Origin of the sequence: Achromobacter sp. ACM05 (assembly GCF_019218915.1) — a bacterium.
GTDB classification, from domain to species: Bacteria; Pseudomonadota; Gammaproteobacteria; order Burkholderiales; family Burkholderiaceae_B; genus Achromobacter; species Achromobacter animicus.
The window spans coordinates 1,827,144-1,942,486 of record NZ_JAHUWQ010000001.1 but is presented as its reverse complement, the minus strand read 5'-3'; the positions used below and the strand labels follow the sequence as shown (position 1 = coordinate 1,942,486).

Sequence of the window (115,343 nt, the reverse complement as noted above, 5' to 3'; positions counted from 1 at the left end):
CTCAGCCTGCCGAGCCATGACGCGGCCCAACGCAATGCGTTCGTTGCCGCCCTGGTCCACGAGCTGGTCCGGCGGGCGGCGCAGAACGGCGGCGCGGCCGCCGATGCCCATGCAGAAGCGGTACGCACCGTGGCGGACGGCGCGCAACCGACGCAGACGGGCACGCAGGCGGGCCGCGCGATCGCGGACACGTTTCATCTGAAGCATTGAGCAGAGCCATGAGAACGTCCTTGTTCGCGCCGCGGCCGGACACCGCAACGCCGCGCTCGCGCCTGGTGATGCGGCGATGCGCCTGCGGTTGCGGCGGCAAGTCGACGTGCGCCGCCTCGTCGACTTCGGGTCGTGCAAAATCAGCGGTGCCCGAGCAGGTCGAGGACGTGCTGCGCAGCGCGGGTCAGCCCCTGGCCTCCGCCGACCGGATGGAATTCGAGCGGCGCTACGGCCACGATTTCGGGCGCGTGCGCATCCACGCGGATGCGCGGGCCGCGGAATCGGCGCGCGCGCTGGATGCGCAGGCCTGGACCGTCGGCGCGCATGTCGCCTTTGGCGCGGGCCGCTACGCGCCGGGCACACGCCAGGGCCGCGACCTGCTGGCGCACGAGCTGGCGCACGTCGTGCAGCAGCATGGGCGCTACCGTCCCGGGCTGCCGCTGGAACTTGGCCCGTCGCACTCGCCGCAGGAAGCGGAAGCCGACCGCGCCGCGCACAGCCTGTCACGGCCCGCTGCGGCGCCGGGCCTGGCGCAGACCGTGCAGCGCGCCGGCATGGGCGATCTGCGCGTGGCCGAAGCCGAGGCGCGCAAGTGCCCCACCACGCACACCATGCCGGACGACGTGTATGACGCGGTCAACGAAGCCTGGTCCAAGTCCGGCCACGGCGGCGACACCGTGCAGGAACATGGCGGGCGCATCGTGTCCGACAAGGACGGCAAGCGGGTGATCCGCACCGGATCGGGCGGCGGCGGCAGCATCAGCCTGCCCGCCGAGAAAAAGGGCGACTACACGCTCGGCACCTATCACACGCATCCGTACAGCAGCTCGGAAGGATCCAAGCTGGGCGTCGCGTTCTCCGGCGCCGACGTGGCCAACTTCATGGCGGGCAGCCAGGGCTGGGTGAAGTACATCGGCGCCGGCAGCTGCAACTACGCGCTGAACATGCAGGACTACGAGGCCGTGTACGACTGCCGAAAGCGCGGCGTCGATTTCAAGACACGCTGGAACGACGCGTTTGCCGCCGCCACCGGCACGTTCCAGGCCAAGGTCGAGACCGCCGTGCGGGCCTCGGTCGACGGCTGCGGCATCTGCTTTTATCGCGCCTGCCGGCCGGACGACGCGAGCGCCGTGCCCAAGAACATGAACCTGATCTAGGAGCCGCCATGGAAGACTGGATTGGCAAGACCGTGGGCGAGGTGCTGGAACTGTGCCAGACGCGCTACGCCGACGTCACGATGGTCGACGAGCCGCCGGGCAAGTTGCGCGCCGTCGAACTGGACTGCGTGGCGCGGGTGCCGGTGTCGCGCTTCGTGCTGGAGTTCGACTACCGCCCCGACCTATTCAGCGCGGCGCGCCACTGGCCGGAAGCGCTGGTGGGCGCGCAGCGCATCACCGCCGTACGCAACGCTGCGGAACCGCAGGCCTATCCATGAGCGGACCGCTTTCGCCCCGCCTGCTGCGCGGCGGCATCATCCTGATCGATCCGGCCAGCGGGGCGGTGCAGCGCGTGATATCGCTGCAATACAACCCCGAGACCCTGACGCGCTCGCTGCAGCCGCAGAGCGTGGACGACGGCGGCGCGGCAGGCGAACCGCTGCGCCTGAAAGGTCCGCCGTCCGAGACGATCCGGCTGGACGCCGAGCTGGACGCCACCGATCAGCTCGAATTTCCCGACGATCATCCGCAGGCGCGCGACACGGGCATCCATGCGCAGCTGGCCGCGCTGGAGACCATCGTCTACCCGGACAGCGCCGCGCTCATCCGCAACAACCGGATCGCCAACCTGGGCACGCTGGAAATCGCGCCCACAGTCGCGCCGCTAAGCCTGTTCGTGTGGAGCCGCGAGCGCGTGGTGCCGATGCGCGTGACGGATTTTTCGATTACCGAAGAGGCCTTCGACGCGCGCCTCAATCCCATCCGCGCAAAGGTGTCGCTGGGCCTGCGCGTGCTGCACGTGGGCGATCTGGGCTTTGGCGACAAGGGCGGCCATCTGTACCTGGTGTATCAGCAGCGCAAGGAACGGCTGGCCGCGCTGGCCGGTCTGGGCGACCTGGGTTCCGTCGGATTGGAGTCCCTGCCATGAGCGTGCAGCGCTTCCCAGCCAACAGCCGGTACCACGACGTGCCAACGGCGGAAATGCCTGGGCCGGACGGCCGGCCGCTCGTGTACCTGCGACGGCGCATTCTGCCGGACCCGGCGGCGCTGACCGCGGTGGGCGAGGTCGCGGTCGCCCCAGGCGACCGGCTGGACCGGATTGCCGCTGCGGCGCTGGGCGATCCGCTGCAGTTCTGGCGCCTGGCGGACGGCAACGACGCGCCGCGTCCGGCCGCGCTGGAAGTGCCCGGGCGCAGCCTGCGCGTGACGCTGCCCGCCGCGTTGGGTTCTCCCTTCGGTGGTGCGCCCTTCGGAGGCAGCGATGCTTAGCGGCGTGCACCTGACGCTGCTGGTCGGCCCTGGCCTGCCGGTGCCTGCGCCCCGCCCCATCATGGACGGCCTGGAGCGCGTCGAGGTGTCGTCGTCCGCGGACGGGCCGGGCGGATTCCAGCTCACGTTCTCCGTCAGCAACCGCTCGCCGCTGCATACGCTGCTGGTGATCGCTGGCGGCCAGGTGCCGTGGCTGCGCGTCATCCTGGTCGCCACGCTGAACGGGCTGCCCACCGTGCTGATGGACGGGCTGGTGACGCGCCAGGAGATCACGGACGGCAGCGCGCCCGGCCAGTCGCGGCTGACCGTTACCGGCGAAGACCTGACGGTGGCGATGGACAAGCAGGACATGAGCGGCCTGCCCTACCCGGCCATGCCGCCGCCCGCCCGCGTCGCCGCCATCATTGGCCGCTACGCGCTGTACGGGATGCTGCCGCTGGTCGTGCCGTCGCCCTTCACCGACGTGCCGATTCCGGTGGAACGCATTCCGCTGCACGAAGGCACGGACCTCGCCTATGTACGCCAGTTGGCGCGGGAAGTGGGCCACGTGTTCTACATCGAGCCCGGCCCGCTGCCCGGCGCCAACGTGGCGTACTGGGGACCGGAGATCCGGCTGGGACCAGTGCAGCCCGCGCTCAACCTGGGCATGGACGTGCACAGCAACGTCGAATCGCTGTCGTTCGCGGTGAACCAGTCGGACGCCGCGCTGCCGGTCATCTTCATCCAGAATCCGCTGACCAAGTTTCCGATTCCGCTTCCCGTTCCCGACGTCAGCCTGACCAGCCCGCCGCTGGGCCTGCTGCCGCCGCTGGCCAAGGGGCTGACGCTGCTGAAAGACACCGCCAAGCTGTCGCCGGCCGCCGCGCTGGGCAAAGGTCTGGCCATGGCCGCCGGCACCACTGCCGACGCCGTGACCGCCGATGGATCGCTCAACGTGCTGCGCTACGGCCATGTGCTCAAGTCGCGCCAACTGGTCGGCGTGCGCGGCGCGGGGCTGGCGTTCGATGGCCTGTACTACGTCAAGCGCGTCGACAGCTCGCTCAAGGCGGGCGAATTCCGGCAGCAATTCTCGCTGGCCCGCAACGGTCTGATCTCCACCCTGCCCCTGGTGCCGCCATGACAGAACCCCAACGCCACTACGGCAAATTCCGCGGCGTGGTGATCAACAACGTCGATCCCATGCAGATGGGCCGCATCCAGGTGCAGGTGCCCGACGTGCTGGGCCTGGGCGTCTCAAGCTGGGCGATGCCGTGCGTGCCGTTCGCCGGCCAGCAGAGCGGCGTGTTCGTCGTGCCGCAGGTCAGTGCGGGCGTATGGGTGGAGTTTGAACAGGGCAAGCCCGACTACCCGATCTGGGTCGGCGGATTCTGGGGATCGGCCGCCGAAGTCCCAGCGCTGGCGCTGGCCGGGCTGCCCGTGTCGCCCAGCATCGTGCTGCAGACCGGCGGGCAGAACACCTTGATGATTTCCGATCTGCCGGGCCCCACCGGCGGCATCCTGCTCAAGACCAAAACGGGCGCGATGATCTCGATCAGCGATGTGGGCATCACGCTGTCCAACGGCCAGGGCGCGACGGTGATGCTTGCCGGTCCGGCCGTCAACATCAACCAGGGCGCCCTGACGGTGACCTGAGGAGGCCAAGAGCATGCCCGGACCCCTGCTGCATTTCGGCGCCACCGTGCAGTGTTCGCACGGCGGCCAGGCCATTCCGACGGCGCCCAATCCGCGCGTGCTGCTGTCGGGCCAGCCGGCCGTGACCATCCTGTCGACGTATTCCATCGCGGGCTGCGCGTTTCCGCCGCCGCCGTCAGGCAACGGCCCGTGTGTCACCGGCATGTGGCTCGCCGGCGCGACGCGCGTGCTGATCGGCGGGATGCCGGCCGCGCTGCAGGCGGGCTCGTCGATCTGCATGCCCACCGGCACGCCGATGCTGGCCCTGCAGGCGCAGGCCCGCGTCGTGGGCATGTAAGGACGCATCGCCATGGCCCTCCTGCGCTTTCCGTTCGAACCCGACGCGCGCGGCCGCAGCCGTAATGCCGACGACGCCACGCACGTGCGCGACATGATCGAGCAGGTGCTGTTCACCGTGCCGGGCGAGCGCGTGAACCGGCCGGACTTCGGCTGCGGGCTGCTGCAACTGGTGTTTGCGCCCAACAGCGACACGCTGGCCGCCGCCGTGCAGATGAGCGTGCAAGGCGCGTTGCAGCAATGGCTGGGCGAGCGCATCGCGGTGGAATCCGTCAACGTCGCGCACCGCGATGCAACATTGCAGGTCGACGTGCAGTACGTGCTGCGCCAAGGCCAGCAACGGCGTCTGGCGCGCTTTACGCGCGACGTGCCATGAACCGCCAGTTCCGCAGCGCCAACCCGCGCCGGCTGCAACTGCTGCGCGCCCAGCAGCCGCCCGGCGACAACGGCATCGCCTTCGTGGAAATTGACGCGGCCGACCAGCGCACGGTGCGCGTGGTCTGCGCGCATCCGGTGTCCGGCATCGGCCGCGCCCACGTGCGCATCGAAGGCGGCGCGCGCATTCGCGGCATCGCGCTGGCCGCGGACCCGGTGCTGTCCGGCAACGAGATCCGGCTGACCGTGGACAAGGCAGGCGACTTCTCGTGGTACACGCTCGCGCTCGTCAACCCGGCCGACCCCGACGCGCCCGCGCCGGGCTTTGACCTGTGCCTGTCCACCATCGAGATCAACTTCAAGGCGGGCTGCCCGTCGGAGTTCGACTGCGCCGACACGCACGCGTGCGATGCGCCGGCGCCGCCCGAGCCGCTGCTGGACTACCTGGCCAAGGATTACGAGAGCTTCCGGCGTTTGATGCTGGACCGCCTGTCGCAGAGCATGCCCGACTTCACCGAGCGCAATCCCGCCGATTTCACCGTGGCGCTCGTGGAAACGCTGGCCTACGTGGCCGACCATCTTTCCTACGCGCAGGACGCCGCCGCCACCGAGGCCTATCTGGACACCGCGCGCCGCCGGACCTCGCTGCGGCGCCACGCGCGTCTGCTGGACTACCCCCTGCATGACGGCTGCAACGCGCGCGTGTTTGTCGCGATCGAAGCGAACGCGCAGGGTGACGGCAAGGTCATCCCGGCGGGCACGCCGCTATTGACCAGCACGCCCGAAGCCGCGCTTGCCGAGCCCGTGCGCCGCCGTGACGTGCTAGACGGGCTGCCCGCGGCCGGCATTGAAGTGTTCGAGACGCTGCACGACCTGACGCTGCACGCCGCGCACAGCCGCATCCTGCTGCATGACTTCGCCGATCCCGCCTACTGCCTGCCGCGCGGCCAGACGCAGGCGGCGCTGGTGAACGATCCCCCGCTGACGCTTGGCGCGGGCGACGTGCTGGTGTTTGAGGAAACCATCGACCCGTTGACGGGCCGCAGGGCCGACGCCGACCGCACGCATCGCGTGGCCGTACGCCTGACTGAAACGCGCGCCGGCCGCGACGACCTGACCGGCACCGACCTGCTGCTGATCGCCTGGCATCCGGACGACGCGCTGCCATTTCCGCTGTGCGTCAGCCGCGAGTTCGACGACGGCGGTGCGCTGGTCAAGCGGGCCGTTTCCGTGGCGCGCGGCAACGTCGTCCTGGCCGACCACGGCATGCAGCGCGACTGGACGCCGCTACTGCCGGACACGGCCAACGCGCGCGACGCGCCCGCGTCGCGGCCCTACCGCCCCCGCCTGCCGGACGCGGGCCTGGCCTGCGCCGAATCCTACCGGCATGACCTCGCCGTGGCCGCCCTGCTGCCCGCCGGTGCGGCGCTGGCGCAGGACCCGCGCCGCGCCCTGCCCAGCGGCATGTCGCTGCAGGCGGACGACGCCGATCAGCCCGGCGACGTGCCCGCCCCCGCCAGCCCGGCGTGGTCGCCCCAGCGCAGCCTGCTGGCCAGCGCCCGTGACGCGCGCGAGTTCGTGGTCGAAACGGAAACCGATGGTGCGGCCTGGCTGCGCTTTGGCGACAACCGCTACGGCGCCGCTCCCGTGGCCGGCGAACGCCTGCTGGCGCGCTACCGGCTGGGCGGCGGAGCGGAGGGCAACGTGGGCGCCGAGGCCATCGGCGCGCTTGTCACCGACGATGCGGACCTGATGGTGGGCGTGGCGCGCGTGCGCAATCCGCTGCCCGCGCAGGGCGGCGCGGCGCCGGAACCGGCCGACGCCATCAAGCTGAACGCGCCCGAGGCCTTTCGGGTGCAAGAGCGCGCGGTCACGGCCGACGACTACGCGCGCCTCGCCGAACGCCATCCGCAGGTGCAGCGCGCGGCCGCCCGGCTGCGCTGGACGGGCAGTTGGCACACGGTCTTTCTGACTGTCGACCGGCGCGGCGGGCGGGAGGTGGACGCGCCCTTTCGCGCCACGCTGCGCGCCTTCATGGAGCGCTTCCGGCTGGCCGGACAGGACCTGGAATTCTCCGATCCCGTACACGTGCCGCTCGACATCCTGGTGCGCGTCTGCGCCGCGCCGGGCCACTTTGCCGCGGACGTCAAAGCGGCGCTGCGCGATGCCTTCACCGCGGGCCTGGACCGCGCAGGCCGGCCGGGCTTCTTTCATCCCGACCGCTACACCTTCGGCACGCCGCTGGCGCTGTCGGCACTGATGCGCGCCGTCATGGCGGTGCCGGGCGTCGCGTCGGCGCGGGCCGAACGCTTCCAGCGCTGGGGCCGCGACCCCGCGGGCGAACTGGACACCGGCCGCCTGCTGATTGCGCCGCTGGAAGTGCTACGCGCCGACGGCGACCCCAACTTTCCCGAGAACGGCCGCATCGACTTCATCGTGGAGGGCGGATCATGACAACCCCCGCCGATTGCGGCTGCTGCGCCGGCCAGCCTGCGCTCACACCGTCCGACCTGGACAACCCGCCGGGCCAGCCCGCCTTGCGCTTGCGCATCGGCACGCATGGCCGGTTTCTGGCCAGCCTGACAGCCGACCTGGCGCGGTCGCCGGCGCTGGCCGCGCTGACCACACGCGACCGTGACGACCCGGTCATCGCCCTGTTCGACGCGTGGGCTGCGGTGCTGGACGTGCTGGCGTTCTATCAGGAGCGCATCGGCAACGAGGGCTATCTGCGGACGGCGACCGAGCGTCGTTCAGTGCAGTCACTGGCGCGGGCCATCGGCTACGAACTGCGGCCCGGTGTGGCGGCAACGACGTGGCTGGCGTTCACGATGGAAACCGCGCCCGGCGCGCCACTGCGCGCGCGCATCGAGCCGTGGACGCGCGCGCAAAGCGTGCCCGCGCAGGATGAACGCGCCCAGACATTCGAGACCCTGCAGGCGGTCGAGGCGCGCGCCGCCTGGAACGCGCTGGAACTGGCGTGGCTGGAACCGGCGCCGCCGCGCTTTGGCGCGCGCACGCTGTGCCTGGCCGGGGCGGCCACGCGCCTCAAAGCCGGCGACGCCGTGCTGATCGTCGGCGACGAACGCGTACGCGACCCGGGCAACGAAAACTGGGACTTCCGCCGCCTGACGCAGGTTCGCGAGTATGTGCCGGGCCCCGGCGAAGACGGCGCGCCCGCCTACACGCTGATCTCGCTGGAACGCGGCCTGGGCAGCGCGGCCCCGCACGTGCAGCCTGCGCGCCGCAATCCGCGCTGCTACGCGCTGCGCGCGCAGGCGCGGCTGTTCGGCTACAACGCGCCCGACTGGCGCGCCATGCCCGCCACACTGCGCGCGGCCTATCTGGGCATGGCCGACGACGCCAAGCCGTCCTTCAGCCAGTTCCCGCAATGGCCGGGCTACACGCTGGCCGACATCTCCGATCCGCCGGGCGCCAGCGGCGCGGGGTCCGGCCTTTACGGCGAGTATTACCGCGGCCGCAGCTTCAGCGAACAGGTAATGACGCGCACCGATCCGCAACTGGATTTCCGGTGGGCGGCGGGCGGCCCCGGCGACGGCATGCCCGCGGACAACTTCTGCGTGCGCTGGACCGGCTGGGTGCGCGCGCCGGGCAGCGGCAGCTACACCTTCCACGTCACGGCCGACGACGGCGTGCGGCTGTGGGTGGACGGCAACCTGCTCATCGACCAGTGGCGCGAGCAATCGCCTACCGAGTACAGCGCCAGCGCCCGGCTCACGGCAGGCCGCAAGCACGACATCCGCATCGACTACTACGAGGCCAGCGGCGACGCCACCCTTACGCTCGCGTGGTCCGGACCGGGCCTGGCGCGCCAGACGATACCCGCCGCCAGCCTGTTCCCCGCCGACGTGCACGGCGTGCATCTGGATGCCGTCTATCCGAAATGGGTGGCCGGCGGCTGGGCCGTGCTGTCCATGCCAGGGTATGAAGAGCTCTACCGCATTGCCGAGGCCGGCCCCGACGCGCGGACCGGCTTTGCGCTGGCCGGGCCGACCACCCGGCTGACCTTGCGGGGCGAACGCCTGCGCGAACAGTTCAACGACGCCGTGCGCGAGACCACCGCGTATGGCGAATCCGATGCGCTGGACTGGGGCGTGCGCCCCGCGTCCGGCCTCACGCAGGGCCACGCGCTGGTGCTGGCGTCGTACGAACCCGACCTGCCCCAAGACCGCGTGCTGGCGGTGTCGGGGCTGATCCTGGACGAGGCCGACGCCGCGAACATCGCGCCACGCGACCGGCTGTTGCGCGGCGACGCGCTGGCCAACGTGCGCGTGGCGCGCGACCGCGCCAGCGCGGATCTGGAATTCGAGGACGGCGCGCGCGCCACGGTCACGCTGGCTGAAGCCAGCGACATCGTCCGCATCCAGCGCAACGACAGCGCTGGCGGCCGCACGTCGCTGCACTTGGACGCCGATCTGGCGCACGCCTATCTGCCCGCCACGGTGCGCATCAACGCCAACGTCGCGCCGGCCAGCCACGGCGACAGCCGGCAGATGCGCATCCAGCCCGAGGTGCTCGGCAGCGGCGCCGGCAACCGGGCGTTCCAGCGTTTCACGCTGCAGCAAAAGCCGCTGACCTTCGTGCCCGCGCCCACGGCGAGCGGCGCAGCGAGCAGCTTGGAAGTTCGCGTGGATGGCCTGCTGTGGACCGAAGCGCCACGCATCACGGAGCTGGCGCCGGACGATCGCGCCTATCTGCTGCGGCTGGACGACAGCGGCGGCGCCACGGTGCAGTTCGGCGACGGCCTGCACGGCGCGCGGCTGCCGTCGGGGTCGGGCAATGTAGAGGCGCGCTATCGCGTCGGCCTGGGCCGCGAAGGCAACGTCGCGCGCGGTCAACTGAACGTGCTGCTCACGCGCGCGCCGGGCGTCAAGGCGGTCGTCAATCCGGCAGCCGCCACCGGCGGGGTGGATCCCGAAGCCGGCGACGCCGCCCGCCGCAATGCGCCGCTGCGCGTGCGCACGCTGGACCGCATCGTCTCGCTGCGCGACTTCGAGGATTTTTCCGCCGCGTTCACCGGCATCGGCAAGTCGCAGGCGGTGTGGCTGTGGGACGGGGAACAACGGCTCGTGCATCTGACCGTCGCCGGCGAGGACGGCGCCGCGCTGGATCCTGCCGGCGCGCTGTATCGCAATCTGCTCGCGGCCATCGATGGAGCGCGGCCGCCCTACCAGCCGCTGCGCGTGGCGCCGTGCCGCTATCTGGGTTTCGGCCTGCGGGCCGGTCTGGGCATTGATCCCCGCTACGAGACGCCCAAGGTATTGCAGGCGGCCCGCGCCCGCGTGCTGGAGGCCTTTGGCTTTGCCGCGCGCGCATTCGGCCAGCCGGTGCACGGCGCGGAAGTCTTGACCGTGCTGCAAGGCGTGCCGGGCGTGCAGTGGGTGGATCTGGATTCGCTGGTGCTGGATGGGGGGCTGAATACTGGACTGAACCCGGGGCTGGGCACTGGACTGAGCGCGGTGTTGTCCAGCGTCACCGCGCGGCGCAGCAACGGGCCCGGCGCCACGCTGCCGGCGCGCACCGCGCGGTGGCAGCAAGGCAGCCTGCAACCGGCCGAACTGCTGCGCCCTGACCCGGCAAACATCTTGCTCACGGAGCGCACATGAACACCCGCCTGGATGCCGATGCGCTGATGGCCCTGCTGCCGGCCTTCTACCGTGAACGCGACGCCGCGGCCGGCGGCCCGCTGCGCGCGCTGCTGGACGTGCTGGCGCGCCAGGGCGCGCTGGTGGACGCCGACGTGGACCGGCTCTACGACAACTGGTTCATCGAGACCTGCGACGACTGGGTGGTGCCGTACCTGGGCGATCTGCTGGGCGTGCGCGCGCTATACCCCGTCGGCGCCGCGTTCTCACCCCGCGCGCTGGTCGCCAACACGCTGCGGCTGCGCCGGCGCAAGGGCACCGCACTGGTGCTGGAAGAACTGGCCGCCGACGCCACGGGCTGGCGCAGCCGCGTGTCCGAGTGCTTTGAACGCGTCGCCACCACCCAGCACGTCAACCATCCGCGCCCGCACGCGCTGCGCACACCGGATCTGCGCGATTCCCGCGCAATGGAACGCGTTGACGGCCCTTTTGGCGCCGAGCTGCACACGGCCGATGTGCGCGCGCTGCCAGCCGGGCGCTACAACCTGCCCAACGTCGCGCTGTTCCTGTGGCGGCTGCAGTCTTACACCGTCCAGCGCGGCGTCGCTGCCCCCGCCACGACGCGCGATGGCTTCTACACCATCGATCCGCTGGGCCGCGACCAGCCGCTGTTCAACCGGCCCCGCACGGAGACCGACATCGACCACCTGGCCGAGCCGGTCAACGTGCCCGAACCGCTGTCCTGGCGCGATCTGCACGCCGAACTGGAAGCGCGCCGCCAGGCGCTGACCGATGGCGACGCGCCGCCGCAAGGGGGGTTTGCCGAGAGCGGCGGCGGGCCGGTCGTGCAGGTGTGGCTGGACGGACAGGCCGTGCCGCCCGAGCATCTGGTCATCTGCAACCTGGCGCCCATCCCCGGCGTTTCCCCCGAGGACTGGCGCCGGCCCGACGCGTCGCTGCTGGTCAAGGCGCGCAAGCCCGGGCGGCCGGACCGCAGCTTCCCTGTTGCGGGCGGCGTGCTGGTGGGCCTGGACCCGCACCGCGGACGCCTTGCGCTGCCGCCCGGCGTCACCGCGCAATCGGTGCAGGTGCGATATGCGTATGGCTTTCCCGGCGAAATTGGCGCGGGTCCGTACGACCGCAGCGCCCCGGTTGGCGATGACGCGGACGCGGCGTCCGGAGACACCTTCGACATCGAACTGCGCGTTCCCTCGGCGGCAACGCCCACGCTGGCGGCCGCACTGACCGCGGTGCAGGCGGGCCAGCGAGTGCGCATCGTTCTGGACCACGACGGCACCGAAGCCATCGCCCCCGATCTGGTGCTGCCCGACACGCATCTGTTGATCGAGGCGGCCCCGCTGCGCCGGCCCGTGCTGCGGGGCGACTGGCGGCTGCGCGGCAACGCCAGCACGCGCGTGCGGCTCGACGGGCTGCTGGTGGATGGCCGCCTGCGGCTGGAAGGCACGTTGCGTGCCGTGGCGCTGCGCCACTGCACGCTGGCGCCCGCGCGCGGCGGCGTGCGCCACAGCGGCGCAGCGCCGGAACTTGAATTGAGCCTTACGCGCTGCATCAGCGGGCCGGTGCGCTGCGCGACACCGCTTGCCGCCGTCGAGATCGACGCGTGCCTGATCGATGCGCAAGGCAGCGCGGCTGCCGCGGTCGACGTGGACGACAGCGCCCTGCGCGTGCTGGCGAGCACGCTGTTCGGGCGCGTGGCGGCCGGGCGGCTCGACGCGTCCAACACGCTGTTCGGCGGCCCGCTCGCCATCAACCGCCGCCAGGAAGGCTGCGTGCGCTATTGCCACGTGCCCATGCCGTCGGTCACGCCCCGGCGCTACCGCTGCCAGCCGGACCTGGCCATGCAGGACCTGGGCGCCGCAGCCGCCAAGCGCGCAGCGGCGCGCGTGGCCCCCTCGTTTACCTCCACGCAGTTCGGATCGCCGTCCTACGGCCAACTGGCGCGCGGCTGCGCGCTCGAGATCCGCGAAGGCGCGGACAACGGCGCCGAAATGGGCGCCTGGAATTTCCTGCTGCAAGCCCAGCGCGAAGCCAACCTGCGGCAGGCGCTGGACGAGTATCTGCGCTTCGGACTCGAAGCGGGATTGATCCCCGTGAACTGAGCCCCCTGTCTTCGGGAACAACACCATGAAAGCCGATCTCAGCCGCCTCACATTCGACCCCGCCCGGCGCTACCGGGCCGTCCGCATGCAACAGGGCCGCGTGCAGATGGACTCGGACTGGAACGAGCAGCAGGACATCCTGAACCGCCGCATCGAAACCGAGACGGCGGACACGGTCGGCCGGGTGGGCGTGCCGCTGGCCGCGCCGGGCTTTGCGTTGGCGCCTGCCGGTAAAGACCTGTCGCTGTCGACCGGTCGCCTTTATCTGGACGGCCTGTTGTGCGAAAACCCGCAGCCCGCCACCGTGGCCAAGCAGCCCGACATGCCGCCGACGGCATCGCCCGTGCTGCCGGCTGGCGCGTCCGTCCTGCCGCTGCCGCCGCCCGCCCTCACGCCGGCCGACATCGACGGTGTCGTCGTCTTCGGATCGAACGGGCAAACCGCGCCGCCGCCCGAGGGCATGTACCTGGCCTATCTGGAAGCCTGGCAGCGCCACCTGTGCACGCTCGACCTGCCTGCCGGCGACACCAGCATGCGCGAGGTCGCGCTGGGCGGCCCCGACACCGCCACCCGCGAAAAGACGGTGTGGCAGGTCAAGCTGATGCAGGTCGGCGCGCCCGACGCCGCCCTCACCTGCCTGTCGGCGCTGCCGGCGTGGGATGCGCTGATCGCCCCGCCCGATGCGCGCATGGCCGCGCGCGCCGAAGCCAGCGTGCCGCCCAAGACGCCGTGCCAGTTGCCGCCCGACGCCGGCTACCGTCTGCTGGAAAACCATCTCTACCGCATCGAGATCCATCAGGACGGCGCGGGCGCGGGCAAGGCGCGCTACAAGTGGTCGCGCGAAAACGGCAGCATCCTGTCGCGTGTGGTGCGCTGGCTGGACGACCCCGTGGCCAACGAATTTGAAGTTGCCAGCATCGGCCGCGACGACGTGCTGGCCATCACCGCGGGCTGCTGGGTCGAATTTCTGGATGACACGCACGAACTGCTGGGACAGCCGGGCCCGCTGGCGCAGGTGGTGCGCACCGACGGCAACACGGTCACCATCGATCCGGCCAGCCTGATCGGCCACGCGCTGGATGCGGCGCGCTTTCCGTCCAATCCGCGCGTGCGCCGTTGGGACGGCGTCGCGGAAATCACGCCCGCGCCCATCAACAGCGCCAACGCCGGCTGGGTGGAGCTGGAGCAGGACGGCGTCGAAATCAAGTTTTCCCCAGGCCGCCTGCGCGTGGGCGACTATTGGCTGATTCCCGCGCGCACCGCCACCGCCTCCATCGAATGGCCGCAGATGCCCGACGGCAAGCCCGCCTTCAACGCGCCCGCCGGGATCCTGCGGGCGTTTGCGCGGCTGGCCTTGCTGCGCTGGCAGGGCGGCGCGTGGACCGCCATCAGCGACTGCCGCCCGCTCTTTCCCGCGTTGACGGAACTGACTCAGCTTTACTACGCGGGCGGCGACGGGCAGAGCGTCAAGCCCAATCCCGCCATGACGCCGGATGTCGTGCCGCTGCCTTCCGAGTTGCGCGCGGGTGTGGCCAACGGCAGCCTGCCGGTGGCGGGCGCCGTCGTGCGCTTTACGGTGGACGCCGGCCGCCTGCCCAATGGCACGGCCACGCAGGACGTGGCGACCGGCGCCGACGGCGTGGCGTCCATCGCCTGGTCCCTTGCCTGCGATGCCGCCCGCCCCGTGCAACGCGCCACGGCGCAACTGCTGCGCGCGGGCCAGCCCGCGCCTGATCGCTACCTGCCGCTGCGCTACACGGCAACCCTGGCGCTGGCGTCCGAGGTGGCCTACGACCCGCGCAACTGCGCGGACCTGCTCGCGGAACAAGCCTATTCGGTGCAAGAAGCCCTGGATGCGCTGTGCCGGCGCACGCACGGCGGCGGCTGCTGCCTTACCGTCGGCCCGGCGGGCGATTTCCCGACGCTGGACAACGCGCTGCGCACGCTCATCGGACAGGACCGCATGGACATCTCCCTGTGCCTGACGCCCGGCGAACACAAGCTGGACGATGACCTCATCATCAAGGGGCCGCGCGTGCGCCTGATGCTCCATGGGTGCGGCCCGGCCAGCCGGCTGATGCTGGATGAACGCATGTTCAGCCTGGACGGCTTTGCCAGCGTGTCCATCGCCGACCTGGTGATCACGCGGCGCGGCCAACCGGCGGCGATCGCTTTCAACCAATGCGCCGACCTGCGGCTGTCGCGCGTCGATTGCGCAGGACCGGCCGGGCCCGGCAACAGCCTGGTGCGGGTCGACGGCAGCCGGCGCGTGCACATCGAGACCTGCCGTCTTTATGCCGCCGGCCGCGGCAACGCCGAACGCCTCGACCAGCTCTTCACCCGCGCCCCGACGCTGGCCGCGTTAAAGCGCGCGCTTTCCTCCGAGGCAGTGCTGGACGATGACGACGATCGCGCCGCCTCGGCACTGTCGCGCCAACCCCTGGACGCGCGCAAGGCGATGACGACCGAGATCGCCGCGCTGCTGCGCGCCGGCGCCGCCGGCAACGCGTTGACGATAACGCCGCGCATCCAGTCGGCCCTGACGACGCTGGCCACGCAGCTGGGCCGCGAAACGCCAGCGGCCAAGCGCCTGCGCCCCGCCATCGCCGCGCTTGCCGCCGCGCTGCTGGCCGATCCGATGTCCTGCGCGCTGGCGCTGCTGGACAACGACGCCGACACCACTGTGCGCGACAACCGACTGCGCGGCGGCATCGCGCTCTTTGCGGAATCAGGAGATTTTCCGGAACTGACGACGGATCAGTTGAAGCTGTTGGGCGGCGGCATCCGCACGGGCAAGATGGTGCCGGAAGGCGACGGCACGCTGACGCTGCAAGGCAATCATCTGTCCAGCCTGCGGCTCGGCGCTGAAGCGGCGCGCGCCATGCTGACCATCATCCAGACGGGCGGCGAATTCGCCGTGTGGCGCTGCCTGCGCGCCGCCGACAACGCGCTGGAGGCCTACAGCCACTTTCCGGCATTCGACGCCGCCGTCACCGGCAACAACCTCTTGACCAACGGTGACGCCGGCGCCCTCATCGCCACGCAGGCCAAGGTGATCGGCAACTTCGCGCACAACGATTTCCGGTTGTTTGTGTCAGGCGCGAATCCGGAAGTGCTGGCGAACGGCGGGTTGAATGTCGTGACGGTGTGATCCCGCGGCCATCACCACTGCATCGACGCGCCGATCCCGGCCGTGGGCCCGCCCGAGGCCATGCCCACGCCGGCCTTGAGCTTGACGCGGTCGTTCACACGTGCCGACGCGCCCACTGCAACGGCCTGGTAGCCGCGATACGTGGCGGCGCCGACGCCCAGCGCAAACCGCTTGCCCGGATCGACTTCCGGCACCATGGTCAGCGCCGTGGTGGCCGCGATGCCCGAATAGGCGTTGCGCGCAACGTCGTCGATGGCGCGGTTGGTCTGGTCGATGCGGTTGTCCAGACGGGCCAGGCCTTCGCGGTTGCGTTGCACGGTGGTGTCCAGCGAACCGAGCGCGTCGCCGACGTTGTAGTACGTCTGGCCATTAAGCTGATACGCCGGGCCGGTGACGGCGCCCGTGGCCGTGTCGATGTGCGCACCGCCGCCCAGGCCGGCCACCACGGGGTTCAGTTGACCCACATTCACGGCATCGGTGCTTTGCGTGCCGGCCGCCACATTGGTGACCTGGCGTTCGGCGCCTTGCGCGCCGACAGACACGGTGTTGGCGCGGTCGGCCACCGAACCCGCGCCCAGCGCCACACTGTTGGCCGCTGCCGCCGATGCATTGGCGCCAACGGCCACGCCGTTGGACGCGGTAACTGTTGCGTTGGCCCCGACCGCCGCGCCCATCGTGCCTGCGCCCGCTGCCGCGTTGTCGCTGCCATCGCCCGCGCCGTCGACGCTGACGTACGCATTGGCGGCATTCAGTTGGCCGACCTGTTGCGTAAGGGCGTAGAGCTGGCTGCCATTGACGGCGTCCGTACTGGTTGCCGAGATGACGCCGTTGGCGACGCCGGTGACGGTGCGCGTGCCGTCAGTGCCCGTCATGTCGATGACATTGCCGCCCGAGGAGGCAGCCACGGTAATGGCGCCCGTGACCGCATCCTGCCGGACCAGGCCGACGGCGCCGTTGTTGAGGTTGGTGGTCAGCGTGTTCAGGGTTGCCGTGTTCTGCGCCACCGAACCGCCCAAGGTTGTGATGGCCGCGCTGTTGGACTGCACTTGCTGGTTGGTGGCGTAAAGCTGCGATCCATTCACCGCCTCCTGACTGGTGGACGACAGTACACCCACGCCGACCTGGGTGATCCGGTTGCCGTTCATGTTGACGCCGTTCAGCATCGAGATGCCGTTTTCGCCCTTCAGTTCCAGCGTGCCATCGCCGTAGCCAGTGATTCGGGCCGTCGAACCGGCAAGTCCCGTCCCCCCGTTATTGCTCTGGTCGTTGTTCAGCGAGAATGCCTCCTGGGAGGCACAGGATACCCACGTCGCGGGTCCGGCGTTGAAGTCGTATTCATACCCCGTCGAAGTGGTTACGTTGCACAGCTGTAGCTCTCCGCCTAGCGCGTGGGCAACCGAGACCAGACCGAGATTGCCCACGCCGCCTAGTAGAAAAGCCGCGGCGGATGCGGCCAGGCGCTCCTTTCGCGGCTTGCGGAGAATTCGGCCAACTGCGGACTCGGCAGGTGCCGTTGCCGTGCATCTATTCAAGGTTGCGTTGCTTGCGTTTCTTTCTGCCTTGCAGACGGTTGCCTTTACGTTGCGAACGGTTGAAATGATGAGGTCCATAGCGTGTCCACCCCGCGCCGATGCGCGTTCATTGTCGAAAAAGGTCCGTTCAAGCAATTCACCTGATTGATTGAGGGAGAGGTTTTCTCTCTCAAACTACCGACCGTCCGACCACGTAACCATCGAAGCTTTTTTATTGTTGGGGCCTGCAAACGAACAAATATCAAGAAGCGCGAAGGTCATCGCGCGGGCGCCACGGCACGTTGCGCCCTGCCGCGGCTCACATCCAGTGACGACGGCAAGACAACCCGACATGCAAATGACAGGTTCGGCCCTCTACAATGCCCCTGTTGCATCGCAGCATTCCGCAATCCTCTCCTTCCAGTCTTCATGTCCCATCCCATTTCCGCGCAGCACCGGCCCGCCCTGGTGCTGCTGGCGCTAGCCATCGGCAGCTTCGCGATCGGCACCACCGAATTCGCGACGATGAGCCTGCTTCCCTACTTCTCTCAGTCGCTGGGCATTGACGCCCCCACCGCCGGCCATGTGATCAGCGCGTACGCGCTGGGTGTGGTGGTGGGCGCGCCCATCCTTGCTGTGCTGGGCGCCCGCATGCCGCGCCGCCGGCTCCTGATCGCACTGATGGGCCTGTTCGCCATCGGCAACGGTCTGAGCGCCATTGCGCCGAACTACCACTGGATGCTGTTCTTCCGCTTTCTTAGCGGCTTGCCGCATGGCGCCTACTTCGGCATCGCCTCGCTGGTGGCCAGTTCCATGGTGCCCGCCAACCGGCGGACTGTGGCCGTGGGCCGCGTGTTCCTGGGCCTGACCGTCGCCACCATCGTCGGCGTGCCGCTGGCCAACTGGCTGGGTCAGGTCATCGGCTGGCGCTGGAGCTTCGGCCTGGTGTCGCTGCTGGCGGTGCTGACCATGCTGAGCGTGCGCGCCTATGCCCCGGACACGGCCGCCGATCCGCACGCCAGCCCGCTGCGCGAACTGAGCGCGCTGGGCCGCGGCCAGGTGTGGATCACACTGGCCATCGGCGCGGTCGGGTTCGGCGGGCTGTTCTCCATTTACACCTACCTGGCGGACACACTGACCGCCGTCACGCAGGTCTCTCCCGCCACGGTGCCGCTGGTGCTGAGCGCCTTCGGCGTCGGCCTGACAGTGGGCAACATGGTCGTGCCCGTGTTTGCCGATCGCGCCGTCATGCGCACGGCCGGCCTGTTGCTGCTGTGGTCTGCCGTGGTGCTGGCCCTGTTTCCGTTCATGGCGCACAACGTGTGGCTGATCACGCTGAACGTGTTCCTCGTGGGCGTGGGCGGCGCGCTGGGCACCGTGTTGCAGACGCGCCTGATGGACGTGTCGGGCGACGCGCAGGGGCTGGCCGCGGCACTCAACCATTCCGCGTTCAACACCGCCAACGCGCTCGGGCCGTTCCTGGGCGGACTCGCGATTGCCGCCGGGTTCGGATGGACGTCGACCGGCTGGGTCGGCAGCCTGCTCGCCATCGCCAGCATGCCGTTGTGGCTGTGGGCGGTGATGCTGGAACGCCGGACGCGCTCGGCGCGGGCGGACAAGCTGGTGGTCAGCACCGAATCGGCGCGTTGAATGAATGGGGGACGCCATTCGGACGTCCCCATTTATCGCATTGCAAAACGTCGGCCCCACGCCACACCGGGCAAGCGCCTATTGCAGCCCGCAGCCGCGCCGCAGCTATACTTTCCGCACTCTTTACCACCCACAAGACGCGCTGCACCTCCAACATGCAGCGCTTTTTTTATGCCCGTTTTTACTGCCCTGCTGCGCCCGCTGTGCCAGGCGCTTTGCTGCCTGGCCGCGGCCCTCTTCTCCACCCACGCCTTGGCCGCGCCACCGACGCTGGCCGAATGCCACGGCATCAAGGATCTGGCCTTCGTTGCCCATCTGGATGATGACCTGCTCTTCATGAATCCGGACGTCGCCTCGAACATCGAGGCCGGCGGCTGCGTGCGCCTGGTCTACCTGACCGCCAGCGACGCTGGCGAAGGCGAAGGTTACATGCTGGGTCGCGAGCGGGGCGTGCGCGCCGCTTACGCCTACATGGCGCATCAGCCCGACGCATGGAAGGAAGACACCGGCATCGTCGCGGGCCGCCAGATTGCGCGCTTCACGCTGACCGGCAACCCGCGCGTGCAGCTGTGGCACATGCGCCTGAAGGATCCCTGGCTGGGCAAAGGCTGGGGCAGCCTGACGCCGCTGAGCCGCACGGAGTCCGAACCCAACCAAAGCGTGGACACGCTGGGCCCGCACGCCGAGGTCTACACGCGCGAGCAGCTTGTGGACACGCTGGCCGAAATGATCCGCCAGTACGGCCCCACCACCGTACGGCACCTGGACGACACGATCAGCGTGCCGTACACCCAGCTGTGCTGGCGCTGCGCGGGCCACGGCCACCCCGACCACATCGCCAGCGCCCGGCTGGCGCGCGAAGCCATGCTGCGGGCGCCCGGCAACTATGCCGAGACCGGCTATATCGATTACCCCAGCCAGGAACGCGCCACCAATCTGGCCGAGTCGGAAATCGCCAGCAAGTCGGTGATCTTCCAGCACTACGCCTGGAACGACTACCACTATTGCGCCGGCCCCAAGGGCTGCCAGGAACCCGCCGGGCCTGCAGCCGCGTGGGTGCAGCGCGCCTACTACGTATCCCGGCACGACGTTGCCCCGCAGGTTTACCCCGACGGACGCGGCGGACTCGTCGTGTTTGCCGCGGGCGAGACCAACGCCGCCGTGAACAGCTGGGATTCCGGCGAAAAGCGCTGGCACAGCCTGGGCGGCCGGACCACCGGCCCCGTGGTGTCGTTTGCCCACGCCGACGGCACGGCCGGCCTGATGGCGCGCGACCCGCTGGGCGGCGTCTGGGCCAACAAACAGCGCCATGACGGCACCTGGCAGGGGTGGCAGGCGCTCGGCGGCCTGCGCGTCACGCAGATCCCCGCCGTCGCGCCGCGCGGCGAGGCCGCCGCCGTCGCGCTGGGTTATGACGGCGTGCTGCACTGGATCACGCCGTCCGGCATCGATGGCAGCTGGAGCACCTGGCAGGCGCTGCCGCCGCTGGAAGGCGCATCGGGCTCACCGGCCGCGGCGCGCGGTTCGGATGGACGTTACGTCGTGTTTGCGATCGCCGCCAAAGGCGAACTCTTCTATACCCGCCAGCTCCCGGCCGCCAAGGGCCAACGGTCGGAATGGCAAGGCTGGCGCCGCGTCGCCGCGCCGGAAGCGGCCGGCGGACTGGCCGCCATCCGCAACCACGAAGACCGCGTCGAGCTTTACTTCCGCCAGCGCGCCAACAACCACCTGACCAAGCTGGTCGAAGCCGGCGACACCACCGACCTGAACATGGACTGGAGCGCGCCGGCCGACTTGGGCGTGCCCTACATCGGCCGCCCCGCCATCCACGCCGACAACGCCGGCAACGTCGTGCTCGCGATACTGGAGCGCGCGGGCGGACAGCTCTGGCTGCTTGAACACGGCAAGCTCGGCAAGCTGGACGCCGAAGCCGCATCGCCACCCGCCATCAGCCTGGTCGACGGCACGCTGTATCTGGTTGCACGCGCCGCCGGCGCACCGCAGCGCTATCAGGTGCTGTCGCGCCAACGTGGCGTCTGGGCTGCCAACCTGACGCTGGACGGCGTTCCGGCCAGCGGCGGCGGTCCGTTCACGGCCGTGGCCGCGCGGCCGGCCGACCTGCCCAATCTGGGCGCCGCCAGCGCAAACAAGGCCGTCGTGGTCCGGCCATCCACGGCTGAACCGGCTGCGCTGACGGTCGAGCGCATGCCCGCCCAGACCTCGCGCGTGGCGACGCCGACCCGCGTGCAATGACAAAAAAGCCCGCTGGGCGCGGGCATGACGCTTGCTGACCTCCGGGGCGTCTCAACCCGGAGGATAGAAACATGTCAGACGACCTGAGCAAACGCGGTCCCCAGGACCGTTCCCGAATCAATGTCAACGAAACGCATGAGCTGCGCTACTGGACCCAGGCGCTCGGCGTCAGCGAAGCCCAACTGCGCGACGCCGTGAAAGCGGTCGGGCCATCCGCCACGGCCGTGCGCGAGCATCTCCGGAAGTGATCTGAGGCAGGCCCCGTTTGCGGGGCTTGTCATTGCGTACCCGTCTTCCCGATCGCTGAAGACGCCATTTCAACGTGCTCGCCCCCCACCTCCAGGCAATGAGTCATTGCGGTCTTTACGCACGTGCGATAGCAGGTCAGACAGCTATCGATACAGCATTCCATTTCGTTCGTTTCGGCAATCATGTCGGCTCCTTGTGCCGTGACATCCTTGAACGTCAGCACATGGCGTTCCTGTCTGAATGCGCGAAACCCTCTTGCGCACGCACCGCGGCGCGCGTCCTGCGGGGCCGGTTGCAGCGCACCGTCTTCTTGCCTAGCGATGCCGTTTGCGCGCCAGAAACGGCGCCATGCACCGGCGCGGCTCGTCGGTGGTGAAGGCTTCACCAAAGGCCTCGACGCTACGGTCCAAACCGGCCTGGATCGACGATTCCGCCCAGTAACGCAGCAAGGCCTTCTGCGACCGCACGGCGCGCGGGCCGCTGGCGGCAATCGGCGCCACGGTCCGTTCAACCAGCGCGTCCAGCCCTCCGGGCTCGCATAGGAACTCCAGAAACCCCCAATCTCGCGCCTGCACCGCATCCACCGTCTCGCCGGTAAGCAGCAGCCAATTGGTCCGGCCCTGGCCGATCAGCGCAGGCAACAACAGCGCATGGATCACCGAGGGAATCCCGACGCGCACCTCCGGCATGCCAAACACGCCGTCCGCCGATCCCAGCCGGATGTCGCAGGCAGCCGCCAGCTCCATACCGGCGCCCAGGCAAAAGCCCGGCAACCGGGCAATGGTCGGCACGGGAATGTCCGCCACCGCATCGCAGAGGTCGCGCAGCCGCGTGATGAAGGCACGTGCGCCGGGCGGGTCCAGCTCGGCCATTTCATGAATATTGGCCCCGCCCACGAAGGCCTTCTCGCCCGTCCCGCGGATCACCACGGCGCGCGCGTCATCCTGCGCCGCGATCCAGCGCGCCGCCTCGGTCAGGCTCAGTGTGACGGCCGACGCCAGGATGTTCAGGCTTTTGGCATCGTGGATCTGCAAGGTATAGACGCCCCGCGCGTCGCGCGTCACGACGGCATGGGTGAATTCAGGAATGGGCGCAGTCATGAAGTCTCCTGTTTTTTTGGCGGGTAGCCGCCGATGCTAACGGCCGGGTCCGGACACGACAACCCATGGCCTGCTCGACCCGATCGAATACGGCCTCGCCTTCCAGTGGCCGCGGAACGCGTTCCTCTCGTACACTTGCCGCATGCTACGCATCGACAATCTCAGCAAGCGCTACGGCGACTACATCGTGTTCCAGGGACTGACGCATACCTTTGCGCCAGGCTGTGTGGCGCTGTGCGAAGAAGACAGCACCGGCAAGTCCAGCCTGCTGAACATCATCGCCGGCGCCCTCGCGCCGGACAGCGGCGACGTGCACATCGACGGCCACTCGCTGCGCGACGCGCCGCAAGTTGCGCAGTCCCGCCTGGCCTGGGTGCCGGACAATTGCATGGCGTTTCCCGAGCAGACGGGACGCGGCCTGCTGGAACAGGCGGCCCAAGCCAAAGGCGTGACGCTGGACGACTCGATATGGGAACTGGCCCGCCAGCTTGGTCTTGAGCCGCATCTGGACAAGCGTTTCGAGCAGATGTCCACCGGTACGCGGCGCAAGGTCTACCTGACCGCCGCCGCGCTGGGCAATCCGGCGGTCGTCGTGGCCGACGGCCCCAGCAATGGGCTGGACGCGCAGGCGCGCGGCGTGCTGGCAGACGTGTTCAAGCGCTGGGCGCAAGACCGCGTCGTGCTGTTTGCCAGCCACGACCCTGAGCTGGTGCAGGCCTGCGGCGCCACCACCGTCAACGTGGCCGACCTGCGCTGAACCCACTGCGGAACACGTCGTTCAAAAACGGATCGTCACCCCCGCGATCGGCCCCTGCAACACCACGTCGTACTTGAAGCCGTTGCGTTCGTAGTCCACGCCCATCGCGCGGTATCCCACTGTGGCCGACACCGACTTGTTGAAGTTGTAGCCCACGCCAAGCCCCAGGTCCCAGTCCGCCTGCGCGCCCCCTGCCCCGATCATGCCCCAGCCCGTCAGATAGGCCCTGGAATGAAAGTTGTAGGTGCCGCGAACGCCCACCATGGCGTCCACCCACGTCGCGCTGTCGCTGTGCTTTGTGCCCCGTGTCAGCGGACCATTGAACCTGATGCTGTTGTCCACCGACCAGACCCGCAGGCCGCCTACCACGTCCAGGCTGTGCTCTGACCTGTCCAGCACGGAATAGCCCGCGCCGATCATGCCCGTGAACGACTCGTTCTTCACGTCCGCGCTGTCGGCCAGAATTCCCCGCGGCGTGTCGCCTTGCGCGCCGACCTTCACGTACAGCAGGTCGCCAAAGATGCTGTACCGGCCTTTGCGCGCATCGCCCATCAGCATGGCCGCGAAATCCAGGTTGTCGAAGATCTTGTCGAAGCTCGCATCGACGTCTACGGGCGGCAGCCGCCGATGCGTGATCTTCCCGGACAGCGCCGGCGCCCATAAATACGGCGACACCGAAAACGTCCATTCGTCGGAAACTGCTGCGTCGACGGCGGGTGTCGTCTGCGGCTCGGCCGCGATTGCGGTTCCGACATGCAGCGCGGTGCATGCCGCACAGGCAAAGACGTGCATTTTCATCGCGTGTCCTCCGGCCCGAAGGCGTATACAGGCAGGCGGGCCGCGCCCCGGAAGGATCCGAGGCGCGCCCTGCCGCCATGACCGCGTCAGCTCACGCGCCGCACCGGCGGCACCGTCCACGAGCCATTGATGATGGAAGGATCGCTTTCGTTCGGCCAATACAGACGCATCATCAGAATGAACCGGCCCTTGGGGGCCGGCAGCCAGTTCGACTCCATCTCCGGACCCGGCGATTCGTTCTGGATCAGCAGATCAATCGACCCATCGGGCTTGCGCTTGAGCGGCTGGCGCTCGCTGATGGAATAGCGGTTCAGCGGGTTATCGACGAAGAAGTAGTTCTGGTCATACATGGTCAGCGACCAGAATCCCGACACCGGCGGCGTCAGCCCCTTGCGGAAGGTCAGCACGTACTTTTCCGAGCCGTTGTATTCGCGAAGGATCGCCCCATTGGAGGACCGCAACGAGGTCGGATAGACGGCGTCCTGCGGCCGGTTCGCGCCCAGCCCGATCGCGGTGACCAAGGCGCGCTGCAGATAGTTCGTGCCGTAGATCCCCGTCTTGGTCGTGAAGCCCCAGCCGTCGATGTGCTGGATGTCGCCATCGGTCGATCGGAAGTGCGCCATGATGCGTGCGAACCCGGTCTCGGGCACCCGCTTGGCAAAATTGGCGGGCAGTTTCGACTTGTCGAAATCCTGGCCCGGCACGATGCCGATCGTCGCCAGTTTCTCGACCATGGGCGCATCGGCCACCGTCGGGGGATTGCGCTTGAGCAGTTGCGCGAACAGCGAAAAATACTCGGTCGCATCCATGTTGTTGACCTGGTCGCGCACCGGCGTTTTCATGTCGATGGCCGAATCGACCTTGCCCTGCGGCGCCTTCCAGTCCTTGCCCCAGCCGCTCAGCGGCGCGATCTTCACCTGGTCCTGCAGCTTGTGCACTTCAGCGTAGTCTTCGGGCGTGCCCGTGCAATAGATGCGGCCCAGCAGCCAGACGATGCTAGTCGGCGACTTGTACTGCTTCATGCCCTGCGGCACCGTTCCTTCCCAGCCCGGCCCCGTCACGATGAAGGTCTGCGCGCCCGTGCCCGTCGTGCGCTTGCCGGGCACGTCGAACACGGTCGTCCAGCCGTCCAGCAGCGGAAACAGCGCGTAGCGGCCGTTCAGGTCGGGCAGGCTGACGACCCAGGGTTCGTCGCCCACATCAAAAAACGCCGTGGTGTACAGCGTGTCGGCGTTTGGCGCCGTCACGTCGCGGAATTTGGCGTCCGGGTACTGGCGCAGCTTGATGAGCTGGCCCATCGGCGCGCGCGTGCCCTTGGGTTCGGCGACGTTGGTGATCACCCGGCGGGTCATCTCCATGGTCACCAGCGGGTAGGCGTAGATGTAGGCGTCGGTGGCCAGGACGAAACGGTCATCGGCTTCAGGCAGATTGGCGACCAGCCCTTCCGAGGCGGCGGCCGAGGCCCGGAAGGCCGGCCCGAGCGATCCTGCAGCCAGCAGGGCCAATCCCCCTGCGTTCAGTTTGCGGCGAGTTAGCTTCATTGTTGTCGCTCCTAATGGATGTGTTTGGCGAAGTTCACTGAGGGGACTTCCAACATGCACGACGATGTTTTTTCTAGCTAATGCGCGTTCGGTGTCGATGTGGCGGGCACGCTCCGAGGATCAAGGTCAGTGGAAACGAGGGGAAAGGGACGACAGCGCGCCGCCGCAAAACGAGGCGGCGGCATCAAGCGGCGCGAACGGGGATAGACGGCGTGTGCGTAAGGCGCACCGGTCTGCAAGAAGGAGGTGGACGTCCAAGAAGGGGCTCCCTGACAAAGACAGAGAAAACGCACCACTGAACACTTTCTGCTGCGGACCATCCATACGGCCGATTCGCACAACGGCAAATCGGCCTTGGTCAATCTATGCGCAGTTTTTCAGCTACTCAAGTAGCCGGAATGACTACGACCATTCGACATTGGTAGCAATCCGGCAAGCTGCGGCGTCGCCCTGGTCAACCGCGCTCCGCACGCCGGTCCGAGACTTCCCGCGACCGCCGCTTCTTCCACCAGATCACCACGCCGGTTACGCTCAGCATCGCGACGACCAGCCCCAGCGCACAGACCACGATCCGGCCGGCAAGCCCGCCGATCTGGCCGCTGTGCAGCGGAAACTGCATCTGCGTGAAGACGTCGGCCGCGGTGCCGTGGCCGGGTTGCGTCACCCCCACCCGCGCGCCGGTGTGCGCGTCGTAGTACAGCATGGGCGATCCCAGGCCTTGCCCCCGGTCGTGATGCGACGGCCACAGCAGCGCCAGGTACAAGCCCAGATCGCTGAAGTGGCTGACGCCGCTTACGCGCTGCGGCCACCCCTGCGCCTCGGCATACGCGTTGGCGCGGGCGCGAACGGCGTCAAAGCCCACTACGGACAGCGCATCGCGCCCCGCAGCCGGCGTGCTGGCCGTGGGAATCGGCGTCAGCGTCGACACGGCCGACAAGGCCGGCCGGAACAATTCTTCGCGCAGGTTCAGGTAGGCGCTGCTCAGCGCCAGCAGCACCAGCGCCAGCCATAGCCACAATCCAAAGGCGCGATGCAGGTCCAGGTTCAGCCGGTACGCTCCCGCGCCGCGCTTGATAAGCCATGCGGGCTTCCATTTCGCCATGCGCAGCCCGCCGCGCGGCAACGTCAGGTAAACACCCACAAAGCTGTCCACCAGCCAGATCAGCGCGATGCCGCCCATGAACCACCACCCCCACAAGCCCGGCACATACAGGCTGTGATGGATCTGCAGCATGAAGGGCACGAAGCTTTCGGCCTGCAGGCAACAGGCCCGGCGCGAACGCTTGCCCTGGATCTCACCGGTGCCCGGGTCGACGTACACCTCGTCATAGCCCAGCGGCGGACGTCCGGCCCGCGCCGACACGAACGCCAGCGCCGTGCGGCCGGGCGTGCCATCGTGCGTCACGTAGTCGACTCGCAGCGTGGGATCCGACGCCTCGATGCGCGCCGCCAATGCGTCAAAGCCCAGCGGCGGCGCAGTGGAACGCGCCTGGTGAAAGGCGGGATTGAGCCACGCGTCGATGTCGTGGCCAAACGCCAGGATGCTGCCGGTCAGCCCCGCCACCGTCAGGAACAGCGCGGTCAGCAGACCGGCGTAGCGGTGCAGCCAGACCCAGGTCTGGCGCTCTCCCAGCCAATGCCGGCCTGCGGCCATCAGAAGTCGACGCTGGCCGACAGCATGTACGTGCGCGGCGCGGCGGACGTGACCATCTGGTACGCGGGCGACGAATCCCAGTAGCGGCGGTTGAACACGTTCTCCACAGCCGCCCGGAACACCACGTTGCGGTCGGCGATGCGGGTTGCATAGCGTGCGCCCACGTCGAAACGCGTCCAGGCCGGCACGGTTGCGTTGTTGTCCGCATCCCACGGTATGGAAGAGGTGTAGATCATGCGCGCTGTCGCGGTCAGCCCGGGGACCTGCGCGATGTCGTATTCCGCGCCCAGCTTGACCGACCACGTCGGCACGCCCGACGCCTTGGCGCCGTTGAATTCACCGCCCGGGGTTTCGGTCAGAATGGCACGCGTCCACGCCACGCCGCCCAGCAGCCGCAGGCCGCGCGCGGCCTCGCCGGCGACGGACAATTCCAGCCCGCGATTGCGCTGCTCGCCCGCCAGGCGATACACGTTGTCCGCGCCCAGGAACCCGCTGGGCCGCTTGATCTGGAAGGCGCTCAGCGACGTGAAGAACGTGCCCCAGTCCATCTTGGCGCCAACTTCAAACTGCTTGGATACGAACGGTTCGAACACCTCTCCCGCGTTCACCGCGGTGGCCGGCGCCACGGCGCCCTGCGCCAGCGCCTCGACGTAGTTGGTGTAGAGGGAAAGCTTGTCGGTCGGCTTGACGACGAGGCCTACCGCCGGCGTGTTGGCGCTGCGGGTGTAGTTGGACTGCCACGCGCCGGTATTCCAGACATAGGAATTCACGTCGATCTTCTGATGGCGCATGCCCAGCGTCAGCAGCACGCGCTCGTCCAGCATCGACAGCGTGTCGGTGATGGCGTAGCTGCGCAACGTCATGTCGTTCTGCGGCACCATCGTGCCGTTCAGGCTGAAGTTGTCGGGCTCCGACAGGCTGGTCGGGTGATAGATGTTGCTGAACTCGTTCCACGACGACTGCGGCTGATAGCCGCTGACCTTCGAGTCGTAGTCGGTCATGGCCAGCACGGCGCTGTGCTTGATGGGGCCGGTGTCGAACTGGATGCGCGTGTTCAACTCGCCGCTGCGCGTCTTGTTGCGTTCCTTCAGCCCGAACGCCGTGAAATCCAGGTCGCCGGCGTCGTTGATGATGACGCCCCACGGCGAATTGGCCTTGCGCGTCGTCTCGGCCAGACCGAGCGCGCCGCCGATGCTCCAGTTGCGGGTCAGGTCGTACTCGGCGCGCACCATGGCGAACGCATAATCCTTGTCCTGGTACGACCACGACGGATACGGATTGATGTCGCCGCGCGGCGCCGACGGCGGAAACGCGGTCGTGACGAAATAATTGTTCCGCGCGCCGCTGACCTTCTGGTTGCTGGCGCCCAGATCCGCGCTGGCGCGCAGCCGGTCACCGCGGTAGTCCAGCCCCAGCGTCACGTTCGAGGCGCGCGGCTTCTCGTTGTCGACCGACCCTTCTCCGTCGCGATAGGCCGCGTTCAACCGCACGCCAAACTTATTGTCCTGGCCGAAGCGCCGGCCGATGTCCACGTTGGCGCCCAGATTGGCGTCGCCCACATAGCTGGTCGTAAAACGCGTCAGCGGCGTGTCGTCCGCCCGCTTGGGCACCAGGTTGATCGCGCCGCCCGCCGTGCCGCGCGGCGCGCTGCCGTTGAGCAGCGTGCTCGGCCCCTTGAGAACTTCGATGCGCTCCAAGCCTTCAAGCTGCACGCCTTCGGAATTGGCGATGCCGTACAGGCCGTTGAAACCGATCTCCGCGCGGTTGACGACAAAGCCGCGGATATTGAAGTTGTCGAAGAACCATGGCCCCGCACTGACGACGCCGGGATCGTTCGCCATCACGTCCGCCAGGCTGCGCGCCTGCTGGTTCAACACCAGTTCCGACGTGTACGCCGTCACGTTGAATGGCGTGCTCATCATGTCCACATTGCCCAGCATGCCCAACCGCGCGCCGCGCGCGATCTGGCCGCCCGCGTAGACCGGCGGCATTTCATCCGGCTTGTTCTCGCTGGCGCCCGTCACGGTGACGGCGGGCAATTGAGGCACCGGCGGATTGGCGCCGGACGACTGCGCGAAGGCGGAGGGGCCGAAAGCGGTGGGCGCGCCCAAGGCGGCGGTCAAGGCGATCGCGAGCTTGCGGCGACGGGTGGGGACAGGCATGCAGTGCTCCAGGTTCTGTACGAAGGACGGCGGGCGCGGCGGACGTTCGACGGGTCGACCTGTCGATGCGTCGTCGCTCGAGGAATGCGCTTGGGTGATGCTGTCAACGCTGGTTTTTATTGTCTTTATGCGCCGGCCCGCCGGCGTACCGAAACATTCCGCCGAAGCCGAAACGCCCGTTGCATTGGTACGTAGACCGGAGATCCGCACGAACGGCGTGACCGCCCGCACAGATGTGTCCGAGTATAACTAAGAATCAAACTCATTCAATATGAAATTTTCGCGATTCGCTTATGCGCGAAAACGGATGCCCTGCGGTGCCACGGCACTTGGCCAGCGGCCCGCAGCTTGTGGACCGATCCGGCCTACTTCCGGTTGCCCAGCGACAGCGGCACGCCCCATACCGGATCCTGCATGCCCTGCTTGCCCAACGGCGTGATCTGCATCGGCTTGAGCTTGGCCAGCAGCTCACGCTGCGCGTCGGTCAGGTTCGTGCGCTGCGCGAAGTACTTCTGCGCGAAGTCCATCGGCGCCGGCCACGTGTACACCGTGAAGTCCTCCAGCGGGCATTCGATCATCTTCGGATCGACCGCTCGGCACGCGGACTGCTTGAACTTGTAGCTAGGCGTCCTCATGTGCATGCGCTGGCTCAGCACCAGGTCGCCGCCCTTGAGCGTGAAGCTGGCCAGCGCCAGCTTGGGCACCACGCGCGACTGCACCTTGATGGCGGGGATGTCGCGCGACGTGGTGTCTTCGTAGTAGCCGGCACGCGATCCGGGCGTGGTCTCGGTGACCTGCTGTTCGCCCCAGGCCACGCAGGCGCCGGATGCGCGGTGCACGGCCGTGCAGACCTTTTCGGTTCGCGTCTGGCTGCCCGTCGTGCCTTCGTGCCAGTTGGTCTCTTTGTAGAACTCGCGATACAGCTCCGGCGACAGATAGGTGGTGCCGTTGGCGCCACGGCCCGAGCCCACCGCGCCGGCGCGCGCGCCGATGTCGTCCAGCTTGGCATTGAGTTTGTAGTCGTCCCCGCCCGTCAGCAGGTACTTGCCAGGCGGAAGGATGTGGACCTCGAAGGCCTTGAACAGGTACGTCGTGTCCTTGTCGCGTTGCAGCGAGTTGTTCTGGAACTTGCGCCCGAACGTGATGCGCGGATCGGGCTCGAACATCCAGACGGTATTGCCGGTCCACGTCGTCATCTTCATGGCGTCCTTCAACGTGGCGTGCGGCATCAGGTCCGCGACCAGCACCACCGCCATGCCGTCCTTCATCGCCTCGCCGATCAGATCGACCAATTGCCCATAACGCTTGTCGTCCGCGGTGCCCGCGCCGTTCGAATCCGGGATCGTGACGCAGCCCGACAGGGTCAGGGCGAGCATCAGGGCAGAAAGAGCAAGTCGCGGGCGCGGCAGGGACATGGGATCGATCCTCGGTGGAAATGGGCTGGAGCAATGTGCGCGCATCCTACCGGGTTGCATACAGATCGCAACATCCGGTTTGGCAGCTGAAACACATGGTGGCAGGCTAGATGATGCATCTTGGCCAGACTACGGGGCGTGCGTGTCCCGCCCGTCGTAAAACGTTGTTGCGAATGTTTCGCCTCCCTGCGCGGAACTGGACACCACCGGCTTGTCCGGCGTCAACGCGCACTGCAGCGAAAGCCGTGCCACCGTCGCCCGGTTCGTTACACTCGCGCTCTTTGCAGCCGAGCGGCACCCGCCCGGGCGCTGGCCACAGAAGTCCCGATGACAAACACAAGAAAGCGGCTGACGGCAATTGCGTGCCTGTTCACCGCATTGCTGGGCGCCTGCACCGGCAAAGGGCCGATACGCGACGTCGAACGCACGATCACGGACCATTACGGCGCCGACCTGCACGTGGTCAGTATGCGTCCGCTGCGGCCCTCGGCGCCGCTGGCCCGCTGGAACGGCGTATACGGCATCTACCTGCAGGACCGCATCGACACCGAGCAATTCATGGTGCGGCTGGGACCGGACGAGGGGCTGGCCACGCTGACCGGCCGCATCGACGCCGCGCGCCAGGAAAAAGACCGGCACGTGGCGCGGCAAAAGGCGGCGTTGGCGCAATTGCAGGCGCTGGGCTTGCGGGGCGATGCGTTCTCGTTGCAGGCGACGTCCATCTACGGCAGCGCACGCTGGAGGGTGGCGGTCTTTGCGGATATGGATGCGTTGCGCCAGGACAGCGCCATGCTGGACGACGCGGCGTGGCGGGCGTTGGGCCGCATTGCGCACGCCGGTCTTGCCCCGGAACCGACGATCAGCCTGCTCCCCGCAACGCAACGCGCCGAGTATCGGGCAGTGCTCGACAAGGGCTATCACGGGCGGATCGAGTTCATCGGCGGCGAGCCGGCAACCTTCCTGCAAAGCCTGGAAGACGGGGCCGACGCATGGTGGATGGTCGATGCCACCGCCCTGCCCGCGCCGCATATCGTGACTGAGCGGCAAGCGAGCCTGCGCGAGGCCTGCTATACGGCCATCGCCACGCTGCGCGCCGACAATCACTTCAAGGCGCGCCACGGCATCTATGTGCAGCCCCGCATGAACGTATTGCAGGCGTATCGCATCGCAGACCGGTTGCGCGACGCCGGTCTGCGCCAAGGCCACACGGCCTACGCCGTGCTGGACCGCGTCGACGGGCGCACTGTGCTGCGCGGCATCGTCGCGGAAGACGCACCGCACGGCGCCGATGCCTACGCCATCGACGCCGTGTACGCGTACGAATTCGCCTTCGCCACCGGCAAGCTGCAGCTACGCCGCCTGCCGGCGGGATGACGACAGGCTTTAGTTGTCAGCGCGCACGAATAGCGCCAGGCGATTCCAGTAATCAACCCCGAGCAGCAAGCGGTCACCCAGCGGCTTGAGGACGAAGTCCCCGCCCTGGTTGTGCTGCATCTTGATCAGGCCGCCTTCCCGGCGCGCCTTCATGGTCAGCGATCCGTCGTCCTTGACCACGCCATCCGCTCCGAAGACCAGTTTGCGCAATGTGCCGATCGGACGCTTGAAGGTGCCCTGCGGCAGTTGGGCCGGCGCGGCCTGCGCCAACGCCTCGGTGGTCAGCGGCGCCAGGCTGTCGGCCAGCGTGCACGCATCGGGACTGGCGATCGGCGCCGCGCACGCATGTTCCAGCATGGGCCGGGCATCCAGGTATCGGCCCGCGGTCCAGGCTTCTTCGGCCGCCAGCGTGCACGTGCTGGCGGAGATGCCCTTCAGGCACGCGGCCTGCAGCGTCTTGTGCGCCGCCTCGCCCAGCGGCGCGGGCTGGCCGCCTTCGCCGGGTTCCAGCCCGCCGGCTTCGCGCCAGGCGTCCGGCAGTTTCTTGCACACGAACGGCAGGCCGCTTGCGCACATGCTTTCCAGTTCCTTGACGGACGTCTCGTTGTACGCGTCCAGGCATTCCATCATGCCCGCCTTCCAGCACAGCGGCCAGACCTTGGTCTGCGGCAGTTCCGTGGGCGCGGCGCACGGCGCGGAGGTCTTCAGCGCGTAGACCATTTCAAAGCCCACGTCGATCGACTTGCCATCCGGGGAAAGCTTGTATTCATCGTCCAGGCCAAGGTCCAGGTTATAGAAGCCCAGCTTGCCGTTTTCGATTTTGTAGTAAAGCAGCTCGGGACCGTTCAGCGCACTCTTGCGGATGAGGTTGGAACTCAGCACCCGCATCTGGCCCCTTCCGCCGTCGTACTCGTACAGTCCGCACTGAAGCGGCGCCGAAGACTGCGCGTGCGCGGCCGGCGCAAGCAGCGCCGCCAGCAGAAGAACAGTCAACACCGCGCAAAGACGATGGAGCGATTGCGCGATACGGCTGCGCAAGCGGGAGTGACGGTACATGAGTGATCAAGCCTATTAATGATTCGAGACGCGCGGCATGGCCGCGCACCGGGCGGTCGGCGCCCGCCGGCATTCTAAATAGGCTTGATGTCACGCCGGCGAAAAACGGCCGGACTGTTTGATCTGTGTTGAACGAAACCCGCTTATGTCCCCGGCAATGCGCGCGGCAGGTCGGTTCCGTAATCGTCTTGGGCATACACCATTGCCGGCAAAGGCGATACGAGGCGGCCGCCTTGCTCCCATAGCGATTCAACCCAATCGGCCGCGACGTCGGCGATCGCGTCTTGCACGCAGAACGCCGGCTCGCTGGAGAACATGGGCACCGGCGGCTCCAACCCCGTTTCGCCGTGCACGACGTCAAAGAGATCGCGGTACCCTTCGATGGCCTTGTTCAGCACATACAGATCCGGCCCTTCCAGGCCGATCACCACCGAAAAAGTCCCCTCGCCGCCCTGGTCGGGAAAGATGCCGAACTGGATTTCGCGCGCCTTCTCGGGCAACCGCGCAAACATGCCGGCCAGCGTGCGCAAAGCGGCCGCCGTGTGCGCGTCCAGGATGCGGCGCAGCGCGTCTTGATAGTCGTGTTTTGTCATCGCGCCAGCATAGCGCACGGCGGCATCGCATCACGCGTCGGACGGCATCTGCGCCAACAGCTTGTCCAGTGTCACGGGATAATCCCGCACGCGCACGCCGGTCGCGTTGTACACCGCATTGGCAATCGCCGCCGCCACGCCGCACAGGCCCAGTTCTCCGACGCCCTTGGCTTTCATGGGCGATGACACCGGATCGTCTTCGTTTAGAAAGATGACCTCCTGGCGCGGAATGTCGGCATGGACGGGGACCTCATAGCTTGCCAGGTCGTGATTCACGAAGAATCCCGCGCGATGGTCAACCGCCAGCTCCTCCATCAACGCCGCGCCCACGCCCATGGTCATCGCGCCAATGACCTGGCTGCGCGCCGTTTTGGGATTGAGGATGCGGCCTGCGGCGCAGACCGCCAGCATGCGGCGCACGCGAGTCTCGCCGGTGGCGGCGTCCACGGCCACTTCCACGAAGTGCGCGCCGAACGTGGATTGCTGGAATTTCTTGTCCAGGTCGCCGAACTCGATGGCATCTTCAGCGATGAGCTCGCCGCCCGACACCGCGCGCGTCAGGGGCGCGCTGCGCCCGCTGGCATCCGTGACCGCGCCGTTGGCGAACACCACGCCCTGCGTGTCGAATCCCAATCGCTCCACGATCAGCGTCCGCAGTTTTTCGCAGGCGGCATACACGCCCGCCGTGGAACTGTTCGCGCCCCACTGCCCGCCCGAGCCCGCGGATACGGGAAAGGCCGAATCGCCAAGCCGCACCACCACGCGGGACAGCGGCACGCCCAGCATCTCGGCGGCGGTCTGCGCAATGATGGTGTAGCTGCCCGTTCCGATGTCGGTCATGTCGGTCTCGACGATGACGCGCCCCGCCGCATCCAGCCGCACGCGCGCGGCCGACTTGGTCACCAGGTTGTTGCGAAAGGCGCTGGCCACGCCCAGCCCGATGAGCCAACGTCCTTCGCGCCGCGTGCCGGGCTTGGGATCGCGTTTATCCCAGCCGAAATGCCGGGCGCCCGTCTGCAGGCATTCGACGAAACGCCGCTGTGAGAAAGGCCGCGACGGATCGGTGGGATCCACCTGCGTGTCGTTGAGCACGCGAAATTGCACGGGGTCCATGTCCAGCGCCTGCGCCATCTCGTCGATGGCAATTTCCAGCGCCATCATGCCGGGCGCCTCGCCGGGTGCGCGCATCGCATTGCCCTCGGGCAGATCCAGCGTCATCAGGTTCAGCGCGGTGCGCTGGTTGGCGCCGGCGTACAGCAGTTTGGTCTGCTGCACGGCCTCTTCGGGCTGGCCGTCCGGCAGGTCGCCGGACCAGCTCTCGTGCGAGATCGCCGTCAGCTTGCCGTCGCGCCCCGCGCCCAGCCGGATGCGTTGGATCGTGGCGGGCCGGTGCGTCGTGTTGTTGATGATCAGCGGACGCGGCAGCGCCACCTTGACCGGCCTGCCGGCCGCTCGGGCGCCCAGCGCCGCCAGCAACGCGTCGGCCCGCACGAACAGCTTGCCGCCGAAGCCGCCGCCGATGTAGGGCGAGATCAGGCGCACATTCTCCTTCGGAATGCCCAGCGTCCGGGCCACATCGGACCGCCCCCAGGCGATCATCTGGTTGGACGTCCATATCGTGAGCTTGTCGCCCTTCCAGACTGCAAGCGAGGCGTGCGGCTCCATCATCGCGTGCGATTGGTCGGGCGTGGTGTAGGTGTGATCGACCGTGACCGGCGCCGCGGCGAACGCAGCGTCGAAGTCGCCCGCGTCCGTTTTCGGGATGTGCTTTCCGGCGTCGCCGTGGTCCCGCTTCTGCGCCGCCAGGTCGAAGGCGCCCTCGCGCCGAACGTACTGCACGCGAACCAGTTTGGCGGCCGCGCGGGCCTCCTCGAACGTGTTGGCCACCACCAACGCAATCGCCTGGTGATAGTGCTGGATGTCCGGACCGCCCAGCAGCGTGGCCGTGTTCATCTTGCCCTTGCCCAGCTTGCCGGCATTCTGCGCGGTCACGATGGCCAGTACACCCGGCGCCCGGCTCGCAAGCTCGGTATCGATGGCCGTGATGGCGCCCTTGGCAATCCCCGCGCCCACCACGTAGCCGACCGCGGGATTCGGCGCGATGTCGTGGTGCTCGTACGCGTAAGGGGCCTGGCCGCTGGTCTTGAGCGGTCCATCGATGCGATCGACGGGCTGGCCCACGACCTTAAGCTGATCGATCGGGTTCTGTGTCGCGGGAGTATCGAATTTCATGAGTTCACGCCCTCGCTTCCATCAAGACCGAACCGAGCGCGCGGCGCGCCAGCGTCAGCTTGAAACCGTTATCCGGCGTCGGCTTGGCGCCGGACAGCAGCGCATCGGTCACGCGCGCCGCGCCGTCCGGCAAATACGCTTCCGCCGCTTCGCTGCGCCAGGGCTGGGGCGCCACGCCGCCCAGCGCCACCCTGCCGGTGCCATCGTCTTGCACGACGGCGGCCACCGCCACCAGCGCGAAGGCGAACGACGCGCGGTCGCGCACCTTGCGGTAGAGGTGTTTGCCGCCCAGCGGTTTGGGCAACACCACCGCGGTGATCAGTTCGCCAGCCGCCAGATGGGTCTCGATATGCGGCGTGCCGTCCGGCGGGCGATAGAAATCGGCGATGGGAATTACCCGCCGCGTGGCGTCGGGACGCACCGTCTCGATCTTCGCGTCCAGCAGGCGCATGGCCACAGCCATGTCGCTAGGATGCGTGGCGATGCAGGCGTCGCTGGCGCCGATCACCGCCAACTGGCGCGACACGCCGCCGATTGCGGAACAGCCGCTGCCGGGCACGCGCTTGTTGCAGGGTTGGTTGGTGTCGTAGAAATACGGGCAGCGCGTGCGTTGCAGCAGATTGCCGGCGGTCGTGGCGCGGTTGCGGATCTGTCCCGACGCGCCAGCCAGCAGCGCGCGCGCCAGCACCGCATAATCACGCCGCACCACGTCGTGGGCGGCAAGGTCCGCATTGCGCACCACGGCGCCGATGCGTAACCCGCCGTCGCCCGTGGGTTCGATGCGGTCCAGACCCAGGCCGTTGACATCGACCAGGTGGACGGGCGTTTCGACCTCAATCTTCATCAGGTCAAGCAGATTGGTGCCGCCTGCAATGAACCGCGTCCGCGGCTCGCGTGCCGCGCTGGCAGCAGCTTCGGCATCGGTGCCGGGACGCTCGTACGTGAACGATCTCATGCCTTGCCCTCCGCGACGTCTTCGATGGCGTCCAGGATGTTGGAATACGCCCCGCAACGGCAGATGTTGCCGCTCATGCGTTCGCGGATCTCCTCGGGCGTCAGCAACGGGCGCTCGGTCAACGAGCCGGTGACATGGCTGGGCATCCCGCTTGCGGCCTCGTCCAGCATGCCGACCGCAGAGCAGATCTGCCCCGGCGTGCAGTAACCGCACTGGTAACCGTCATGCTTGACGAACGCGGCCTGCAGCGGATGCAGCGCGCCCGGCGTGCCCAACCCTTCGATAGTCGTGATCTGCTGGCCGTCGTGCATGACGGCCAGCGTCAGACAGGCATTGATCCGCCTGCCATCCAGCAGCACCGTACAGGCGCCGCACTGGCCATGATCGCAGCCCTTCTTGGTGCCGGTCATGTGCAGGTGCTCGCGCAGCGCGTCCAGCAGGCTGGTGCGCACATCCAGCGCCAACTCATGCGTGCGGCCGTTCACCTGCAGGGTGACCGTGGTGGTCAGGTTGTGCGCCGGCGCGGCGCTTTGGGCTGCGGACATGGTTGATGTCCCGAGTGCGGTGGCTGAAGCGGCGCCCGCCTTGAGCAGGTTGCGCCGCGAAATCTTGATATCGATGGAATTTTCCAAGGCTGGAACTCCTTTGAGCATTCGGCGGGCCGCAGCTCGCCATCAGCGCGCACTATCAGCAAACCGCGTTCCTGGCGGCGCCGCCCACGGCATGCCGGGTGCCGCGCTGCCGCGCGCGTGAAAACGGGGCGGATTTCCCGATAAGATCGTCGTCAATCGATGATAGCGACCGGAACCGCCCGGCCGCCACGCCCGTTTGACAAGAAAATGTTCGATCTCGAAACCAATCCGGACAGCCCCGCGCGCGTCCGCTGCGTGGGCATTCTGCTAGCTGCCGGACGCGGCCGGCGCTTTGCCAGCGCGGCCGCCGGCCAGGACAAGCTGCTGGCGCGCCTTGCAGACGGCACACCTGTCGTCATGGCGGCCGCGTCGTCCCTGTTGGCCGCGGCGGCCGGCGTCGTGGCGGTCGTCCGCGCGGGCAATGACCGCGTCGCGGCACTCCTGGCGCAAGCCGGATGCGAGGTGGTCACGATAGGCCCTTACGCCGATGGCACGAACGGTGGCATGGGCGACAGTCTTGCTGCGGCCGCACGGCACGTCATGCGCACCGCAAGCCCGGACGTGCAATCCTGCCTTGTCGCGCTTGGCGACATGCCCTGGATCCGCGCGGATACCTTCCTGCGCGTTGCAGAAGCGGCAAAGGAGCATCCCATCGTCGCGCCGGCATGGCAGGGCCAGCGCGGCCACCCGGTCGCGTTTCAGCGATCGATCTGGCCGGCGCTTGCGGCGCTGGCGGGAGATGTGGGCGCACGTTCCGTATTGGCCCGTCATGGTGTGACCGAGCTGGCGGTCGATGATGCGGGCGTATGCGCCGATGTGGATACACCGGATGACCTGTCCACCGCTGACTGCGGTGGACAGTCTGCGCCGCCCTAGGCGGGCGTCGCGTCGCCGCGCGGCCGCGCGATCACCGCCGCGCCGGCCGACGCCGCCCGCCGCGGCAGAGCCACGCGGAAACTCGTCACGTCGTCGCGCGAGTCCGCGCTGATGCAGCCGCCATGCGACACCACGATCTGCTGCGCAATGAAAAGGCCCAAGCCCAATCCGTGGTGACCGCCGGGCCGCCGCGCGCCGCTGCGGAATGGGTTGAAGAGATGGGGCAGCAGCTCCGGCGGAATGGTGCCGCCATTGGAAACGGTAACGACCACCTCGTTGGCGTCCTCGCCATTGACCTCGACCCGCACCGGGGCGGTCTTGCTGCCATGGTGCAAGGCGTTGCCCACCAGGTTGGCGATCACCTGCGAAATGCGCTGGCCGTCCCACGCGCCGGCCGCGTCGCCACGGCAGTGCGACGCCACCTGGCGATCGGGAAAGCCCGTGCGCACCTCGTCCAGCGTGCGCTCGACCAGCGCTCCCATGTTCAGTTCCGAGGGCGCCAGCGTCAGCCCGCCCGCCTGGCGAATGCGCGTCACATCCAGCAGGTCTTCGATCAGGCACGACATGCGCTCACTGCTTTGCAGCATGCGCCGCGCCAGGCTCGACACACGTTCGTCGTCGCCCTGGCGCTGCAGCACGGTGGCGCCCATGATGATGGCCTGCAAGGGCGTGCGCAGATCGTGGCTCAGCACGGCCATGAACATTTCGTTGACCCGCAGCGCTTCGGTGCGCTCTTCGAGTTGCTGCGCCAGCGCACGCTTGCGCTCGTGCAATTCGAAGAACACGTTGGCCTTCGTGCGCAGCATGTACGGGTCGACGGGCTTGTACAGAAAGTCCACCGCGCCGCTCTCGTAGCCGCGAAACTGCCAGTTCTGTTCGCGCGAACCGGCGGTGATGAAGATCAGCGGAATGTGGCGCGTGCGCTCGCTGCCGCGGATCAGTTCGGCCAGTTCGAAGCCGTTCATGTCGGGCATCTGCACGTCCAGCAGCGCCAGCGCGACGTCGCCGTGGCGCAGCAGCAGTTCCAGCGCCTGCGGGCCGGACTGGGCCTTCAGCACCTCGACACGGTCGCTGGCCAGCAGCGCCTCGAGCGCAATCAGATTCTCCGGAACGTCGTCAACCAGCAGGCACTTGATGCGGTCGTCGCGGGATGGGGCTGATGTCGGGATCATGGTGTCAATGCGTTTGGGTTTCAGGGCAGCCGTCTTGTGGGCAACTGCGCGAACACGGCGGCAATCTCGTCGGGCGTCAGCGCCCTTGCCGCCGGAACCAGCGCCAGGGCGGCGTCGGGCATCGTGGGTGCCGCTGCCGACGCCGGCGCCTGCACCAGCGCGTGGCCGCCGGCGGCATGGATGGCGGCCAGGCCTTCGGCCCCATCCTCATTCGCGCCGGACAGCAGCACGCCAAGCAGCCGCTCGCCATAGCAATCGGCGGCGGACTGGAACAGCACGTCGATGGACGGCCGTGAAAAATGCACCGGCGGGTCGATCGACAGCGCCAGGCGCGGCCCCCGGTCCACCAGCAGGTGGTAGCCGGGCGGCCCGAAATACACGTGCCCAGGCTGTATCGGTTGCTGGTCCTGCGCTTCCTGCACGGGCAAGGCGCAGCGATAGCTGAAGATGTCGCTCAACAGGCTACGGCGGTCGGACGGCAGGTGCAGGACCACGATCACGCTCGCCTGAAGGCCTGCGGGAAGCGCCGGCAGCAGAACGCTCAGGGCGTCGATAGCGCCCGACGAGCCGCCGATGACGATTGCGTCCCAGGCGTCCGAAGCGTCCACGGACAGATCCGGCCCGCGCGTGGTCACAGGTCGGCCCTTTTACGGTAGATGCGGTCGGCCATCACGAATTCGTCAAAGCCGTCGGCCTGCGCCGTGAATCGCACCGACTCCTTGGACCCCAGGCCCAGGAATCCGCGATGAACCAGTGCATCGTGAAACAGGCCCAGCGCCCGGTCCTGCAGGTCGCGCTCGAAGTAGATGAGCACGTTGCGGCACGACACCAGATGCACCTCGGCAAACACGCTGTCGGTCGACAAGCTGTGGTCGGAGAACACCATGTGCTCGCGCAGCGTCTTGTCGAACACCACCCGGCCATACCGCGCCGTGTAATAGTGCGACAACGAATTGCGGCCGCCGGCCTGCGCATGGTTGGCCGTGAAGGCCGCCGCGCGCTCCAGGTCGAACACGCCCTGCTCGGCCGCGCGCAGTGCGTGCGGATTGATGTCGGTGGCGTAGATCAGCGCGCGATCCAGCAGCCCTTCCTCGTGCAGCAGGATGGCCAGCGAATAGACTTCCTCGCCCGTGCTGCACCCGGCCACCCACACCTTGATCGAGGGATAGGTGCGCAGGATCGGCACCACCTCGTTGCGCAGCGCCAGGAAATAGCTGGGATCACGGAACATGTCGCTGACCTGCACCGTCAGGTATTGCAGCAGGCCCGTGAACACGGCGGGCTCGTGCAGCACGCGGTCCTGAAGCTGCGACAGCGTCTTGCAGTCGAACTCGCCCAGCGCGGTGCGCAGGCGGCGTTTCAGCGAAGCCTGCGCATACTCCCGGAAGTCGTAGTGGTAGCGGTGATAGATCGCATCGAGCAGCAATCGCTGCTCGATGTCTTCGATGTTCGCCTTGTTTTGATTAGGCATGGGCGTGATCGCTGTGTCGTGGCCGGGTCGGGCTTACTTGCGCATCCAGACGCGCACCAGCGACAGCAGGCGCTCGACGTCCAGCGGCTTGGCGATGTAGTCGTTGGCGCCGGCGGCCAGGCATTTTTCCTGGTCGTCCTTCATGGCCTTGGCCGTCAGGGCAATGATGGGCAGACGGCGCCACTCGGGCCGCGCGCGGATCTCGCGCATGGCCGTATAGCCGTCCATCTCCGGCATCATGATGTCCATCAGCACAAGGTCCACCGCACGGTGGCCGTTGACGCCGGCGCGGCCCAGCGCATCCAGCGCCTCGCGACCGTTGCGCGCAATCTCGACGTGCAGGCCGGTGGGTTCCAGGATGCTGGACAGCGCAAACACGTTGCGCACGTCGTCTTCCACCACCAGCACCGTGCGGCCTTCCAGCGTCGTGTCGCGGCTGCGCGCCAGCTCCAGCATCTGGCGCTGCTGCGGCGGCAACTCGGCTTCCACCTGGTGCAGGAACAGCGTCACTTCGTCCAGCAGGCGCTCGGGCGAACGCGCGTCCTTGATGATGATCGACTTGGAGAAGCGGCGCAGCTGCTGCTCTTCGTCGCGCGACAGCGCGCGGCCCGTGTACACGATCACGGGCGGGAACGACACGCTTTCCTGCTCTGCCATTTCGCGCAGGAGTTCGTAGCCGCTCATGTCGGGCAGGTTCAGGTCCATCACCACGCAGTCATAGGTGGTGTCGCGCAGCAGCGCCAGCGCGTCGCCGGCATTGGCCGCCAGCACGATCTCGACGTCGTCGCGCGCCAGCAGTTCGCGCACGCTGTCGCGTTGGCGGTCATCGTCCTCGACGACCAGCACGCGCCGCACGTTCTGCGTGAACTTGGCTTCCAGGCGGTGCAGCGCGTGAACCAGTTCCTCCCGCTTGACCGGCTTGAGCGCATAACCCACCGCCCCGCGCACCAGCGCCTCTTGCGCGTAATCGGCCACCGACACGATGTGCACCGGAATGTGGCGGGTGTTCGGGTTGCGCTTGAGCTGATCCAGCACGCCCAGACCGGAAAAGTCGGGCAGGTTGACGTCCAGCACGATGGCATCGGGACGCCGCTGCGACGCCAGCGCCAGGCCTTCCGTCGCGGTGTGCGCGGCCAGGCAGCCAAAGCCCATCTCGTGCGCCAGATCGGCGAGGATGCCCGCAAAGCGTTCGTCGTCCTCGATGACGAGGATGGTTCGGGCAAAGGTCTCGCCCGGCTCCTGCTCAATTGGCTCGGCTGACTGGGCCAGCGCCGCCGGTTGGGCAGGCTCGGTGAGCGCGGCGGGCGGGGCGGCGATGGCGCCAGCCGGGCCTGCCAGCGTGGTAGGCGCCTCCGCGCCCTCGCGCGGCGCCGGGGCGGTCGACACGACCAGCATGTTCATCGGCAGCAACAGCGTGAACACGCTGCCCTGCCCCGGCGTGCTGACCAGCGACAGCGAGCCGCCCAGCAGCTTGGCCAGATCCCGCGAAATCGACAGACCCAGCCCCGTGCCGCCATGCTTGCGGTGCGTGCTGCCGTCGGCCTGACGGAATGCCTCGAAAATCAGTTCGTGCTGGTCGGGAGCCACGCCGATGCCGGTGTCGTGCACCGCAAATGACAGCATGCGCCCCGGCGCCCGCGTCACGCGCAGCGCGACGAACCCCTGCTCGGTGAACTTGATGGCGTTGGACAGCAGGTTCTTGAGCACCTGGCCCAGCCGCTGCGGATCGGTCCGCAGGGTGTCCGGCACGTCGCGCGCAATGTCCAGCTCCAGCGCCAGGCCCTTTTCCTGGGCCAGCGGCCGCAGCGGTTCCAGCAACCGCTGCAGCGCCGGGGTCACCGCCAGGTCTTCGATCTCGACCGTCGCCTGGCCCGCCTCGATCTTGGCCAGGTCCAGGATGTCGTTGATCAGCGCCAGCAGATCGCGCCCCGCCGCGTTGATGGTCTGCGCGTACTTCACCTGTTCTGCCGTCAGGTTGCCCGTCTTGTTGTCGGACAGCAGCTTGGCCAGGATCAACGTGGAATTGAGCGGCGTGCGCAGCTCGTGGCTCATGTTGGCCAGGAATTCGCTCTTGTATTGGCTGGCCTGCGTCAGCAGGCGGGCCTTGTCGGTTAGCGCGCTCTGCACCCGCAGCAACTGCTCGGTCTGCGATTCCAGATTGAGGTTGGTCTGCTCCAGCTCGGTCTGCTGCAGTTCCATGCGCGCCTGCGATTCCTGCAGGATGCGGCTCTGCTGCTCCAGTTCTTCATTGCTGACACGCAGTTCTTCCTGCTGGGTCTGCAGCTCTTCGGACTGGCGCTGCGTTTCCGCCAGCAGCGATTCCAGCCGCGATCGGTCCATGCCGGCACGGATGGCGGACGCCAGCATTTCGGACGCGCCTTCCAGCAGGCTGCGTTCGCCCTCGCTGACCGGATGGTTGAAGCCCAGCTCGATCACGGCGTATACGCGCTCGTACTGCATGGCGGGCGCGACCACCAGTTCGACCGGATTCGAGCGGCCCGTGGCGGACGAGACTTCAAGGTGGCCGGCGGGCACGTTGCGCACGTGCAGCAGCTTGCGCGATACGGCCGCCTGGCCGACCAGGCCCTGCGCCGTGGAAATCTTCTGGGGCAGCCTTTCCGGCGGCACCGCGTAGCCGCCGAACAGCTCGAGGTCGTCACCGTTGACCACATAACCCGCGCCGACGCTGGCGTTCAGGTATTCGGCCAGATAGTCCAGGGCGCGCCGGCCGATCTCGTCCAGCCGCTGGTCGCCCCGCAGCCGCATGCTCAGACCCGACAGGCCCGTCGTCACCCAGGCCTGGCGCGCCTTGACGCGATACTCGCGGATGGTCATGAGCGCCGAGGCAAAGATCAGGACCAGCAGCACCAGGGCGCCGCCCCAGGAATAGTAGGTGGAAATCGTGGCCGCATCGCTCCAGGCGTCGCGCTCCTGCTCGACCCGGCGCATCTGTGACGTATAGAGGTCGCCGACGAGATCGCGAAGCCGGTCCATCGCCTCCTTGCCCGAATCGGTCCGCACCACCGCCAGCGCGCCTTCGACGTCGCCCGCTCGGCGCATCTCGACGGTGTTGTTCAACTCGGTAAGCTTTTGCTTCGTGATGCCCGCGATGTCATTGGCAATCCGGCGCTGCGTGGCGTCCTGTTGCGAGAACTCCTGCACGACGGCCAGGCGCTGCTCGATGAGCGGCACGGAGCGCACATACGGTTCCAGGTAGGCCGGGTCGCCCGTCAGCAGGTAACCCCTCTGGCCGATCTCGGCGTCTTTCAGGGCCGAATTGAACAGGCTGAGCTGACGCAGCGACTCGGTCGCGCGGTCCATGGACTGGACGGCACGCGCGCGGGTGTCCGCCGAGCGTACGTTGACGAAGGCGATGACCAGCGTGGCCACTGCGGCCAGGATGAATCCGGCCATCAAAGTGCGGGGAAAGGCCAGGCGACTGGCCGGCTGCGGCGATTTCAGCATGAGATCGATTTACCAATTCAGGGAAAGCGCGCGGATTGCGCTAAGGCAGAGTGCGAAGAATTATAGGGACGGAGAAGTCTGCAGACCATCCTGCGCACTGGCGAACTATACAGGTATGTGCGCAGCTGGGTTGCGTATGGATACAACTACTACACCAACGCGGCCCTGCCATGCCCTAGGATTCGGCTTCCCGATCTGCCGGCCGCCTTTTCGCGCGCCTGCCGCCTTTGCTGGCACGCCCTCGGCCCCCCCCCCCGCCTGAACCTGGGGACAGCCGGCCGCGCAGACAACCGAATTCCTGCCCACCGTGGCACCGAAAAAAATGACGAAGATTCTTTTGGTGGACGACCAACCCACGTTGGTCGCCCTGATGAGCGAGTTCCTGACCAGCGAAGGCTATGACGTCACGACGCATACCGACGGCCTGACCGCGCTGCAGCAGATGATCGCCCTGCGCCCCGACCTGGTCATCACCGATCTGTCCATGCCCGGCATGGACGGCGCCGCCCTCCTGACCGCCATGCGGGACAACGCCTATCTGCATGAAACGCCGGTGCTGGTGCTGAGCGGCCGGCCGGAACACGAGATCCTGGAAGCGTGCGCGGGCCGCGCGATGCTGATGCGTAAACCGGCCAGCCCGGACGACGTGCTGAAAGCCGTTCGCGGCCTGATCCACGAACGCCAGCCGCAGCCGCGCCAGCGCACCGGCCCATTTTCCGGCTCCCTAAGCCGCATCGGCGCCGCGCCGCTCGCGCGCGCCGCATAGACGCTGCGAGCCCCCGTCGAGGGGCGGCCGCAAACAGAAAAGGCCGCTGCCATGAGCCAGCGGCCTTTCGTTTTGCGAGAACGGGGGGCTCAGTGGGTGTCTGTCACCCCTCGCCTCCTCACCCCACATGCCCTCCAGCCACATACATCACCTGCCCCGTGATGTACGACGCCTCCGGCGCCGCCATGAAGCAGATCGCTGACGCGACCTCTTCCATGCTGCCCATGCGATGCATGGGCGTGCCGGCCAGGCAGTCCGTGTACATCTCGCCCTGCCAGATGCGGTCCTGATCCGAGGGGACTTCGGTGTTGCGCGGAATGGCGCGCACGCCGTTGTCCAGGGCGCCCGGCGCCACGCAATTGACGCGCACGCCGGATTCGGCCAGTTCGAGCGCCATGCAGACGGTGGCCGCGTGAACGCCGCCCTTGGATGCCGAATACGGCACGCGGTAGATGCCGCGCGTGGCGTTTGAGCCGACGTTGACGATGGCGCCCCGGCCTTGCTTTTTCATTACCGGGATCACCTCGCGGCACGACCACAGCGTCGGCCAGAGCGAACGGGTGACCTCCCGCTGCATCTCGTCCGGCGTGTACTCCCAGAACGGTTTCATCCAGATCGTGCCGCCCACGTTGTGCACGGACACGTCGATTCGGCCGTGCGTGTCCAGCGTGTACTGCACCATCCGCTGTGCACCGGCGTGGGTTTCGAGGTCGGCGTCGATGAACGACGCCTGTCCGCCCTCCTCGCGGATCTCGCGGGCCACGGCCTCGCCCAGTTCGGCGGCGCGGTCGACCAGCACGACCGCAGCGCCTTCGGATGCCAGGCGTTTGGCGGTGGCGCGTCCGACGCCCTGGGCCGCGCCGGTGACCAGCGCGATCTGATTTTCAAAGCGATTCATGCAAGCTCCCGGTCAATGTGCGCGCGACAGCTCGCCCGGCACGGGTTGCGACGACTTGTTGTCCACAGCCAGCACGGCGAGCAGCGCCCCCGCCAGCGGAACCGCCAGCACCATGAAGAAGCCCGACGGGCCGAACCAGCCGAGGAAGCTGCCGCCGATGGCCGAGCCGATGATGGCGCCGGCGCGGCCCACGCCGATGGACCAGCCCGTCGCCGTGGCGCGCAGTGCGGTCGGATACGCGCCGATGACCAGGTAGTTCAGCGCCAACTGCTGGCCGCCGATGCCCAGGCCCGCCGCGCCGATCAGGATGAACACGAGCGTCCAGTCCGTTCCCGCGTAGCCCAGCCCCAGCGACACCGCGATGCCCAGCGCGAACATGGCGATCAGCAGCGTGCGGGTAGACACGCGCGGCATCAGGTACGACAGCGGGAAGGCGCACACGATGAACACGAGATTCACGGTGAACGTGCCCATCGGCGCCTGGTCGGCCGGCAGACCCGCGGCCTTCAGCACCGTAGGCAGCCACGACAGCAGCATGAACCACGCCACCCAGTTCAGCAGATACACGGACCAGATCGCCAGCGTCTTGCGGGCATAACCGTCGGTGAACAGCGCCTTGACGCTGGCGCGGATGGTCGCGTCTTCCGGCACCGTGAACCGCACGCCGGCCGGCAGCGGCTGGCGCGAGATCTTCGCGAGGATGCGAGCGACATACCCCTGGCCCGCCGTATCACCGCGCATCGCCTTGAATTGCAGGGACTCGGGCAGCAGCACCATCAGCGCCGCCAACAGCAACAGCGGCGCGACGCCGCCCACGATGAAGATGCCTTGCCATCCGATCACGGGCAGCATGCGCGCGGCCAACAGGCCGCCCAGCATGGCGCCCGCGGGCAGACCCAGCAGCACGCCGGTGATCACCACGCCGCGATGGCGCGCCGGCGCGTATTCCGCCGCCAGCGCCAGCACGATGGGCGTGCAGCCGCCCATGCCCAGCCCGGCGATGAACCGGAGAGCCAGAATCTGCCACGTCTCCGTGGCGGCGGCCGTCAACAGCGTCGCCAGCCCGAAGACGGCCACACCGATCAGCGCGGCGGGACGGCGGCCGATACGGTCGCCCACCAGGCCCAACGTCATGGCGCCCACCGTCATGCCGACGATGCCGGCGGTCAGGATCGGCGCCAGTTCGCCGGCCTGCAGCTTGAATGCCGTCAGGATCGCGGGCCCGGTGAACGCCATTGCCTGCGTGTCGAAGCCATCAAACAAAGCGATCAGAAAGCACAGGATCAGGACGCGCCATTGAAAGGCGCCCATCCGTTCCTGATCGATCAGGCTCGGAATGGAGATTGTTGAGGCCATGAGAGTCTCCCCGGGCTCGTGCGGAGCCCGTTATCGGTATGGGTATGAGTGTCGGATGGCGGCATCGCGCGGTGGCGATGCCTGCCGGGTTCAGGCCTGGGCGGAGGCGCGCAGGCGATTGACGATCTGGTTGTCCTTGCCTTGCAGCAGGCCCGTCAGCACGACGTCGAATTCGATTTCCTTGTACGCGTCGGCTTTCAGGCCCAGTTCGGCGCCGCCTGTCTTGTCGGTCACCGGCGGGATCAGCGCTTCGCGGGTGGCGTAAGCGAAATCGTCCCAGATGAGGGGATCGCCCTCGATGTTGAATTGCGTCGTCAGCTTGCGGTGCTGGTCGGCGCTGACAAAAAGGTGCACGTGCGCCGGGCGGTTGCCGTGGCGGCCCAGCGCGTCCAGCAGCTGCTGGGTGGCGCCCTGCGGCGGACAGCCGTAGCCGACGGGCATCAGCGTGCGGAACTCATATTTGCCATCCGAGTCGGTACGGACCGCGCCGCGCAGGTTGAAGTCGGTCTGCGCGCCCGTCGGGTCGAAGTGCGAATAGAAACCCTTGGAGTTCGCGTGCCAGCACTCCACCACCGCATTGGCCAGCGGCGCGCCGTTGGTATCGCGCACGACGCCACGGATCACCAGGGGGCCGGCGTCCGCATCCGGATCGAGATCGATGCGGGCAACGCCGTCCTGCACGGGCGCGCCTGCGACATACAGCGGGCCTTCGATGGTGCGAGGCGTACCGCCGTCCAGGCCGGCCAGCTTGTCCTCGTGGTCCATGCGCACGTCCAGGAATTTCTCCAGGCCCAGCCCGGCGGCCAGCAGCGCGGCCTCGCCGTCGCGGCCCAGCTGATTCAGGTAGTTGACGCCGGCCCACACCTCGTCGGGCGTGATGTCCAGGTCGTCGATGGCCTTGAAAAGATCGCTCAACAGGCGGTTCAGGATCTGCTTGAAGCGCGGGTTGCCCTCGCTGCCTGCAATGTTGGTCGCGGCCTTCAGCAGGTCCTGCACTTCCGGGGTGTTGAATACGTCGAGGCTCATGTCTGTCTCCAGAGTTTGTCTATTGGTATGGGTCGGGAAATGCGGCGTTGCATGCCGCCGCATCGCCAGGTTTTCTCAATGGCTTTTGTTCGTGACCTTGACCAGCCCGTCACGCGTGAAGCGCTTGACGCGGGCGTCGTCCAGCTCGATGCCGAGCCCCGGTCCGGCAGGCACGGTCAATTCGAAGTCGCTGTAGTCCAGCGGTTGCGCAAGGATTTCCTCGGTGATCAGCAAGGGGCCGAACAGCTCCGTGCCCCATTGCAGATGCGCAAGGCTGGCAAACAGGTGGGCCGACGCGACCGTGCTGACCGCAGCTTCCAGCATCGTGCCGCCGTAGAGTTCGATGCCCGCCGCGTCCGCAATCGCCGCCACGCGCTGCGCCGCAAAAAGGCCGCCGTTCTGCTCGATCTTGATGGCGAAGACATCCGCACCGTGCTGGCGCGCGATCTCGAACGCGGTGTCCGGGCCTTGCAATACCTCGTCGGCCATCAACGCCACCGGGAACCGGCGCATCAACCGCGCCAGCGCCGCAGCGCTGGCCACGGGCTGCTCCACCAGCTCGCAACCGGCCTCTGCCAACGCGGGAATCGCCCACGCCGCCTGCGTTTCACTCCACGCCATGTTCACGTCGACGCGCACCGCGCCGCGGTCGCCCACCGCGCGCTTGATGGCGGCCACGTGGGCGATATCGACCTTCGGATCACGGGCGCCGATTTTCAGCTTGAAGATGCGGTGGCGGCGCTCTTGCAGCATCTGCTCGGCCTCGGCAATGTCCCGATCCGTGTCGCCCGACGCCAGCGTCCACGCCACGGGCACGCGATCCCGGCGCCGGCCGCCCAGCAGTTCGCTGACCGGCACGCCCAGGCGCTTGCCGTGCGCATCCAGCAGCGCGGTTTCCAGCGCGCTCTTGGCAAAGTGGTTCACCTTGACCAGCTTGCCTACGTGCGCCATCAGTGCCTGCACGCGGGTGGCGTCCTGGCCGATCATGGCGGGCGCGAAGTACGCGTCGATCGACAGCTTCATGGCCTCCGGGCTTTCCGGACCGTACGCCATGCCGGCGATGGTGGTGCCCTCGCCAATGCCCACCACGCCGTCGCTGCAATACACCTTCACCAGCATCAGCGTCTGGCCATACATCGTGGCCACCGACAGCTTGTGCGGACGGATGGTGGGAAGGTCGACGAGACAGGTTTCGATGCGTTCGATGGTGGCTGCAGACATGGACGGCGTTGGATAAGGGATGGTCACGAGGCGTTTATAGAACCCGGCGACTTTTCGCGTCCAATACTTTGGGAATCCGAATTGATACCTTTAAAGCATAAATAATCTGCAAATGCACTGAGGACTGACCGGAATTCTCAATACTTTAAGGGTCTGACCGATCTGAAGCGGGTGGACATATCGTCACGCGGATCATGAGCGACCAATCCGTACCCCGTGGGCGCGCACCCGCGGCTACCGCAGATGCGCTTCGAGCAGATCCAGCAGCCGCCCCTGCTCGCGCGCCAACGAATCCGAGATGCGGTGCGTGCGAGCCAGATGAAAAACCGCCTCGCGGGAAGCGGCAATGGCTTCCAGCCTCAGTTCGCGCTCGATGGCGATCTGCCTGCCCAGGCGTTCTGTATCGGCCACGTCCGCCGCCGCGCCGGACTGCCGCCGCAACGCGCCGCTCAGGTCCTCCGCCACCTCCAGATACAGCGCGGCGTTTTCCGGATTTTCCACGCCCCGGCGCCTTGCGCCGGCCGCAACGCTGTCGAGCGCCGCGCGCAGCATGGCGTCCTGCGCCAGCGATGCCTCGCGCTCGGTGCGGCTGTTCGGCGCAAAGTGCAATCCGCGCATCAAGGGGGGCAAGGCCACGCTGGCCAGCAATAGCGAAAACACGATGACCATGGCCGCCAGCGACACCGCCAGATCGCGCGCCGGAAACGGCGCGCCGCTGTCCAGCGCAAAGGGAAGCGTCATCACCCCGGCCAGCGTCACCGCGCCGCGCACGCCCGCCACGGAGACGGCCAGGATCACGCGCGCGCCGACCTCGGGCGGCTCGGCGCCACGGCGGCGGGCCGCCATCGCGCTCAGCTTCAACGACACGGTCACCCACAGCAGCCGGCACAGCACCAGGCCCAGGCAGACGGCCAGTCCATAGACGGGCAACCGCCAGAGGGATTGGCCGCCGGCCTCTTTCGCGGCGCTTGCCAGGCCGGCGAAGATCGTGGGGAACTGCTCGCCCAGCAACACGAAGATCATGCCGTTCAGCGTGAACTGCACCGTGTTCCACACGGCCCTGCGCTCCATGCGAGTGGCCGCGAGTGCGCGGCCCGACAGTTCGGAATAGCTCATCATGACGCCGGCGGACACCGCGGCCAGGATGCCCGAGGCGTTGGCGTGCTCGGCCACGAAGTAGACGAAGAAAGGCGTCAGCAGGCTGAGCAGCACCTCGGACCCCGGCTCTTCGCCCACCCGGCGCGTGTAGATGGTCCGCAATTGCATGATCAGCCACGTCAGCCCGGCCCCGATCGACAGGCCGGCAATGGCAACCCAGAAGAACGACATCGTGGCCTGCGCCAGCGAGAACGTGCCGGTCGCCGCCGCCGCAACGGCAAAGCGAAACGCCACCAGGCCGCTCGCGTCATTGAACAGCGCCTCGCCTTCCAGGATGGCCATCATGCGGCGCGGGATATGGACGCGCCGGGAAATCGCTTCGACCGCCACCGGGTCCGTCGGCGACACGATGGCCGCGATGGCGAACGCCACGGGCAACGGGACGTCGGGAATCATCCAGTGGATCAGGTATCCCACGCCGATCACCGTCAGGATCACCAGACCAAACGCGAGCTGGATGATGGAGGAGGACTCGCGCAGGACCGCCAGCTTCGATATGCGCCATCCGTCCAGGAAAAGCAGAGGCGGCAGGAACAACAGGAAGAAGATCTCGGGTTCGATCAGCACGCCACGCTGGAACACGGCCGCGATCACGAAACCCAGACCGATCTGCACGAAAGGTAGCGGAACGGCCAACGGCAACATCCGGACCAGCACGCCGCTGAACAGGACGGCGACCAGCATCGCCATGACTACGGTGAAAGTCCCCAATGCAAACCCCTGAACGTCGATCCGCGGGCGAATGCCCGCGGTGCGACGTTACCTTGGCTCCTGGGGGCGTGCAATCAATTCGCCGTGATCTTGCCCACTTCGATCACCTTCTTCCAGCGGGCAAATTCCTCGGCCTGGAACTTGGTGAATTCGGCCGGCGTGTTGCCGACGACTTCAAAGCCCAGTTCCAGCAGGCGCGGTTTGACCGACGGGTCGTTCAGCGCGTCGACAATGCCGGCGCGCAGCTTGTCGCGGATGTCGGCGGGCATGCCCTTGGGACCTGCGAACGCCTGCCACGACGTCACCGTCACGCCCTTCAGGCCCAGCTCTTCCATCGTGGGCACGTCGGGCAGCAGCGGCGATCGCTTCGCGCTCGTCACCGCGATGGCGCGCAGTTTGCCCGACTGGATGTGCGTGAGGCAGGTGTTGATGTTGCTGAAGCTGGCGTCGACCTGCCCGCCCAGCAGATCCACGATGGCCGGCGCGCCACCCTTGTACGGCACGTGCGTGGCCTGCGTGCCGGTCTCCTGCCAGAACAGTTCGGCCGTCAGGTGATCCGAGGTGCCGTTGCCGGCCGACGCGAACGTCATGCGGCCCGGGTTGGACTTCAGGTAGTCCAGCACGCCCTTCATGTCGCGAAGCTGCGAATTCGCGTTGACCACCAGCACGTTCGGCGCCTGCACGGCCACCGTGATGTATTCAAAATCCTTGAGCGCGTTGTAGCCCGGCTCCTTGACCAGATGCGGGCCGATCACGAAGGGTCCCAGCGACGACACCAGCACCGTGTAGCCGTCGGGCGCGGCGCGCTTGGCCTGGCCCGCGCCCAGCGTGCCGCCCGCACCCGGCTTGTTCTCGATCACGAAGGTGCCGCCGAACTTGTCCTGCAGCTTGGGCGCAACCGTCCGGGCGATCAGGTCGGTTGAACCGCCCGGCGGAAACGGCACGAGCATCGTGACGGGTTTGGCGGGCCAGTTCTGCGCCTGGGCCGACGCCGAGACGGCCAGGCCAAGCGCGAGCGTGGTGAACCATTTTTTCATGCGAGTCTCCTCTGGGTTGGCGTCTGTCGCGCCGTTGGTCGTGCATGGCGTCCCGCCGCAAGACGGCGGGACCGGAAAGGGTTCAGGCCCGCTTGCCGACTTCGACCGTGTCGCGCGTCCACGCGCGCGCCTGATCGCTGAGCGAGATGCCCAGGCCTGGCCGGGTCGGCACCAGCATGCGGCCGTCGCGGATCTCGAGCCGCTCGTTGAACAGCGGTTCCAGCCAGTCGAAATGCTCGACCCACGGTTCGGTCGGATACGCGGCGGCCAGGTGCACGTGCAGTTCCATCGCGAAGTGCGGCGCCAGCATCGCGCCGGCCTGTTCCGCCTGCGACAGGATCTTCAGGAACGGCGTGATGCCGCCCACGCGCGGGGCGTCGGGCTGCACGTAATCGGCTGCGCGGTGGCGGATCAGCTCGCTGTGTTCGGCCGCGCTGGTCAGCATTTCACCGGTGGCGATCGGCGTGTCGAACTGCGCGGCAAGCGCGGCGTGGCCTTCATGGTCGTAGGCGTCCAGCGGTTCCTCGATCCACACCAGATTGAACTGTTCAAAGATGCGGCACATGCGCTGCGCGGTCGGGCGGTCCCACTGCTGATTGGCGTCTACCATCAGCGGCACATCATCGCCCAGATGCTTGCGCACGGCTTCGACGCGGCGTATGTCCAGTTGCCGGTCGGGCTGGCCGACCTTCAGCTTGATGCCGCCGATGCCGCGTTCGCGCGACGCGCTGGCGTTGACCAGCAGTTGTTCCAGCGGCGTGTGCAGGAACCCGCCCGACGTGTTGTAGCAAGCAACCGAATCGCGATAGGCGCCCAGCAGCTTGGCCAGCGGCAGGTTGGCGCGCCGAGCCTTCAGGTCGTACAGCGCCACGTCGAAGGCGGCGATGGCCTGGGTCGACAGGCCGCTGCGGCCCACGGACGCGCCGGCCCAGCACAGCTTGGTCCAGAGCCGGCCGATGTCGCTGGGGTCTTCGCCGATCAGGACGGGAGCGATTTCCTTGGCGTGGGCAAACTGCCCGGGACCGCCGGCGCGCTTGGAGTAGCTCAGGCCAATGCCCTCGTCGCCGTTTTCGGTCTGCACTTCGACAAACAGCATGGCGACTTCGGTCATGGGCTTTTGGCGGCCGGTCAGCACCTTGGCGTCGCTGATCGGGGTGGCCAGGGGCAGGTAGCACGACGAGATGCGCAACCAGGCGATACGGTCGGCGTTGGAAGTGGCGGTCATGAGAATTCTCCGGGTGTCTGGGACGGTCCTGCGAGGACGACGGTGGCGCATGGACAACGTTGTCATTTGCGGCCAAATAAAAAGCGCCGATGTGCGGAGCCTGGCTGGCGGCAGGATTAAAACGTTGCAGCTGACGTTCATGATAACGTTGTCCAAAATTCGCGGCAAGCCAGCGCGCGATCCGTACAAACCCGTACTTCCCGTTCCATGAAACCCAAATCCATCACCCTGCATGACGTCGCCCGCGCGGCCGGCGTGTCGCTCATCACCGCCTCGCGCGCGCTCGGCAATCCGGGCCGCGTGTCGGAGGCCACGATCGCGCGGGTCCAGCAGGCAGTCACGGAAACGGGATACATCCCCAATTTGCTGGCGGGCGGCCTGAAGTCCCGGCGCAGCCGCACCGTGGCGGCGCTGGTGCCCATCATCTCGGTCCCGCAGTTCCTGCCCACCATCGAGGCCCTGACCGCCGAACTTGATCGCGAGGGCTACCAGCTCATCCTCGGGCAAATGGGCTATGACCGCGGCCGCGAAGAAGCGTTGCTCAACGCCATGGCGGGCCGGCGCGTCGACGGCGTGGTCGTTGCCGGCCTATTGAGCGACATCCCCGCCGCGCACCGCCTGCGGGAGATCGGCATTCCGGTGGTCGAGACCTGGGACCTGACCGAACGCCCGCTCGACATGCTGGTCGGCTTTTCACATCGGCAGGTGGGCAGCGCCGTCGCCGAATTCTTCCTGTCCAAGGGATGGCGCAACGTGGGACTGGCCACCGGCGACGACCAGCGCGCCGCCGTGCGCCGCGCGGGCTTCCTGGAAACCTTGGGCCACGACGTGCCCACGGCGGTCGTTCCGGCGCCCAGCAACGTGGCGTCAGGCCGGCGCGCTGCGGCCGAACTGTTCGACAAGTCGCCCGGCCTGCAGGCGATCTTCTGTAGCGCCGACGCGCTGGCCGAAGGCGTGCTGACCGAGGCGCGCGTGCGTGGCCTGCGCGTGCCGCAGGATCTGGCGGTCTGTGGCTTCGGCGGGGCCGACTTCGCCGCGCACCTGGCGCCGTCGCTGACCACCGTGCAGATCGACGGCGCGGACATCGGCGCCCAGGCCGCGCGCGTGCTGATGGCGCGATGCCGGGGCGAGACCCCGCCAGAACCTGTCATTGACGTGGGATTCCGGATCGTCGAGCGCGAATCGACGGGCGCCTGTGGGGCAACATAGCCAGACATCTAGCTGAACGCTGGCCGCCACGGGCGGTTGTCAGACCGCGCCGCCGGTAGGAAAATCCCGCCGAGCCGCGCGCGTCCGACAGCGCGCCCCCGAAGCGCCCTGCCGCCTCAGAAGGAACCGCCCGTGAAGGATGATGTTGGCCAATACCAGACTCACCCCGTCACCCTCCTCCAACCCAACCCGTCATCGGACTGGCTCTATCACTGCGCCATGAGCCTGCTCAAGCTGCCCGCGGACGATGCGATCTCGGAGCAGCTTGCCTACATGGGCGAAACCTCGGACATCGACCGCGCCTGGATGATCGAGTACCGCCCCGACATGCTGCGGCTGCGCAATACCCACGAATGGTGCCGCGGCCAGACCGAACCCTTTGTCGCCGAACTGCAGGACGTGCCGACCACGCTGATCGCCTGGCTGCACCGGTTCATGGTCAAAGGGCAGGCGGTCGCCATCCACGACGTCAACGACCTGCCCCGCACCGCGCGCGCCATCCAGGCCGAATTCCAGCGCCAGGGCAACAAGAGCGTGCTCAGCGTGCCGGTGTGCCTTGACGGCAAGCTGCAAGGCATCATCGGTTTCGACACCACCGTCCGGCATCGGCACTGGACCGCCGGCGAGGTCGGCGCGCTGTACCAATGCGCCAACCTGATCGCCCAGGCCAAGTACGGCAGCGGCCGCACGCGCGCGCCGCTGGGCAATCCCGCCGCATCGGTCGTCTACCTGAGCATGCGCGGCGTCGTCCGGGGCGTTCAGCCGGAAGCCATCGTCGGGGTGCGCTCCGCCGGCAACTACAGCGAGATCTGGCTGGACGACGGCTCGATGGTGCTGGACTCGCGCGCGCTAGGGGTCTGGTCGACCCTCCTGCCCGAGAAGACGTTCTTTCGCGTGCACCGAACGGCGATTGCAAATGCGTTGCATGTCATGGACGTGGACCGCAGAAGCGTTGACCGATGGCAGATCCGGATGCGGGCCGTGGATGACACGTGGCCGGTGTCGCGCTCGTACCGCAAGCCGCTGCGCGAACGCATGGGGATCTGAGCCGGGGCTGCCCGGGCCAAGCCGGCCAATATGCCATTCATCACGCCGGGATGTTGTTTCGTCCTGACGCTGGTGGCTACGCACCGGGATTTTGGGATCATCGCGGCATGCGCAGGGACACCCGTTCCTCGCTCCTTCAGTGAGAACCGCATGCTGACCTCCCGCCTTCTCCCGCGCATCCCCGTACTTGCCTTGAGCGCCGCCTGCGCGCTGGGCGCAGGCCACGCCCAGGCCGCCGACCTGGCCTTGCAGGATGCCGTGTCCATGGCCGGCATGCAGATGTATCTGAACGGCGGCGCGCCGGGCCTGATCATCGCGGCGGTCCGCGGCAATGACGTGGTGGTCCAGGGCTATGGCGAAACCGCGCCGGGCAGCGGCGTCGAACCCGACGGCAAATCGATCTTCCGGATCGCGTCAGTGTCCAAGGTGTTTGCGGGCGACGTGCTGGCGTCGCTGGCCGCCAAGGGCAAGCTCAAGCTGACCGATCCCCTGTCGAAGTACGCGCCCGACAATGCCAAGGTCGATGCCAACGGCCGCCCGATCACGCTGCTCGACCTGGCGACGCATTCCGCCGGCCTGCCGCGCGAACTGCCCGACCCGGACGCCAAGCCCTCCGACAATCCGTTCGCTGTCTTCGACCGGGCCTATTACTGGAAGTGGATGGGCAGCCACAAGCCCGCCTACGTGCCCGGCACCACCACGCTGTATTCCAACCTGGGCTATGGCCTGCTGGGCGACGCGCTGGCCAAGGCCGGCGGCGCGGACTATTCCAACGTGCTTGCCAACGAGGTCTTCAAGCCCGCCGGCATGACCGACGCCACCAACGTGCTGAACGACGCACAGAAAAAGCGCCTGATGACGGGCCTCGATCCCTTCGACAAGCCCGACCCCAATGCGGTGGCGCCCGACATCATGTATGCCAGCGCCGGCGTCTACGCCACGGCCGACGACATGGTGCGCTGGATGCGCTGGCATCTTGATGGCGCTAAGCAGGCCCGCGAGAACGCCCTGCTGGCGCACACGATGTGGCTGCCCTATGACGGGCTCAAATCCGTGGTGGGCACGGAGGTCACGGACGCCGACGGCATGGGACTGGGCTGGGTGGTGACGCTGCCGCGCAACGGCTCGCCGTTCCTGCTGGGCAAGAGCGGCGGCATTGGCGGCTTCATGTCGTATGTGGTGCTGTCGCCCAACCGCGACCTGGGCGTGTTCGTCGTCGCCAGCCGCGTGAATTTCGGGATGTTCAACAACATCCATGCGCAGGTGCGCGAACTGGCGGCTGAGCTGGCGCGGTGATGCGTCTGCATCGTGCGTTGCGCCAGACCCCGGCGGCGGCGCTGCTTGCCGTGGCCGCGCACGGCGCGTCGGCGCAAGAGGCAAGAGACATTTTCAAGACCGAGATCTTTCTCACGCCCTACAGCGACCTGGCCGACAGCGACGAATCGTATCCGCGCCTGAACGGCAGGTTCCTGCTGATGACCGGCTACACCGGCTTTTTTGGCGTGCACGACGACAACGGCCAGCTTCCGCGCTCGCACTGGAGCAGTGTGCAGCCCACCGCCGAGGCCGCTCTGGTGTTGCAACTGACGCGCGAGTTTTCGATCCGCACCAAGGCCACGTTCAACTCGTCCACCAACGACACCAAGGACAACGCGTTTTCCGACCTGGGCGTGAACCTGGACAACCTGTTCGCCGCCTACACCGCCGACAACTACGCGCTGTACGGCGGGAAGATGGATCTGGGCTTTGGCGACGCCTGGCACGCCGTCGACGGCCTGTACTCGGGCTTCAACGAGAACTCGGAATTCCGCGGCTCGATCGGCGTGGGCGGACGCTACACGCTGGATACGTCGGGCCGCGGCACGCATTCCGTGGCCGCCCTGCTGTTCAAGCGCGACAACACCGCCATGAACCGCAGGTTCAGCCTGGACGGCGGCCTGCTCGGCCCCGACGAGCCGCCGCTGTTCAGCGACCAGCTCAAGTCTTTCATCCTTTCGTACGACTTCCGCGATCTACCCGGACTGCCGGGCATATCGGGCGGGGTGGACGCGGGCCGGCTGCACCTGGATCCAAACCAGGGCGAAAGTGCCAACACGGTATCGGCCCGGCTGAGCTACGACACGCCGCTGGATGACGGATGGCACCTGAACTGGTTCAACGAGGCTACCTATTCCAGCGCCTTTCGCGGCGCGCCGGTTTCCAACGGCAATGGCGTAACCTCGGTGTCGTTGTCTCGAGACCGCTGGCAGGTCACCGCGACGGCCGCCGTGCGCAAGCTGACCGGCGGCGGCCAGACGCTGGCCCGGTATGGCCTGCTGGACAGTACGGATTGGGGAGTATCGGGCGCAGTCACCTACGTCACGCCCGTGGGGTTGATCGTGCAGGCCGGGATCACGCATCAGCGCGACCAGGCCCTGCGCCTCAACCAGGGCGTCTTTCGCATCGCTTACCAAGCAGGATTCTGAGGCCAACATGCACAGCACAACCACGCGCATCACCGCAACGATCGTTCTTGCCCTGGGCGGCGTCACGTCAGCCTGGTCGCAACCCGTGCCGATTACCCCCGCCGACTACCCGCCGGCGGACGCCGTCACGATTCCTGCCGGCAGCCGCGAACGCGCCGTGCAGGACCTGCCCGGCATCATCAAGGACATCATGCAACGCAGCCAGGTGCCGGGCCTGGCCGTCGCGGTCGTCATCGACGGCAAGACCGTGCTGACGCAAGGCTTCGGCACACGCGAGGTCGGCAAGGACGCGCCGGTGGATGCCAATACCGTGTTTCAAATCGCGTCCATCTCCAAGTCGCTGTCGGCGACCGTGACCGCCATCGAGATCACGCAGCGCAAGGCCACGTGGGACGACCGCGTGTCGCGTCATCTTCCGGGCTTCGCGCTCAGCAACGCCTATGTGTCCGAGCACGCCACCATCGGCGATTTCTTTGCGCACCGCACCGGGCTGCCGCCCACGGCGGGCGACGATCTGGAAGACCTGGGCTTTTCCCGCAACGAGGTCATCGCCCGCCTGCGCCTGTTGCCGCTCACCCCCTTCCGCACGTCGTATCACTACGCCAACTTCAGCACCACGATCGGCGCCGAGGCCGTGGCCCGCGCGGCGGGACGCCCGTGGGAGCAACTGGCCGACGAACAGCTTTTCAAGCCGCTGGGCATGGCATCGACCAGTTACCGCTACGCCGACTTCGAGTCGCACGGCAACCGCGCCTTGCTGCACGCCTACCAGAATGGCCGCTTCGTGCAGGTAGGCAAGCGCAACGCCGATGCGCAGGCGCCCGCGGGCGGCGTGTCTTCCACGGTGGTGGATCTGGCCCAGTGGCTGAAACTGCTGCTGGCGGATGGCCAACACCAGGGCAAGCCGCTGGCCGCCGCCGGCGCGCTGCTGCCCGCGCTGTCGCCGCAGGCCTTCAGCGCCCCCGCGCCGAATCTGAATGCGCGTTCCGGCTTCTATGGCTATGGGTTCAACGTCAACACGGAAACCGGCGGCCGCCCTGCGATGGGGCATTCCGGCGCCTTCCTGGTGGGCACCGGCACCACCTTCCGCATCGTGCCCTCCGCCGGCATCGGCATCGTCGTGTTGACCAATGGCGCCCCGGTCGGCGCGGCAGAAGCCGTGGCGGCCACGTTCACCGACATCGCGCTGTACGGCAAATCCACGCGCGACTGGTATGCGGCGTACAACGGCGCCATGAAGAAGCTGTTCGAACCGCAGGCGGACCTGACCGGCAAGCCCGATCCCGCCACGCCCGCGGCGCCCAAAGCGTTGTCGCAGTACACCGGCACGTTCGACAACCCGTACTACGGCCCCGCGCGGTTCGAAGAAGCGTACGGCGCGCTGACCCTGGTGCTGGGACCGAAGGACATGCGCTTTCCCGTGCGCCACTGGGACGGCGACACGTTCGCCTTTGCGCCGGCCGGCGAAGCCGAGATGCTGGCCTCGCGGGCGTCCATCGTCTTCAAGATGGCAAACGGGCAGGCACAAGGCTTTGACATCAAGTACTACGACGACAGCGGGCTGGGGCACTGGAACCGCAAATAGCGGCCGCCAGCAGATTCCCATCAGTCCCCGGTTCGGGCTACAGTGCTCGTTCCTCGGAATCCCGGAAGAATTGAGCATGGCTGACGACAGTACGCTTCTGAACGACAGCGCGGTCTACAGGACGTTGCTGGAATCGACCAAGGCGATTCCCTGGAAGATCGACTGGGCCACGATGAAATTCGCGTACATCGGCCCCCAGATCGAAGCGCTGCTGGGCTGGCGCACCGATAGCTGGGTCACCGTCGAGGACTGGGCCATGCGCATGCATCCCGAGGATCGCGAGTACGTGGTGAATTTCTGCGTCTCGCAATCCCAGGCCGGCGTCGACCACGAGGCCGACTACCGCGCGCTGACCAAGGACAACGGCTACGTGTGGATCCGCGACGTGGTGCACGTGGTGCGCACGGAAAGCGGCGAGCCCGAGGCCCTGATCGGCTTCATGTTCGACATTACCGAGCGCAAGAAGACCGAAGAGAAACTGCTCAGCCTGCAGAAAGAACTTGAGGTGCTGTCTTTCAAGGACGGCCTGACCAACATCGCCAACCGGCGGCGATTCGACAGCAGTTTCGAACTGGAATGGGAGCGCGCCCGCAGCGAAAACCAGCCCTTGTCGGTCTTGCTCTTTGACGTCGACTTCTTCAAGCAATACAACGACCTGTATGGCCACACCCAGGGCGACAAATGCCTGATCGAAATCGCCGAGACGCTGAGCCTGGCGCTGGATGGTCCGCGCGATCTGGTTGCGCGCTACGGCGGCGAAGAATTTGTTGTGCTGCTGCCCGAAGCCGATGCCGAGGTGGCCCGGAAAGTGGCTGAACGCTGCCAGCGCCAATTGCAGAAGAAAGCCATCGTGCACGCGCTGTCGCCGCATGGCAGGCGCGTCACGGTGAGCGTCGGTGCGGGCACGGTGATTCCCGATCGGCCCGTCACGGGCGCGGATTTCATCAAGGCCGTGGACCAGCAGTTGTATCTGGCCAAGGCCAACGGGCGCAACCGCATCGAACACGTGCAGGTGGCCCCATAGCGCACGCGGAGAAGGCGGCCCGCTGAGCCGCCAGCCTAGAAAATCCCGCATATCGGAACTGCCGGCGGCGCAACCGCGCCGATCCGGCTTTTTCACCCGTAATTCCCCGTATTGCACCGCAACATGATGTGCTGTAGTGCCCGGGTGGAGGGCGCATTCCGCGCCCCCGTCGCGTGCCCATCATGTCCAAACTCAGAAATCTCTCTCTCCGGAGCAGCCTGACCGCACTGGTGCTGTTCTTCATCGTGATGCTGGTGGCCGTTGGCGCCATCGCCATGCAGCAGCTCTGGAGCATCAGCCAGAAGCAGCGCGCCATGTACACGGAAACCGTCATGCCGCTGCGCGTCGTCGTCGACGCCGCCCGCCAAGGCGCCACGCACTTCCGGCGCATGTACGTCTACATCTGGAACACCGATCCGCAAGGCCGCCAGAACGAACTTCGCCTGAACGAAGAATCCGAAAAATCCGTGTTGCAAGCGCGTGACCGTCTGCAGCAGGAGCAGGACCCTGCCCTGCGCGACCTCGGCGGCAAGCTGGCCGACACCTGGACCCGTTACAAGGCGGCCGTCAACGACGTGAAGGGCCTTGCCGACCGCAACGATCCGACCGCGATGACCGTCCTGCACAAGGACTCGGCCGCGCTGCATGTCGCCGCGCGCAACATCCTGATGGAAGCCGCCAAGCGCCAGGAAGAACTGGCCCGCCTCGACACCGAAGACGCCGCCGCCGCAGTCGAACGCACGTTCTGGACGCTGACCGCGCTGATCGTGCTGTGCGCGTTGATCGGCAGCATCCTGGGTCTGGGCCTGGTGCGCTCCGTCATGCGCCGTCTGGGCGGCGAGCCGGCCTACGCCGCGCAGATCGCCCAGGAAGTCGCCAAGGGCAACCTGGCCGTGCGCGTGCAACGCCGCGAAGGCGACCAGACCAGCGTGCTGGCCAACATGGACGCCATGCGCGCCAACCTGGCGCAACTGGTGAGCCAGGTGCGCCAGTCCAGCGAGTCCATCGCCACGGGCGCCACGCAGATCTCGTCCGGCAATGCCGACCTCAGCCAGCGCACCGAAGAACAGGCCGCCAACGTCGAAGAGACCGCGGCCTCGATGGAAGAGATGAATGCCGCGGTGAAGCAGAACCTGGAATCCGTGCAAATGGCCGGCAGCCTGGCCGGCTCGGCCAGCGCAGCCGCCGCACGCGGCGGCGAAGTGGTCGGGAACGTGGTCAGCACCATGGACGCCATCTCCGCCAGCTCGCGCAAGATCGTCGACATCATCGCCGTCATCGACTCCATTGCATTCCAGACCAACATCCTCGCGCTGAACGCCGCCGTTGAAGCGGCCCGCGCGGGCGAACAAGGCCGCGGCTTTGCGGTCGTGGCGAGCGAAGTGCGCGCCCTGGCCCAACGCAGCGCCAGCGCCGCCAAGGAAATCAAGCAGCTGATCAGCGACAGCGTCGGCAACGTTGAAGCCGGCTCGAACCTGGTCGGCGAAGCCGGCAGCACCATGAACGACATCGTGACGCAGGTGCGCCGCGTTGCCGACCTGATCGCCGAGATCGGCGCCGCCGCGCACGAGCAGGGACAAGGCATCTCGCAAGTGGGCGATGCCATCAACCAGCTCGACCAGACGACGCAGCAGAACGCCGCCCTGGTGGAAGAATCGGCCGCCGCTGCGCATAGCTTGAATTCGCAGGCGGCGACGCTGGTGAAGTTGGTCAGTGTGTTCCGTCTTGCCGAGGATGATGCGCCGCGTTTTGTAGCGCAGCCGCAGGTTGCTCAGGTGCGGGAGGTGCAGCCTGTAGTTAGCCAGCCTGCAAAGCCGCAGCGCGTCTTGGCCAAGCCGGCATCTTCACGTGCGGCCGCTGGCAAGCCGGCGGACACTCGCCGCGCCGACGCCAAGCCCGCGCCGCAAGTGAAAGCGCCGCTGCGCGTGCCGGGCGACAGCAAGCCCGCGCAGTCGAATGATGATTGGGAGAGTTTCTGATCGGTAGGCGGTGACACCGCGCGCAGGATCGGCGCAAGCCGCCTGCGCGTTCACCAGGCACCAGCGTGGATTCGCAATGCCAGAGCGCGTATCCCCACGTTGCAAATCGAAGCCATCCCGCCCCGCCCCCTCACCTATGCTGACCTCTCCGGCCCACGCGGCCGCCTTTCCCAGGAGCAGCGTATGTTGGACCACATCGAGATTCACGTCAGCGACTTCGCGCGCAGCCGGGCTTTCTACCTGAGCGCGCTTGCAGCGGTGGGGTATGTGCCGCGCAAGGCGCTCCCGACGGGCATGGGATTTGGCGTTGGCGAGGCCGACGACGCGGGCGACCCGGGCGGCGAGTTCTGGATTCATGAGGGCACGCCCAGCACGCCGCGCGTGCATGTGGCGTTCCGCGCGCGCAGCCGTGACGAGGTCGACGCCTTTCATCGCGCGGCGCTGGCGGCCGGCGGGCGCGACAACGGCCCGCCGGGGTTACGCCCGAAATACCATCCGAACTACTACGGCGCCTTCATCCTGGATCCCGACGGCTACAACGTCGAGGCGGTGTATCACCGCCCTGCCTGACGCGTCTGCGACGTCATACGCGCGCCGCCACGGGGTTCAGGGCTGGCCGGGCGGGCGCACGCCCAGCGCGCGCAGCCACGGGTTGTCCGGCAGGCCCTGAATGGGCGCCATGCCGGGCATCGGAAAACCGACCGGATTAAGGGCGGCGTCCTGCAGCACCTTGGCCCACTCGCGCGGGTCGATCGGTTCGCCCATGCGCGCGCGCACATCCAGCAGGTCCATCGCCGCGCGCCGGTGCCCTGCCTCGGCGGCATCGCGAAACAGGCGTTCGGCCACGGCATAGTTCTTGGGCACGCCCCGGCCCATGCCGGTCAGCTCGCCCAGATAGGTCTGCGCGGGCGCGAAGCCTTGATCCGCGGCGCGTTGATACCAGCGGGCGGCGACGGAGTAGTTCTGTTGCACGTGCTCGCCGTTCTCGGCGATTAGCCCCAAGGTGGTCATGGCGACCACGTCGCCCGCCTTGGCGCGCGCCTGCAACGACGCCAGCCGGGGCTCGTCCACATACTGCGCGCCGCGTTCGATTTCGTATTCCCAGGCGCTCATGCGGGCCTTGATCAGATCGCGGCCCAGCGTGGGGGACGGGCCTCGGCCCTGCGCCGTCTGACCGCCGGATGCCCCCGGCGTCGCGGGCGTCTGTCCGTCCGCCAGCGTGGTGAACGTGACGGTGCCGACCAGGCTGCTGGCGTAGTGCGGAATCTGCCGGTAGGCGGTGGCCACCTGCACGTCGGCGGTCAATTGCTTGAAGAAGGTCTCCACCGGCGCGGAACCGGGCAGCGTGCGCAGTCCTTGCGCGAAGTAGTACGCGTAGGGGCTGTGGCGGGGGCCGTCGTTGCCAAAGCCGTCTTCGGCCGTGGCGCCGGGCTGTGTGGAGAAGGCGATAAGTTCACCGCCTGCGGGAACGGCATGCACCAGTCCCGCGGCGGGGGTGCCCCGCGTCAGGTTGGTGCGGCAGGCGTCCAGCACCATCAGGCGCGCGCGGACATTGGCACGCCGCAGCGCTTGCGACACGCGCTTGAGGCTCAACGAGCTTTGCTGGGCCGTGCGGATGCGCACTTCACCCAGCGGCAAAGGCAGGTCCACACCGAACAGATAGTTCACGTCGTCCACCGCAACAGCATGTCCGGCGAAGTACATCAGCGCCAGGTCCCCGCCGGCGGCGCGAAGGGCGAAATCGTCGACGGCGGCTTCCATCTGCGCCGTGGTCAGGTCCGTGAGCAGGGTCACATCGACCTGGCGCTGGCGCAGCGAGTCGGCGATGAGACGGGCGTCGTTGACCGGGTTGACCAGCGCGTTCGCGGGAACGGCGTAGCGCGCGTTGCCGATCACCAGCGCGTAGCGGCGCTTGGCGGGCGTGGCTTGGGGGTCGGCTTGGGGGTCGGCTTGCGCCTTGGCATCCGATGCGGCCTTGGAATCCGTCGCATCTGCGGAAGGCCTGTCGTCCGGCGCAGGCGCAGGCGTGGTCGGCTGGGGTGCCGGCGCGCCCGAGCGGGCCGGCTCCTCGTCCATCATGTTCCGGTTGTTCAGCCCCCGCGCATTCGCACCCGCCGCGAGCGCGGCGCTGGCGTGCCCGCCGCAGAGCCCCGCGCCGACCAGCGCGGCCAGCAGGCGCCGCCGCATCAGGGGTTGCGGCCGCGCGTCCGGCATGCTGGAAAGGGCAGGTTCTTTGGTGGGCTTCATAGAAACATTCGCGGTCTGACTTTTGTTCGGGAGGGACTGGACGTTATCTCGGGCTTGCGCCGGGCCTCACCGTTTGGGGCACGCGCCCGCTGGCGCCGCCGTGATTGACAGCGCGCCCAGCGCCGTCGCGGCATCGCGCAGCGACGACTCACGCGCAGCGGCCAGGACGTATCGCCCGTCCGCATCAGGCCCGTCGACGATGGACACCGCGTACTGGGACAAGGTATTGCGCAACTGCCGCGCCGTCAGGGCATCGGGAAGATCGACCACCAACCGCGGACAAGATGCACCGCCGCGCGTCAGGACGTCGTCAGACAGGACAACCGCGGGACCTTGCACCGGCGCCTGCTGGATCACCACGACGGACAGCATGATCGCGAGCGCCCAGCCCAGCGGCATCAACGGGCTGGCGGGCGTAGGCCACAGCCATTGCCACAAGCGCCGCACGCGCGACACCGGCGCGTGCGAAGACACCGGCGCGCGCGCAGACGCAGGCTCAGACGCTGACGCACGCGCAGACGCAGGCTCAGACGCTGACGCACGCGCAGATTTGGCAGACGCAGGCTCAGACGCGGACGCAGATTCGGCAGACGCCGGCGCAGGCGCCGCCTCCACGCCCTGCGCCAGCGCACGCAAGAAAGCCGCATCGCGCTCGCCCTGCCCGATCTCGTTATGCGCAAGCTGGCGTGCCTCGGCAAGATTGCGCCACGCCTCCAGTTCCTCCCGCAATGCGGGATCGCGCGCGAGATCGGCTTCGAAGGCCCGGCGGGCATCGGCGTCCAGCTCGCCGGACAAATACGACAGCACTCGGTCTTCAGCCATCATCAGTCCATCCCCTTGCGGGTGCATTCCGTCACCAGCTTGCGCGCGGCGTGCAGGCGGCTCTTAACGGTGGGCACGTGCAGGTCCTGCTGCCGGGCGATCTGTTCCATCGGCATGTCGTCCAGGTACAGGAACATGGTGGTTTTCAGCGTGTCGCTGAGTTTGTTCAGGCAGTCGCGCATTCGCTTGACGACCGACAGGTGCTCGTACGCCTGCGCGGGGTCGGCAAAGAGCGAGTCATCCGCCACATCCCGGGCGTCGTCAAACGCCGTGTCGTCCCGATCCCCGCCGTCGTCGGGACCCGCCCACTGCACCTCGTGCCGCGTGCGGCGGTGATACTGGATCAGCTCGTGCAGCGATCCGCGGTACAGGTAGCCGCCCAGCTTGCTGACGGCCAGTTCATGCGCCGTCCATCCGCCCTCGGGCTGGCCGTGCAGCAGGACCTCGTCCTTGAAACTGCGCGTCTGCAGGAACTTCATGAGCGCGTTGTTGAACGCGTCCACCACGCCTTCGGGCGGCGTGTTGAAGAACTTTCTGCGCAGTTTCAGCGTGATGTGCTGCTCGGCCTTGTTCCGGAACGCCAGCGCGTAGCGCGGGTCGGCGTGCATGATGCGCAACAGCGCGTCGACGTTGTCGATGACGTAGCGCTTGGATTCGAGCGTGTTCATGATTCAGGTTCTTGGGGCTGCGGCACCTTAGCTGCGCAGGGGCGGAAAATCAAGCGCGGCGGCGCAACGCGGCGACCCCGCGGACAGTAAAGGCCAGCGCGATGGCGACAGACTGATAGAAGCCGAACCCGAACGACAGGCCGCTCCACAGGTTGGACGCCATGTCGCCCGCCAGGCTGCGGCCGGCGCGCGAACTGCCCATGAAACCCGACAATTGGCGCGTCGCATTCATGAACTCCTGCACCTGCGAGACCACGCCTGCCAACGCGATGATCCACAACGCCAGCGGCGCAAAGTAGCCCAGGCGCGCCGCGCGATGGTCCAGCAGCGAAGGCAGCAAAGGCCCCACGACGGCCAGCAGCCACAACACGGCATAGAATCCCGCGCCGGCCCCCTGCCCGGCCATCGCGCCCTGCACGCTGCCGCCATTCTGCAAGCGCAGGAGGTCGTAGAAGCTCAGACTGACGCCCGATCCCATCATGCGCACGGAGACCACCGCGAAAAGCGTGGTGCCCAGAAGAAACAGCAACGCGCCCGCCGCGTCGCCCCGGTTGACGCGCTGAACCGCAATGGCTGCCCACCGGGTTGCGTGGGTCTTTGCCTGCGTCAGTACGTCTTGTGCTTTGTCCTGCATGGTGTTTCCTTTTTTTGCGTGAGGCGGATGCCGGTAATGACCCCTACGCGCCACAGCGCAAAAGGTTCGATTTTTTTTTCGCCCTTTTTTCGGCCAATTGATTTGCCGGGTTCGGTTTATCCTTCGTCGCTAAATTTTTCGAACCTTTTTCAAGACGGCGCGTAGCAAGGGTCATGGGCTCGTCTTTTTTCCCACTTACCACCAACGGAGCGTTGAATCATGTCCACCCCCACCCCGCTGTCCACCCTGTACCAGACCGTGGTGCAAGAAGAACTGGGCCTCGTCGCCAGCTTTGACGAGCAAGGCGATGTGGTCTTCAAGCATCCCGACATGGGCATCATGTATTTCAGCCTGAGCGATTCGGACCCGGAATTCCTGCGCCTCGTCTACCCCGCCTTCGTGCAGGCAGATGAACTGAACCTGACGCGCGGCCAGTTCCTTGAAGTCATCAACGTCGTGAACAACCGCTGCAAGGCCATCAAGCTGACGCTGCCGCAAGAGGACGCCGATCGCCCGGCGCGCGTCTCGGCCTCGGTGGAAAGCTTCGTGGCCGCGCCCGACACCCTGCCCGACATCGCCCTGCTGCGCGCCACCGTTGCCCGCACCGTGTCCGCCATTCGCAATGGCGTGCACGAACTGGTGAAACTGTCGATGGAACTGAAGCAGGCCGCCAACTGACGCGCCAAACCCGCGCCTGGTTGGCGACGACGCACGGCGCGACGCGCCCGCCGCAATTGAAACAAGTCTGGTCCTGTGCTGTAACTTTGCGATACATTGCAGGGCTTTGACGAAAAAGGCGCCCGTGTGGCGCCCGGTTTTCCGCCTTCCCATGATGTCATTGCGCCTGCACGTATCCCGTTCGTTGATCCTTCGCCTTGCGGCCAGCTTCCTCTTGCTGGCGGGCCTGTCCGCCTGCGCCGTCAAGACCAATTCGCGGGGCAACTACGTGTTCGGCGTGGACACCGCCGCCCTGTTCGGCACCGAGATCGGCCAGTTCCCGCTGCAGGACGGCGGACTGGGCACTTTGCGCCGTGAAGGCAAGAACTTCTCGGTGAAGCTATCAGGCAACCAGCGCGTGGTGCCCCTGAACAATGTCGAGTCCGCGCGCATCGCCCGGACCGAAAACATTGGCCCGCGCACCGTGGTCGTCATCGAGACCCAGCGCCGCAACTGCGATTACCGCTATACCGTGCTGGCCATCGAGGGGTCCGACGTGTTGTCGTGGGACGTGGGCAATTGCCGTGACCGGCCCGTCGTGCTGGTCCAGGACGACCGCAGCGCGCTGACGTTCGACTTTCCAAAGGGCTCGGCAATCGAGCGCTTTGTTTACACGCAGGATGGCCGGATGCGCCGCGGCAACGTCAAGAGCGTCGCGGGCTTGAATCCGCGCGCCAAGCCGTTTGCCGACGAGTCGCTGCATCCGCCCGGGTACATGGATTCGATCCGGCTGCATGGCGTCTATCCGCCGCCCGCCGCGCCGGCCGCGCGATCGGGCAAGGCGGCTAAGCCGGCCAGCGGCGGCCGCCGTTCGCCACCCAATGCGCCCGCCGCGGTGCAGACACAGACGGCCGGCAGCGACACATCCGCTGGCCGCGTGGTGCCGCCGCCCCCGCAGCGCGTGTCCACGGGCGACGCGCCCGCAACACCCCGCTCGGGCGCGGCATCGCGCACACCCGCCAAGCTGGACCTGCCCGAAGAAGAAATCACCTCGACCCGTCTGGACCTGAGGGATTGATCGTGCGCCAGGCCCAGATTCGCCAGATTTTGTTCCTGATCGTCCTGACGGTCATCTACCTCAGTTTTGAACTCGGCTTCAACGCCCGGTTGCTCGATGTGGTGGGCAGCCGCGCCACGCCGCACGATATCGAGGAACTGGAGTTCTTCGGCCGCACCCTGTCCGGCATCGCCGCCGCGCTGGTGGTGTTGCAACTGATGCTGACCCGGCGGCTTGCCACCGGCGGCCGGCCGTCTTACCTGAAGATTGCCGTGGCCTGCGCCGTGACCGCGCTACTGGTCTTCAGCGCCATCAAGATGATGGTGAACGTGCTGGTCGACTCGCGCGACGGCGAGTTCCGCCGCATTGCCACCAACGCCGGGCTGCTGCAACGCTCGCTGGTGCAGGGCGACCTGCATCTGGACGGGCTGGTGGACGACGGCATCTACGCGCGGCCCGAGGGCAAGGCGTTCCTGGCGGTGTTCCAGGTGCTGCTGACCAACATCGACAATCTGGATGAAAAGGTCGAACCCAAGAAGCGCCAGGTCATCCGCACCGACCTGCAGCGCCAGATGAAGACCTTCACCTTCGATGACCGCGAAGTCCGCATGACGTCCCCGGGCATCCGCGGCTATCACCAGGTCTACACCAGCGTGATGCAGTCCGTCGCCGAACGCTGGAAGAAATACGCCGGCGTGCCCGTCCCGTCGGACATCGGCCTGGCGCGCGAACAGGATCGCGCGTGGGGCGACTACCGCCGCAACCTGTCGCGCCGCGGCTGGACGCCCGACAGCGTGCCGGCTCGCTACCAAGGCCGTGTGGTGCAGGACGTGCGCAAGCGCATTCCCGTGCCGGCCGGCTGGCAGCCGCACGACCGGGCCACCTTCAATGAAGCGGTCGCGCAGCAATACTGGAAGACCATGCGCAGCCGCACGGTGCATGTCGAGGGCGATGCCATTCCGCCCGGTCTGTCGTACGAAGACTTCGTGGCGCGCCCCGGCGTGCAGAAGCTGCTGCGCCAGACCTTGATGGTGCCGGCCACCATGAACGTCGCGCCCAATTACACCGACGCCGCCAGCTTCAAGCGGCTGTACGACGGCATGCTGGACCGGGCCGTGGACGAAGCCATGCCGCGCTTTTCCGCCAGCAGCGCGGACTTTGCGCGCGGCGGCCAGCATCAACAGTTGGGCGAAGACGCCGCGCGCGCGGCCATCGTGCCGCCGGTTGCGCTGCTGTTCTCGCTGCTGGGTGCGGTGGGCCACTTTGGCAAGCTGCTTTACCTGATCGTCAAACTCGTCGTCTGGCTGCGCACGCCCGCCGGCCAGCAGCCGGGGCGCACCGCCACGCGCGCGGCGGGTCTGGCGCTGGTGCTGACGCTGGCCTGCGTCTGGACGGCGTTCTCGTTCATGCAGAACGGCGTGACGCAAAGTGAACTCTTCCAGCAGATGTCGCGCGTGGAAGGCGGGCGCGATGACGAGTCGATCGGTCAGGCGCTGCGGCGCCGCGTGCTGGCCAACGTGGCGCACGTGATCGTCGTGGGCCAGGCCTACACCTATCCTTTCAACGAAGCCGTGCGCACGACGGTGCTGGGCGGCTTCCGGTTCGGATACCACGGCGATGCGGGCTAGCCGTCTGATAGCCGCGCTGCTGACCGCCGCCCTGCCCTGGTCCGGCGCCAGCGCCGCGTGCCTGGGCATGCAGGTGCATGCGCATCGCGGCGCGCCCGCGCTGCCCGAAAATTCGTTGGCCTCGATTCGCGCGGTCTACGCCGGCGCATGGGATGGCGTCGAAATCGACATGCAGCGCCTGAAGGACGGCGTCTGGGTGCTGCACCACGACCTGCTGACCGGCAGGACGGTAAGCGGCGTCGGACGCCGCGCCGTGCTGCAACTGTCCAGCGACCAATGGCGCGACGCCAAGTTGACGGGCGCCGGCGGCGGAGCGCCCCCGCCCTTCCTGACTGATGCGCTGCGCGTCGCCGCCGCTCAGCCCGCCAAGACCTTCAATGCGGAACTGAAGGTCCTCTACCGCGACTGCGCGCCGGTGTCCAAGCTGGTCGCCGGCATGAAGACCGCGCTGCCGCACGGCAACTGGATGATCACGTCCGCCTTCCCCGAGGCGCTGCGCTGCGTGCGCGGCACCGACCGGCAGGGCTATCTGGGCCTGATCGTTTTCGACCCGCGCCACGCGGATTCCCTGGGCGCAAGCCCGCTCGGCAAGTATGTGTCGCAGCGCGCCACCGCGCCCAAGCTGACGCGCCAGTGGCTGGCCAATCTATCCGCCACCGTCGGCGCGCCGGTGGGCGTGCACGTGGACGCCTTGACGCTGTCCGCCAACCCGCAACTGCTGCGCGATGCCGCCGCGCAATCCGTGCGCGTCTTCGTGTACGCGGTGGGCGGCGATGCGGCGTTGGCGCAGCAATTGCGCGCCACGAAACAGCGCGAAGGCTATCTGCCGTCCGGCGTCATCATCGACGGCGATGCGCGGGCGTTTTGCCGGGCGATGGGCGGATAGCGTCAATAGGCGGGCGGCTTCGCCTCGCGCCCGGCCGAGGCCGCCTGCGCCAGCGCGCGGGTGATGATGCTGGTCGACACGTTGGCGAAGTAGCGCGCGCCCATGGCCCCGTACTTTTCCTCGTCCTGCGGCGTCAGCGCGATTATCCCTGAGCACTTCCCTGCCCCGGCGATCGCGCGCAGCCCGGCCGCGATGGCGCGTTGCACGGGTTCGGCGTTCCAGTCGCTGCCGTGACCCATCGCATGCGCCAGATCGTTGGGTCCGATGAACACCGCATCCACGCCGTCCACCGCCGCAATTTCGCCCGCCGCCGCAATGGCCTCGGGCGTTTCGATCATGGCGATGAAGCCGATGCCCTCATTGCTGCGCTGCGTGTGCCCGGCGCCGCCGAAGGCCCCGTAACCGGCCGCGCGCGTGCTGAAGGCGCTGCCGCGGCGGCCCACTGGCGGATAGTGGATCATGCCGGCGAGACGCCGTGCCTGCTCGGCGCTTTCCACCATGGGCACCTGCACGGCACTTGCGCCCATGTCCAGGATGCGCGGCAAGTCCTGCTCGAAGCAGCGCACGATCGGCACGATGCCCGTGGCGCGTGCGGCGCGCAGCATGTGCTCGGTCATGCCGAAATCGGCACTGCCGTGCTCGTTGTCGAGGATGATGAAATCAAAGCCGGCGTACGCGCACATCTCGACGATGGCCGGGCTGGGCAATCCGTTGAACAGGCCGCGCAGCGGCTTGCCACTGCGCAGCATGTCCGGCAGGCGGCCGTCCAGCGGGAAGCGGGGATCGGTCATGCAAGTCTCCTGTGTCGGGGCGGGGTCAGTCGGCCTGGATGCCGGCGTCCTTGATCACCTTGCCCCATTTTTCGATTTCGCTGCGTTGGAATTGCGAGAATTCCGCCGAGCCGCGGCCGTCGGGGGCCACGCCCAGCGTCAGCAGCTTGGCGCGCACGTCGGGGGTGTTGACGATGGCCGCAATCTCGCGTCCCAAGCGCTCCACCACCGGCGCGGGCGTGCCCGCCGGCGCGAAGATGCCTTGCCACGATTGCATCGCAAAGCCCGGCAAGCCCAGTTCGGCCAGCGGCTTGACGCCCGGCAGATCCGCCAGCGGCGCGCTTGACGTGACGCCCAGCACCTTGACCCGCTTGGCATCGATCATTGGACGCGCGGCCGCGACCGTTTCAAACACCATGTCGATCTGTCCGCCGATCAGGTCCACCATCGACTGCGATCCTCCCTTGTAGACGATCTGGCGCAGGCGCGTATTGGAAATCGACTGGAAGAGCTGCCCCGACAGATGCTGCGATGTGCCCGCGCCAGCCGTGCCGTACGTCAGCCCGTCCGGATCGGCCCGCGCGGCATCGATGACCTGTTGCACCGTGTTGAACGGGCTGTCTGCCCGCACCACCAAAGCGTTGCTGACCATGCCCACCAGGCTGACGGGCGTGAAGTCCTTGACCGGGTCATAGCCCAGCGACTTGATGAAGAACGGATTGACGGCATGCGTGGTGATGGTGCCGCCTACGATGGTGTAGCCGTCGGGCTCGGCGCGCGCCACCTGTTGTGTGCCCACAATGCCGGACACGCCCGGCTTGTTCTCGACGATGACTGACTGCCCGAGACGAGCGCTCAACTGCTCGGCCATCAGGCGCGCGACGCCGTCGGACACGCCGCCCGGCGAGAACGGCACGATGTATCGGATGTTCTTGCTCGGCCAGGCGGGCGCGCCGCCTTGGGCGTGGGCCAAGCCGGCGGTCAACCCGATGGCCGCGACGGCGGTCAGGGTGCGTACAAAAATGCTGCGCATGCGTTTGTCTCCTGGAGTCGATGAGCGCGGTCTGTGCGCGCTTTCATTGGGTAGTGCCGGAAAAAGGGGAATAGCGAATCTTCAGGGCCCCGCCCGGACCGTCGCGCGTTCAACCAGGCTGCAGGGAATGACGATGTCGCGCGGCCGCAGTTCGGCCTGCATCTGTTCGCGCAGCAGGGCGACGGTGGCGTCCACCATGGGTTCCACCTGCTGACGCACGGTGGTCAGGCGATACGCGCCCCAGGCCGCCTGCGGCACGTCGTCAAAGCCCACGACGGCCACGTCCTCCGGCACGCGCAGGCTAAGTTCCTGACGCAGCACGTCAAGCGCCGCAATCGCCATGTGATCGTTGCCGGCAAACAGCGCGTCCGGCGGGTCGGCGGCAAACATTCGGCGAACCGCAGCCTGCGCCAGATCGAAGTCGTAGTGGCCCACTTCGCGGCAGGCGATGTCGTGGCCGAGTTCGGTCAACGCGTCCCGGTAGCCCCGTTCGCGTTCGATGCTGGTCGACGAATCCTCCAGCCCCGCCAGAAATCCAAAGCGCCGGTAGCCGCGGTCCACCAGCAGGCGCGCCACCAGTTGGCCGCCCGCATAGTTGTCGGACGTGACCGAGCTGCTGGCGTGACGTGCCAGGCCGCCCAGGATGGACACCCGATTGAACTGCACCACCGGCACGCCGACTTCTGCGCAACTGCGCGCCACGTTGGACGACAGCATGGCGGAGGCCATGACGATGCCGTCGACCTGGTATTGCAGGATCTCGGCCAGCACACCGTCGGCCGCCTCGTCCACCTCGGCGATGAACATCAGCACGTGATAGCCCTCTTTCTGCAGCTTCTGCGACAGACGCTCGATCACCAGCGGGTAGAACTGGTTTTCCAGATAGCTCATCACCAATGCGACGATGCGGCTGCGGCGGGTGATCAGGCTGCGCGCCAGCGCGTTGGGCCGATAGCCCAGTTTCTGCGCGGCCGCCAGCACCTTGCGCCGCGTCTCTTCGGACACGCTGGCGCCGGGCGTGAACGTGCGGCTGACGGCCGATTGCGACACCTGCGCCAGATCCGCCACGTCCTGCGCGCGGGGCGCGGTCCTCATGCCGCGGTCCATCCCGCATCCAGCATCAGCGCGCTGCCCGTCATCAGACTGGACGCATCACTGGCCAGGAACACAATGGCGCCCATCACTTCGTCCAGACGGCCGACGCGGCCCAGCGCGTTGCGCGCGCAGACCCAGTCCCGGAAGCCGGGCTGCTCCAGCATGCCCGCCGTCATGGGCGTTTCGATGAAGGTCGGGCAGACGGTGTTCACGCGGATGTTGGCCGCGCCCAGTTCCCACGCCAAGGCGCGCGTCATGCCTTCGAGCGCGTGCTTGCTGGCGCAATACAGCGTGCGGCGTGGACTGCCCACGTGCCCCATCTGCGACGACACATTCACGATGGACCCCGCACGGCCTTCCTGCAGCAGGCGGCGCGCCACGGCCCGGCTGGTGTAGAAAGCTGCCTTCACGTTCAGATCCAGCACGGCGTCGATGTCCTCGTCGGACTGCTCGACCAGCGGCTTGGGACGATTCATGCCCGCGTTGTTGACCAGAATGTCAAAGGGCTCGGCGTGCGCGACCGCCTGATCTACGGCGGCCGAGTCCGTCACGTCCAGCACCAGCGGCGCACAGCCGATGCCTTCGGCCCGCAAGGCTTCGCACACTTGCGCCAGTTCCGGCTCGCGCCGGGCCGCCACCGTCACATGCGCGCCCGCGCGGCCCAGCGCGGCGGCCGCCGCCAGCCCGATGCCGCCGCTGCCGCCCGTCACCAGGGCGCGGCGTCCGTCCAGGCGGAAGTCCGGTCCTTTGGGCAGCGCAATCATGCCTGGGCCTCCACCGGCCGATACCACGGCAGGTCGGGGCGATTGCCATAGCGGCGCACGCGGATGTTGGCCTGCTCGCCGTGGCCCGCAAAATTCTCCATGTGGCACAGGCGCGAGCAATACTCGCCCATCGCCGCGCTGGCCTCGTCCGTCAGCACGCGCTGATAGGTGCAGGTCTTCAGGAACTTGCCCACCCACAGGCCGCCGGTGTAGCGCGCGTTGCGGTTCGTCGGCAGCGTGTGGTTGGTGCCGATCACCTTGTCGCCAAAGCTGACGTTGGTGCGCGGGCCCAGGAACAGCGCGCCGTAGTTCGTCATCCGGTTCAGGAAGTAATCGGGATCGCGCGTCATGACCTGCACGTGCTCGAACGCCAGGTCATCGGCCACCTGCAGCATTTCCTCGTCGCTGTCGCAGACGATGACCTCGCCGCAATCGGCCCACGCCTTAGCCGCGATGCCCGCCGTCGGCAGGATCGACAGCTGGCGCTCGACTTCGGCCAGCGTGGCGCGCGCCAGTTGTTCGCTGGTGGTCAGCAGCACCGCAGGAGACGTAGGGCCGTGTTCCGCCTGGCCCAGCAGGTCGACGGCGCACAGCTCGCCATCCACGCTGTCGTCGGCGATCACCAGCGTCTCGGTCGGTCCCGCGAACAGGTCGATGCCCACCCGGCCGTACAACTGCCGCTTGGCCTCTGCCACGAACATGTTGCCCGGGCCGACCAGCATGTCCACGGGCGCCACGCTGGGCGTGCCCACCGCCATCGCCACCACGGCCTGCACGCCGCCCAGCACCAGGATCTCGTCCGCGCCCGCCATGTCCATGGCGGTCACGATCGCCGGATGCGGCTTGCCCTGATACGGCGGCGCCGTGGACACGATGCGCTTGACGCCCGCCACCTTGGCGGTCAGGACGCTCATATGCGCCGAGGCCAGCAGCGGATATTTGCCGCCCGGGATGTAGCAGCCCACCGCGTTCATCGGCACGTGCTTGTGGCCCAGGACCACGCCGGGATAGGTTTCCACTTCCACATCGCGCATCGAGTCGCGCTGGATCTGCGCAAAGTTGCGGACCTGGCTCTGCGCAAATGCGATGTCCTCGATCTCGCGCGCCGACAACTGCTTGCGCGCCGCCTCGATCTCGGCGCGCGACAGGCGGAAGTCCGCCGGGTCCCAGTTGTCGAACTTGCGGCTGTAATCGCGCACGGCGTCGTCGCCACGGGTTTCGATGTCGCGGATGATGTCTTCGACGGTGGCGCGCACCTTGGCGTCGTCGTCGGTCTTGACGGCGGCGGTCCGGCCGCGCTTCAGATAACGGATCATGGTCTCGGGTCCTGCAAGCGTTGAAAGTTCATCGATGGAGGGCACTTTCAAAGCCTTGCATACGTATGCAAATAGGGAGAAACCCGGAGATCGCGCGTACGCCGACCCTCCCTTCCACTTGCGCGGGATCGCGGCGCCATCGCGAATGCGCTGTCAGGCTGCTGACAGCCGGGCGCCGAGCGCTTTCGCTACACTCACGGGATTCCGCATCGATGACCGCCGGGCCGGCCCACGCGCAAACGCGAGGCGGACGGCAAGCGGCCGTGCTCACGCCCTTCCCTCATGTTGCATCCCGAATCGTTCAATCTGAAGCAGATCGCCGTGCCGGCGTTCGGCCCGTCGCTGCTTTACGGCATCAGCAACGGCGCCATTCTTCCCGTGATCGCGCTCACCGCGCGGGAACAAGGCGCGTCGTTTGCGGCCGCCGGTCTCATCGCCGCGCTCATCGGCGTCGGCTCGCTGCTCTCCAACATACCGTCCGCGCTGATCACCGAGCGCTTCGGCGAAAAGCGCGCCATGGCCGGCGCCGCGCTGTTGAGCGTGGCGGGTCTGCTGCTGGTGATCGGCGTGCCGCATCTCTGGGTGCTGGCGCTGGCCATGCTGATGCAGGGTTGCGCGCAATCGGTGTTCCAGCTGGCTCGCCAAAGCTACATGATCGAGGTCGTGCCGCTGACGTACCGTGCGCGCGCCCTGTCCACCCTGGGCGGCACGACGCGCATCGGCACCTTCATCGGCCCCTTCGCGGGCGCGGCGCTGATTCACTTCATGGGGCTGGACGGCGCGTACTGGATTGCCGTCTGCGCCATGCTCGGCGCGGGCTTCATCGCCATCAAGGCGCCCGACATCGAACCCTCGCACGCCAAGGCCGCCGGCGCGCCGCGCGCACGCATCGGCGAAGTCGCGCGCGACCATCGCGGCGTATACGCCACGCTGGGCGTCGGCGTGATGCTGATCAGCGCGCTGCGCGCGTCGCGCCAGGTCGTGATACCGCTGTGGGCAGACCATCTTGGGCTGGACGCCACCACCACGTCGCTCGTTTACGGCCTGGTCGCGGCGGTCGACATGTCGGTGTTCTATCCCGCGGGCAAGGTGATGGATCAGCGGGGCCGGTTGTGGGTGGCGTTGCCGTGCACGCTGCTGATGGGCTTGAGCTTGATGGCGATCCCGCTGACCAGCGGCGTGACGAGCTTCATCCTGGTGTCGCTGCTGCTGGGCTTTGGCAACGGCATCGGGTCGGGCATCGTGATGACGCTGGGCGCGGATGCCGCGCCGCCCGGCGCGCGCACGCAGTTTCTGGGTATCTGGCGGTTCATGGCCGATCTGGGTGCGAGCGGCGGGCCTGTGGCGTTGTCGGCGCTGACGGCGTTGTTGTCGCTGGGTGGCGCGTCGTTTGGCGTGGGGACGTTGGGGCTGGTGGCGGCGGGGGTGTTCTGGCGGTGGCTGCCGCGGCGGGCGTCGGCATAGCGCCCGCCTGGGCCGGCAAAATGTGCTGGTCCGCCAGCCGCCGTGGGCGCGCGATTATTGCGGACGCTGACCAGCTTCCCGTTCAATGTCCGCTCGTTGACGCCATCGATGCCGCGTTGAAAACCGGGGCGGCCTCGCCCGCCAGCGATACGTTGATGCAGGCTGGCAGCCCGCTGTCGGCGGCCCCCTTCAACGCGTTGGCCAGACCATCCACGTCGTGGGCCGCAAACCCCGCGCCGCCCAGCGCAGACGCGACGTCGTGATACCGCGCCGTCGGTGAAAGCTCGCAGCCGATCAACCGCTGCGGACCATAGGTGCGCATCTGGATCAGATGTTCGGCGTTCCAGCGCAGGTCGTTGCCGATCACTGCAATGACCGCCGCGCCTTCGCGCACCGCCGTATCCAGCTCCATCAAGTGAAAACCGGCGGTGCCGTCGCCCATCATGACGACCACCGTGGCTTTGGGCCGTGCGATCTTCGCGGCGATCGCGTAGCAGACACCTACCCCGATCGCGCCGGACATGCCGTTGATGATGCGTACCGGCGCCTGGCAGAATGCCTGCGCCCACTGGCCGAACTCGCCGCCGTCGCAGATCAGGATCGGATCAGGCGCGGACGCCAGGAATGCCTGCACGGTCTCGCACAGCGCGCGCGGGCCCAGCGCTCCCTCGACAGGCGCGGACGGCGCCTTGATCGTCCGGCTGCGCAGCGCGTCATCCACCTGTTCCTGCCACGCCAGACGTTCGGCCGAAGCTCGCGCCGCCCGTATCGCGGCTAGCGCCGCAACCGGGTCAGCTTGGAACGCCAGCACCAGACGCTCGCCAAGAAGACGGCCCGCGCGTTCCAGCATCGCGGGATCCGGGTCGATCACCGCGAGGCGTGCGTTGTCGCCAAGCGCGCCCGTGCCGCCGAATCCCAGCGTGAAGTCCAGGCACTTTCCCGCCAGCACGATCAGATCCGCGCTTGGCATGATGCCGGCCAACGCGCCCAGCGAAGGATCCTTCAGCCCGCGGGGGCTTTCCATCGGAATGATGCGCAGGCCAAGCGTGGCTTGCGCAGCCGCGCGGGCGGAACGACCGTGCGATCGCGCGCTCGTCGGCCCCGCCAATACCAGCGGGCGGCGTGCGGCATTTAGCAGTTCAGCCAGTTGATCCACATACGCCGCATCCAGCGCGACAGCCGGCTGATCTGCCGGCGCCTGCGGCAGATCAGCGATGCCCGATTCGGCCGTCAGCAGATCAAACGGAAGCGCCACGTGGACGGGGCCTCGACGCGGTGCAAGCGCCTGCGTGATGGCATCTTCAAGCGCGGGGCACAGTTCTGCCGCGGACTGCGGACGCACCGACAACTTGGTCAACGGCCGCGTGATGGCGACCTGGTCCAGCTCCTGGAACGCACCCGAGCCGTCCTCCGACACCGACGAATCGCCTGAGATAAGCAGCACCGGGCTTTCCGCCTGCGAGGCCGAGTACAGCGGCGCGAGGCCATTGGTCAGGCCCGGCGCCGCCGTAACCATCGCTACGCCGAGCTCGCCGGTGATCTGCGACCACGCATCGGCCATGAAGACGGCGGCCGCTTCGTGCCGCACGTGGACGATGCGAATGCCGGCGTCGATGCACGCGTCGTAGAGCGGCATGATCTGATTGCCGGACAGGCTGAAGATGGTGGTGACGCCCCGCCGGCGCAGCGAGCGAATGATCAGTTCAGAACCCAGCACGTACGTCTCCTTGAGATTGCGTTTAAGACTTATGCCACCAGCGCTTGCGACAGCGCATGCTTCACGAAGCGCGCGCCGCCGCTCATGCCTTTTCCCTGCGGCCATACCAGGCTGAGCGAAAGCGTTCTTCCTGCATTCAGGGGAACCGGGACCAAACCCAAACGGCGGGCATATTCCCCCGTCACGCTCTCAAGCACCGCCGGACCGCACCCTGCATCCGTCAGCGCGCACGCCGCGGAGAACTGCATCACTTCAATCGCGGGGCGGCAGGACAGCCCAGCCTCCTCCAGCACCTGCGCCGTCAGCGCGCCGACCGGAAGGTGCCGGCTGTGACCGATGAACCGCTCCGACGCCAGCATATCCACGGTGACCTCCGGCAGCGACGCCCACGCGTGGTCCGGACGCACGACGCAAACCAGGCCCAGGTCCGCGATCTTTTCAAAGTTGGCGTGCTGATGCGCTCCCGCCCCGAGGATGACGCCAAGGTCAATGCGCTGCGCGATGGCCATCTCGACGACTTCGGCAGCCGTTCCCACGCGCAGCACCACCGACAGTAGCGGATCCGCGTCCTGCAGCTGTTTAAGCACTGCAGGCAGCACGCTGGCGCCCGTGGCGGACACCGTGCCGATGATCAGTTGTTCGCGCCGGCGGTTCCCCAGGCTTTGCGCAAGCTTGTCGACGGCATCCAGCGCCGCCAGCGCATGCGTGATCTCCGGCAGCAAGGCTTGCCCCGCCGCCGTCAGCTCCAGCCGTCGGTGGCGCCGCGAAAACAACGTCGCCCCCAACCGGACTTCCAGCTCTTTGAGCATGGCGCTGGCACCCGGCTGCGTGAGGCTGCACGCCTCTGCGGCCTGGGTCACCGAACCCGTGCGGCAGATCGCGGCCACCAGCTCCATCTCGCGCGGACGTATAAGGGATTTCATATGAAACAGCATTGGCTATGTATTTGACCGTATGCTACTCGAGCTCCAAACTGGACCGATCCCAATCAGCTCGGCATCCATTTTGAAAGTCATTCAGATCAACGGCTACCACCTGGCTTATACACCCCGGGTGCCGCTCGGCAACGCGCGCACGTTCATGCGCAAACGCGAGTTTCTGGCGCTGGAAATCCGCACCGACAACGGGCTTCGGGGATGGGGGGAAGTCTTCTCCTCGCCGTGGGCCGCGGCGGTCTTGATCCAGCAGCAGCTTGGCCCGCTCGTGTGCGGCCGGTCTGCGCTCGATCACGGCGCGATCTACGCCGACCTGGTGCCGCGCATCGGCTATGACAAGCGCGGGCCGGCCATGATGGCCATCTCCGCATTGGACATGGCGTTGCATGACATCGCGGCCCGCGCACACGGAGTGAGCATCGCGCAGATGCTGGGCGGCGCGGTGAGGCGTGAACTGCCGTGCTACGCCAGCGGGCCATTCATTGCCGAGGGCGATGACCCCTATGGCAACTATCCCCGTGAGATCGAATCGCTGCTCAGCCAGGGATTCAAGGCGGTCAAGCCGCGCGCGGGTGTCTCTCCGCAGGCGGATGCCGTCATGGCGCAGCACGTGCGCGCGCTGATCGGCCCCGACGCTGACTTCATGCTCGACATGAACCAGGGCTACGGCACGGCGGCGGCGCGCCTGGCCGCTTCGCTGATTGAACCGGCGCGCCCGCTGTGGATCGAAGAGCCCGTCGCGCCGGAGAACCTGGACGGCTACGCCGCCACCGCCCAGGCAACTGCCTGCGCCATCGCCGGCGGAGAAGCCATTGGCAGCCTGGCCGGCTTCGACGCCTTCCTGCGCGCCGGCGCCGTCAGCGTGCTGCAACCGGACCTAGGCGTATGCGGCGGCTTCACAGGCTATCGCAAGGTCGCGGCCCTGGCGGAAAGCCGGGACATCGCCGTCATGCCGCATGCCTTCGGCACCGCCATCAACTTTCTGGCCTCGCTGCAGATCGCGGCGACACAGATGCCGACGCGCGGCGGCGCGTGGGCCAGCTATCCGTTCGTGGAGTACGACGTGACCGGCAATCCGCTCATCGCGCTGGCCGGCCCGGCGATTCAGTCCAACGGATCTGCGGCGCTACCCGACGGTCCTGGCCTCGGCATGGACTTCACGCCAGACCAGTTCGAACCTTGGACGGTGCGGCACTGGCGCATCGAACCCTGACGCGCCGCCTGCACGCCCCCAATCAAAACCAGAACAGGAGACAACATGCACAACCTCAATGGCAACCGCGCACGGCTGTCGCGCCGCCGCTTTTCTGCAATGCTTGCGGCGCTGGCCCTGCCAGCCGCGTTCGCGCCCCCCGTACATGCCGCTGACGCCTGGCCCAGCCAGCCGATCACGCTGATCGTGCCATTTCCACCTGGCGGCACCACCGACGTCACGGGGCGGATCCTGGCTCGCGCGCTGTCCACGCAGCTCGGCCAATCGGTCATCGTGGAAAACCGCGCGGGCGCCAGCGGCAATATCGGTTCGGCATTCGTCGCACGCGCCAAGCCGGACGGCTATACCTTGTTGATGTCCGGCGTGGGCACCCACGCGGCCAACGCTGCCCTGTACGCGTCCATGCCGTACGACCCGCTCAAGGACTTCACCCACATCAGCAGCATTACCTCCAGTCCGAACGTCATTGCCGTGAACCCCGAGTTTCCGGCCAAGACGCTCGCGGAACTGGTTAGCCTGCTTCGCCAATCGCCGGACAAATACAACTACGCCAGCCCGGGCGCCGGATCTTCCGGCAACCTCGCCTTCGAACTCCTGAAACAACGGTCCGACCTGAAGGTGCAGCACATCCCCTACAAGGGCGCCTCGCAGGCGGTGACCGATGTCATCGGCGGGCAGGTCCCCATCCTGGTCATGGTCGCTGACACCCTGGAGCCGCATGTCCGCGCGGGCAAGCTGCGCGTGCTGGCCTCGACCGGCGCCTCAAGAAGCCTGCTCTTTCCGGATCTGCCGACGGTCGCCGAATCCGGCTTTCCGGATTTCGACGCCGTGTCGTGGACGGGGCTGTCCGCGCCTGCAGGCCTGCCGGATGCCATACGCGACCGGCTGGCGCAGGCCACCCGGGCCGCACTGACCGACCCGGAAGTGGTCAAGCCGTTGAAGGCCACCGGCAACGCCGTCACCTTGCGCAGCCCGCAGGATTTCACCGCGTTCATTACCGGCGAGATCCAGAAATGGGCAACGGTCGCCAAAACCGCGGGGTTGAAGATGGACTGATGTGCGGTCTGTCGGCAGGTGCTGCATCTCGATTGCAGGAATGCGGCCCGCACAACAGACGCCTGTTGCGCGCAAGCCGCGCTGCGCCCGTCCCCTCAACCCAATTAATAGTATTTCTTATTCGCATTCGGTAGACTGCTGGACATCTTGCAATCTACCGACTCCCTTTCCCTCCCCGCGGTCGAGCAGCTCTATCGCCATCACCATGGCTGGCTGCAAGGCTGGCTGCATCGCAAGCTGGGCGACAGCGGCGACGCGGCCGATCTGGCGCAGGACACGTTCGTGCGGCTGATGGCCGCGCGCCGGCCGCCCGTGCTGCGCGAGGAGCCGCGCGCGCTGATCACGCATATTGCCAAGGGCCTGCTCGTCGACCATTGGCGCCGCCGCGCGGTGCAGCAGGCCTATCTGGACGCCATCGCGCACCTGCCCGAGCCGCAGGTGCCGTCTCCAGAAACGGGCCTCATGATCGTGCAGACGCTGGTGGCGATCGACGCCATGCTGCAGCGCCTGCCCGCTGCCACGCGCGAGATGTTCCTGCTGGCGCAACTGGACGGACTGACGCTGCAGGAAATCTCCCAACAAACTGGCAAACCCGTGATCACGGTCCGGCGCCATCTGCGCAAGGCCTTGATGGCGTGCATGACGGCCGCCGCATGAGCGCGCCGGGCGATCTATTGCTGGAGGAAGCCGCCGACTGGGTCATCCGGCTGCGCTACGAGACCGCCGACGCGGACACGCGGCGCGCGTTCGAACGCTGGCTGGCGCAGGGCGAGGCCCACACGCAGGCGTGGGCCCGCGCCGAACAGGTGCTGGGCGCATTCGAAGGCCTGCCCGCCCCCATCGGACATCGCGTGCTGCGCGCCACCCGCAAACGCCAGGGTCGCCGAGCCCTGCTGCGCGCGGCGCTGGGACTGGGCGTGCTCGCCCCGGCAGGCTGGATGGCATGGCGCGAGGCGCCCGCCTGGCGCGCCGACCTGCGCACCGCCGCAGGCGAACAACTGACACGCCAGCTCGACGACGGCACGCGGCTGGTGTTGAACAGCGGCAGCGCCGTCGACCTGCGCTACGGCAGCAGCGAGCGCCGTCTGGTGCTGGTAGCCGGCGAGGTGCTGGTGACCACCGGCCAGGAGCCCCTGCCCACCTACCGGCCCTTCGTGGTGCAGACCCCGCAGGGCGAGGTGCAGGCGCTGGGCACGCGCTTTTCGGTACGCGTCGTCGAGGACCACACCGAGGTCATGGTGTTCGAGCATGCGGTGCTGGCACGCCCGATCCATGGCACTCCCCTGCGCATCGACGCCGGGCAACGTGGCAGCTTCACCCTTGCCCAGACCGGCGCGCTGGCGCCGGTGGACGATGGCGCGGCGCTCTGGGAGCAAGGCATGCTGGTCGTGCGCGACCAGCGCCTGGCCGATGTGGTGGCCGAGCTGGCGCGCCATCGCCCGGGGTTTTTGCGCTGCGCCCCCGAGGTCGCCGACCTGCGGGTGTCCGGCGCGCTGTCGCTGCGGGATACCGATGCGGCGCTGCAAGCCTTGGCCGAACGCCTGCCCATCGCGGTGCAACGCGTCACCCGCTACTGGGTATCGGTCGGTCCGGCCGGCGCTTGAACGGCCGCGCGGGAAAAATATTTTGCGTCGAGGTGATCACTTTTTCGTTGTCGTGCGGAGTAGGAAGTAAGACCGCATCAAGGGGATGCGGGCGCTTCTTGCTTGACGATGAAAGGATGAAAGAGTGATGGCACGTGTACGCGCAGCGCGGGGCAGAGGATCCCGCAAGGCAATGATCTGGACGGCGCTCTGGTGCACGGCCATGGCAAGCGCCACCGCGGGCGCACAGTCCGCGGCCCAGACCGGCGCAGCGCCGGCCTCCCAGGTGCGCACCGTCGCAATCGGCGCAGGCTCGCTCGACGCCGTGCTGGCGCGCTACGCGGCCGCCGCTGGCGTGCAGATCGTCTACGACCCCGCCTGGCTCGCCGGCCGCCAAAGCCCAGGCATCTCGGGCGAGATGAACGTCCAGCAAGGCTTTGACCGCCTGCTCGCGGGCACCGGTTATCGCGCCGTGCCCAGCGCTGCCGGCACCTACGCGCTGCAGGCGATGCCGCAAGGCGGAATTACGCAACTGGCGCCCGTCACCGTCACCGGCGCGGCCGAGCGCGCCACCAGCGAAGGCACGGGCTCGTACACCAGCAATGCCGTCACCATCGGCAAAGGCACGCAGACACTCAAGGAAATTCCGCAGTCGGTGTCCGTCGTCACGCGCCAGCAGCTCGACGACCAGAACCTGAACAGCTTGTCGGACGCGATGCGCAACGTCACCGGCATGACCGTCGAAACGCTGTCCAGCGGCGGCAATATTTCCGGGTTCATCTCTCGCGGCTACTCGCTCGATTCGATCCAGGTGGACGGCATGCGCGCCCCGGCCGGCGCGGGCAACCTGTCGGCGGGCTTCGACCTTGCCATCTACGATCGCATTGAAGTGCTGCGCGGCCCCTCCGGGCTCTACCAAGGGACCGGCGAGCCCGGCGGCAGCGTGAATCTGGTGCGCAAGCGTCCCATGCAGGAATTCGCCTTTGGCGCCCAGGCCAGCGTCGGGTCGTGGGACTACTACCGTGCCGTGGCCGATCTGAGCACGCCGTTCGATAGCGAAGGCAAGGTCCGCGGCCGATTCATTGCCGCCTACGAAGACCGCGGGTCCTTCGTCGACCGCGTCAGTTCCGAGCGGCCCACGCTCTACGGCATCGTCGAGGCCGACCTGACACCCGCCACGACGCTGGCGGCGGGCATCACGCACCAACGGTCCCGCGTTACGCCGGCATTCGGCTTGCCCGCATACGCCGACGGCTCGCTGCTCGACGTGCGCCGCGGCACCAATCTCAGCGCCGAATGGAACCGCATCGAAGAAGAAACCACCGAGGTCTTTGCCGATCTGGAACACCGGCTGGATGGCGGCGGCTCCATGAAGGCAAGCGTCTTTCATCGCGACACCGACACCCCGACGCGCGTGACCACCTGGCCCAACCGCGCCGTCGATCCGGTCACCGGAGACACCAACCTCATCGCCTGGTCGTACCGCAACCACTGGAAAACCACGGGCGCGGATGCGCACGTGAACCTGCCGTTCGAGGCTTTCGGCCGCGAGCACAGCGTGCTCGTGGGCGCCGACTACAGCTATACGCGCAAGCAATTCAACTACGGCGGCGGCACGATCTTCCCGACCAACGTAAATGACCCGGTCATCGACATGCCACAGCCCGAGATGGAACAGGTCAACGGCAACGACGGCCGCACCAGCGAATTCGGCCTGTACACGCGCGCGAACATTCAAGCGACCGATCACCTGAAGGTCATCGCGGGCGCACGCCTGTCGTGGTGGAAGAACGACGCACGCAACGCCAACCAGTACTTCGGCGACTTCAGCCAGGCGACGACGCGCATCGACGCGCGCCCCTCTCCGTATGCCGGAGTGGTGTACGAACTGACGCCGCAGCTCTCCGCCTACGCCAGCTACACCAGCATCTTCCAGCCGCAGACCGAAATCGATGCGCAAGGCAGCACGCTGTCGCCGCGCGTGGGACGCCAGATCGAAACGGGCGTCAAAGGCGCATTCATGGACGGCGCGCTCAACGCCCATGCCGCCCTGTTCCAGATCGTGGACCGCAACCGGGCGATGAGCGACCTGAACAACCCGATGTACTCGGTGGCCGCGGGCAAGGTGCGCAGCCAGGGCTTCGAGACCGAGATCAGCGGATCGCCGTTGCCGAACTGGGACATCGTGGCCGGCTACGCCTACACGCAGACCAAATACCTGGAAGCGAGCCAAGCCCAGCAGGGACTGTCGTACAGCACAATCACCCCGCGTCACGCCATCAACCTCTGGACCCGCTACCGCTTCACCCAGCCGGCGCTGGAAGGCTTCAGCGTGGGCACGGGCGTGCGCTGGAACAGCGGCAACTACCTGCAAAGCGGCAACGTGCGTTGGGATCAGGGAAGCTATGCGCTCGTCTCGGCCCAGATCGGCTATCGATACAACCGCCACGTCGAAGGCACGCTCACCGTCGACAATCTGTTTGACCGCAAGTATTACGAAAAGCTTGGCGGCGCCTCGCGGCAAAACTACTACGGCCAGCCGCGCAGCGTGATGCTGACGGTGCGGTATCAGTATTGAGGCAGGGCGGCGGGCGGATGTGCTGAACATCCGCCCTGCCGCACCTCGCTACCCTTCGGCGACCGCCGTTTCCCGCGCCTGTGCTTCGGGCGCGTCGTCGCCGGGGGGCAGGGCCAGGATGCGGTAGCAGATCGACATCGTCGTCACGGAGATCACGGTGGTCACCAGCATCATCAACGCGCCGTAGAGATAGGAGCCAACACCCGGTCCGTGCGGCATCCGCAGCAGATAGCTCCTGACCGCTTCCATCAAGAGCAGCAGCGGAATGGGCAGCAACGACACAGCCAGAAATCGCCACTTGTTGCCGCGGGTCAATGCAGTGATGCGCCGAACGTCCACGGTTCCCGTCAGTGCAGCTTGCGGCAGGGCCAGAAAGAAATGCCCCACGAAGTACGCCGGCAACAGCATCAGGACCAGCTGCAGCGCGTTGCCCAGCGGGGACACGCCCTCCGGGCCAGACATCAACGCGGCGACCACGATCTGCGCGATCGACAGGACGAACACAGAGGCTGAAAGGATCACCGCAACGATGAAGTACATCCGTTCTGGTTTGCCCGTGGCAATGCCTGCGCGGGCGTACTCGTTCAGCAGGATGCGGCGATGCCATGCGACTGCCAGCATCACCGGACACGCCGTGGTCACGAGCCATCCCGCCAGTTGCAGCAGCATGCTATGCCGCGCAACCGCCATCTGGTCCAGGTAAACGCCCAGGCAAACGCCGACGATCAGGATGGCCACCAGTTGCGGCGCCATTGCGAGTGTGCGCCCGCCATGGTCTCCCAAGTAGTCGAAGGTTTCGCGGATGACCCGCCATACCGGTAGTTTCTGCTGCACGCGATGCTCCCGCTTTTTTTCTGTCCGGCGCGATGCCGGAACCGCCGCGCCGTGGCGCGCAGCGGTCTGTGGATGTGTATATACCGGCTAAGTAACGGCCATCTTGACCCACATCTAAAGTGCCATGCGTCGGGCATGCCCCGGCGAGGCACTAGAATCTCCGCTCCACGTCCCCTCCTGTCCGGCCTTGACGCCGGCCGCTGGTATCCCCATGGCCCACGAGCCCGCAACGCCAACGCCGAAGGCAGACAAGCTGCTTTCCCTATCCCAGGCCCTGCAGCAGGCCCACGCCCACTGGAACGCCGGCCAGGCAAACCAGGCCGAGATCCTGTGCCGCCGCATCCTCGACGCATCGCCCGGACAGGCGGATGCGTCGCAGCTCCTGGGCCTGATCGCGCACGCCTACGGCCAGCCGGCGCTCGCGCTGGATCTGCTGCGTCAGGCATGCCGGACAGACGCCGCGCCCGCGGTCTACTTTGGCAACCTGGCCGAAGTCTGCCGGCAGCAGGGCCTGCTCGCAGAAGGCGAAGCGGCCGCGCGGCAAGCCACGAAGCAGGACCCCGGGCTGGTCATGGCGTGGAACAATCTGGGGATCATCCTGCAAGAGGCCGGACGCGACGCCGAAAGCGTCAATTGTCTTGAGCGGGTGGCGGAACTTCAGCCGCACAGCCCGAAAGCGCTCAACAACCTCGGCAACGCATATGTAGGCGTGAATCGCCTGGACGAGGCGCGCCGGCTGTACGTCCAGGCGCTCGCATTGCAAAGCGACTACGCCGAAGGACACAGCAACCTCGCCTTCGTGCTGGGTGAGCTGGGTGACTACGATGCGGCGGCCGATGCGGCGCATCGCGCCATCGCGTGCAACCCGCGCCTGATGAACGCCTACATCAATCTCGCGGGCATCGAAGCGGCGCGGTCGCGGCCTCGCGAAGCGCTGCAGTGGACCGAAGCGCTGTTGACCTTCGCGCCCAACCATCCGCAGGCGCTTGAACTGCGCACGCGCCTGCGGACGGCATGCGGCGCGCAGGCTGCAGCAGCCGAGACGCCAGCGACGTCAGCGGACACGGCATCAGTCGGGGCGCACCCGGCCGCAATGACAGCCCCAGCCGCAGCGCAGGCGCAAGACCTGCACGACTTGGCGCACCGCGTCCGCGCGTTGCTGACTGCGCGGCAGCACGCCGACGCCGAGCGTCTGCTGCGCGAGAACATGGACCCGCGCGGCGCGCCCGCCGCACTATGGCGGCTTCTCGGCCTGACGGTGAAATTTCAAGGGCGCGTTCAGGAAGCCGCTGAGATTCAGGCCATGCTCGCGACAGCCATGCCCGGCAACCTGTCCGCCCGATTCGACCTGGCCGAAACGCGCTTGCTGCAAGGGGATTTCGAGCGCGGCTGGACGGAATACCGTTGGCGCTACAGCCTTTCCCATACCGCGGCGATGGACCGCAAGGTGCAGCGGCCGCGCTGGGACGGCAGCCGCATCGATGGCCAGACGCTGCTCATTCATGACGAGCAGGGGTACGGCGACACGCTGCAATTCATGCGCCTGATCGACGCGGCCCGGACCCGCAGCGGCGCGCGCGTCGTGCTGGAAGTCCATCCCGACCTGCTGTCCTTTGCCCGGCGCCTCGTCGGCCCGGACGCCTTCCCGCGCGGACAGATACCCCCGCCGTTCGACCAGCACTGCGAACTGATGTCCCTGCCCATGGCGATCGGCCTGCGCATGGCCGACCTGCCGGGCCAGGTCGGCTACCTGTCGGCCGATGCGGCCCGCGTCGAGAAATGGCGCAAGCGGCTGGCCGGCTTGCCACGGCCATGGGTGGCGCTTGCCTGGGCAGGCAGACCCACGCATTCGAACGACGCCAACCGGTCTCTTGCCTTGGCGGATATGGTGCCCCTCGCCGTGCCCGGCATCACGTACCTGGCCATCCAGAAAGGCCCTGCCGCGGCCCAGGCCGCCACGGCCCCGGCCGGCATGAACATCGTGCCGCTGGATGCCGAGATCGCCGACTTCGAGGACACCGCCGCGATCCTGTCCCTGGCCGATCTGCTCGTCTCGGTCGACTCCTCGCCCGTGCATCTGGCCGGCGCATTGAATCGGCCCGCCTGGGTGCTGCTGCCTTTCCTGCCCGACTGGCGCTGGCTGTTGCAGCGGTCCGACTCCCCCTGGTATCCGTCGCTGCAATTGTTTCGCCAGCCCGCGCCGGGCGATTGGAAGCGGGTCATGCACGACGTGGGGCAGGCGCTGGCCACCCGGTTTCACCGCGGCCAGGCATGAACATGCGGGCGCAACCGGCGCCCAAGCCGGCGCGCCCGAAGTATCAACCGGAAAAAGGCCTGAATTTCGGCATTATTGCGGCCTTTGAGACCGCGGCATCGCCAGTAATGTGCGGGGTGAGATAGTACGCCCCAGCAAAAGGCCGCCTGTCTAGCCTCATACCCTGGCACCGGCCGCGCGGATAGTCCATAGCTCCAACGGTTGCCGCACATTCCAACCGAAATCGCCCCAGGCGGGAGCTTGCCTTGAAGCTGAAACACCGAAAAAAACGTACACCTTCTTTTCCCGTGGCATCCGCGCGAGCCGGCTCGAGGGCGGCGCCTGCCCGGTCGACGCAAATTCTGTCGGGTGTTTCCCTCGTGGCCGCCAGCCTGCTTCCCGGCATGGTCCATGCCGCGGGGTGCGTCGCGCTTAACTACTCGGGCAACTCGACCGTTGTAGGCGCCGTTGATTGCATCGATTGGACGAAAGGCAACATTACGATCACGGGTTTTGGAAGCCTTTCCGGCACCGACATCGGTCTGCACGCCGCCAACACCACCCCTGGCTCCTTACTGACGAACTCCGGCACCATCGTTGGCACACTGGCGGGCCTGCAGAACGACGGCGTTCTGGATCAGGTGCAAAACAATGGCTTGATCTGGTCCACCGGAACGGGCGTCACCGTGGCCGGCATTCGGAATACAGGGTCCGGAAGCATCACCAGCGTGGTCAACAACACGGGCGGCTCCATCGCCGGCGCACGTGCGGGGATCTTCAATGAGGGCAGCATCGCCACGATCAGCAATGCCGGGATGATCAACAGCAACAGTTCCTCCGGCGGGACGGTTGCAGCCATCTGGAACGATGGCGGAACGATCGGCAACCTGACCAACACCGGCACCTTGCAAAGCGCCAACATCGGCGGTGTCCTCTCTGGTTTCGGTGTGGTCACCGAAAACGGCGCCATCGAAACGCTGACGAACACCGGAACCATTGCCGGCATGGTGGGCATGCTGGTGCAGGGCAGCGGCCGGGTGGGCGCGCTGACCAATTCCGGGACCATCTCGGGCGACATCGCAGGCATCTTCATGGAGGCCAGCACGGCCGGCACCATCACCAACACGGGCCTGATCGTGGGTGCCCCCGGCAGTGCCATGGGCGGGACGATCGGTACCGGGATCAACCTTTCCCGCGCCAGCAACGTGAGCCTGCTCGCCAACAGCGGCACCATCACCGGCGGGGGTGCGGCGATCCAGCTCGATAGCGACAGCAGGATCAGTACGATAACCAACAGCGGTCTCATCGCGGGCGACGTGACCTCCAGCAGCACCATGGCCCTCGGCATCTCCGGCGGCAGGGGCAACGTCGTTGGCACCCTCACCGGCGCGAGCGGCGGTCTCGGCGTGGCCGACAAAGGCGTCATCAAGGTGACGGGTGCGAACCTGTTTTTTTCGGGCGGCAACCTGTTGCTGAACGATGACATCGCTGCGGCGGGCCGTTCCGTCAACAACTACGGCGCCACCCTTCAGATCAACAATCCCATCACCGTCACGGGCAACTACTCGCAGACCGGCGGTGGACTGGCCTTCAATGTCGTCGACACCAGCAGCTACGGCTACATGGATGTGAACGGCTCGGCAGCCATCAGCGGCGCCGCGATCAGCCTGGCCGGCACCGGGTTGGCGTTCGGTCAATCCTATACCGTCGTGCGTCCGACTGGCTCCAGCACCTACAACGACAACACGGCCTTCGTCTCCGTCAACAACGGCCTGCTCGCACGGCTGAGCAATGTGAACGGCGCGCTGACCGTGACACTCCTCCCCGACCCCAGCACCCACTACTGGGACGGCGCCAACACCACGCCGGACGGCACCATTGCCGGCGGCTCCGGCACCTGGACGGCGAACGGCACAAACTGGACCTCGACCGACGGCACCACCAACTACGAGCTCGACCAGACCTATGTGCGCCCCGTGTTCAGCGGGAAGGCGGGTACGGTGACGGTCGATGGCAGCCAAGGTGCAATCGCGGTAAACGGCATGCAGTTCTCCACAGACGGCTACCGCGTCACCGGCGACGACATCGGGCTGGCGGCGGCCTCCTCGGCCGTTGAAGTCGATGCCAATGCCACCGCCATCATCGATTCCAGACTGACCGGGACCGGCGCGCTGGCCAAGACCGGCAGCGGCATGCTGATCCTGAACGGCGTGAACACCTACTCGGGCGGCACCTCGGTGTCCGCGGGCACGCTGGAGATCGGCGATGCCGCCCACCCCACCGCCAGCATCCTGGGCGACGTTGCCGTCGGCAACGCCGGCACGCTGCGCGGACATGGCTCAATCGGCGGCAATGTGACCAACGACGGCATCGTGCGCCCGGGCGGCTCCATCGGCACGCTGACGGTCCTGGGCAACTACACGCAGTCCCCCACCGGCACGCTGTTCATCGACGTCAGCCCCACGGCCGCTTCGCAACTGAAGGTGGGCGGCACTGCCACCCTCGCCGGCACGCTGAACGTGCTGTACGGCCCCGGCACCTACAGCGCAACGTCCTTCCGCATCGTCGACGCGGCAAGCGTCACCGGCCGGTTCGCTTCCGTCACGAGCAACGCGCCGGCAGAACTGGCGCAGAGCGTGCAGAGCCTGGCCGACGGCAGCACCCTCACGCTGGCCGCCGTTGTCAGCGACGGCGGCGATCCGGTCGTCATCGCCCCCACCAACGCCTCGATCTTCGGCGCTGTCGCCTCGGCCGCCATCCGCGAAGGCCAACGTGTGAACGACACGCTGCTCGCGCGGCTGGGCCAGGACTGCGCCGACGCCGCGACAGACGCCAATTGCGCACGCCCGGGCCGCCAGGCGTGGGCCCAGATCGTCTCCAATACCGCGAACGTGCGCGGCAACGATGAGGCCTCCAGCTACAAGGATCGCCATTACGGCTTTCTGGCCGGCCTGGATCAGCAGGTTGGCGCATGGACGGTCGGCGTCGCGGGCGGCTACAGCCACGTCGACGTGACCGAGGATGAGGCAACCGGCAAGATCGACACCCTGCGCATCGCAGGCTACGGCAGCCGCCGCGTGGGCGCCGTCACCATCGCCGCGACGGTTGGCGCCGCCTACGACTTCCTCCAGACGCGCCGGTCCTTCCCCGGCCCGGGCAAGGCCCGGGGCGACTCGGACGGCCAGGAAATCACGGCCGGCCTGCAAGCCAGCCTGCCGCTGGCTGCGGGACCCGTCACGATCACGCCCCGTCTCGGCCTGCGCTATCAGTACCTGCATACCGAACGCTTCAGCGAAACGGGCTCGACCAGCCAGAACCTGGATGTCGGCGCCCAGGACTTCAACAGCTTGCAGCCTTACGCGCAACTCGCCGTGGGCCTGCCCTTCAACATGAAGTCGGACAAGCCTGCCCTTGTCGAAGCCCGCGTCGGTTACGCCTACGAAACCCTCGACACCAACCGTAATTACCGCGCGACAGCGAGCGACGGCACCGGCTTCACGCTGCCCGGCGTGGCGCCTTCGCGCGGCATGTTCTCTGCGGGCCTGGGCCTGACGCTGCCCGTCAGCAAGGCCCTAGACCTGACCGCCAGCTACGACCGCCTGTTCGACACCGGCAACGTGTCGGGACAGACGTTCCAGTTGCAAGCGTCGTACCGGTTCTAAAGCGCGGCGGCATTCGGGATTTCAGCCGCCCCGGCAAGCAACAAGGCCCACGCAATTGCGTGGGCCTTGTTGCTTTGAACTCAGGCAAATTCCCGCTTCGCCGTCCGCCGGCTCCGTCGGCGATACCACCACGTCAGCCCTGCCCATATGAGCGCCCACGCACCCAGAATCGCGGCATAGAACGGCCAGAAAATGAAGGCGGAAACGTCATCCCACCCCGGCGCCGTACGCTTCAACCCGATGGGCGCGCTGATCTCCAGTTCGATCTGCTCGCCTTGAAGCGCTGGTCCAACCTCTTCCACCGTGAAGGTCAGATCCGACGCCCCCTTCGCCAGCATCGGAAATCCCGGCGCGGTCTCAAGCTGCGCGCCGTCGGCATGGCTTTCAGGCCAGAGCTTGCGATAGAAATGCGTGGCGCTGGAGCCACTGCGCGGCGCCGCGCTCACCACGATGTCCAGCCCCTTGCCATCGCGCACGCGGATTCGCACCGGCTCTCCGGGATTAACGTTGCGCGGCTTCGCGTCCGGCGCACCGATGCGCGTCGCGGGATCTCCCAGTTCAGGTCGGTCCCGGCCCATCGGACCACCGAATCGCGCCTCCATCCACAGCGGCGCTTCGCGGATGCGGTAAACCTCGGCCCGCGCCGTCTGGCCGGCCGTCAGCATGATCGGCGTCAGCGTCGCGTCGGCGGATGGTATGTAACGCCCCATACCAAATGCGAACCACCCCATGGCGGTCAGCCAAAGCCCCCAACCCACCGCCAACGACATTTTGAAAATCGCGCGCCACATATCAAGACTTCCCGGATTTGCGAGCGTCACAGCGTACCCGATCTGAAGCGGGCAGTTTGACGCGCAGAGGCGGGCTGAATGCAGACGAGCCCGGCTGCATGCAGACAAGCCCGGCGCCCCACGCATCAAAACGGCACCATGACCTTCAACGTCCCGCTATTGCTGCGCACCCGCTCCGAAAACTGGCCGTCGTACTGCAGCCGGAAGTCCACGCCCCCTGCCCGCGCCACATGCAGGCCAGCGCCCACCTTACCCACGACGTTGTCGATGGGCAGCGACGTGTCGAACGATCCCGTGCCGGCCGGCGCGCCGCGCAGGCGTGCAGTCGACGTCCAATCATCCTTGGACAGAAACGACACGCCGGCATACACGAACGGCCGCAGGATGGCGCCGTTGGGCAGCTCGGCGCGACCGCCGAATTCGATCATCGGCGACAGCCCCAGGATGAACTGGTCGCTGCTGTCGACCGACAGGGCCAGCGGATTCGAGCCGGACTCCTTGTATCCCGGCATGCGGGTATAGCTGGCATCGAAGTCCAGGTAGGGCTTCACATACATCTTGTCGAACGCGAACGTGCGCGCGGCGCGCAGACGGGCGTTGAAGCCATAGACATCGGGACGGCTGGTCAGCGTGTCCTGGTATCCCGCGATGCCGATGTTGCGATCCATGTGATAGCCGCCGTAGCCGCCGCCCACCGCCGCCGAGAATACCCACTGGCCTTGCTCGCGCTTGACCACCGCGCCGACGTAGCCGCTGTCGCCATTGCCGCGCACGCCGCCGTCGGAAGCGCGTACCTTGCTGTTTTCGTAGGCCATCGAGCCGCCGACGAACCAGCCCGGGCTGACTTCACGCTGGCCGCCGAACTGATAGGTCACCGTGTCGTAGTCAAAGCCCGCCGTGCCCTTGCTGCCGTCCTGGTTGGTGTAGCGGCCCGTGACCTGGCCCCAGAAGCAGTTCTGCTCGCCGGTAAAGGCATCGACGCCGGTGAACGTGGGGCAAGACATCATCGCGCCGGTGAATTGCCCCAGGTTGGCGGCCGACTGCACCGCCGGGGCGGCCGTCACGCCCGGCGACAGGCTGGCCACGCTATCCCGGTAAGCGCCCGCGCCCTGGCGCGATATCTGGTCCAACTGCCCGAACAGCGGCGCCAGCGCGGCATTGCCGCCGGCATCCCAGATGCGCTGAAGCTGAGCCGCGACCTGCCGCTGGTTGGACTTCAGGCCCATCGACGGCGCATTGAAGTCCGCCCCCGCCACGCGGATGCGCGTGGTCTGGCCGACCTGGCGGGTGGCGTAATCGAAGACCGGACTGTCCACGGCATCCACGCTGCCTTGGGAATCGCCTTGCACCGTCAGCACCGTCAACTCGCGGTCCGGCAGCAGCGCGGCGGCAAGCACGTCGACCTTGCCGTTCAGATCGCCGTTGCCCTGCACCACCATCTGCGACGCGCGCATCTGGTCGAAATCCACGTCGGCGCGCAGGACGCCGCTTCGCGACTGCTTGAAATCGCCGCTGACGGTCAGGGTCTGGAACTGGCCCGGCGAGCCGATCACCACCAGTCCCGAGTTGGTGACGTTGGCCTGGTAAGCCACCGCCGCGTCGACCACACCGCCCGACTGCACGATGTAGTTGCAGGCGTCATAGGAATCCGTGTTGCCGCAATACACGTTGCCGGAGACGGTGCCGTAGACGTTGAAGGTGAGGAAGGATCCGGCCGCCGTGGAGGAATCGCCATTGAACGTCAGCGCCGTGTTGGACAACGCACTGAGCGAACCGCCCGCATTGACGTTCACCACGTTGTTGCGCCCGCCCAGTATCCACACGCCTTTGCCGCTGTTCGTGCCGCCCGCCACGCTGCCGTTGATATTGACCGTGACGCTCTGTTCGCTTTGACCGCCCTGGCTCTGCGCCATGATGCCGGTCGAGTCCGGCCCCGTGGCGCTCAGTGTCCCGCTCTGGTTGACGGTCACGCTGCCTGCATTGCCCGTGCTGCCGCCCACCGACCCGGCAAAGCCGCCTTGCGGTCCGCCGGCCAGCCCGCCCCCGCCACCGATTGACTGCGCGATGATGCCGTAGGAATTGGCGCCCGACGTCGAAAGCCGTCCGCTGTAGGACACCGACACGTTGCCGGCGGTACCGGAACTGAATGCGGTGGGCAGGAACCCGGCCGAGTTCGTGGTGATGAGTTTCGTCGTGTCGCCCAGGATGCCGCCGCCGTCCGCAATGGACTGCGCCACGACGCCGTGCGCGCCAGCGCCATGCGTGTTCAGGGTGTACTGCAGATCCAGGTTTACCGCGCCGCTGTTGGCATTGCCGCCGCCCAGCACCGTCGCGCCCACGCCGGTCGCCGTGCCGGACGACACGATCCCGCCGCCGCCGCCGATCGACTGCGCGATGACGCCGATGGCCCGGTCGCCATAGGTGTTCAGGTTCAGGCCGGTGGACGCGTTGATCGAACCGCCCGCACCGCCAAGGCCGTTGCTGCCCGCGTGCAGGCTGAACTGCTGGCTGCCGGGATTGGCGGCCGATGCCGTGCTGCCGGCCATCGCAATGCCGCCGCCGCCCCCGATCGACTGCAACACGAGTCCGTGCGCGCTGTCGCCGGTGGTCTGGATGGAAGCATAGCTGCCGCTGGTCACCGTGATGCCGCCACCCGATCCTCCACCGCCACCCGTGGCCCCGACGCGCAGCGAGCCATGCGCCAACGGCGATCCGGTGGCGCCCATGCCGCCGCCGCCGCCGATGGACTGCATGACGATGCCCATGGCGCCATAGCCGGCCGTGTTGAAGCTGTTGGTGCCGTTGCCGTTCAGGAACGCCACGATGCTGTTGCCCGCACCGCCGCTTCCGCCCGAACCGCCCACGGAAATCGACACGTTGGACGAAGAGATGCTTGAAGACGCGGTCGATGCGCCGCCGGACCCGCCACCGCCACCGATGGATTGCAGCACCGCAGCGTCTGCGTAGTCCCCGAACGTGTTCGTGGAAGCGCCGATGCTCGCGGCGTTGGAAGTGGTTCCAATCGCGCCGCCATTGCCCCCGGCGCCGCCGTTGCCGCCCACTGACACGTTGAACTGATACGTCGTGCCGGAATCGTCCAGCGATTCCGACGAATTGTTCTCGCTGGTTCCGCCGACCGCACCGCCCAGGCCTCCCGAGCCGCCAATGCTTTGCACCAGCAGACCGTCCGCATCCGCCCCATGGGTGGTGACGTTGCCATCGCTGTTCAGGTTGATCGAGCCACCGTAGCCGCCGCCGGAACCGCCACGACCGACGGACACGGTGCCTCTGACATCGGTCGAGCCGTCTTCGCTTTCGCTATTGACGGCGAGGCCCACCTGACCGCCTTGCGATGCGCCGCCACCGCCACCAATGGACTGCACCAACACCGCGCGCGCGCCGTCGCCGTGCGTGACGATCGTGCTGGCGGGATCGACGGTGAGCGCCGCCGTGCCGCCCTGCCCGCCCGCGCCGCCGCTGCCGCCCACGTTCGCCGTGATGGATACGTTGGCGTCCACATTGGGACTGCGGCCTGTGGCCGAGCCCACGCCGCCCGCGCCCCCGCCGCCGCCGATGCTTTGCACCACCAGCGCATTCGCGGAGTCGCCCCACGTGGTGATGGTGCTGCCCGCCAGGCTGAGCGTGGCGTTGCCGCCGTAACTGCCGGACCCGCCGCTGCCGCCCACCGTCGATTGCACGGTGCCGCCCACGGAGTCGCCCGTGCCGACCAGCGTCGACAGCGCCGAGGCGCTGCCGCCCAGGCCGCCGCCGCCGCCGATGGATTGCACCAGGACGCCCTGCGAGTTGGCGCCGTAGGTCGTCAAAATTGAGTTGTTGATGGCCGAGGACGCCGTGCCGCCCGCGCCGCCGCTTGCCCCGGAGCCGCCCATCGCAAAGGTCACCGCAACGCCGAACGACGCATCCTCGTCCGGCACGGCGATCGCCAAGGCTTTCGCCACGGAGGCGCCGCCCGCTCCGCCCCCGCCGCCGATGGACTGCACGACCACGCCGTGCGCGTCGCCATTGGCGGTGCCCGACGATCCGGTCGTCAGGCTTGCGTTGGATACATTGCCCGCTGCGGTGCCGCCCGCGCCCCCGCTTCCGCCGATGCCACCCACTGCGACCGACATGGCAAACCCGACGCTGGCGTCGTAGGAAGACGCGGCGCCGCCGGTCCCGCCGCCGCCGCCGATGGATTGCGACACGATGCCGTAGGCATGATCGCCGCTTGTGTTCAGGGTGTAGCCGTTCAGACCCACGGTGGACGCGCCGCCGTTACCGCCGCCGCCGCCCTGGCCGCCGATGACGGCGACCCCGCTTGCCGCACCGCCGTCCCCACCGCCGCCACCGATGGACTGACCCAGCATCCCGATCGAGCCCGCCCCGCTGGTGGTCAGCGCACCGGACTGGCTGACGTTGACCGTGCCGCCGGACACCGCGGTGCCGCCCGCGCCGCCCAACGCGACGATGCCGCTGCTGACGCCCGCCGTTCCGCCGCCGCCGCCGATGGCCTGCGCCGAAATCCCGTGCGACGACTGCCCGGTCGTCGAGATGGACGACTGGCTGTTGATCGTGACCGAGCCGCTGGCCCCGCCGATGCCGGCATTCGCACCCGCGTTGCCGAACAGTTCGAAGTTGGCCGTGGTGGCGCCACCAATGCCGCCCATCGACTGGCCGAGAATGCCGATGGAGTAATCGTTCAACGTCTGAATGGAACCGCCGGTCGTCGTGACCGTGACTGCGCCGCCCGCGCCGCCGCTGCCGGCATTCTCGGGCGTGAAGTCGATGATGCCGCTGCTGGTTTCGACGCCGCCGCCCGCACCGCCCAGGCTGCTGGCCGAAATGCCGGTGGACTGCAAACCATTGGTCCGGATGCTGGCATTGCCATTCATGGCGACGCTCACCGTGCCGCCATTGCCGCCGACCGCGCCATTGCTGTCCTCGCGGCCCGCGCCGCCGTTGCCGCCTTGCGTGATGACGCTGACGCCGGGGATGTAGTTGCCGGAGGTTGTGATCGACGATCCGCTGTTGAGCGTGACGCTGGTCGTGGTGCCCCCATTGCCGCCACCGTATCCGCCGACCTCGCCGCTGGTGTTGGTGATCGTCTGCGGACCCATCCCCCCATTGCCGCCGAGCCCGATGACGACAATTCCGCCGGACACCTGCGACAGGCTGGCGGGTTGGACCGTTGACGAGCTCGCCACGGATACCTGTCCGTTGTTCACGACCGTCATCGCGCCGAACTGGCCGCCGGTGCCGCCGTTGTCGCTGCCGTCCTCGGACGTCATGCCGTTGCCGCCCTGGCTCAGCACAGACAGGCCGCGCACGCTGCTCAGGGCCGACCCGCTGACATTCACGGATACGTTGCCGCTATTGGTGATGATCGTAGGGTTCGAGGCATTGGCCGTTCCGGCGCTGGCGCCGCTGCCGTTGGCATGCCCTCCATCGCCGCCGATGGATTCGGCGCCGATGCCCCACGCATAGCGCCCCGCGGATCCGCTGACCGAGACCGTGCCCGTGTTGCTGATATTGACGATATTGCTGTTGCCGCCACCGCCGCCGTTCTGATCCCCCGTCGCCGCGCTGTCCTGATTTCCGCCCACCGCGCCGATGCTGGCGCCGTAGAGGCCGACGCCTCCATATGGCAGGTACGACACACTGACGTTGCCGCTATTCGTGATCGTCACGGCGGAACCGTCGCCCCCCCGGCCGCCGTTGCCCCCGCCGATCACCGTCTCATTGGCATTGGCGCCAATGCCGCCGACCGACGCGCCATAGATGCCGAACTGCGCGCCCGAATCGGCCCAGATCCCAGGCCCGCTGCCCTGGGTGCTGGACGTCGGCGAGTTCTGCACCGTGATCGTCCCGCCGTTGTTGTTGACGGTGATGGTGCCGCCGTTACCGCCATTCGTCGCATTGTTGCTGGTATCGCTGGATCCCTCGCCGCCCGTCAGGCGAACAAAGATGCCACCCTGCGGGGCGCTGGGCTGCAACACCGCGCCGTTGTTGATCACCGTGTAGTTGCCGCCATAGCCGCCGACGTTGTCGCCGGTGCCGGCGCTGGCGGTATTGACCACGCTGACCTGCGCGCCGGCCCCGCCCTGGCTGGACGAAATGGTGCAGGTGGTGGAATTGGAGGGGTTGGTGTCGACCGATGGGCAACTCAGCGCCGCGGCCGCCGGTTGCACCATGACAAGTCCCACGGCCGTGACGGAGAGCATCTCGCGCCAATCTGGCGGACGCAGCAGCGAACGGCGCGGTTCGAGGCCCCCCAATGCAGCGGCTCTGGCTCGCAAAGGTCGCTTTGCAGTCGGCTTGCCCATCGTCATCCCCTCGGCGCAAACCCGTAACAACGGGCCGCATAAGTTTTCTGATTCTTTCGGCTTCGGGATTTTTACCAGGGACGCGTGCCTTTGCACAGCAATGTTGCACTTCGGTCAGGATGCTGCCGGGGCGGCGCCAACGCATTGGTGCGCGCCAACAACGGTGGCCTTAACGGCAAGGAAACGAACGCGCCAGCGCCTCGCCAACCAGCGGTCCGGCGTTCGTTTTCAGACGGCTGGCTGGCAGCGCAGTCAGATAGCTGTGCACCCTGTCCTTCAACTCATGCGGCAGGACACCCGTTCGGGTGCACCAAAGCGTTCCTTGCGTCTGATCGGCAATCCCGCTCACATAGGCCTGCGCATACGCCGACGAGAACTGGCGGCCCAGCGAGGCATCGCGAATCTCCGACGGCATTTTTCCTTCCATGGCGGCGATCAGATCGGCGCCGGAAAAATGCCAGGTCCGGACTTCCTGCGCCTGGCTTGCCACCGAGGCAGACAGCATGCAGATCAGTGCCACGCGTCTCATTGTCTTCGTTCCTATTCGCCACGACATGGGCAATGGAGCGAAGGATAGCGCAGGCGGGAAGGCGGCCGCGCCTGCCCGTCCGCCATCACCGCTCGCAACGCTGCGGTACCTTGCGCGGCGCTTCCGTGTAACCCAACGCCATCACCCTGCTCAGCAGATCGGCATAGACCGCATCGTCCAGGCACGGCACCCGGGCCATGATCCAGACGTAATCGCGCTTGGAGCGGCCAACGATGGTGATCTGGTACGACTCGTCCAGATAGGCGATGACGTACTCGGCCTTGATGGGCCAGATGAACTGCATGCCCCACACCGCATTGCCGGTGCCGGGCCGCACGGTGGCCACCGGGTGCATGGTGTCGATGGGCGCCTCGAAGCTGCCATCGCGGTAGCGGAAATCCGTCTGCACCCGGCCGTCCGGCAGCAGCCGATAGCTTTCCACGGCGTCGTACGCGTTGCGCTCGGGCCAACTGGGAATGTGGGCGATTACATACCAGTCGCCCATGAAACGGTTCAGGTCCACGTGAGCCACCGGCGGCATGGGCGGCGGCGACGCGCAGCCGGCCAGCAGGGCCGTCACGCCAATACACAGGTTTCGCAACATGATGGTTCTCCTCAAGGCCGCGTGTAGCGATAGTGCGCCACGCCCCACTGCTGGCCGTCGTCATAGCCAAAGAGCTCGGCGCAGGCCATCCAGAACATGCGCCAGCGCTGGTGCCACAAGCGGGCCAAGGACGGGCCGTAAGCGTCTGCCAACGCCGCCCGCGCCGTTTCCCGGCGCGCGTCCTGGTTGGCCAGCCAGTGGTTGGCGGTGCGGGCGTAATGCGTGCCGTCGAGAAACCAGCGCTCCTCAAGTCGCAGGTCTTGCTGGAAGTGCAGCAACGTCTGCGCCGACGGCATGATGCCGCCAGTAAAAAAGTGCCGTCCCATCCAGTTGCCGGCGCCGTCGGTCTCGAACGGATAGGCGCGCTCGCGGTGCGCGAAGATGTGCACGAACAGCTTGCCGCCGGGCCGCAGCCACTGCGCAATGCGTGCCATCAGGTCCTGGTAGTTGCGCATGTGCTCGAACATTTCCACCGAAACGCAGCGGTCGAAGGCGGCGGCAGGCAGCGCCAGCACGTTGACATCGCAGGTCACGACGCGCACGTGCGACCAGCCGCGCTCCCGGCAGCGCGCCTCGATGTGCTGGCGCTGGGTGGCCGAGTTCGACACCGCGGTGATGCGTGCATTGGGAAAGCGCTCGGCCATCCACAGCGTCAGCGAGCCCCAGCCGCAACCCAGCTCCAGGATGTCCTGGCCGTCAGCCAGCTCGGCGCGCTCGCCATACAGGCGCAGCATGGCGGTTTCGGCCTGGTCCAGCGTTTCGCTGCCCGTCGGGTAAAGGCAACTTGAATATTTCATGCGCGCGCCCAGGCAAAGCTGAAAGAACGCGGTCGGCAATTCGTAGTGCTGGGCGTTTGCGGCATCGGTGTGGATGGCGACGGCGCTGGTGCGCAGGCCGGCGATAAGCTGGCGGTCGCTCTCGGTCCAGGCCTCGATGCCGCCGGCGTATTCCTGCGCCAGACGCTCGGCGCAGAGGCGCCGCATGCCCAGGCGCAGCAACCCATCGGGCAGCAGGCCGCGTTCGGCCAGGCCGAGCAGACCGGGCGCGGGGCGGTCGGTGGGCAACGGAGTGTCGTGCAGCGTCGCGGTCGTCATGGCATACCTCGTCAGGATTTCGGGAACCAGGGAAAGAACGCCGGCGTGCGGCGTTGGTAGTCGCGATAGTCGTCGCCGCGCGTGCGCAGCGCCTGTTGCTCGGTGAACGGAATGCCGCTGATCCAGCGCAGAAATACATACATCAGCACCGGCCCCAGCCACGACAACCATGCCAGCGGCGATCCCCACGCCAAGGCGACGTAGGCGAACCAATGGCACCACTCGAAGAAGTAGTTGGGGTGCCGCGAATAGCGCCACAGGCCGACCCGGCAGGTCAGGCCGCGGTGAGAGGGGTTGTCGCGGAAGTGGTCGAGCTGGCGGTCGGCAATCACCTCGCCCGACAGGGCGGCCAGCCAGATCAGCAGGGCCAGCGCCACGGGCCAGCCCTGCGCCGGGCTGGCGCCTGCCGCCAGGAAGGGCAGGCAGAACAGCATCACCAGCCCGGCCTGGAACATGAACAGGCCGAAGAACTTGCCCTGGTGACCTTGCCAATGCTCGCGCAGCGCACGATAGCGGCCGTCCTCGCCCGCGCGCACGCGCCGCCACAGATGCCAAGCCAACCGCAACGACCACACCCCAGCCATCAATGCCAGCGCGAGCCTGGCGGCAAGACTGCCCGCGCCAGTGGCTGCGATCAGCAATGCCGCCGCGCCCATGCCCAGCGCCCACACCACGTCGACGATGCCGGCGTTGGCGCGGCGGCGCTGCCAGCGCCAAGCCAACGTCATGGCGCCAATCATGCCCAGCGCAATGCAGAACCATTGTTGCCAGACCGTCATGGCGCCTCCCGCACCCAGCGCTCGCCCTCAGGGCGCGCCTGCGGATGCGTCAGCAGCAGGTGCGCAACGCCGATGGAGCGTTCGCGAAAGCCGCCTTCGCAGTACGCCAGGTAGAACTCCCACAAGCGGCTGAAGCGTGCGTCGAAGCCTTGCGCCCGCACCTCGGGCTGCCGCGCCAGGAAGCGTTCGCGCCAGACTTGCAGCGTGCGCGCGTACGACAGACCGAAATCCTCCAGGTGCACCAACGCCAGATCGCAGGCGCGGGTCTTGGCGCGCAGCATGCCATCGATGGACGGAATGAAGCTGCCCGGGAATATGTGGCGCTTGATGAAATCCACCGAGGCCAGCGCCTGCGCATAGCGGTGGTCCTCGATGGTGATGGCTTGAATCAGCGCGCGGCCATGCGGGCTGAGCAGGCTGGCGACCTTGGCGAAATAGGCTTCCAGGAAATTTGCGCCAACGGCTTCGATCATCTCCACCGACACCACCTTGTCGTACTGGCCTTGCAGATCGCGATAGTCCCGCAGCACGACGCTGACGCGGTCCTGCAGGCCGGCGGCGCGCACCCGCTCGACCGCCAGGTCATGCTGCTCGCGCGAGAGCGTGGCGGTGGTGACGTGGCAGCCGTAGTGACGCGCCGCGTGGATGGCCAAGCCGCCCCAGCCGCTGCCGATCTCCACCACGCGGTCCGTGGGACGTAGCGCCAGCTTGCGGCAGATCGTCTCCAGCTTGCGATGGGACGCCGCCTCCAGCGTGTCATCGCCGTCAGCCCACAGCGCCGACGAATACATCAGGTCGTCGGACAAGAACAACGCAAAGAACGGATTGCCCAGATCGTAGTGAGCGGCGATGTTGCGGCGGCTGCCGTCGCGGGTATTGCGGTTGCCGGCATGCCAGCGACGCAGTGCCCAACCGGCCAGCCGCGCCAGCCCCGACTCCATGGCGTCCAGCGTGTCGCGGTTGCGCACCAGCAGGCGCACCAGTCCGACCAGGTCGTCGCAGCGCCACAGGCCGTCGCCGTAGGCTTCGCCCGCGCCGACGCTGCCTTGCGCGGCCACCAGCCGGTAAAAGCCCAGGTCACTGACAGTCAGGCGCACGCACGGCTCGCCGCGGCCCAGCGTGACGCTGCCCAGCCCGTCTTCGATCAGCAGCCGGCCATGGTCCAGTGCCGCCAGACTGGCAAACAGGCGCTGGCGCAACAGCCGCTCGAGCGGACTGGCGCGGCGGCTGGCCGCGACCGAGGCATGTTCCGAGGGCGTCATGGGTTTCATCGCGGTTCTCCGTTGGGCGTGCGGGGATGGTCGTAGACGGGATTGCGCTTGAGCCACAGACGCAGCGCCTGCCAATGAATGGCGCCGACGACTTGCAGCGTCATCAACGGGTAGCGCCACAGCAGGCGCGCTAGCCCCGCGCCATCCAAGGCGCGGCGCTGCAGATCCAAGCGCGCGTCAAACTGCGCCACGCCTGCCCGGCTGACCCGCATGTGCACCCGCAGGTCGTCGGCGGGCAGGTTGAATCGCCAGTCATAAGCGCAATCCATCGGCAGGAATGGCGATACGTGGAAGCGCTTGTCAAAGTGCCAGGCCAGGGCGTCGCCCTCGCGCTCGGCGGCGGTGGCCGGCAGCACTACGCAATGGCGCTGCTTCCACGGCGTATTGGTGATCTCGGCCACGATGGCCGCCAGCGTGCTGCCGTCGGCGTCAAAGCAGTAATAGAAGCTCACCGGATTGAAGACGTAGCCGGCGTAGCGCGGGTGCGCCAGCAGTCGGATGGGTCCTTCCGGCACGTCTCCCAAATGCGCCCGCAGGCGTTGCCGAACCGCCTGCGCCAGCGGCAGGCCTTCGCCGGCGTCGAGGTAATCTGCCCTGCGCCACTGCGCCAGATTGGGGCGCTCTACGGACCACAGCCAGCGATCCTGAAACACGCGGTCGATCTCATCCAGATCCAGGTAAAGCTGCGCCATGCGGTAGCCGAAGCCATGCGCGTGCGGATGGTGGCGCCGGTGAGTCACCCGGCCCTCGTAGACGGCGCTCTGCTGGATCATGCCGCCTCCCTCTCCCGCACCCGCGGCTGTTCCAGGATGCCGCGCACCACGTCCAGCGCGCTCGCCACGCCGTCTTCATGAAAGCCCCAGCCCCAATAGGCGCCGGCGTACCAACTGCGCCGGCGCCCCGATATCTCCGCGCGGCGCGACTGCGCGGCCACGGCTTCGTGGGTGTACACGGGGTGGTGATAGCGCATGCGCGCCAGCACCGTGTCCGGATCGATGGCATCGCTGCGATTCAACGTCACGATGAAGGGCTGCGGCGACCTGATGCCCTGCAGCAGGTTCATGCAATAGCTGACCGAACACGGCGCGTCCGGATCGGCCGGCACATAGGCGTTCCAGGCGGCCCAGGCCTTGCGCTGATGCGGCAACAGGCGCGCGTCGGTGTGCAACACCACATCGTTGTCCTGGTAGGCGATGGCGCCGAGGACCTCGCGTTCCTGCGGCGTCGGGTCGGCCAGCAGCGCCAGCGCCTGGTCGCTGTGGCAGGCGAAGATCACCTCGTCATGGTGATCCTGGCCATCGGGCGTCATGACCTGCACGCCGCCCGGCAGGCGCCGGACGGCGCGCACGGCGCAGTTCAGCCGCTCGCGCACCGCCCATTGCCGGCGCATGGCGTCGATATAGCGGCGCGATCCGCCCTGCACCACGCGCCACTGCGGCCGGCCGCTCAGGCGCAGCATTTGGTGGTTCGCCATGAACCGCACCAGGTATCGCGCCGGAAACGCCAGGATGCGCGAGGCCGGCGATGACCACAGCGCCGACGCCATCGGAATCAGGTGGTCGGTGCGGAACGCCTCACCGTAACGGTGTTGCGCCAGGTATTCGCCCAGCGTAGGGCCCGGCTCCGGCGCGCGCAGCAGCGCGGGCGCCTCGCGGTAGAAGCGGATCAGGTCGCGCACCATGCCCAGGAATCGCGGCGACAGCAGGTTGCGCCGTTGGCAGAACAGCGTGTCCAGCGAGGCGGCGTTATAGGCAAGACCGTCCGCTTCCTTGTGCACCGAAAAGCTCATGGTGGTGGGCTGCGACGCCACGCCCAATTCCTCCAGCAGCGCCGTGAAATGCGGGTAATTGAGCGGGTTGTGAACGATGAATCCGCTATCGACCGCATAGCGCCGGCCGCCCTGTTCGACCCTGTGCGTATGCGTATGCCCACCCAGATAGTCGTTGGCCTCGTACAGCGTGACATCGTGGTCGCGGCCCAGCTTCCAGGCGCAGACCAGTCCCGCGATGCCCGAACCGATGATGGCGATGCGCATGCTCACTCCTTGGCAGCGGCCAGCGCCCAATCCGGCACGGCCTTCAGGTCCCAGATGAGGCCGGTGGCGGCCAGCACGCGCAGGCCGTACCAGGTGATGTCGATCTCGCGCGGACGAAAACCCTGGCGCGCCGATCCCGGATAGAAGTGATGGTTGTTGTGCCAGCCCTCACCGAACGTCAGCAGCGCAAGCCACACGTTGTTGCGGCTGTCATCGGTGGTGTCATAGCGCCGCTTGCCGTAGCGGTGCGCCAGCGAGTTGATGGTGACGGTGGCGTGGAACAGGGCCACGGTGGAAATGAAGAAGCCCCACACCAGCATCTGCGGCCCGTCCGTGCCCAGGCCGGGCGCCACGCGCGCCAACAGCGCCCCCAATCCGTAGCACCCCACTGCCAGCGCCAGCGGCACCGCGGCGTCAAAGCGGTCGAGCCAGCGCAGTTCGGGGTAGCCGCGCAGATCCGGCACGCGCGCAAGGTCGGTGGCGAAGGCGCGGCGTGTCAGGAACCAGCCCATGTGGCTCCACCAGAAGCCGTGATGGCGCGGAGAATGCAGGTCATGCGCATCGTCGGCATGGCGATGATGGTGCCGATGGTGGGCCGCCCACCACAGCGGACCGCGCTGCGCGCACGATGCTCCCAGCACGGCGAACACCCACTGCATGCCCCGCGACGTGCGGAATGTGCGATGCGAGAAATAGCGGTGATAGAAGCCGGTCAGAGCGAACATCCGTACCGCGTAGAGCGCCCCCGCCAGCGCCACCGCAACCGGCGAGACACCGGTCCACAGCACACCCAGGCAGCCGGCGTGCAGCAAGGCGAAAGGCAAGGCGCGGGTCCAGTCGATGCGATCGGGATCGCCGCCCGGCGCGTCCTGCGCCTGCGTATCGACCCAGCGCCGCATCGAAGCGGTCCAGCCGGTAAGAATGGAGCGCATCATGCTGTCCTGTGGGAAACGTAGGGGGATATACGGTCCCGGCACAGCATCGGATGCGTAGGTGAAAACCCTGGTGCGGAGCGGGCCGCGGCAAGCGCGCGGCCCCCGCTCAAGACGCGGCTCAGATCTTGAGCACGTCGCCCTTCATGATGACCGGGCCGGTGGGCTTGCCCGACGGCGACCCGCCCGGCGGTTCGAGCGTGATGGCCAGGGTCTGCCCGCCTTCCAGGCCTTGGGCGCGCGGCAGCGCCGTCTGGCCATCGGGGGCCACCACCCCGACGGATATCGGCGCCTGTCCCGGCGGAATCACCCAGAGCTCCAGGGCCTTGCCGTCGGCGCGCGAGGCCAGATCCTGCAAGGCATGCACGTGCAGGCCGCCGCGCTCGTCGGCGCGCACCACCAGCATGGCCTGCGCCTCCGGGCTTTGCAGCACCGCCATCAGCTGCGTGCGCGCGGCGCGGTCAACCTGCATCGGGTAGATCGCCACCCCTGCCACCAGCAGGGCCGCCAGCGCGCCGCTGACCGCGCGCCAGAATGCCAGGCCCTGCCAACCACGGCCGCCCCCCGGCTTCAGGCGCGATTCGATGGCGCGCCACACGCGGCGCGGCGGCACCCGGGCCGGCAGCGACCACAACAGGGGGTAGATGTCGTCTTCCCATTCGCGCACCTGGCGGCGCAGGTTGGCGTCGGCGGCCATCAAGCCCTCGAAGCGGCGGCGTGCGCCCCCGCGCATGGCGCCGGCCACGTAATCCGCGGCAAGCCGCTCGCGCAGTTGAGGATTGGTGTAGTTCATGACAGACACCTCTTGAGCCGGTCCATGCCGCGCCGCACCCAGCTCTTGATCGTGCCCAGCGGGGCCTCGAGGCGGCGGGCGATCTCGCTGTGGCTGAGGTCGTCGAAAAAGGACAGCGCGATGGCCGCGCGTTGCTGACCTTCGAGCTGTTTCAGGCAGTCCGCCAGACGCTGGCCGTCCTGGTCGCGTTGCAAGCGTTCGAACGGGCCGGGCGCGTCATCGGCCCAGGCCTGCGTCAATGCGCCGTCGGCGTCGGGGCGTTCCAGGTCCGGCCGGCGGAGCATGTCGATGCAACGGTTGCGCACGATGCGCGTCATCCAGGTCATGACTTGGCTCTGCTCCGATGAATAGCGGGCGGCATTGCGCCAGATATTGATGAAGCTGTCCTGGAGGACTTCCTCTGCCCAGTCGCTTCGCCGCAATATACGTACCGCGAGCGCGAACAGATGCGGGGAAGTCTGACGATAGAGTTCCGCCAGCGCGGACTCCTGGCCGCGAGCGCACTCCTGTATCAAAGCCTGCAGACGAAGCGGATCGGGCATGGCGGCTATCCGGGGTCACTGGCATTCAGGCCGCGCGACGACAAAACGGCGCTCGGGGGATGGATGTCTTGCAGCGGATGATACAGGCAAGTCCAGGCCGCGAAATATTTTCCGCGGCCTGCATCCAACTGCGGCTCCCGCGTGTAGTACCTGCAACGGCGCACATTCCGTGCGCCGTATCCGCAGCGTTTTACTGCGCAGGAGACCGCTCATGATGACTCGCCACACCCCCGCCAACGGCCTTTTCGCGGCCGCAATGCTGGCCGCTTGCGGCATGCTGCACACCTCCCCGGCGCTGGCCGCCTCGCAAGACGCCCTGCCCGCTTCTGTTCAGGTGCCCGCCGGCCACAAAGTGGCATGGGAAACCGTGGGCACGGGCGACATCACCTATGAATGCCGCGCCAAGGCCGACGCCAAGGATCAGATGGAATGGGTGTTCGCCGGTCCGAAGGCGGTGCTGAAAGACCGCCAGGGCAAACAGGTCGGCACCTACTATGGCCCGCCCGCCACCTGGGAAGCCGCGGACGGCTCCAAGCTGACCGGCACGCAGGTCGCCGTGGCGCCGGCCGGCGCGGGCAACCTGCCCTATCAACTGGTCAAGGCCAATCCCGCCATGGGCGCCGGCGCCCTGACCGGCGTCACGTATATCCAGCGCACGGCGCTCAAGGGCGGCGTGGCGCCGCAGACGCCTTGCACGAAGGCCGGCGAACGCAGCCAGGTGTCTTACCAGGCCGACTACATCTTCTGGAAGGCCAACTGACATCGGGCAGGCAGGCCCCTGGCGGCAACGGAACTCCGGTAACATGCCTGGATCCGCCGCCGCCCGGGGCTTGCCAGCCCGGTCCGTGCCCCCCCCTTCCTGCTCTGTGCGCATGCCGAACCGACCTGATCCGGACTTCGATTACACCGCGGCCCTCGAGCAGTGCGCCGCGGGACGCCGCTCGGCGCTGGAGGCCCTGTACCGCCAAGAAGGCCCCCGTTTGCTGGGCGTCGCGCAGCGCATCGTGCGTGACCGCGCCCGGGCCGAAGACATCGTGCACGACGCCTTCGTCAATATCTGGAACCGGGCTGGCAGCTTCGACGCCACGCGCGGTTCGGCCCGTGGCTGGATCTACAGCGTCGCGCGCAACCTGGCGCTGAACGCCGTGCGCGACGGCCGCCACGAAACCGCCGTCGACGACGACACCGCCGCCGCGCTGGATGCTCGCGACGCAATGGATGCCTGGCACGACACGCGCGACGCCTTCGACTGGCGCGACAGCGCCGGCCGCATCGGCCCGTGCCTCGAACAACTGGAACCCGTGCGCCGCAACTGCGTACTGCATGCCTACGTGGAAGGCCTGTCGCACAGTGAAATCGCGCAGCGCCTGGGCGCGCCGCTGGGCACCGTCAAAGCCTGGATCAAGCGCAGCTTGAAAGCGCTGAAGGAATGCCTGGCATGAGCGCCCCGTCCCCTTCCCCCGACAACCTGAACGAACTGGCCGGCGAATACGTGCTGGGCACCTTGTCCGCCGCACGCCGGCGCGACGTCAACGCCCGCCTGCCGCACGATGCCGCGCTGCGCGCCGCCGTCGACCGCTGGGAAGAACGCCTGCTGCCGCTCAGCAGCCTGGCCGAGCCGATCGAGCCGTCGCCGGGCCTGTGGCCTCGCATTGCGGTTACGCTGGATCGCCAACGCGCGGCCCCACAAGCCGCGCAGCCGGCGCGCCCGGGTTGGTGGGACAGCCTGTTCTTCTGGCGCGGTGCGGCCGCCAGCGGCCTGGCTGCCGCCCTGGTGCTGGCCGGCACGCTGGCGCTGCGGCCCGCGCCCGCGCCGGGTCCCGTGCAGTACATGGTGGTGCTGGTCGCGCCCCAGTCGCAAACGCCGGGCTGGGTCGTGCAGGCCAGTGCCGGTCAGCGCGACGTGCAACTGGTGCCGATCGCGGCCATGCAGGTACCGGCCGATCGTGCGCTGGAATTCTGGACCAAGGCCGACGGCTGGGCCGGTCCGGTCTCGCTGGGCCTGATCAAACCGGGCGAGCCGGTGCGCATCCCGCTGGACAAGCTGCCGCCGCTGGAACCGAACCAGTTGTTTGAGCTGACGCTGGAACCGGCCACCGGGTCGCCCACCGGCAAGCCGACCGGGCCGATCCAGTTCATCGGCCGCGCGGTCAAGGTGATGTAGCGCCGGCGCGCCTGAATCGGCGCCGGCCCAGGCACCGGACCTGAAGCCGGCGCGAAGCCCATGAATTGTTTCCTTTCTTTCCGAACTGGAACCAAGGGCGCAGACCCCCGCAAATATAATTTCCGAGACTCAAATTCAGCGGAGGTTTTTCATGCGCCATGCAGAAGCCGGTCGTCGTTTCATCCACCCGTTGCGGCGCGTCGCCCCGTGGCTGGCCTTGGGACTGTTGGGTTTGACGTTGTATGGCTGTGCCGCGACGACGCCGCCCAAAGGCGTGACACCCGTTGGCTCGTTCGACGTGCATCGTTATGAAGGACGCTGGTTTGAAATTGCGCGGCTGGACCACAGCTTCGAACGCGGCATGACGGACGTCACCGCCCACTACACGCTGCAAGACGACGGCACCGTGCGCGTCGTCAACCGCGGGTTCGACCCGGCCAAGGGTTCGCAAGGCGATTGGCGTTCGGCGCAGGGGCGAGCCCGCTTCACGGGTGACCCGTCGGTGGCATCGCTGAAAGTGTCGTTCTTCGGCCCCTTCTATGGCGGCTACCATGTGGCCGCATTGGATCCGGATTACCGCTGGGCCCTGGTCGTCGGCCCGGATCGCAGCTACGCCTGGATTCTCGCGCGTGACAAGACGCTGGGCCGCGATACGCGCGACGACATCCTGCGCCGCGCCAAGGCGTTGGGCCTGGACACCGACGCATTCATCTGGGTCAGCCAGGATCGCGAACAGCCGCCACTTGAACCGGCCTCCTGATGCAAAACCGCGCGCCATGACATCCGAGCGCGCGAGGGCGCACACCCTGCGCCTGAGTCTCGGCGACCAGCTGAACCCGTTGCAAGCTGGTTCGCCCGGACAGACCAGAATGTCGTGTTTGTGCTGATGGAAGTGCACCAAGATGCTGCATCCAGACGAGCTGGTGCGCCAGGCGCAGGCCGCCTACGAAACGGGGCGCGCGCCCTTGGCAGCGGTCGAGGGCTTCATCCGGCAGATCCTGGGATGGCGCGAATATGTGCGTGGCGTGTATTGGGCGCACATGCCGAGTTACGAGACGCGCAACGCCTTGGCGCACACACGCCCGCTGCCGACGTGGTTCTGGACCGGAAAGACCAACATGCGCTGCATGCGCGACGCCATCGGCAACTCGCTGGACAACGCCTACGCGCACCATATCCAACGCCTGATGGTCATCGGCAACTTCGCACTGTTGGCCGGTCTGGACCCTGCCGAAGTGCACCGCTGGTATCTGGGCGTGTACATCGATGCGTTCGAATGGGTCGAACTGCCCAACACGGTTGGCATGAGCCAGCTTGCCGACGGTGGTCTGCTGGGCACGAAACCCTATGCCGGCAGTGCGTCATACATCGACCGGATGAGCGATTACTGCCGTGGATGCTCGTACGACAGAAAACAGAAGACAGGCGATCGCGCCTGTCCGTTCAACGCGCTGTACTGGGATTTCTTTGCTCGCCATCAACCGCAGCTCAAGGACAACCGGCGCCTGGCCATGGTGTACCAACGCTGGCGGGACATGCCCGAGGACGCGCAGACGGCGTTGCGTGAGCACGCGGCGCTGACATTGACACGCCTGGACGAGCTTTAAGAAAGGCTCCACTTCAGAAGCGGTCTGCCCGCCCGGCGGGATGTGGCAGGTATCAACCTGCCGCGCCCCCCATAGACTCCCCGTTCAAGTCCGGCCCGCGGCCGGGCGCCCCTTGAATGCGGAGTGATTCATGACAGCACCTCGGGCGGGTATCCGACTCGCCGACTTCCTATCCCCGACCGTCGCGGCCCTGATATCGGTGTTGGTGAACTATGGCGGCACCTTTGTTCTGGTGTTTCAGGCGGCAGAGCTGGCCCGCTTGACGCCGGCGCAGACCACCTCCTGGGTATGGGCGGTATCCATCGGGGTGGGCGTGACCGGCGCGCTGCTCAGCTGGCGCTACAAAGCGCCCATCATTACGGCGTGGTCCACGCCCGGCGCCGCGTTCCTGGCCACGGTCATGCCGTTCACGCCTTATCAGGAAATCATCGGCGCGTACATGTTGTCGGCGCTGGGTTTCATCGTGCTGGGACTGTCGGGTGCATTCGAAAAGCTTGTGCGCAGGATCCCGGCTGGCATCGCCGCTGGTCTGCTGGCGGGCATCCTGCTGCAGTTTGGCGTCAATGCCTTTGGCGGCGCCAGCGCCGCCCCCCTGCTGGTGATCGTGCTGGTGGTGTCCTACGCGCTGCTCAAGCGCTTCTCCTCGCGCTTCGCCGTGATCGGCATCCTGGCCATCGGCCTCGCATTGCTCATCGCGCAGGGCCGGATCGACTTCTCGGCGGTCCATCTGCGCCTGGCGGCGCCCGTGTTCGAAATGCCCGGCTTCTCGCTGCAGGCCGCGCTGGGCGTTGCCCTGCCCCTTTTCATCATCACCCTCACCGGTCAATACATGCCCGGCATGCTGGTGCTGCGCAACGATGGCTACCGGACCAGCGCGAATCCGATCCTGACCGTGACGGGACTGGGCTCGCTCGTGATGGCGCCGTTCGGGGCGCACGCATTCAATGTTGCGGCGATCACCGCCGCCATCTGCACCGGCAAGGACGCCCATGAAGATCCCGCCAAGCGTTACATCGCGGGTCTGGCCTGCGGTGCGTTCTACATCCTGGTCGGCACCTTCGGCGTTACGTTGGCGACACTGTTCATGGTGCTGCCCAAGGCATTCATCACCACACTGGCCGGCCTTGCCTTGCTTGGCGCGATTGGCGGCAGCCTTGCCAACGCCATGGCCGACGCGCGCACGCGTGAGACGGCGCTCATCACCTTTCTGGCCACCGCCGCGAACGTCACGCTGCTAGGTGTGGGCGGCGCATTCTGGGGCCTGGTGGCCGGCTTGACCGCGCATCTGCTGATGCACGGCGCCCCTCAGGGACGGCACTCCATGCTGCCCAATCAAGGCCGGTCAAGCCCTTGACAGCGCGTTCTCCAGACGCAGCACGGCGTCCTCGATCTCGTAGGCCGTCAACGACGCATAGCCCAACAGCCAGCCCGGCTGCTTGTACGGGCCGGCATACAGCCGGCTGAGGCCGGGCAGGCGCAGGCCGGCGCGCTCCGCCAAAAGCAGGGTCCTTTCCTCGGACCAGCCCGGCT

General features: G+C 67.4%; 92 protein-coding genes and 3 pseudogenes (2 of these 95 cut by a window edge). 46 read left to right on the top strand and 49 right to left on the bottom strand.

Annotation, left to right across the window (positions count from 1 at the left end):
• The 13 genes in view from KW836_RS08775 to KW836_RS08715 are tightly spaced (at most 25 nt apart) and all read left to right on the top strand, a layout consistent with a single transcriptional unit that may run on beyond the window.
• Positions 1 to 210 carry the 3' portion of a hypothetical protein gene (locus tag KW836_RS08775; RefSeq protein WP_218343004.1) on the top strand. The gene continues 33 nt to the left of window position 1, outside the view, so 210 of the gene's 243 nt are visible here — the last part of the coding sequence; its start codon lies off the left edge, out of view; the stop codon is at positions 208 to 210.
• Between the two features lie 8 nt (positions 211 to 218).
• Positions 219 to 1,367 (top strand): DUF4157 domain-containing protein, encoded by a 1,149-nt coding sequence (locus KW836_RS08770; protein ID WP_218343003.1) that lies wholly within the window; start codon positions 219 to 221, stop codon positions 1,365 to 1,367.
• A gap of 8 nt (positions 1,368 to 1,375) precedes the next feature.
• Positions 1,376 to 1,645, top strand: a complete 270-nt coding sequence (locus KW836_RS08765) for a hypothetical protein (protein ID WP_175137629.1) — start codon at positions 1,376 to 1,378, stop codon at positions 1,643 to 1,645.
• Positions 1,642 to 2,295 carry a hypothetical protein gene (locus KW836_RS08760; protein WP_218343002.1) on the top strand — a complete coding sequence of 218 codons (654 nt, stop codon included), beginning with the start codon at positions 1,642 to 1,644 and terminating at the stop codon, positions 2,293 to 2,295. The genes KW836_RS08765 and KW836_RS08760 overlap by 4 nt, the downstream gene beginning before the upstream one ends.
• Complete coding sequence (locus KW836_RS08755) at positions 2,292 to 2,636, top strand: LysM domain-containing protein (RefSeq protein ID WP_218343001.1); 345 nt, start codon at positions 2,292 to 2,294, stop codon at positions 2,634 to 2,636. The genes KW836_RS08760 and KW836_RS08755 overlap by 4 nt, the downstream gene beginning before the upstream one ends.
• Positions 2,629 to 3,756: a hypothetical protein gene (locus KW836_RS08750; protein ID WP_218343000.1), complete on the top strand. Its 1,128-nt coding sequence runs from the start codon at positions 2,629 to 2,631 to the stop codon at positions 3,754 to 3,756. The genes KW836_RS08755 and KW836_RS08750 overlap by 8 nt, the downstream gene beginning before the upstream one ends.
• Positions 3,753 to 4,268: a phage baseplate assembly protein V gene (locus KW836_RS08745; protein ID WP_175122710.1), complete on the top strand. Its 516-nt coding sequence runs from the start codon at positions 3,753 to 3,755 to the stop codon at positions 4,266 to 4,268. The genes KW836_RS08750 and KW836_RS08745 overlap by 4 nt, the downstream gene beginning before the upstream one ends.
• Before the next feature lie 13 nt (positions 4,269 to 4,281).
• Positions 4,282 to 4,605 (top strand): hypothetical protein, encoded by a 324-nt coding sequence (locus KW836_RS08740; RefSeq protein WP_175137628.1) that lies wholly within the window; start codon positions 4,282 to 4,284, stop codon positions 4,603 to 4,605.
• Between the two features lie 12 nt (positions 4,606 to 4,617).
• Entirely contained in the window at positions 4,618 to 4,980 is a 363-nt protein-coding gene (locus KW836_RS08735) for a GPW/gp25 family protein (protein WP_175122708.1), read from the top strand.
• Positions 4,977 to 7,433, top strand: a complete 2,457-nt coding sequence (locus KW836_RS08730; protein WP_218342999.1) for a putative baseplate assembly protein — start codon at positions 4,977 to 4,979, stop codon at positions 7,431 to 7,433. The genes KW836_RS08735 and KW836_RS08730 overlap by 4 nt, the downstream gene beginning before the upstream one ends.
• Complete coding sequence (locus KW836_RS08725; RefSeq protein WP_218342998.1) at positions 7,430 to 10,603, top strand: putative baseplate assembly protein; 3,174 nt, start codon at positions 7,430 to 7,432, stop codon at positions 10,601 to 10,603. The genes KW836_RS08730 and KW836_RS08725 overlap by 4 nt, the downstream gene beginning before the upstream one ends.
• Positions 10,600 to 12,702: a phage tail protein gene (locus KW836_RS08720; RefSeq protein WP_218342997.1), complete on the top strand. Its 2,103-nt coding sequence runs from the start codon at positions 10,600 to 10,602 to the stop codon at positions 12,700 to 12,702. Before KW836_RS08725 ends, KW836_RS08720 begins: the two co-directional genes overlap by 4 nt.
• A 25-nt stretch (positions 12,703 to 12,727) precedes the next feature.
• On the top strand, positions 12,728 to 15,853 hold the full coding sequence (locus KW836_RS08715) for a DUF6519 domain-containing protein (protein WP_218342996.1): 3,126 nt from the start codon (positions 12,728 to 12,730) through the stop codon (positions 15,851 to 15,853).
• Positions 15,854 to 15,864: 11 nt separating this feature from the next.
• Here the strand turns inward: KW836_RS08715 and KW836_RS28125 are convergent.
• A pseudogene (locus KW836_RS28125) lies at positions 15,865 to 16,104 on the bottom strand (YadA C-terminal domain-containing protein); the annotation flags it as partial.
• A gap of 177 nt (positions 16,105 to 16,281) precedes the next feature.
• Positions 16,282 to 16,998, bottom strand: a pseudogene (locus KW836_RS28120) (hemagglutinin); the annotation flags it as partial.
• A 795-nt stretch (positions 16,999 to 17,793) separates the two neighbouring features.
• Here KW836_RS28120 and KW836_RS08705 point away from each other — a divergent pair.
• The 3 genes from KW836_RS08705 to KW836_RS08695 all read left to right on the top strand — a co-directional run bounded on the left by KW836_RS08705 (position 17,794) and on the right by KW836_RS08695 (position 21,515).
• A complete protein-coding gene (locus tag KW836_RS08705; protein WP_175122702.1) occupies positions 17,794 to 19,014 on the top strand; it encodes an MFS transporter in 1,221 nt (406 codons plus the stop codon).
• Positions 19,015 to 19,185: 171 nt separating this feature from the next.
• Complete coding sequence (locus tag KW836_RS08700) at positions 19,186 to 21,267, top strand: PIG-L family deacetylase (RefSeq protein WP_175122701.1); 2,082 nt, start codon at positions 19,186 to 19,188, stop codon at positions 21,265 to 21,267.
• Between the two features lie 71 nt (positions 21,268 to 21,338).
• Positions 21,339 to 21,515: a DUF3606 domain-containing protein gene (locus tag KW836_RS08695; RefSeq protein ID WP_175122700.1), complete on the top strand. Its 177-nt coding sequence runs from the start codon at positions 21,339 to 21,341 to the stop codon at positions 21,513 to 21,515.
• Between the two features lie 315 nt (positions 21,516 to 21,830).
• Here the strand turns inward: KW836_RS08695 and KW836_RS08690 are convergent, their stop codons facing one another.
• A complete protein-coding gene (locus KW836_RS08690) occupies positions 21,831 to 22,616 on the bottom strand; it encodes an enoyl-CoA hydratase (protein ID WP_175122699.1) in 786 nt (261 codons plus the stop codon).
• Between the two features lie 142 nt (positions 22,617 to 22,758).
• On the opposite strand from KW836_RS08690, the gene KW836_RS08685 reads away from it, so the two are divergent.
• Positions 22,759 to 23,373, top strand: coding sequence for an ATP-binding cassette domain-containing protein (locus tag KW836_RS08685; RefSeq protein WP_218342995.1), 615 nt, complete (start codon positions 22,759 to 22,761; stop codon positions 23,371 to 23,373).
• 21 nt (positions 23,374 to 23,394) lie between these two features.
• Here KW836_RS08685 and KW836_RS08680 read toward each other — a convergent pair whose 3' ends face one another.
• The 5 genes from KW836_RS08680 to KW836_RS08660 all read right to left on the bottom strand — a co-directional run bounded on the left by KW836_RS08680 (position 23,395) and on the right by KW836_RS08660 (position 30,943).
• The gene (locus KW836_RS08680; protein ID WP_218342994.1) at positions 23,395 to 24,171 is read right to left on the bottom strand and encodes a hypothetical protein; all 777 of its coding nucleotides are present in this window, start codon (positions 24,169 to 24,171) and stop codon (positions 23,395 to 23,397) included.
• Positions 24,172 to 24,257: 86 nt separating this feature from the next.
• Positions 24,258 to 25,712, bottom strand: a complete 1,455-nt coding sequence (locus KW836_RS08675) for a DUF1254 domain-containing protein (protein ID WP_218342993.1) — start codon at positions 25,710 to 25,712, stop codon at positions 24,258 to 24,260.
• A 454-nt stretch (positions 25,713 to 26,166) separates the two neighbouring features.
• Positions 26,167 to 27,366, bottom strand: coding sequence for a PepSY domain-containing protein (locus KW836_RS08670; protein ID WP_218342992.1), 1,200 nt, complete (start codon positions 27,364 to 27,366; stop codon positions 26,167 to 26,169).
• Positions 27,366 to 29,528, bottom strand: coding sequence for a TonB-dependent siderophore receptor (locus tag KW836_RS08665; protein ID WP_218342991.1), 2,163 nt, complete (start codon positions 29,526 to 29,528; stop codon positions 27,366 to 27,368). The genes KW836_RS08670 and KW836_RS08665 overlap by 1 nt, the downstream gene beginning before the upstream one ends.
• A gap of 365 nt (positions 29,529 to 29,893) precedes the next feature.
• A complete protein-coding gene (locus KW836_RS08660; protein WP_218342990.1) occupies positions 29,894 to 30,943 on the bottom strand; it encodes a hypothetical protein in 1,050 nt (349 codons plus the stop codon).
• A gap of 327 nt (positions 30,944 to 31,270) precedes the next feature.
• On the opposite strand from KW836_RS08660, the gene KW836_RS08655 reads away from it, so the two are divergent.
• Positions 31,271 to 32,317 (top strand): hypothetical protein, encoded by a 1,047-nt coding sequence (locus KW836_RS08655; protein WP_218342989.1) that lies wholly within the window; start codon positions 31,271 to 31,273, stop codon positions 32,315 to 32,317.
• Between the two features lie 9 nt (positions 32,318 to 32,326).
• Here the strand turns inward: KW836_RS08655 and KW836_RS08650 are convergent, their stop codons facing one another.
• The 5 genes from KW836_RS08650 to paoA form a co-directional block, all read right to left on the bottom strand.
• Positions 32,327 to 33,373, bottom strand: coding sequence for a hypothetical protein (locus KW836_RS08650; protein ID WP_218342988.1), 1,047 nt, complete (start codon positions 33,371 to 33,373; stop codon positions 32,327 to 32,329).
• A 143-nt stretch (positions 33,374 to 33,516) separates the two neighbouring features.
• A complete protein-coding gene (locus KW836_RS08645) occupies positions 33,517 to 33,966 on the bottom strand; it encodes a DUF6389 family protein (RefSeq protein WP_175122690.1) in 450 nt (149 codons plus the stop codon).
• 30 nt (positions 33,967 to 33,996) lie between these two features.
• The gene (paoC, locus tag KW836_RS08640) at positions 33,997 to 36,198 is read right to left on the bottom strand and encodes an aldehyde oxidoreductase molybdenum-binding subunit PaoC (RefSeq protein WP_218342987.1); all 2,202 of its coding nucleotides are present in this window, start codon (positions 36,196 to 36,198) and stop codon (positions 33,997 to 33,999) included.
• A 4-nt stretch (positions 36,199 to 36,202) separates the two neighbouring features.
• Positions 36,203 to 37,153 carry a xanthine dehydrogenase family protein subunit M gene (locus tag KW836_RS08635; RefSeq protein WP_218342986.1) on the bottom strand — a complete coding sequence of 317 codons (951 nt, stop codon included), beginning with the start codon at positions 37,151 to 37,153 and terminating at the stop codon, positions 36,203 to 36,205.
• Positions 37,150 to 37,806 (bottom strand): aldehyde dehydrogenase iron-sulfur subunit PaoA, encoded by a 657-nt coding sequence (gene paoA / locus KW836_RS08630; protein WP_218342985.1) that lies wholly within the window; start codon positions 37,804 to 37,806, stop codon positions 37,150 to 37,152. Before paoA ends, KW836_RS08635 begins: the two co-directional genes overlap by 4 nt.
• Before the next feature lie 186 nt (positions 37,807 to 37,992).
• Here paoA and KW836_RS08625 point away from each other — a divergent pair, with 186 nt between their 5' ends.
• Positions 37,993 to 38,661, top strand: a complete 669-nt coding sequence (locus tag KW836_RS08625) for an NTP transferase domain-containing protein (protein ID WP_218342984.1) — start codon at positions 37,993 to 37,995, stop codon at positions 38,659 to 38,661.
• On the opposite strand, the gene KW836_RS08620 is transcribed toward KW836_RS08625, so the two are convergent.
• The 4 genes from KW836_RS08620 to KW836_RS08605 are packed head-to-tail and all read right to left on the bottom strand — an operon-like array spanning position 38,658 to position 44,769.
• On the bottom strand, positions 38,658 to 39,833 hold the full coding sequence (locus KW836_RS08620; RefSeq protein WP_175122685.1) for a hybrid sensor histidine kinase/response regulator: 1,176 nt from the start codon (positions 39,831 to 39,833) through the stop codon (positions 38,658 to 38,660). The genes KW836_RS08625 and KW836_RS08620 overlap by 4 nt on opposite strands.
• 20 nt (positions 39,834 to 39,853) lie before the next feature.
• A complete protein-coding gene (locus KW836_RS08615) occupies positions 39,854 to 40,441 on the bottom strand; it encodes a chemotaxis protein CheB (protein WP_224776870.1) in 588 nt (195 codons plus the stop codon).
• 23 nt (positions 40,442 to 40,464) lie between these two features.
• Positions 40,465 to 41,304, bottom strand: a complete 840-nt coding sequence (locus tag KW836_RS08610; RefSeq protein ID WP_218342983.1) for a protein-glutamate O-methyltransferase CheR — start codon at positions 41,302 to 41,304, stop codon at positions 40,465 to 40,467.
• A 33-nt stretch (positions 41,305 to 41,337) separates the two neighbouring features.
• Positions 41,338 to 44,769 (bottom strand): response regulator, encoded by a 3,432-nt coding sequence (locus KW836_RS08605; RefSeq protein ID WP_218342982.1) that lies wholly within the window; start codon positions 44,767 to 44,769, stop codon positions 41,338 to 41,340.
• Positions 44,770 to 45,091: 322 nt separating this feature from the next.
• On the opposite strand from KW836_RS08605, the gene KW836_RS08600 reads away from it, so the two are divergent.
• Positions 45,092 to 45,535, top strand: a complete 444-nt coding sequence (locus KW836_RS08600) for a response regulator (protein WP_254594188.1) — start codon at positions 45,092 to 45,094, stop codon at positions 45,533 to 45,535.
• Positions 45,536 to 45,653: 118 nt separating this feature from the next.
• Here KW836_RS08600 and KW836_RS08595 read toward each other — a convergent pair whose 3' ends face one another.
• The 7 genes from KW836_RS08595 to KW836_RS08565 all read right to left on the bottom strand — a co-directional run bounded on the left by KW836_RS08595 (position 45,654) and on the right by KW836_RS08565 (position 54,167).
• Positions 45,654 to 46,433: a 1,6-dihydroxycyclohexa-2,4-diene-1-carboxylate dehydrogenase gene (locus KW836_RS08595; protein WP_218342981.1), complete on the bottom strand. Its 780-nt coding sequence runs from the start codon at positions 46,431 to 46,433 to the stop codon at positions 45,654 to 45,656.
• Positions 46,434 to 46,445: 12 nt separating this feature from the next.
• Positions 46,446 to 47,744: an MFS transporter gene (locus tag KW836_RS08590; protein ID WP_175122823.1), complete on the bottom strand. Its 1,299-nt coding sequence runs from the start codon at positions 47,742 to 47,744 to the stop codon at positions 46,446 to 46,448.
• Between the two features lie 135 nt (positions 47,745 to 47,879).
• Positions 47,880 to 48,815, bottom strand: coding sequence for a catechol 1,2-dioxygenase (catA, locus tag KW836_RS08585; protein WP_175137599.1), 936 nt, complete (start codon positions 48,813 to 48,815; stop codon positions 47,880 to 47,882).
• A 75-nt stretch (positions 48,816 to 48,890) separates the two neighbouring features.
• On the bottom strand, positions 48,891 to 50,036 hold the full coding sequence (locus KW836_RS08580; protein ID WP_218342980.1) for a muconate/chloromuconate family cycloisomerase: 1,146 nt from the start codon (positions 50,034 to 50,036) through the stop codon (positions 48,891 to 48,893).
• A gap of 234 nt (positions 50,037 to 50,270) precedes the next feature.
• On the bottom strand, positions 50,271 to 51,905 hold the full coding sequence (locus tag KW836_RS08575; RefSeq protein ID WP_370632991.1) for a Na+/H+ antiporter: 1,635 nt from the start codon (positions 51,903 to 51,905) through the stop codon (positions 50,271 to 50,273).
• 74 nt (positions 51,906 to 51,979) lie between these two features.
• Positions 51,980 to 52,942, bottom strand: coding sequence for a tripartite tricarboxylate transporter substrate binding protein (locus tag KW836_RS08570; RefSeq protein WP_175122674.1), 963 nt, complete (start codon positions 52,940 to 52,942; stop codon positions 51,980 to 51,982).
• An 82-nt stretch (positions 52,943 to 53,024) separates the two neighbouring features.
• On the bottom strand, positions 53,025 to 54,167 hold the full coding sequence (locus KW836_RS08565) for a mandelate racemase/muconate lactonizing enzyme family protein (RefSeq protein WP_175137596.1): 1,143 nt from the start codon (positions 54,165 to 54,167) through the stop codon (positions 53,025 to 53,027).
• 207 nt (positions 54,168 to 54,374) lie between these two features.
• Here KW836_RS08565 and KW836_RS08560 point away from each other — a divergent pair, with 207 nt between their 5' ends.
• The 8 genes from KW836_RS08560 (at position 54,375) to KW836_RS08525 (ending at position 64,046) form a co-directional block, all read left to right on the top strand.
• Positions 54,375 to 55,376, top strand: a complete 1,002-nt coding sequence (locus KW836_RS08560; protein ID WP_218342979.1) for a LacI family DNA-binding transcriptional regulator — start codon at positions 54,375 to 54,377, stop codon at positions 55,374 to 55,376.
• 132 nt (positions 55,377 to 55,508) lie between these two features.
• On the top strand, positions 55,509 to 56,423 hold the full coding sequence (locus KW836_RS08555; protein ID WP_370632990.1) for a GAF domain-containing DNA-binding protein: 915 nt from the start codon (positions 55,509 to 55,511) through the stop codon (positions 56,421 to 56,423).
• A 150-nt stretch (positions 56,424 to 56,573) separates the two neighbouring features.
• Complete coding sequence (gene ampH / locus KW836_RS08550; RefSeq protein ID WP_218342978.1) at positions 56,574 to 57,719, top strand: D-alanyl-D-alanine-carboxypeptidase/endopeptidase AmpH; 1,146 nt, start codon at positions 56,574 to 56,576, stop codon at positions 57,717 to 57,719.
• Positions 57,719 to 58,888 carry a hypothetical protein gene (locus KW836_RS08545; protein ID WP_255595184.1) on the top strand — a complete coding sequence of 390 codons (1,170 nt, stop codon included), beginning with the start codon at positions 57,719 to 57,721 and terminating at the stop codon, positions 58,886 to 58,888. Before ampH ends, KW836_RS08545 begins: the two co-directional genes overlap by 1 nt.
• Positions 58,889 to 58,895: 7 nt before the next feature.
• Positions 58,896 to 60,473: a serine hydrolase gene (locus KW836_RS08540; protein ID WP_218342977.1), complete on the top strand. Its 1,578-nt coding sequence runs from the start codon at positions 58,896 to 58,898 to the stop codon at positions 60,471 to 60,473.
• A gap of 76 nt (positions 60,474 to 60,549) precedes the next feature.
• Positions 60,550 to 61,497, top strand: a complete 948-nt coding sequence (locus KW836_RS08535) for a sensor domain-containing diguanylate cyclase (protein ID WP_218342976.1) — start codon at positions 60,550 to 60,552, stop codon at positions 61,495 to 61,497.
• A gap of 182 nt (positions 61,498 to 61,679) precedes the next feature.
• Complete coding sequence (locus KW836_RS08530; protein WP_218342975.1) at positions 61,680 to 63,476, top strand: methyl-accepting chemotaxis protein; 1,797 nt, start codon at positions 61,680 to 61,682, stop codon at positions 63,474 to 63,476.
• Positions 63,477 to 63,659: 183 nt separating this feature from the next.
• Positions 63,660 to 64,046 carry a VOC family protein gene (locus tag KW836_RS08525; protein ID WP_218342974.1) on the top strand — a complete coding sequence of 129 codons (387 nt, stop codon included), beginning with the start codon at positions 63,660 to 63,662 and terminating at the stop codon, positions 64,044 to 64,046.
• Positions 64,047 to 64,082: 36 nt separating this feature from the next.
• On the opposite strand, the gene KW836_RS08520 is transcribed toward KW836_RS08525, so the two are convergent.
• From KW836_RS08520 to KW836_RS08505, 4 genes are all read right to left on the bottom strand, one after another.
• Positions 64,083 to 65,723: a caspase family protein gene (locus KW836_RS08520; protein ID WP_255595183.1), complete on the bottom strand. Its 1,641-nt coding sequence runs from the start codon at positions 65,721 to 65,723 to the stop codon at positions 64,083 to 64,085.
• Between the two features lie 66 nt (positions 65,724 to 65,789).
• Positions 65,790 to 66,548: a hypothetical protein gene (locus tag KW836_RS08515; RefSeq protein ID WP_255595182.1), complete on the bottom strand. Its 759-nt coding sequence runs from the start codon at positions 66,546 to 66,548 to the stop codon at positions 65,790 to 65,792.
• Positions 66,548 to 67,213, bottom strand: coding sequence for an RNA polymerase sigma factor (locus KW836_RS08510; protein WP_218342973.1), 666 nt, complete (start codon positions 67,211 to 67,213; stop codon positions 66,548 to 66,550). Before KW836_RS08510 ends, KW836_RS08515 begins: the two co-directional genes overlap by 1 nt.
• A 49-nt stretch (positions 67,214 to 67,262) precedes the next feature.
• The gene (locus tag KW836_RS08505) at positions 67,263 to 67,847 is read right to left on the bottom strand and encodes a hypothetical protein (protein ID WP_218342972.1); all 585 of its coding nucleotides are present in this window, start codon (positions 67,845 to 67,847) and stop codon (positions 67,263 to 67,265) included.
• A gap of 219 nt (positions 67,848 to 68,066) precedes the next feature.
• Between KW836_RS08505 and KW836_RS08500 the strand changes: the two genes are divergently transcribed.
• The 4 genes from KW836_RS08500 (at position 68,067) to KW836_RS08485 (ending at position 72,075) form a co-directional block, all read left to right on the top strand.
• Entirely contained in the window at positions 68,067 to 68,525 is a 459-nt protein-coding gene (locus KW836_RS08500; protein ID WP_175122654.1) for a hypothetical protein, read from the top strand.
• Between the two features lie 151 nt (positions 68,526 to 68,676).
• On the top strand, positions 68,677 to 69,582 hold the full coding sequence (locus tag KW836_RS08495) for a hypothetical protein (protein ID WP_255595180.1): 906 nt from the start codon (positions 68,677 to 68,679) through the stop codon (positions 69,580 to 69,582).
• A gap of 2 nt (positions 69,583 to 69,584) precedes the next feature.
• Complete coding sequence (locus tag KW836_RS08490; protein WP_218342971.1) at positions 69,585 to 71,189, top strand: hypothetical protein; 1,605 nt, start codon at positions 69,585 to 69,587, stop codon at positions 71,187 to 71,189.
• Positions 71,179 to 72,075 carry a glycerophosphodiester phosphodiesterase gene (locus KW836_RS08485; protein ID WP_255595178.1) on the top strand — a complete coding sequence of 299 codons (897 nt, stop codon included), beginning with the start codon at positions 71,179 to 71,181 and terminating at the stop codon, positions 72,073 to 72,075. Before KW836_RS08490 ends, KW836_RS08485 begins: the two co-directional genes overlap by 11 nt.
• A 2-nt stretch (positions 72,076 to 72,077) precedes the next feature.
• Here KW836_RS08485 and KW836_RS08480 read toward each other — a convergent pair whose 3' ends face one another.
• The 5 genes from KW836_RS08480 to hisD all read right to left on the bottom strand — a co-directional run bounded on the left by KW836_RS08480 (position 72,078) and on the right by hisD (position 77,053).
• On the bottom strand, positions 72,078 to 72,866 hold the full coding sequence (locus tag KW836_RS08480; protein ID WP_175122652.1) for an HpcH/HpaI aldolase/citrate lyase family protein: 789 nt from the start codon (positions 72,864 to 72,866) through the stop codon (positions 72,078 to 72,080).
• Between the two features lie 25 nt (positions 72,867 to 72,891).
• The gene (locus KW836_RS08475) at positions 72,892 to 73,878 is read right to left on the bottom strand and encodes a tripartite tricarboxylate transporter substrate binding protein (RefSeq protein ID WP_218342970.1); all 987 of its coding nucleotides are present in this window, start codon (positions 73,876 to 73,878) and stop codon (positions 72,892 to 72,894) included.
• 81 nt (positions 73,879 to 73,959) lie between these two features.
• On the bottom strand, positions 73,960 to 74,973 hold the full coding sequence (locus tag KW836_RS08470) for a LacI family DNA-binding transcriptional regulator (RefSeq protein WP_175122650.1): 1,014 nt from the start codon (positions 74,971 to 74,973) through the stop codon (positions 73,960 to 73,962).
• On the bottom strand, positions 74,970 to 75,737 hold the full coding sequence (locus KW836_RS08465; protein ID WP_218342969.1) for an SDR family NAD(P)-dependent oxidoreductase: 768 nt from the start codon (positions 75,735 to 75,737) through the stop codon (positions 74,970 to 74,972). Before KW836_RS08465 ends, KW836_RS08470 begins: the two co-directional genes overlap by 4 nt.
• Positions 75,734 to 77,053, bottom strand: a complete 1,320-nt coding sequence (gene hisD, locus KW836_RS08460; RefSeq protein ID WP_175122648.1) for a histidinol dehydrogenase — start codon at positions 77,051 to 77,053, stop codon at positions 75,734 to 75,736. Before hisD ends, KW836_RS08465 begins: the two co-directional genes overlap by 4 nt.
• A 282-nt stretch (positions 77,054 to 77,335) precedes the next feature.
• On the opposite strand from hisD, the gene KW836_RS08455 reads away from it, so the two are divergent.
• Positions 77,336 to 78,517: an MFS transporter gene (locus tag KW836_RS08455; RefSeq protein WP_218342968.1), complete on the top strand. Its 1,182-nt coding sequence runs from the start codon at positions 77,336 to 77,338 to the stop codon at positions 78,515 to 78,517.
• 82 nt (positions 78,518 to 78,599) lie between these two features.
• Here KW836_RS08455 and KW836_RS08450 read toward each other — a convergent pair whose 3' ends face one another.
• Both KW836_RS08450 and KW836_RS08445 read right to left on the bottom strand, forming a co-directional pair.
• Complete coding sequence (locus KW836_RS08450) at positions 78,600 to 80,234, bottom strand: thiamine pyrophosphate-binding protein (RefSeq protein ID WP_218342967.1); 1,635 nt, start codon at positions 80,232 to 80,234, stop codon at positions 78,600 to 78,602.
• A gap of 29 nt (positions 80,235 to 80,263) precedes the next feature.
• A complete protein-coding gene (locus KW836_RS08445) occupies positions 80,264 to 81,169 on the bottom strand; it encodes a LysR family transcriptional regulator (protein WP_218342966.1) in 906 nt (301 codons plus the stop codon).
• A gap of 70 nt (positions 81,170 to 81,239) precedes the next feature.
• Between KW836_RS08445 and KW836_RS08440 the strand changes: the two genes are divergently transcribed.
• From KW836_RS08440 to KW836_RS08420, 5 genes are all read left to right on the top strand, one after another.
• Entirely contained in the window at positions 81,240 to 82,382 is a 1,143-nt protein-coding gene (locus KW836_RS08440) for a mandelate racemase/muconate lactonizing enzyme family protein (protein ID WP_218342965.1), read from the top strand.
• A gap of 45 nt (positions 82,383 to 82,427) precedes the next feature.
• Positions 82,428 to 83,438 carry a tripartite tricarboxylate transporter substrate binding protein gene (locus KW836_RS08435; protein WP_175122643.1) on the top strand — a complete coding sequence of 337 codons (1,011 nt, stop codon included), beginning with the start codon at positions 82,428 to 82,430 and terminating at the stop codon, positions 83,436 to 83,438.
• A gap of 147 nt (positions 83,439 to 83,585) precedes the next feature.
• Entirely contained in the window at positions 83,586 to 84,095 is a 510-nt protein-coding gene (locus tag KW836_RS08430) for a sigma-70 family RNA polymerase sigma factor (RefSeq protein ID WP_175122642.1), read from the top strand.
• A complete protein-coding gene (locus KW836_RS08425) occupies positions 84,092 to 85,042 on the top strand; it encodes a FecR domain-containing protein (RefSeq protein WP_175122816.1) in 951 nt (316 codons plus the stop codon). The genes KW836_RS08430 and KW836_RS08425 overlap by 4 nt, the downstream gene beginning before the upstream one ends.
• 202 nt (positions 85,043 to 85,244) lie before the next feature.
• On the top strand, positions 85,245 to 87,599 hold the full coding sequence (locus tag KW836_RS08420) for a TonB-dependent receptor (RefSeq protein WP_218342964.1): 2,355 nt from the start codon (positions 85,245 to 85,247) through the stop codon (positions 87,597 to 87,599).
• 48 nt (positions 87,600 to 87,647) lie between these two features.
• On the opposite strand, the gene KW836_RS08415 is transcribed toward KW836_RS08420, so the two are convergent.
• A complete protein-coding gene (locus KW836_RS08415) occupies positions 87,648 to 88,433 on the bottom strand; it encodes a hypothetical protein (RefSeq protein ID WP_218342963.1) in 786 nt (261 codons plus the stop codon).
• A 211-nt stretch (positions 88,434 to 88,644) separates the two neighbouring features.
• Between KW836_RS08415 and KW836_RS08410 the strand changes: the two genes are divergently transcribed.
• The gene (locus tag KW836_RS08410; protein WP_218342962.1) at positions 88,645 to 90,708 is read left to right on the top strand and encodes a tetratricopeptide repeat protein; all 2,064 of its coding nucleotides are present in this window, start codon (positions 88,645 to 88,647) and stop codon (positions 90,706 to 90,708) included.
• A 359-nt stretch (positions 90,709 to 91,067) separates the two neighbouring features.
• Positions 91,068 to 94,349 (top strand): autotransporter domain-containing protein, encoded by a 3,282-nt coding sequence (locus KW836_RS28115; RefSeq protein ID WP_218342961.1) that lies wholly within the window; start codon positions 91,068 to 91,070, stop codon positions 94,347 to 94,349.
• 80 nt (positions 94,350 to 94,429) lie between these two features.
• Here the strand turns inward: KW836_RS28115 and KW836_RS08400 are convergent, their stop codons facing one another.
• The 12 genes from KW836_RS08400 to KW836_RS08345 all read right to left on the bottom strand — a co-directional run bounded on the left by KW836_RS08400 (position 94,430) and on the right by KW836_RS08345 (position 110,042).
• Entirely contained in the window at positions 94,430 to 95,170 is a 741-nt protein-coding gene (locus KW836_RS08400) for a hypothetical protein (RefSeq protein WP_370632989.1), read from the bottom strand.
• Between the two features lie 95 nt (positions 95,171 to 95,265).
• Complete coding sequence (locus KW836_RS08395) at positions 95,266 to 101,361, bottom strand: autotransporter outer membrane beta-barrel domain-containing protein (protein WP_218342960.1); 6,096 nt, start codon at positions 101,359 to 101,361, stop codon at positions 95,266 to 95,268.
• Between the two features lie 271 nt (positions 101,362 to 101,632).
• A complete protein-coding gene (locus tag KW836_RS08390) occupies positions 101,633 to 101,992 on the bottom strand; it encodes a Rap1a/Tai family immunity protein (protein WP_218342959.1) in 360 nt (119 codons plus the stop codon).
• An 85-nt stretch (positions 101,993 to 102,077) separates the two neighbouring features.
• Positions 102,078 to 102,596, bottom strand: coding sequence for a lipocalin family protein (locus KW836_RS08385; RefSeq protein ID WP_218342958.1), 519 nt, complete (start codon positions 102,594 to 102,596; stop codon positions 102,078 to 102,080).
• Between the two features lie 11 nt (positions 102,597 to 102,607).
• Positions 102,608 to 103,690 (bottom strand): cyclopropane-fatty-acyl-phospholipid synthase family protein, encoded by a 1,083-nt coding sequence (locus KW836_RS08380; RefSeq protein WP_218342957.1) that lies wholly within the window; start codon positions 103,688 to 103,690, stop codon positions 102,608 to 102,610.
• 11 nt (positions 103,691 to 103,701) lie between these two features.
• Positions 103,702 to 104,469 carry a DUF1295 domain-containing protein gene (locus KW836_RS08375; protein ID WP_218342956.1) on the bottom strand — a complete coding sequence of 256 codons (768 nt, stop codon included), beginning with the start codon at positions 104,467 to 104,469 and terminating at the stop codon, positions 103,702 to 103,704.
• Positions 104,466 to 105,740 carry a cyclopropane-fatty-acyl-phospholipid synthase family protein gene (locus tag KW836_RS08370; protein WP_218342955.1) on the bottom strand — a complete coding sequence of 425 codons (1,275 nt, stop codon included), beginning with the start codon at positions 105,738 to 105,740 and terminating at the stop codon, positions 104,466 to 104,468. The genes KW836_RS08375 and KW836_RS08370 overlap by 4 nt, the downstream gene beginning before the upstream one ends.
• Positions 105,737 to 106,513, bottom strand: a complete 777-nt coding sequence (locus KW836_RS08365; protein ID WP_218342954.1) for a DUF1365 domain-containing protein — start codon at positions 106,511 to 106,513, stop codon at positions 105,737 to 105,739. Before KW836_RS08365 ends, KW836_RS08370 begins: the two co-directional genes overlap by 4 nt.
• A complete protein-coding gene (locus KW836_RS08360) occupies positions 106,510 to 107,775 on the bottom strand; it encodes an NAD(P)/FAD-dependent oxidoreductase (protein WP_218342953.1) in 1,266 nt (421 codons plus the stop codon). The genes KW836_RS08365 and KW836_RS08360 overlap by 4 nt, the downstream gene beginning before the upstream one ends.
• A gap of 2 nt (positions 107,776 to 107,777) precedes the next feature.
• Complete coding sequence (locus KW836_RS08355) at positions 107,778 to 108,710, bottom strand: acyl-CoA desaturase (protein ID WP_255595176.1); 933 nt, start codon at positions 108,708 to 108,710, stop codon at positions 107,778 to 107,780.
• A gap of 118 nt (positions 108,711 to 108,828) precedes the next feature.
• Positions 108,829 to 109,500 carry an anti-sigma factor domain-containing protein gene (locus KW836_RS08350; protein WP_218342952.1) on the bottom strand — a complete coding sequence of 224 codons (672 nt, stop codon included), beginning with the start codon at positions 109,498 to 109,500 and terminating at the stop codon, positions 108,829 to 108,831.
• Positions 109,497 to 110,042 (bottom strand): RNA polymerase sigma factor, encoded by a 546-nt coding sequence (locus KW836_RS08345; RefSeq protein WP_175122623.1) that lies wholly within the window; start codon positions 110,040 to 110,042, stop codon positions 109,497 to 109,499. The genes KW836_RS08350 and KW836_RS08345 overlap by 4 nt, the downstream gene beginning before the upstream one ends.
• Positions 110,043 to 110,256: 214 nt before the next feature.
• Between KW836_RS08345 and KW836_RS08340 the strand changes: the two genes are divergently transcribed.
• The 6 genes and pseudogenes from KW836_RS08340 to KW836_RS08315 all read left to right on the top strand — a co-directional run bounded on the left by KW836_RS08340 (position 110,257) and on the right by KW836_RS08315 (position 115,167).
• The gene (locus KW836_RS08340; protein ID WP_370633012.1) at positions 110,257 to 110,802 is read left to right on the top strand and encodes a DUF3455 domain-containing protein; all 546 of its coding nucleotides are present in this window, start codon (positions 110,257 to 110,259) and stop codon (positions 110,800 to 110,802) included.
• 112 nt (positions 110,803 to 110,914) lie between these two features.
• Positions 110,915 to 111,484, top strand: a complete 570-nt coding sequence (locus KW836_RS08335) for a sigma-70 family RNA polymerase sigma factor (protein ID WP_175122621.1) — start codon at positions 110,915 to 110,917, stop codon at positions 111,482 to 111,484.
• Positions 111,481 to 112,206 carry an anti-sigma factor domain-containing protein gene (locus KW836_RS08330; protein ID WP_218342950.1) on the top strand — a complete coding sequence of 242 codons (726 nt, stop codon included), beginning with the start codon at positions 111,481 to 111,483 and terminating at the stop codon, positions 112,204 to 112,206. Before KW836_RS08335 ends, KW836_RS08330 begins: the two co-directional genes overlap by 4 nt.
• Positions 112,207 to 112,357: 151 nt before the next feature.
• Positions 112,358 to 112,966, top strand: coding sequence for a lipocalin family protein (locus KW836_RS08325; protein WP_218342949.1), 609 nt, complete (start codon positions 112,358 to 112,360; stop codon positions 112,964 to 112,966).
• A 139-nt stretch (positions 112,967 to 113,105) separates the two neighbouring features.
• Positions 113,106 to 113,813: pseudogene (locus KW836_RS08320) on the top strand (cryptochrome/photolyase family protein); the annotation flags it as partial.
• Positions 113,814 to 113,943: 130 nt separating this feature from the next.
• On the top strand, positions 113,944 to 115,167 hold the full coding sequence (locus KW836_RS08315) for a benzoate/H(+) symporter BenE family transporter (RefSeq protein WP_218342948.1): 1,224 nt from the start codon (positions 113,944 to 113,946) through the stop codon (positions 115,165 to 115,167).
• Here the strand turns inward: KW836_RS08315 and KW836_RS08310 are convergent.
• Positions 115,156 to 115,343, bottom strand: partial view of a PLP-dependent aminotransferase family protein gene (locus KW836_RS08310; RefSeq protein ID WP_218342947.1) — the 3' portion only. The gene runs 1,309 nt beyond the window's last position; 188 of the gene's 1,497 nt are visible here — the last part of the coding sequence; its start codon lies off the right edge, out of view; its stop codon occupies positions 115,156 to 115,158. The genes KW836_RS08315 and KW836_RS08310 overlap by 12 nt on opposite strands.

Excerpts from the sequence above, each read along its gene's own strand:
- KW836_RS08770 (WP_218343003.1), top strand. The coding sequence starts at position 219 with ATGAGAACGTCCTTGTTCGCGCCGCGGCCGGACACCGCAACGCCGCGC.
- KW836_RS08765 (WP_175137629.1), top strand. The coding sequence starts at position 1,376 with ATGGAAGACTGGATTGGCAAGACCGTGGGCGAGGTGCTGGAACTGTGC.
- KW836_RS08760 (WP_218343002.1), top strand. The coding sequence starts at position 1,642 with ATGAGCGGACCGCTTTCGCCCCGCCTGCTGCGCGGCGGCATCATCCTG.
- KW836_RS08755 (WP_218343001.1), top strand. The coding sequence starts at position 2,292 with ATGAGCGTGCAGCGCTTCCCAGCCAACAGCCGGTACCACGACGTGCCA.
- KW836_RS08750 (WP_218343000.1), top strand. The coding sequence starts at position 2,629 with ATGCTTAGCGGCGTGCACCTGACGCTGCTGGTCGGCCCTGGCCTGCCG.
- KW836_RS08745 (WP_175122710.1), top strand. The coding sequence starts at position 3,753 with ATGACAGAACCCCAACGCCACTACGGCAAATTCCGCGGCGTGGTGATC.
- KW836_RS08740 (WP_175137628.1), top strand. The coding sequence starts at position 4,282 with ATGCCCGGACCCCTGCTGCATTTCGGCGCCACCGTGCAGTGTTCGCAC.
- KW836_RS08735 (WP_175122708.1), top strand. The coding sequence starts at position 4,618 with ATGGCCCTCCTGCGCTTTCCGTTCGAACCCGACGCGCGCGGCCGCAGC.
- KW836_RS08730 (WP_218342999.1), top strand. The coding sequence starts at position 4,977 with ATGAACCGCCAGTTCCGCAGCGCCAACCCGCGCCGGCTGCAACTGCTG.
- KW836_RS08725 (WP_218342998.1), top strand. The coding sequence starts at position 7,430 with ATGACAACCCCCGCCGATTGCGGCTGCTGCGCCGGCCAGCCTGCGCTC.
- KW836_RS08720 (WP_218342997.1), top strand. The coding sequence starts at position 10,600 with ATGAACACCCGCCTGGATGCCGATGCGCTGATGGCCCTGCTGCCGGCC.
- KW836_RS08715 (WP_218342996.1), top strand. The coding sequence starts at position 12,728 with ATGAAAGCCGATCTCAGCCGCCTCACATTCGACCCCGCCCGGCGCTAC.
- KW836_RS08705 (WP_175122702.1), top strand. The coding sequence starts at position 17,794 with ATGTCCCATCCCATTTCCGCGCAGCACCGGCCCGCCCTGGTGCTGCTG.
- KW836_RS08700 (WP_175122701.1), top strand. The coding sequence starts at position 19,186 with ATGCCCGTTTTTACTGCCCTGCTGCGCCCGCTGTGCCAGGCGCTTTGC.
- KW836_RS08695 (WP_175122700.1), top strand. The coding sequence starts at position 21,339 with ATGTCAGACGACCTGAGCAAACGCGGTCCCCAGGACCGTTCCCGAATC.
- KW836_RS08690 (WP_175122699.1), bottom strand. The coding sequence starts at position 22,616 with ATGACTGCGCCCATTCCTGAATTCACCCATGCCGTCGTGACGCGCGAC.
- KW836_RS08685 (WP_218342995.1), top strand. The coding sequence starts at position 22,759 with ATGCTACGCATCGACAATCTCAGCAAGCGCTACGGCGACTACATCGTG.
- KW836_RS08680 (WP_218342994.1), bottom strand. The coding sequence starts at position 24,171 with ATGAAAATGCACGTCTTTGCCTGTGCGGCATGCACCGCGCTGCATGTC.
- KW836_RS08675 (WP_218342993.1), bottom strand. The coding sequence starts at position 25,712 with ATGAAGCTAACTCGCCGCAAACTGAACGCAGGGGGATTGGCCCTGCTG.
- KW836_RS08670 (WP_218342992.1), bottom strand. The coding sequence starts at position 27,366 with ATGGCCGCAGGCCGGCATTGGCTGGGAGAGCGCCAGACCTGGGTCTGG.
- KW836_RS08665 (WP_218342991.1), bottom strand. The coding sequence starts at position 29,528 with ATGCCTGTCCCCACCCGTCGCCGCAAGCTCGCGATCGCCTTGACCGCC.
- KW836_RS08660 (WP_218342990.1), bottom strand. The coding sequence starts at position 30,943 with ATGTCCCTGCCGCGCCCGCGACTTGCTCTTTCTGCCCTGATGCTCGCC.
- KW836_RS08655 (WP_218342989.1), top strand. The coding sequence starts at position 31,271 with ATGACAAACACAAGAAAGCGGCTGACGGCAATTGCGTGCCTGTTCACC.
- KW836_RS08650 (WP_218342988.1), bottom strand. The coding sequence starts at position 33,373 with ATGTACCGTCACTCCCGCTTGCGCAGCCGTATCGCGCAATCGCTCCAT.
- KW836_RS08645 (WP_175122690.1), bottom strand. The coding sequence starts at position 33,966 with ATGACAAAACACGACTATCAAGACGCGCTGCGCCGCATCCTGGACGCG.
- paoC (WP_218342987.1), bottom strand. The coding sequence starts at position 36,198 with ATGAAATTCGATACTCCCGCGACACAGAACCCGATCGATCAGCTTAAG.
- KW836_RS08635 (WP_218342986.1), bottom strand. The coding sequence starts at position 37,153 with ATGAGATCGTTCACGTACGAGCGTCCCGGCACCGATGCCGAAGCTGCT.
- paoA (WP_218342985.1), bottom strand. The coding sequence starts at position 37,806 with ATGCTCAAAGGAGTTCCAGCCTTGGAAAATTCCATCGATATCAAGATT.
- KW836_RS08625 (WP_218342984.1), top strand. The coding sequence starts at position 37,993 with ATGTTCGATCTCGAAACCAATCCGGACAGCCCCGCGCGCGTCCGCTGC.
- KW836_RS08620 (WP_175122685.1), bottom strand. The coding sequence starts at position 39,833 with ATGATCCCGACATCAGCCCCATCCCGCGACGACCGCATCAAGTGCCTG.
- KW836_RS08610 (WP_218342983.1), bottom strand. The coding sequence starts at position 41,304 with ATGCCTAATCAAAACAAGGCGAACATCGAAGACATCGAGCAGCGATTG.
- KW836_RS08605 (WP_218342982.1), bottom strand. The coding sequence starts at position 44,769 with ATGCTGAAATCGCCGCAGCCGGCCAGTCGCCTGGCCTTTCCCCGCACT.
- KW836_RS08600 (WP_254594188.1), top strand. The coding sequence starts at position 45,092 with ATGACGAAGATTCTTTTGGTGGACGACCAACCCACGTTGGTCGCCCTG.
- KW836_RS08595 (WP_218342981.1), bottom strand. The coding sequence starts at position 46,433 with ATGAATCGCTTTGAAAATCAGATCGCGCTGGTCACCGGCGCGGCCCAG.
- KW836_RS08590 (WP_175122823.1), bottom strand. The coding sequence starts at position 47,744 with ATGGGCGCCTTTCAATGGCGCGTCCTGATCCTGTGCTTTCTGATCGCT.
- catA (WP_175137599.1), bottom strand. The coding sequence starts at position 48,815 with ATGAGCCTCGACGTATTCAACACCCCGGAAGTGCAGGACCTGCTGAAG.
- KW836_RS08580 (WP_218342980.1), bottom strand. The coding sequence starts at position 50,036 with ATGTCTGCAGCCACCATCGAACGCATCGAAACCTGTCTCGTCGACCTT.
- KW836_RS08570 (WP_175122674.1), bottom strand. The coding sequence starts at position 52,942 with ATGAAAAAATGGTTCACCACGCTCGCGCTTGGCCTGGCCGTCTCGGCG.
- KW836_RS08565 (WP_175137596.1), bottom strand. The coding sequence starts at position 54,167 with ATGACCGCCACTTCCAACGCCGACCGTATCGCCTGGTTGCGCATCTCG.
- KW836_RS08560 (WP_218342979.1), top strand. The coding sequence starts at position 54,375 with ATGAAACCCAAATCCATCACCCTGCATGACGTCGCCCGCGCGGCCGGC.
- ampH (WP_218342978.1), top strand. The coding sequence starts at position 56,574 with ATGCTGACCTCCCGCCTTCTCCCGCGCATCCCCGTACTTGCCTTGAGC.
- KW836_RS08545 (WP_255595184.1), top strand. The coding sequence starts at position 57,719 with ATGCGTCTGCATCGTGCGTTGCGCCAGACCCCGGCGGCGGCGCTGCTT.
- KW836_RS08540 (WP_218342977.1), top strand. The coding sequence starts at position 58,896 with ATGCACAGCACAACCACGCGCATCACCGCAACGATCGTTCTTGCCCTG.
- KW836_RS08535 (WP_218342976.1), top strand. The coding sequence starts at position 60,550 with ATGGCTGACGACAGTACGCTTCTGAACGACAGCGCGGTCTACAGGACG.
- KW836_RS08530 (WP_218342975.1), top strand. The coding sequence starts at position 61,680 with ATGTCCAAACTCAGAAATCTCTCTCTCCGGAGCAGCCTGACCGCACTG.
- KW836_RS08525 (WP_218342974.1), top strand. The coding sequence starts at position 63,660 with ATGTTGGACCACATCGAGATTCACGTCAGCGACTTCGCGCGCAGCCGG.
- KW836_RS08520 (WP_255595183.1), bottom strand. The coding sequence starts at position 65,723 with ATGAAGCCCACCAAAGAACCTGCCCTTTCCAGCATGCCGGACGCGCGG.
- KW836_RS08515 (WP_255595182.1), bottom strand. The coding sequence starts at position 66,548 with ATGATGGCTGAAGACCGAGTGCTGTCGTATTTGTCCGGCGAGCTGGAC.
- KW836_RS08510 (WP_218342973.1), bottom strand. The coding sequence starts at position 67,213 with ATGAACACGCTCGAATCCAAGCGCTACGTCATCGACAACGTCGACGCG.
- KW836_RS08505 (WP_218342972.1), bottom strand. The coding sequence starts at position 67,847 with ATGCAGGACAAAGCACAAGACGTACTGACGCAGGCAAAGACCCACGCA.
- KW836_RS08500 (WP_175122654.1), top strand. The coding sequence starts at position 68,067 with ATGTCCACCCCCACCCCGCTGTCCACCCTGTACCAGACCGTGGTGCAA.
- KW836_RS08495 (WP_255595180.1), top strand. The coding sequence starts at position 68,677 with ATGATGTCATTGCGCCTGCACGTATCCCGTTCGTTGATCCTTCGCCTT.
- KW836_RS08485 (WP_255595178.1), top strand. The coding sequence starts at position 71,179 with ATGCGGGCTAGCCGTCTGATAGCCGCGCTGCTGACCGCCGCCCTGCCC.
- KW836_RS08480 (WP_175122652.1), bottom strand. The coding sequence starts at position 72,866 with ATGACCGATCCCCGCTTCCCGCTGGACGGCCGCCTGCCGGACATGCTG.
- KW836_RS08475 (WP_218342970.1), bottom strand. The coding sequence starts at position 73,878 with ATGCGCAGCATTTTTGTACGCACCCTGACCGCCGTCGCGGCCATCGGG.
- KW836_RS08470 (WP_175122650.1), bottom strand. The coding sequence starts at position 74,973 with ATGAGGACCGCGCCCCGCGCGCAGGACGTGGCGGATCTGGCGCAGGTG.
- KW836_RS08465 (WP_218342969.1), bottom strand. The coding sequence starts at position 75,737 with ATGATTGCGCTGCCCAAAGGACCGGACTTCCGCCTGGACGGACGCCGC.
- hisD (WP_175122648.1), bottom strand. The coding sequence starts at position 77,053 with ATGATCCGTTATCTGAAGCGCGGCCGGACCGCCGCCGTCAAGACCGAC.
- KW836_RS08455 (WP_218342968.1), top strand. The coding sequence starts at position 77,336 with ATGTTGCATCCCGAATCGTTCAATCTGAAGCAGATCGCCGTGCCGGCG.
- KW836_RS08445 (WP_218342966.1), bottom strand. The coding sequence starts at position 81,169 with ATGCTGTTTCATATGAAATCCCTTATACGTCCGCGCGAGATGGAGCTG.
- KW836_RS08435 (WP_175122643.1), top strand. The coding sequence starts at position 82,428 with ATGCACAACCTCAATGGCAACCGCGCACGGCTGTCGCGCCGCCGCTTT.
- KW836_RS08425 (WP_175122816.1), top strand. The coding sequence starts at position 84,092 with ATGAGCGCGCCGGGCGATCTATTGCTGGAGGAAGCCGCCGACTGGGTC.
- KW836_RS08420 (WP_218342964.1), top strand. The coding sequence starts at position 85,245 with ATGGCAAGCGCCACCGCGGGCGCACAGTCCGCGGCCCAGACCGGCGCA.
- KW836_RS08410 (WP_218342962.1), top strand. The coding sequence starts at position 88,645 with ATGGCCCACGAGCCCGCAACGCCAACGCCGAAGGCAGACAAGCTGCTT.
- KW836_RS08395 (WP_218342960.1), bottom strand. The coding sequence starts at position 101,361 with ATGCTCTCCGTCACGGCCGTGGGACTTGTCATGGTGCAACCGGCGGCC.
- KW836_RS08390 (WP_218342959.1), bottom strand. The coding sequence starts at position 101,992 with ATGAGACGCGTGGCACTGATCTGCATGCTGTCTGCCTCGGTGGCAAGC.
- KW836_RS08385 (WP_218342958.1), bottom strand. The coding sequence starts at position 102,596 with ATGTTGCGAAACCTGTGTATTGGCGTGACGGCCCTGCTGGCCGGCTGC.
- KW836_RS08380 (WP_218342957.1), bottom strand. The coding sequence starts at position 103,690 with ATGACGACCGCGACGCTGCACGACACTCCGTTGCCCACCGACCGCCCC.
- KW836_RS08375 (WP_218342956.1), bottom strand. The coding sequence starts at position 104,469 with ATGACGGTCTGGCAACAATGGTTCTGCATTGCGCTGGGCATGATTGGC.
- KW836_RS08370 (WP_218342955.1), bottom strand. The coding sequence starts at position 105,740 with ATGAAACCCATGACGCCCTCGGAACATGCCTCGGTCGCGGCCAGCCGC.
- KW836_RS08365 (WP_218342954.1), bottom strand. The coding sequence starts at position 106,513 with ATGATCCAGCAGAGCGCCGTCTACGAGGGCCGGGTGACTCACCGGCGC.
- KW836_RS08360 (WP_218342953.1), bottom strand. The coding sequence starts at position 107,775 with ATGCGCATCGCCATCATCGGTTCGGGCATCGCGGGACTGGTCTGCGCC.
- KW836_RS08355 (WP_255595176.1), bottom strand. The coding sequence starts at position 108,710 with ATGATGCGCTCCATTCTTACCGGCTGGACCGCTTCGATGCGGCGCTGG.
- KW836_RS08350 (WP_218342952.1), bottom strand. The coding sequence starts at position 109,500 with ATGAACTACACCAATCCTCAACTGCGCGAGCGGCTTGCCGCGGATTAC.
- KW836_RS08345 (WP_175122623.1), bottom strand. The coding sequence starts at position 110,042 with ATGCCCGATCCGCTTCGTCTGCAGGCTTTGATACAGGAGTGCGCTCGC.
- KW836_RS08340 (WP_370633012.1), top strand. The coding sequence starts at position 110,257 with ATGACTCGCCACACCCCCGCCAACGGCCTTTTCGCGGCCGCAATGCTG.
- KW836_RS08335 (WP_175122621.1), top strand. The coding sequence starts at position 110,915 with ATGCCGAACCGACCTGATCCGGACTTCGATTACACCGCGGCCCTCGAG.
- KW836_RS08330 (WP_218342950.1), top strand. The coding sequence starts at position 111,481 with ATGAGCGCCCCGTCCCCTTCCCCCGACAACCTGAACGAACTGGCCGGC.
- KW836_RS08325 (WP_218342949.1), top strand. The coding sequence starts at position 112,358 with ATGCGCCATGCAGAAGCCGGTCGTCGTTTCATCCACCCGTTGCGGCGC.
- KW836_RS08315 (WP_218342948.1), top strand. The coding sequence starts at position 113,944 with ATGACAGCACCTCGGGCGGGTATCCGACTCGCCGACTTCCTATCCCCG.